Origin of the sequence: Streptomyces sp. ISL-1 (assembly GCF_018614585.1) — a bacterium.
Classification (GTDB): Bacteria; Actinomycetota; Actinomycetes; order Streptomycetales; family Streptomycetaceae; genus Streptomyces; species Streptomyces maoxianensis.
The window spans coordinates 1-80,879 of the sequence record NZ_JAGGOI010000002.1; the positions used below are offsets into that span (position 1 = coordinate 1).

The 80,879-nt window shown below is 68.5% G+C and carries 70 protein-coding genes and 11 pseudogenes; 44 read left to right on the forward strand and 37 right to left on the reverse strand.

Features of this window, described 5'->3' with window-relative positions; translation table 11 throughout:
* Positions 1 to 257: pseudogene (locus J7E87_RS00725) on the forward strand (2-oxoacid:ferredoxin oxidoreductase subunit beta); the annotation flags it as partial.
* A 40-nt stretch (positions 258 to 297) separates the two neighbouring features.
* Here the strand turns inward: J7E87_RS00725 and J7E87_RS00730 are convergent.
* On the reverse strand, positions 298 to 702 hold the full coding sequence (locus J7E87_RS00730; RefSeq protein ID WP_215088953.1) for a DUF427 domain-containing protein: 405 nt from the start codon (positions 700 to 702) through the stop codon (positions 298 to 300).
* Between the two features lie 28 nt (positions 703 to 730).
* Positions 731 to 1,603 (reverse strand): aldo/keto reductase, encoded by an 873-nt coding sequence (locus J7E87_RS00735; RefSeq protein ID WP_215088954.1) that lies wholly within the window; start codon positions 1,601 to 1,603, stop codon positions 731 to 733.
* 135 nt (positions 1,604 to 1,738) lie between these two features.
* On the opposite strand from J7E87_RS00735, the gene J7E87_RS00740 reads away from it, so the two are divergent.
* Entirely contained in the window at positions 1,739 to 2,434 is a 696-nt protein-coding gene (locus J7E87_RS00740; protein WP_251016787.1) for a TetR/AcrR family transcriptional regulator, read from the forward strand.
* Here J7E87_RS00740 and J7E87_RS00745 read toward each other — a convergent pair.
* Together J7E87_RS00745 and J7E87_RS00750 are read right to left on the reverse strand one after the other, a co-directional pair.
* Positions 2,431 to 4,182: an acyl-CoA dehydrogenase family protein gene (locus J7E87_RS00745; RefSeq protein ID WP_215088956.1), complete on the reverse strand. Its 1,752-nt coding sequence runs from the start codon at positions 4,180 to 4,182 to the stop codon at positions 2,431 to 2,433. The genes J7E87_RS00740 and J7E87_RS00745 overlap by 4 nt on opposite strands.
* Positions 4,179 to 5,453 carry a cytochrome P450 gene (locus J7E87_RS00750; protein WP_215088957.1) on the reverse strand — a complete coding sequence of 425 codons (1,275 nt, stop codon included), beginning with the start codon at positions 5,451 to 5,453 and terminating at the stop codon, positions 4,179 to 4,181. The genes J7E87_RS00745 and J7E87_RS00750 overlap by 4 nt, the downstream gene beginning before the upstream one ends.
* A gap of 251 nt (positions 5,454 to 5,704) precedes the next feature.
* On the opposite strand from J7E87_RS00750, the gene J7E87_RS00755 reads away from it, so the two are divergent.
* Complete coding sequence (locus J7E87_RS00755; protein ID WP_215088958.1) at positions 5,705 to 6,979, forward strand: cytochrome P450; 1,275 nt, start codon at positions 5,705 to 5,707, stop codon at positions 6,977 to 6,979.
* A 265-nt stretch (positions 6,980 to 7,244) separates the two neighbouring features.
* Positions 7,245 to 8,708, forward strand: a complete 1,464-nt coding sequence (locus tag J7E87_RS00760) for an MFS transporter (protein WP_308312795.1) — start codon at positions 7,245 to 7,247, stop codon at positions 8,706 to 8,708.
* Positions 8,709 to 8,906: 198 nt separating this feature from the next.
* On the opposite strand, the gene egtD is transcribed toward J7E87_RS00760, so the two are convergent.
* The 4 genes and pseudogenes from egtD to egtA form a co-directional block, all read right to left on the reverse strand.
* Positions 8,907 to 9,869, reverse strand: a complete 963-nt coding sequence (egtD, locus tag J7E87_RS00765; protein ID WP_215088960.1) for an L-histidine N(alpha)-methyltransferase — start codon at positions 9,867 to 9,869, stop codon at positions 8,907 to 8,909.
* Positions 9,870 to 10,024: 155 nt separating this feature from the next.
* Positions 10,025 to 10,188: pseudogene (locus tag J7E87_RS34680) on the reverse strand (class II glutamine amidotransferase); the annotation flags it as partial.
* On the reverse strand, positions 10,188 to 11,537 hold the full coding sequence (gene egtB / locus J7E87_RS00770) for an ergothioneine biosynthesis protein EgtB (RefSeq protein ID WP_215088961.1): 1,350 nt from the start codon (positions 11,535 to 11,537) through the stop codon (positions 10,188 to 10,190). The pseudogene J7E87_RS34680 and the gene egtB, both read right to left, overlap by 1 nt.
* Entirely contained in the window at positions 11,534 to 12,820 is a 1,287-nt protein-coding gene (gene egtA / locus J7E87_RS00775) for an ergothioneine biosynthesis glutamate--cysteine ligase EgtA (protein WP_215089014.1), read from the reverse strand. Before egtA ends, egtB begins: the two co-directional genes overlap by 4 nt.
* Before the next feature lie 195 nt (positions 12,821 to 13,015).
* Here egtA and J7E87_RS00780 point away from each other — a divergent pair, with 195 nt between their 5' ends.
* Genes J7E87_RS00780 through J7E87_RS00790 form a run of 3 tightly spaced genes read left to right on the forward strand, consistent with a single transcriptional unit; the run spans position 13,016 to position 15,323 of the window.
* A complete protein-coding gene (locus J7E87_RS00780; RefSeq protein WP_308312796.1) occupies positions 13,016 to 13,813 on the forward strand; it encodes an alpha/beta fold hydrolase in 798 nt (265 codons plus the stop codon).
* Positions 13,810 to 14,667 carry a metallophosphoesterase gene (locus J7E87_RS00785; RefSeq protein ID WP_215088962.1) on the forward strand — a complete coding sequence of 286 codons (858 nt, stop codon included), beginning with the start codon at positions 13,810 to 13,812 and terminating at the stop codon, positions 14,665 to 14,667. The genes J7E87_RS00780 and J7E87_RS00785 overlap by 4 nt, the downstream gene beginning before the upstream one ends.
* Positions 14,664 to 15,323, forward strand: coding sequence for a 4'-phosphopantetheinyl transferase superfamily protein (locus tag J7E87_RS00790; protein ID WP_215088963.1), 660 nt, complete (start codon positions 14,664 to 14,666; stop codon positions 15,321 to 15,323). The genes J7E87_RS00785 and J7E87_RS00790 overlap by 4 nt, the downstream gene beginning before the upstream one ends.
* A gap of 4 nt (positions 15,324 to 15,327) precedes the next feature.
* Here J7E87_RS00790 and J7E87_RS00795 read toward each other — a convergent pair whose 3' ends face one another.
* Positions 15,328 to 18,102, reverse strand: a complete 2,775-nt coding sequence (locus J7E87_RS00795) for an AAA family ATPase (protein ID WP_215088964.1) — start codon at positions 18,100 to 18,102, stop codon at positions 15,328 to 15,330.
* A 498-nt stretch (positions 18,103 to 18,600) separates the two neighbouring features.
* On the opposite strand from J7E87_RS00795, the gene J7E87_RS00800 reads away from it, so the two are divergent.
* The gene (locus J7E87_RS00800) at positions 18,601 to 19,530 is read left to right on the forward strand and encodes a ScbA/BarX family gamma-butyrolactone biosynthesis protein (protein ID WP_215088965.1); all 930 of its coding nucleotides are present in this window, start codon (positions 18,601 to 18,603) and stop codon (positions 19,528 to 19,530) included.
* Between the two features lie 56 nt (positions 19,531 to 19,586).
* Here the strand turns inward: J7E87_RS00800 and J7E87_RS00805 are convergent, their stop codons facing one another.
* Positions 19,587 to 20,237, reverse strand: a complete 651-nt coding sequence (locus J7E87_RS00805; protein WP_215088966.1) for a ScbR family autoregulator-binding transcription factor — start codon at positions 20,235 to 20,237, stop codon at positions 19,587 to 19,589.
* Positions 20,238 to 20,349: 112 nt separating this feature from the next.
* Here J7E87_RS00805 and J7E87_RS00810 point away from each other — a divergent pair.
* A pseudogene (locus J7E87_RS00810) lies at positions 20,350 to 20,976 on the forward strand (NAD-dependent epimerase/dehydratase family protein); the annotation flags it as partial.
* Positions 20,977 to 21,179: 203 nt separating this feature from the next.
* Here the strand turns inward: J7E87_RS00810 and J7E87_RS36345 are convergent.
* Complete coding sequence (locus J7E87_RS36345; protein ID WP_374195111.1) at positions 21,180 to 22,070, reverse strand: IS630 family transposase; 891 nt, start codon at positions 22,068 to 22,070, stop codon at positions 21,180 to 21,182.
* Positions 22,071 to 22,296: 226 nt separating this feature from the next.
* Here J7E87_RS36345 and J7E87_RS00820 point away from each other — a divergent pair, with 226 nt between their 5' ends.
* On the forward strand, positions 22,297 to 24,258 hold the full coding sequence (locus tag J7E87_RS00820) for a hypothetical protein (RefSeq protein WP_215088968.1): 1,962 nt from the start codon (positions 22,297 to 22,299) through the stop codon (positions 24,256 to 24,258).
* Between the two features lie 72 nt (positions 24,259 to 24,330).
* Here J7E87_RS00820 and J7E87_RS00825 read toward each other — a convergent pair whose 3' ends face one another.
* Positions 24,331 to 25,191 (reverse strand): SMI1/KNR4 family protein, encoded by an 861-nt coding sequence (locus J7E87_RS00825; RefSeq protein WP_215088969.1) that lies wholly within the window; start codon positions 25,189 to 25,191, stop codon positions 24,331 to 24,333.
* A 98-nt stretch (positions 25,192 to 25,289) separates the two neighbouring features.
* On the opposite strand from J7E87_RS00825, the pseudogene J7E87_RS00830 reads away from it, so the two are divergent.
* A pseudogene (locus J7E87_RS00830) lies at positions 25,290 to 26,033 on the forward strand (transposase); the annotation flags it as partial.
* Here the strand turns inward: J7E87_RS00830 and J7E87_RS00835 are convergent.
* Positions 26,008 to 26,319, reverse strand: coding sequence for a hypothetical protein (locus J7E87_RS00835; protein WP_215088970.1), 312 nt, complete (start codon positions 26,317 to 26,319; stop codon positions 26,008 to 26,010). The pseudogene J7E87_RS00830 and the gene J7E87_RS00835 sit on opposite strands and share 26 nt — an antisense overlap.
* A gap of 167 nt (positions 26,320 to 26,486) precedes the next feature.
* On the opposite strand from J7E87_RS00835, the gene J7E87_RS00840 reads away from it, so the two are divergent.
* The gene (locus tag J7E87_RS00840; protein WP_215088971.1) at positions 26,487 to 27,050 is read left to right on the forward strand and encodes a hypothetical protein; all 564 of its coding nucleotides are present in this window, start codon (positions 26,487 to 26,489) and stop codon (positions 27,048 to 27,050) included.
* Positions 27,051 to 27,209: 159 nt separating this feature from the next.
* Here the strand turns inward: J7E87_RS00840 and J7E87_RS00845 are convergent, their stop codons facing one another.
* The gene (locus tag J7E87_RS00845; protein WP_215088972.1) at positions 27,210 to 28,040 is read right to left on the reverse strand and encodes an NAD-dependent epimerase/dehydratase family protein; all 831 of its coding nucleotides are present in this window, start codon (positions 28,038 to 28,040) and stop codon (positions 27,210 to 27,212) included.
* Between J7E87_RS00845 and J7E87_RS00850 the strand changes: the two genes are divergently transcribed.
* The 5 genes and pseudogenes from J7E87_RS00850 to J7E87_RS00865 all read left to right on the forward strand — a co-directional run bounded on the left by J7E87_RS00850 (position 27,951) and on the right by J7E87_RS00865 (position 30,847).
* The gene (locus J7E87_RS00850; RefSeq protein ID WP_215089019.1) at positions 27,951 to 28,142 is read left to right on the forward strand and encodes a hypothetical protein; all 192 of its coding nucleotides are present in this window, start codon (positions 27,951 to 27,953) and stop codon (positions 28,140 to 28,142) included. The genes J7E87_RS00845 and J7E87_RS00850 overlap by 90 nt on opposite strands.
* A gap of 599 nt (positions 28,143 to 28,741) precedes the next feature.
* A pseudogene (locus tag J7E87_RS34685) lies at positions 28,742 to 28,975 on the forward strand (hypothetical protein); the annotation flags it as partial.
* A gap of 89 nt (positions 28,976 to 29,064) precedes the next feature.
* Positions 29,065 to 30,078, forward strand: coding sequence for a DNA-directed RNA polymerase subunit alpha (locus J7E87_RS00855; RefSeq protein WP_215088973.1), 1,014 nt, complete (start codon positions 29,065 to 29,067; stop codon positions 30,076 to 30,078).
* Between the two features lie 285 nt (positions 30,079 to 30,363).
* Entirely contained in the window at positions 30,364 to 30,516 is a 153-nt protein-coding gene (locus J7E87_RS00860) for a hypothetical protein (RefSeq protein WP_215088974.1), read from the forward strand.
* A 121-nt stretch (positions 30,517 to 30,637) separates the two neighbouring features.
* Positions 30,638 to 30,847 (forward strand): hypothetical protein, encoded by a 210-nt coding sequence (locus J7E87_RS00865; protein WP_215088975.1) that lies wholly within the window; start codon positions 30,638 to 30,640, stop codon positions 30,845 to 30,847.
* Between the two features lie 109 nt (positions 30,848 to 30,956).
* Here the strand turns inward: J7E87_RS00865 and J7E87_RS00870 are convergent, their stop codons facing one another.
* The gene (locus tag J7E87_RS00870; protein ID WP_215088976.1) at positions 30,957 to 31,478 is read right to left on the reverse strand and encodes an SET domain-containing protein-lysine N-methyltransferase; all 522 of its coding nucleotides are present in this window, start codon (positions 31,476 to 31,478) and stop codon (positions 30,957 to 30,959) included.
* 499 nt (positions 31,479 to 31,977) lie between these two features.
* Here J7E87_RS00870 and J7E87_RS00875 point away from each other — a divergent pair, with 499 nt between their 5' ends.
* The 3 genes from J7E87_RS00875 to J7E87_RS00885 all read left to right on the forward strand — a co-directional run bounded on the left by J7E87_RS00875 (position 31,978) and on the right by J7E87_RS00885 (position 33,724).
* Positions 31,978 to 32,226, forward strand: coding sequence for a pyridoxamine 5'-phosphate oxidase family protein (locus J7E87_RS00875; RefSeq protein WP_215088977.1), 249 nt, complete (start codon positions 31,978 to 31,980; stop codon positions 32,224 to 32,226).
* 374 nt (positions 32,227 to 32,600) lie between these two features.
* Positions 32,601 to 32,834, forward strand: a complete 234-nt coding sequence (locus tag J7E87_RS00880) for a hypothetical protein (protein WP_215088978.1) — start codon at positions 32,601 to 32,603, stop codon at positions 32,832 to 32,834.
* Positions 32,835 to 32,971: 137 nt separating this feature from the next.
* Positions 32,972 to 33,724, forward strand: a complete 753-nt coding sequence (locus J7E87_RS00885; protein ID WP_215088979.1) for a transposase family protein — start codon at positions 32,972 to 32,974, stop codon at positions 33,722 to 33,724.
* A gap of 172 nt (positions 33,725 to 33,896) precedes the next feature.
* On the opposite strand, the gene J7E87_RS00890 is transcribed toward J7E87_RS00885, so the two are convergent.
* The 6 genes from J7E87_RS00890 to J7E87_RS00915 are packed head-to-tail and all read right to left on the reverse strand — an operon-like array spanning position 33,897 to position 42,671.
* On the reverse strand, positions 33,897 to 34,580 hold the full coding sequence (locus J7E87_RS00890; RefSeq protein WP_215088980.1) for a formyltransferase family protein: 684 nt from the start codon (positions 34,578 to 34,580) through the stop codon (positions 33,897 to 33,899).
* Complete coding sequence (locus J7E87_RS00895; RefSeq protein ID WP_215088981.1) at positions 34,577 to 37,723, reverse strand: non-ribosomal peptide synthetase; 3,147 nt, start codon at positions 37,721 to 37,723, stop codon at positions 34,577 to 34,579. The genes J7E87_RS00890 and J7E87_RS00895 overlap by 4 nt, the downstream gene beginning before the upstream one ends.
* 2 nt (positions 37,724 to 37,725) lie before the next feature.
* Complete coding sequence (locus J7E87_RS00900; protein WP_308312797.1) at positions 37,726 to 38,760, reverse strand: NAD-dependent epimerase/dehydratase family protein; 1,035 nt, start codon at positions 38,758 to 38,760, stop codon at positions 37,726 to 37,728.
* Entirely contained in the window at positions 38,757 to 40,721 is a 1,965-nt protein-coding gene (locus J7E87_RS00905) for a fatty acid CoA ligase family protein (protein WP_215088983.1), read from the reverse strand. Before J7E87_RS00905 ends, J7E87_RS00900 begins: the two co-directional genes overlap by 4 nt.
* Positions 40,721 to 41,671 carry a hypothetical protein gene (locus J7E87_RS00910; RefSeq protein ID WP_215088984.1) on the reverse strand — a complete coding sequence of 317 codons (951 nt, stop codon included), beginning with the start codon at positions 41,669 to 41,671 and terminating at the stop codon, positions 40,721 to 40,723. The genes J7E87_RS00905 and J7E87_RS00910 overlap by 1 nt, the downstream gene beginning before the upstream one ends.
* 1 nt (position 41,672) lies before the next feature.
* Positions 41,673 to 42,671, reverse strand: coding sequence for a 3-oxoacyl-ACP synthase III family protein (locus tag J7E87_RS00915; RefSeq protein ID WP_251016789.1), 999 nt, complete (start codon positions 42,669 to 42,671; stop codon positions 41,673 to 41,675).
* A gap of 361 nt (positions 42,672 to 43,032) precedes the next feature.
* Between J7E87_RS00915 and J7E87_RS00920 the strand changes: the two genes are divergently transcribed.
* Both J7E87_RS00920 and J7E87_RS00925 read left to right on the forward strand, forming a co-directional pair.
* A complete protein-coding gene (locus tag J7E87_RS00920; RefSeq protein ID WP_215088985.1) occupies positions 43,033 to 43,407 on the forward strand; it encodes a hypothetical protein in 375 nt (124 codons plus the stop codon).
* Between the two features lie 10 nt (positions 43,408 to 43,417).
* On the forward strand, positions 43,418 to 44,743 hold the full coding sequence (locus J7E87_RS00925; protein ID WP_251016802.1) for a radical SAM protein: 1,326 nt from the start codon (positions 43,418 to 43,420) through the stop codon (positions 44,741 to 44,743).
* A 168-nt stretch (positions 44,744 to 44,911) separates the two neighbouring features.
* On the opposite strand, the gene J7E87_RS00930 is transcribed toward J7E87_RS00925, so the two are convergent.
* Complete coding sequence (locus tag J7E87_RS00930; protein ID WP_215088987.1) at positions 44,912 to 45,145, reverse strand: Lrp/AsnC ligand binding domain-containing protein; 234 nt, start codon at positions 45,143 to 45,145, stop codon at positions 44,912 to 44,914.
* Between the two features lie 231 nt (positions 45,146 to 45,376).
* Between J7E87_RS00930 and J7E87_RS00935 the strand changes: the two genes are divergently transcribed.
* From J7E87_RS00935 to J7E87_RS00945, 3 genes are all read left to right on the forward strand, one after another.
* A complete protein-coding gene (locus J7E87_RS00935) occupies positions 45,377 to 45,664 on the forward strand; it encodes a hypothetical protein (RefSeq protein ID WP_215088988.1) in 288 nt (95 codons plus the stop codon).
* Positions 45,665 to 45,716: 52 nt separating this feature from the next.
* Positions 45,717 to 47,831, forward strand: coding sequence for an acetate--CoA ligase (gene acs, locus J7E87_RS00940; protein WP_215088989.1), 2,115 nt, complete (start codon positions 45,717 to 45,719; stop codon positions 47,829 to 47,831).
* Between the two features lie 698 nt (positions 47,832 to 48,529).
* Positions 48,530 to 49,660, forward strand: coding sequence for a site-2 protease family protein (locus J7E87_RS00945; RefSeq protein ID WP_215088990.1), 1,131 nt, complete (start codon positions 48,530 to 48,532; stop codon positions 49,658 to 49,660).
* On the opposite strand, the pseudogene J7E87_RS00950 reads toward J7E87_RS00945, so the two are convergent.
* Positions 49,613 to 49,980, reverse strand: a pseudogene (locus tag J7E87_RS00950) (recombinase family protein); the annotation flags it as partial. The gene J7E87_RS00945 and the pseudogene J7E87_RS00950 overlap by 48 nt on opposite strands.
* A gap of 526 nt (positions 49,981 to 50,506) precedes the next feature.
* Here J7E87_RS00950 and J7E87_RS00955 point away from each other — a divergent pair.
* The gene (locus tag J7E87_RS00955) at positions 50,507 to 50,764 is read left to right on the forward strand and encodes a helix-turn-helix domain-containing protein (RefSeq protein WP_215088991.1); all 258 of its coding nucleotides are present in this window, start codon (positions 50,507 to 50,509) and stop codon (positions 50,762 to 50,764) included.
* Between the two features lie 324 nt (positions 50,765 to 51,088).
* On the opposite strand, the gene J7E87_RS00960 is transcribed toward J7E87_RS00955, so the two are convergent.
* The 4 genes and pseudogenes from J7E87_RS00960 to J7E87_RS00975 all read right to left on the reverse strand — a co-directional run bounded on the left by J7E87_RS00960 (position 51,089) and on the right by J7E87_RS00975 (position 53,880).
* Entirely contained in the window at positions 51,089 to 51,520 is a 432-nt protein-coding gene (locus J7E87_RS00960; protein ID WP_215088992.1) for an SRPBCC family protein, read from the reverse strand.
* Between the two features lie 819 nt (positions 51,521 to 52,339).
* Complete coding sequence (locus J7E87_RS36350; protein WP_374195116.1) at positions 52,340 to 52,831, reverse strand: hypothetical protein; 492 nt, start codon at positions 52,829 to 52,831, stop codon at positions 52,340 to 52,342.
* Between the two features lie 62 nt (positions 52,832 to 52,893).
* Positions 52,894 to 53,097: pseudogene (locus J7E87_RS36355) on the reverse strand (DUF6817 domain-containing protein); the annotation flags it as partial.
* 30 nt (positions 53,098 to 53,127) lie between these two features.
* On the reverse strand, positions 53,128 to 53,880 hold the full coding sequence (locus J7E87_RS00975; RefSeq protein ID WP_215088993.1) for a sulfite exporter TauE/SafE family protein: 753 nt from the start codon (positions 53,878 to 53,880) through the stop codon (positions 53,128 to 53,130).
* 235 nt (positions 53,881 to 54,115) lie between these two features.
* On the opposite strand from J7E87_RS00975, the gene J7E87_RS00980 reads away from it, so the two are divergent.
* The 4 genes from J7E87_RS00980 (at position 54,116) to J7E87_RS00995 (ending at position 56,658) form a co-directional block, all read left to right on the forward strand.
* A complete protein-coding gene (locus J7E87_RS00980; RefSeq protein WP_215088994.1) occupies positions 54,116 to 55,042 on the forward strand; it encodes a LysR family transcriptional regulator in 927 nt (308 codons plus the stop codon).
* Positions 55,043 to 55,115: 73 nt separating this feature from the next.
* The gene (locus J7E87_RS00985; protein WP_308312799.1) at positions 55,116 to 55,586 is read left to right on the forward strand and encodes a hypothetical protein; all 471 of its coding nucleotides are present in this window, start codon (positions 55,116 to 55,118) and stop codon (positions 55,584 to 55,586) included.
* A 144-nt stretch (positions 55,587 to 55,730) separates the two neighbouring features.
* Positions 55,731 to 56,357, forward strand: a complete 627-nt coding sequence (locus J7E87_RS00990; RefSeq protein ID WP_215088995.1) for an HAD family hydrolase — start codon at positions 55,731 to 55,733, stop codon at positions 56,355 to 56,357.
* A 37-nt stretch (positions 56,358 to 56,394) separates the two neighbouring features.
* A complete protein-coding gene (locus tag J7E87_RS00995; RefSeq protein ID WP_215088996.1) occupies positions 56,395 to 56,658 on the forward strand; it encodes a hypothetical protein in 264 nt (87 codons plus the stop codon).
* Between the two features lie 287 nt (positions 56,659 to 56,945).
* Here the strand turns inward: J7E87_RS00995 and J7E87_RS01000 are convergent, their stop codons facing one another.
* Both J7E87_RS01000 and J7E87_RS01005 read right to left on the reverse strand, forming a co-directional pair.
* A complete protein-coding gene (locus J7E87_RS01000; RefSeq protein WP_215088997.1) occupies positions 56,946 to 57,188 on the reverse strand; it encodes a hypothetical protein in 243 nt (80 codons plus the stop codon).
* 191 nt (positions 57,189 to 57,379) lie between these two features.
* Entirely contained in the window at positions 57,380 to 58,453 is a 1,074-nt protein-coding gene (locus tag J7E87_RS01005) for a TerC family protein (RefSeq protein ID WP_215088998.1), read from the reverse strand.
* 648 nt (positions 58,454 to 59,101) lie between these two features.
* Between J7E87_RS01005 and J7E87_RS01010 the strand changes: the two are divergent.
* The 4 genes and pseudogenes from J7E87_RS01010 (at position 59,102) to J7E87_RS01025 (ending at position 63,149) form a co-directional block, all read left to right on the forward strand.
* Positions 59,102 to 59,255: pseudogene (locus J7E87_RS01010) on the forward strand (hydrophobic protein).
* Between the two features lie 161 nt (positions 59,256 to 59,416).
* Positions 59,417 to 61,498 (forward strand): SpoIIE family protein phosphatase, encoded by a 2,082-nt coding sequence (locus tag J7E87_RS01015; protein ID WP_215088999.1) that lies wholly within the window; start codon positions 59,417 to 59,419, stop codon positions 61,496 to 61,498.
* 592 nt (positions 61,499 to 62,090) lie between these two features.
* A pseudogene (sigK, locus tag J7E87_RS01020) lies at positions 62,091 to 62,614 on the forward strand (ECF RNA polymerase sigma factor SigK).
* A gap of 28 nt (positions 62,615 to 62,642) precedes the next feature.
* Positions 62,643 to 63,149: a zf-HC2 domain-containing protein gene (locus J7E87_RS01025; protein WP_308312798.1), complete on the forward strand. Its 507-nt coding sequence runs from the start codon at positions 62,643 to 62,645 to the stop codon at positions 63,147 to 63,149.
* A 459-nt stretch (positions 63,150 to 63,608) separates the two neighbouring features.
* Here J7E87_RS01025 and J7E87_RS34690 read toward each other — a convergent pair whose 3' ends face one another.
* From J7E87_RS34690 to J7E87_RS01040, 4 genes and pseudogenes are all read right to left on the reverse strand, one after another.
* Positions 63,609 to 64,103 carry a hypothetical protein gene (locus J7E87_RS34690; protein ID WP_374195114.1) on the reverse strand — a complete coding sequence of 165 codons (495 nt, stop codon included), beginning with the start codon at positions 64,101 to 64,103 and terminating at the stop codon, positions 63,609 to 63,611.
* A 76-nt stretch (positions 64,104 to 64,179) separates the two neighbouring features.
* Positions 64,180 to 64,437, reverse strand: a pseudogene (locus tag J7E87_RS36360) (MarR family transcriptional regulator); the annotation flags it as partial.
* 840 nt (positions 64,438 to 65,277) lie between these two features.
* The gene (locus J7E87_RS01035) at positions 65,278 to 65,841 is read right to left on the reverse strand and encodes a dihydrofolate reductase family protein (RefSeq protein WP_215089000.1); all 564 of its coding nucleotides are present in this window, start codon (positions 65,839 to 65,841) and stop codon (positions 65,278 to 65,280) included.
* 263 nt (positions 65,842 to 66,104) lie between these two features.
* Positions 66,105 to 66,713, reverse strand: coding sequence for a YdeI family protein (locus J7E87_RS01040; protein ID WP_215089001.1), 609 nt, complete (start codon positions 66,711 to 66,713; stop codon positions 66,105 to 66,107).
* 133 nt (positions 66,714 to 66,846) lie between these two features.
* Between J7E87_RS01040 and J7E87_RS01045 the strand changes: the two genes are divergently transcribed.
* Positions 66,847 to 68,127 (forward strand): ISL3 family transposase, encoded by a 1,281-nt coding sequence (locus J7E87_RS01045; RefSeq protein WP_374195115.1) that lies wholly within the window; start codon positions 66,847 to 66,849, stop codon positions 68,125 to 68,127.
* Here the strand turns inward: J7E87_RS01045 and J7E87_RS01050 are convergent.
* Positions 68,113 to 68,388 (reverse strand): annotated as a pseudogene (locus J7E87_RS01050) (CoA-transferase); the annotation flags it as partial. The gene J7E87_RS01045 and the pseudogene J7E87_RS01050 overlap by 15 nt on opposite strands.
* A gap of 405 nt (positions 68,389 to 68,793) precedes the next feature.
* On the opposite strand from J7E87_RS01050, the gene J7E87_RS01055 reads away from it, so the two are divergent.
* From J7E87_RS01055 to J7E87_RS01080, 6 genes are all read left to right on the forward strand, one after another.
* Positions 68,794 to 69,909 (forward strand): IS110 family transposase, encoded by a 1,116-nt coding sequence (locus J7E87_RS01055; RefSeq protein ID WP_251016792.1) that lies wholly within the window; start codon positions 68,794 to 68,796, stop codon positions 69,907 to 69,909.
* Between the two features lie 32 nt (positions 69,910 to 69,941).
* On the forward strand, positions 69,942 to 71,222 hold the full coding sequence (pcaC, locus tag J7E87_RS01060; protein WP_215089003.1) for a 4-carboxymuconolactone decarboxylase: 1,281 nt from the start codon (positions 69,942 to 69,944) through the stop codon (positions 71,220 to 71,222).
* A gap of 12 nt (positions 71,223 to 71,234) precedes the next feature.
* Positions 71,235 to 71,867, forward strand: a complete 633-nt coding sequence (locus tag J7E87_RS01065) for an MBL fold metallo-hydrolase (RefSeq protein WP_215089004.1) — start codon at positions 71,235 to 71,237, stop codon at positions 71,865 to 71,867.
* Between the two features lie 45 nt (positions 71,868 to 71,912).
* The gene (locus tag J7E87_RS01070) at positions 71,913 to 72,692 is read left to right on the forward strand and encodes an exodeoxyribonuclease III (protein ID WP_215089005.1); all 780 of its coding nucleotides are present in this window, start codon (positions 71,913 to 71,915) and stop codon (positions 72,690 to 72,692) included.
* A gap of 58 nt (positions 72,693 to 72,750) precedes the next feature.
* A complete protein-coding gene (locus J7E87_RS01075; RefSeq protein WP_215089006.1) occupies positions 72,751 to 73,200 on the forward strand; it encodes a DUF6278 family protein in 450 nt (149 codons plus the stop codon).
* 119 nt (positions 73,201 to 73,319) lie between these two features.
* Complete coding sequence (locus J7E87_RS01080) at positions 73,320 to 74,063, forward strand: amino acid ABC transporter ATP-binding protein (RefSeq protein WP_215089007.1); 744 nt, start codon at positions 73,320 to 73,322, stop codon at positions 74,061 to 74,063.
* Between the two features lie 265 nt (positions 74,064 to 74,328).
* Here the strand turns inward: J7E87_RS01080 and J7E87_RS01085 are convergent, their stop codons facing one another.
* Both J7E87_RS01085 and J7E87_RS01090 read right to left on the reverse strand, forming a co-directional pair.
* A complete protein-coding gene (locus J7E87_RS01085; protein ID WP_215089008.1) occupies positions 74,329 to 75,930 on the reverse strand; it encodes a CocE/NonD family hydrolase in 1,602 nt (533 codons plus the stop codon).
* Between the two features lie 259 nt (positions 75,931 to 76,189).
* A complete protein-coding gene (locus tag J7E87_RS01090; protein WP_215089009.1) occupies positions 76,190 to 76,933 on the reverse strand; it encodes a hypothetical protein in 744 nt (247 codons plus the stop codon).
* 105 nt (positions 76,934 to 77,038) lie between these two features.
* Here J7E87_RS01090 and ggt point away from each other — a divergent pair, with 105 nt between their 5' ends.
* Positions 77,039 to 78,862 (forward strand): gamma-glutamyltransferase, encoded by a 1,824-nt coding sequence (gene ggt / locus J7E87_RS01095; RefSeq protein ID WP_215089010.1) that lies wholly within the window; start codon positions 77,039 to 77,041, stop codon positions 78,860 to 78,862.
* A gap of 174 nt (positions 78,863 to 79,036) precedes the next feature.
* The gene (locus tag J7E87_RS01100) at positions 79,037 to 79,753 is read left to right on the forward strand and encodes a glycoside hydrolase family 75 protein (RefSeq protein ID WP_215089011.1); all 717 of its coding nucleotides are present in this window, start codon (positions 79,037 to 79,039) and stop codon (positions 79,751 to 79,753) included.
* A 7-nt stretch (positions 79,754 to 79,760) separates the two neighbouring features.
* On the opposite strand, the gene map is transcribed toward J7E87_RS01100, so the two are convergent.
* Positions 79,761 to 80,528: a type I methionyl aminopeptidase gene (map, locus tag J7E87_RS01105; RefSeq protein ID WP_215089012.1), complete on the reverse strand. Its 768-nt coding sequence runs from the start codon at positions 80,526 to 80,528 to the stop codon at positions 79,761 to 79,763.
* Positions 80,529 to 80,583: 55 nt separating this feature from the next.
* Here map and J7E87_RS01110 point away from each other — a divergent pair, with 55 nt between their 5' ends.
* Positions 80,584 to 80,838: a helix-turn-helix domain-containing protein gene (locus J7E87_RS01110; RefSeq protein WP_215089013.1), complete on the forward strand. Its 255-nt coding sequence runs from the start codon at positions 80,584 to 80,586 to the stop codon at positions 80,836 to 80,838.
* Positions 80,839 to 80,879: the final 41 nt, after the last annotated feature.

Consider the following 80,879-nt stretch of genomic DNA (forward strand, 5'->3'; position numbering starts at 1 on the left):
CCGAGAACGAGAGCCGGATCCTCGTCCACGACGCGCACAGCGCCAGCCCGACCACCGCCTTCGCACTCTCCCGCCTCGCCGACCCCGACACCCTGCACAACACCCCCATCGGGGTACTGCGCAGCGTGGAGCGGCCGGTCTACGACACGATGATGTCCGACCAACTCGACACCGCCATCGAGCAGAACGGCAAGGGCGACCTCGCCGCCCTCCTCACCGGCAACGACACCTGGACCGTCGCCAAGGGGAACGGATGAGGGCGGGTGGGGCCTATGCCCCACCCGCCCTTCCTTGTTCTCAGACCGCCGGCGGTTCCGGGGCTTCCCCCGTCACCTGGATGTCGGCGACGTTGTCGTAGAACGACAGATACCTCTTGATGTCCAGGACCGACTGGAGCGGCTCCTGATACGACCAGGCCACGTCCGTCCGTACCGCCGCGTCCGCCCCGGTGTTCCCGCCGTGGAAAGACCAGTACGAGGCCTCGCCCTTGTAGGGACACGTGGTGTGGGTGTCGGTCGGCTCGAAGAGCGTCAGGTTCACGTCCTCGGCCGGAAGGTAGTAACGGACCGGCAGGCCGGTCTCGTACACCAGGACGGGGCGGCTCGACGAGGAGACCAGCTGTCCGTCTATCTCGACCCTGATGTGCTGTGTGCTGGGGACCGCAGTCACACGGTGGTCCGGGTCCGGGTGGGTGTTGGGCACGGGGGACTCCTTCTCGGGCGGGCGGCCGTCAGCCGGCGGCGGTGATGGCCTGGTACTCCTCGTCGGACAGTTCGATCAGCGCGCTCGCGGTGTTCTCCTCCACGTGGGCCACCGACGAGGTGCCGGGGATCGGGAGCAGTGCCGGGGAGTGGCGCAGCAGCCAGGCCAGCGCGAGCTGTGCCGGAGTGGCGTCGTGGTCCTTGAGCACGGACTGCAGCGGGCTGCCGGGCTCCGCGAGCTGCCCCATGGCGATGGGGAACCAGGGGATGAAGGCGAGGCCCTGTTGCTCGGCGTAGCGCAGGACGTCCTCGGACTTGCGCTCGGCCAGGTTGTAGAGGTTCTGCACCGAGACGATCTCGGCGACGGCGCGGGCCTTCTCGAGCTCCTCGACCGTTACCTCGGACAGGCCGAGGTGGCGGATCTTGCCCTCCTGCTGCAGGGCGGCGAGCTCGCCCACCTGGTCCTCCAGCGGGAGCGCGGGGTCGATCCGGTGCAGCTGGAGCAAGCCGATGGTCTCCACGCCGAGGTGGCGGAGGTTCAGCTCCACCTGCTGGCGGAGGTATTCCGGGCGGCCGACCGGGCGCCAGTCGTCGGGTCCTGGCCGGGAGAGGCCCACCTTGGTGGCGATGACCAGGTCGTCCGTGTAGGGGTGGAGGGCCCTCTTGATCAGCTGGTCGCTGATGAAGGGGCCGTAGGAGTCGGCCGTGTCGATGAAGTTCACCCCGAGTTCCACGGCGCGGCGCAGTACGCGGACCGCCTCGTCGGGGTCGGCCGGCTCGCCCCAGATGCCGGGGCCGGTGAGCCGCATGGCGCCGTAGCCGAGCCGGTTGACGGTGAGATCCCCGCCGATCCGGAAGGTGCCCGCCGCGGCGGCGGGCTGCGTCGTGAGGTGTGTGGTCATTGCGTGAGCCTTTCGGAGAGCCATCATTGCTATACGGCGTTCACAATATATATGGCGTGAAAAATATGGGCGGAGCGTTCATGATTCAACGCTGCTAAGATGTCGAGCATGGGAGAGGTGACTCAAAGCCGGAGGATGCGTCTACGCGAGGCCACAACTGCGGAGATCAAGGCCACCGCGCTCAAGCACATGGCATCGAGCGGCACCGCCGCGATCTCGTTGCGGGCGATCGCCCGTGACATGGGGATGACGGCCGGTGCCATTTACAGCTACTTCGACACGCGCGACAACCTCGTCAGCGTGCTGATCGCCGATGTCTACAACGCCCTCGCCGGCACGCTGGAGGCGGCCCGCGACAGTCGTCCGCACGACGATCCGGCCGCCCAGATCCTGGCGTACGGCCAGGCGTACCGGGACTGGGCGGTCGCCAACCCGGAGGAGTTCCGGCTGGTGTACGGCGATCCCGTGCCCGACTACCAGCCGCCCGAGGGCGGCGTGGCGGCGGAGGCCGAGCACCGTGCCTGCGCGGTGCTGACTGGCATTGTGGCGGCGGCCTGGCCGAAGGCGCAGCACCTGCACATCGGCAGCGACCACACCTGGTCCGACTTCGACCCGGGGTTCGCGGGCCTGATCCGTGAGTCCTTCCCCGATCTTCCACCGGCGGCCGTGGCCCTGTCGCTGAGGGTCTGGGGCCGTATGCACGGCCTGGTGTCCCTGGAGGTCTACGGCCACCTGCGGCCCCAGGTCTCGGACCCCGCGAAGCTGTACCGGGCGGAGATGATGGACCTCTCCAAGTCCCTGGGGCATGTGCTGGTGGACGAGGCTCATTAGGCCCCGGCTCCGCCGTGCAGTTCCGCATAGGTCCGCTCGGCCAGCCACTGGCGGCTGATCTTGGCGTACGCGGGTCGGGGCTCGGTGCCTGAGGGCGAGCCGGATTCCGCGTAGAGCTGCCGCCAGAGGTCGGCGAGCCGGTGCCCGGCCGTCGTGCAGTACACCTCTGCGAGCTGCCCGCCCTCGGCCGGATCGCCGGCCACGCCCTGCCCGGCCGCCCTGGCCAGGACCGCGCACACCGCGAACAGTTCGGCCGCGATGCGGCCGAGGAGGATCACGGTGTGCTCCTCCTCGAAGAGACGGTCCTGGTCCGGGAAGCGGCGGACCAGCTCACGGCACTTCTCGTGGAAGCGCTGCACCTGCTGCTTCGCGGACCCGAGGTGGGTGCGGTTGGCGGGGGACAGCCCGGCCTCGGCCGGGTGTTCCGCGCCGAGGCCCTGGCCGGGTTCGCCCACGGCGCCGGAGTAGTGGCGGGCCAGCAGCTTGCGGCCCGCCTGGCTGTCGAGCTGGAAGTCGACATTGCCGGCGATCCGCAGTCCGCGCGCATCGCGCAGCCTGCGCTCCAACGGCACGGGCGGCGCGCCTCGCCGGAGCTTGCTCGGTACGGTCTCGATGCCCTCGCCTCCGTACAGCGACACCGTCCGGTCGACGATCCGCCAACTGGCGCGCACCGCGAGGTTCTTGGCGGCGAGCCGTTCGAACCATCGGTCGGCCGGGCCGGAGTCCAGCAGACTCCACCGGATGACGCTCTCCACCGCGTACACCTCGGCGAGCGTGTCGCCGAGTATCCGCTGGATCGCGTCGTACTCGCCCAGGCCGCGGCCGTTGATACTGCGCCGCGCGATGAACTCGCCGGACCACTGCAGGCAGAGCTTCGAAATCGCCACGGCCGGCGCGGCGGTGAAGTACAGCTGGCCGATCAGGACCGCCGAGGCCATCAGGTCCGGGAACCGCGGATCCTCGGGTTCGCTCCGTACGATGTACTCGGCGGGGACCCGCACCTCGTCGAGGCGCAGCGCCCCGTTGGGGAGTCCCCTGCTGCCGGTGAACTCGATGCGGGAGGTCACCTCGAAGCCGGCGGCGGAGGTGTCCACGAAGCAGATACACAACCGCCTGCCGTCCGGGCCGTGCTCGGTGGCCGCCACGGGCAGCAGGTCCGCCACTGGGCCGTGGCCGGTGAAGACCTTCTCGCCCCGGAGTACGTAGCAGGCGCCGTCCTCTGACCTGGTCGCCGTCGTCCCTGGCCAGGCGTTGTTCTGCCCGGCGGGCTCGGTGAGGCCGAAGCCGGAGATGGCTCCCTCCTGGAGCCGCGTGGTCACGAAATCCGCCAGCGGCCCCGGGGGCAGCGCGGGGAGCAGGGCCGGGGCGCCGACGCCGGCCTGGATGGCCAGCATCTGTCCCGCGGGCATGCACCAACTCGCGGCGCGCTCCACGGCGCGGAAGGCGTCGTACGCGGACAGCTCGAGGCCGCCGACCTCCGCGCCGAGACACAGCTTGAGGTAGCCGCTCTCGCGCAGGTCCCGCAGGAATCCGGCCGGCAGTTCACCGGTCAGGTCCACGTCGTCAGGGTCCAGGCGGGCGCGGAGGAAAGCCTCCAGCCCGGCCACGGTGGCGTCGCCCGCGGCATGCTCCTGCGCGCTCTGCCGGGGGAAGGGGTGGAACAGCCCCCACTCGAGCCGCCCGGAGTCCAGGGCGTCGAGAAAGCTCGGGGCGGGCCGCTGCCCGCATTCGTATGTCCGTGAACTCATGGCACGAGCTCCACGGGCACATCGAGCAGCACGGTGTGCTTGTTGTTGGGGGCCCAGGTCTCGGGGCCGGTCATCCGGATCTCCTCGACCCGGTCCAGCAGTGCCTCCAGGGCCAGCCGGATCTCGAGGCGCCCGAACGCGTCACCGAGGCAGTAGTGGACGCCGTGCCCGAAGGACAGATGTGGGTTCGGGTCGCGGTGGATGTCGAAGCGGGAAGCGTGCGGGAACACGGACTCGTCCCGGTTGGCGGCGGGCCACCACAGCGTCACCTTCTCGCCGGCCCGCATCCGCACGCGGTGCAGTTCGACGTCCTGGGTGAGCGTGCGCCGGTTGTACGGGTTGGCCGGGAGCCAGCGCAGCACCTCCTCCACCGCAGTCGGCAGCAGGGACCGGTCCTTGCGCAACTCCCGCCACTGCTCCGGGTGCTGGGCGAAGGCGAGCAGTCCCCCGGCGATGGTGTTCCGCGGCTGCTCGAAGCCGCTCACCAGCATGACGCTGGCGTTCGCCTCGCGCTCGACCTCGGAGAGCGGCGGCTGGCCCGAGCCCTCGGGCAGCTCTCCGACCGCCAGCACGGTGCCGAGGTCGTCGGCCGGGTTCAGGCGCTTGGCGGCGAGCAGGGTGGTGAAGTACCCCCGCAGGTCGGTGTAGGTCTGCTTGGACTGTTCGTCGACCTTGCCGGTCCGGCGGTGGGTGAAGCCCAGGACGGCGTGCACCCAGGCGGTCAGCTGCTCCCAGTCCTCCGGCCCGACGCCGAGCAGCATCGCCACGGAACGCAGCGAGAACGGCTCGGAGTAGTCGTCGACGAGATTGCAGGTGCCACGGGCGACCGCCGCGTCCGCGAGCTCCACTGCGGTGGCTCGAAGGGTCGGCTCCAGCTTGGCCACTGCGTCGGCGACGGCGGGGCCGAGCAGATGCTTGAACACGTCGTGCCGCGGGTTGTCCATCATGGCCAGGACGGTGCCGGTGAGACCGCCGCCGTAGGGGAGGTCCTCCAGGTGGGAGCCGCCGCCGGCCCGCCCCCCGCCGCCCTGCGAGGAGAAGACGGGGTCGACCGAGGCGGCCGCGACATCGGCGTGCCGGGTCAGCACCCAGAAACCCTCGCCGTCGGGCAGGGTGCCCGCCGGGTGGCGGAGCACCGGTGCCTCACGGCGCAGCCGGGCGAAGAGTTCGTAAGGAATTCCCTCGGCGAACCGGGACTGATCCGTCAGATCGAAGCCGTCCAGGACCGGGGGAAAATCCTGTCCCGTGCCCGAATGTTTTTCGGTACCCATATCAACCTCACGGTAGCGAGTGCATAATGTGGCGCCCGGACGGAAATGCCATTCCGGGAGTGCCAGGGAGGGCCCGTTTTTCGCGGAACGGGCCGCGCGGGCTCGAAGCTATCGGGGCTGCTCCTCGTGGCCAACCCCAGTCGTTGATGTAGGGGTTTCCGCCTGCGGCTCAGGGGTTGGCGGTAGGGGTGGCTGGTCAGTAATTTGCGTCGAAGGAAAGTGGCTCTCAACCAATAAATGGGATGTGAGTAATGACCGAGGCGCCAACCGTAAAGCTTCCAGACGTCACCACATATAATCCGGAAGTCGCGCGGCAGACGCTGCCGTTCGATCCGTTCGACCCCGATTTCCACGCGGATCCCTATCCGCACTACAACGAGATCAGGGAACAGTCCGGCTCGGCATTCCGGACCGCCGAGGGAGTCGTCGCCGTATTCGGCTACGAGGAAGCCTCGTCGGTGATGAAGGACCCCCGCTTCGGCTGGGGTGTCAATCCGATGGTGGCGGATCAGTTCGTGGAGAACCCCACCAGTGGTGAGTCCGGGCGGATCCTGATGTTCATGGACCCGCCGGACCACACCCGCATACGCGGGCTGGTCTCCAAGGCGTTCACGCCGAAGATGATCGCGCAGCTCCGCCCCAAGGCGGCGCGGTACGCCGAGGAGCTTCTGGCCAAGGCGCTCGCGGACAGTCCGGACGGCCGGGTCGACCTGCAGGATGTGCTGTCCCGACCGCTGCCGGCCCTGGTGCTGAGCGACATGATGGACATCCCGTCCCGGTACCACCCGCTGTTCTTCGCCAACACCATGGAGAGCGGCCGGGGTCTGGACCCGGGGTTCACCCTCACCGACGAGCAGAAGGCGGGGCGCAACGCCGCCCGCGACGTCTTCATCGATGCCGGTGTCGAGCTGGTCGCGGCCCGTCGTGCGAACCCGGGCGACGACCTGATCAGTGAACTGGTCAAGGCGGAGCAGGAGGGCGACCGGCTCACCGAGTGGGAGCTCGCCATGCTCCTGATGAACCTGCTCGCCGCGGGCTTCGGCGCCACAGCCGCCATGATCGGCAACGAGGTGTACAACCTGCTGTCCCATCCGGAGCAGGTCGACTGGCTGCGGTCGCACCCGGACCAAATGCCCGCGGCGGTCGAGGAACTGCTGCGGTACGACAGCACGCTGGCGATGGTGACCCGTACGGCGCTGGAGGACGCCGATGTGGCGGGCATTCCGGTGAGCAAGGGCGAGTACGTCGTCGTCATGATGGGGGCCGCCAATCGCGACCCTGCCAGCTTCCCGGACGGGGACAAGCTGGACATCACCCGCCCGTCGACCCGGAACCTCGGGTTCGGCCACGGCATTCACTTCTGTGTCGCCGCGCCGGTTGCCCGGATGATCGCCCAGGAGGCGCTCGGCGCCCTGATCAAGCACGATGTGCGGCTTGCCGAGGAGGGTCCGGAGCGCTGGCCCGGCACCTCCCTGCGCGTGATCGGGAAGCTGCCGGTCGTTCTCGGTCCCGTCCTGGGGCCCTGATCCCGCTCTGTCGCACACGTCTCTGTCGCACGCGTCGCTGGTCGGCCCTGGTCGGTGTCCACCGCCCGGGGCCGACCTGTTCCCGGGCATGCCTGTTCTCCGGGCACGCTTGACACTCTACGCCGTGCCACTATTATCCTCGGTGGTAAGTCTGAACACTGCTTAGTATTCGAACGGCATGCACCAGCCGGTCGCCGGCGCGCTGTCTCCGCTCCTCTTACTCCCTCCTCCCCCTCTCCTCGTCTCCCTGAAAGGGTCCGATCCAGTGGATGGTTCCGTTAGCCAGTCGCACCAGCGAGCCGGCCTCAGGCTTGCGCTGCTGGCGTTGGCCCAGTTCATCATCGCGATCGACTACAACATCGTCTTCGTGGCGCTGCCCGACATCGGCGACGCTCTGGGCTTCTCGCCCCAGACCCTGCAGTGGGTCGTGAGCTCGTACGCCGTTGCCTTCGGTGGCTTCCTGCTCTTCGGCGGCCGCGCGGCCGACAGGCTCGGCGCGCGCCGGATGTTCGTCATCGCCCTCGTCCTGTTCGGTGTCTCTGCGCTGGTCGGCGGCCTGGCCAACTCGCCCGAGGTACTGGTCCTCGCCCGTGCGGTGCAGGGTCTGGGTGGCGCGCTGCTGTTCCCGTCGACGCTGACGCTGATCGTCACCAGCTTCGCCGAGGGGCGCGAGCGTAACCGGGCGCTGGCAGTCTGGGGTTCCACCGGAAGCGGTGGCCTGGCCGCCGGCGCGCTGCTCGGCGGTGTGCTCACCGGCAGCCTCGGTTGGGCCTGGGTGTTCTTCGCGATGGTTCCTCTGGTCGTCATCGCGCTGATCGGTGCGCCCCTGCTGCTCACTCCCGATGCTCCCCGCTCGGGTGACCGTGGGGGCTTCGACATTCCGGGTGCACTCGTGGTCACGGTCGGTGCCACTCTGGTTGTCTTCGGCCTGGTCAGTGGGCCCGAGGCGGGCTGGACCGCTCCGCGGGCGCTCGGTTCGCTGGTCGTCGGTGCCCTGCTGATCGCCTCGTTCTTCCTGATCGAGGCGAAGACGAGCGCCCCGCTGGCCCCGCTGCGGATGTTCGGCAACCGCAGCCTCATCACCTCGATGCTGGTCGCGTTCCTGCACATGAGCGCGCTGAGCGGCGGCTACTACCTCTTCACCACGTACATCCAGAACATCCTGGGATACGACGCGCTGCAGGCCGGCCTCGCCTTCCTGCCGCTGGGTCTGCTTGCGATGATCGCCGGCGGCAAGGTCGCGGCCTCGATGCTGAACAAGAGCGGCCTGCGTACGACCCTGTTCATCGGCATGCTCGTCTACGGCATCGGCATGGCCGCGATGGCTGCCGGAATGTCGACCGGCGGCACGTACTGGTCGGTCCTGCCCGGCGTGGCCATCTACGGATTCGGTGGCGGCCTCGCCTTCACCACGATCTTCGCCACTGCCGGTTCCGGTGTGGACGCGAGTGAGCAGGGCGTCGCCTCCGCGCTGGCCTCCACGGCGCAGCAGATCGGCGCTGCCGTGGGCCTCGCTGCCCTCATCGTCATCGCCAACTCCGGCCTTGACGTGAGCGCGGGCGCCGCGGCTCCGGCGGTCGCCGATGTGGTCGCCGGACTGCGCGCCGCCGGCTGGGTGGCCGCCGGGGCAGCGGTGCTGGGCGCGCTGGTCGCGCTCAACCTCAAGAAGGCTCCCTCCTCGACCGCCGTCGCGGCCGACGAGGGGCGTGAGGTGACGGTCTCCAGCTGACGCGGAGACTGCGCCACGGGGCCTGTTCACCAGGCCTCGCCACGCACTCGGGACCTGTGGCCGGGAAACCCCCGTAACTGGCCACAGGTCCCGACCCATATGTGCTGCCCCCATATGTGAAGGCAGCAAATATGCCGGTGCCCCGGACCCCTGCTCAGGCAGGGGTCCGGGGCACCGGCGCGTTCGGCGGCCGGAGGATCAGCTGCGGACCGCCAGAGACACGGCGAAACGGCCGGCCCGGTCGGTCCACCAGTGCCGCAGTTCCAGCCCGGCGGCGGCCAGTTCGGCGCGTATGCCCTCCTGCCGGAACTTCGCCGAGATCTCGGTACGGATGTACTCGCCGGCCGCGAAGTGCACCGCGAGACCGAGCGACGGGATCTTGGCGGTCAGCTCCTCGCGTGCCCGCAGCCGCATCTCGATCCACTCGCGCTCCGCGTCCCAGACCGCCACGTGGTCGAAGGCGGCGGGGTCGAAGTCCGCGTTCAGCTCCCGGTTGAGCACACTGAGGACGTTCTTGTTGAACTCCGCTGTGACGCCCGCCGCATCATCGTACGCGGCGACGAGTTCCCGTTCGCCCTTCACCAGGTCGGTACCCAGGAGGAACGCGTCGCCGGGCGAGAGCAGGCCTGCCACACCGGAGAGAAACTCGGCGCGCTCGGCGGGAAGAAGATTGCCGATCGTGCTGCCGAGGAAGGCGACGAGCCGTGGCCCGGGCGCGGAGGGGAGCTGAAGGCCGTGCTGGAAGTCGGCGACGAGGGCGTGCACGTCGAGGCCCGGATGGTCCACCAGAAGTTCGCGGCCGGCCTGTTCGAGCGCGCTCGGGCTCACGTCGACCGCGACGTACGTGCGCAGGCCGGCCAGCGCGTCGATCAGATGCCGGGTCTTCTCGGAGGAGCCGGAGCCGAGCTCCACCAGGGTGCGGGCTCCGGTCGCCGCCGCGATGTCCGAGGCCCGGTCGAGGAGGATCTCGCGCTCGGCGCGGGTCGGGTAGTACTCCGGCAGCCTGGTGATCTCCTCGAAAATTTCGCTGCCGCGCGCGTCGTAGAGCCACTTGGGCGGCAGGTGCTTGGGGCCCCCGCCCAGGCCTTTGGTGACATCGGCGCGCAGGGCGTCGTCGCCGACGTCGGCGGGCAGGGTGCGGGTGAGGGTGAACGAGCTCACGGACAAGGCTCCTTGAGTGGGTCACAAGGGCAGTGGGGTCACAAGGGCATCGGTACGGGTGGCGAAGAGCTGGGATCGGTCGGGAACCTCGGTCCACAGCGGGGAGTCGTCGTACGGTTCCGACGCGACCGTGACCCCTGACCCGGGGTGCTCGCGGGGTCTTCGGCCGCGTACCAGCCGACGCCGAAACCGTCGGCGTTCACCGTTCCATGCCGCTGGTGCCTCGGCGCCCACGACTGGCGAAGCGGACCGTGATCCGGGCCACCAGCAGATCGCCGACACGCATTGAAGGCTCCACACAGGCCATTTGACGGCACATCAGGAGTCCTCCGCGTCACGGGCGGTACGGAATCCGGAGAAGATCTGGCGGCGGATGGGCAGGTCCCAGTTGCGGAAGGTGCCGCGGCAAGCGACCGGATCGACCGCGAAGGAGCCTCCGCGCAGCACCTTGTGGTCACTGCCGAAGAAGACCTCCGAGTACTCCCGGTAGGGGAAGGCGGCGAATCCGGGATACGGCAGGAAGTCGCTCGCCGTCCACTCCCACACATCTCCGATCAGCTGCCGCACCCCGAGGGGCGAGGCACCCTCGGGGTAGCTGCCCACCGGCGCCGGCCGCAGATGGCGCTGGCCGAGGTTGGCGTGGACGGGGGTGGGGTCGGTGTCGCCCCAGGGATGGCGCAGGGACCGGCCGGTCGCCGGGTCGTGCCGGGCGGCCTTCTCCCACTCGGTCTCCGTTGGCAGCCGCCGCCCGGCCCAGCGAGCGTACGCATCCGCTTCGTACCAGCTCACGTGCAGCACCGGTTCGTCGGTGGGTACAGGCTCCATGACCCCGAAGCGACGGTGCAGCCACACTCCGCCGTCCTGTGTCCAGAACAGCGGTGCGTGCAGCCCGTGTTGCTGGACGTGTGACCACCCGGCCCGGGACCACCAGCGCCGGTCCCGGTAGCCGCCGTCCTCGATGAAGCGGGTGTAGGCGGCGTTGCTGACCGGGGTGGTGTCGATGAAGAAGGCCGGTACGGAGCGTTCATGAGCGGGCCGCTCATTGTCCAGGGACCATGGCTCGGCCGAGGTGCCCATGGTGAACGGGCCACTGCGGACCAGGACTTCCGGCGGCAGCGATGATGCGTCGGCGGGGGCCGGTGGCGGGGCGGCGGCAGTCAGCACCGCGGGCCCGCGGCGCAGTTGGTGTGTGATCAGCATGGTCTCGTCATGCTGCTGTTCGTGCTGGGCGATCATGCCGAACACGAATCCGGCGTCGGCGAGCTGCCCCCCACCCTCCATCGATGTCCCCGTCAGTACGTCCAGGACGCGCGCCCGGACGTCGGCGACATAGGTGCGTGCCTCGGCGGGCGGCAGCAGTGGCAGGGCGGGGCGTTCGGCCCTGGGATGCTCGAACGCGTCGTAGACCTTGTCGATGTCGGGGCGCAGCGGCTCGCGCCCGCCCAGGGTGCGCAGCAGCCACTGCTCCTCCTGGTTGCCGATGTGCGCCAGATCCCACACCAGGGGCGACATCAGAGGCGAGTGCTGGGCTGTGAGTTCGGGGTCCCCCACACAGGACGTGAGGACGTCGGTGCGGTCGCGCGCTGCCGTCAGGGCCGCTGCGGCACGCAGGCGCAGGACCTCGGGGTCGGCGGGCGCGGCAGCTCCGGCCGGCTCATGGGCGGTCATGAACTACTGTCCTTCCCTGACAGGGGTACGGGTAGAGATGCGAGAACGTCGTCGGCGGGGCAACGGCCCCTGGACACATAGCGCTCGTGGAAGCGGGCGACGGCCGACTGGACCGAAGGGGCCGCACCGGACCCGGCCAGTGACTCCAGCGCCGCGGTGAAGCAGATGTCGGCCGCGGCCTGCAGCCGGGGCGCGGCCAGGCCGTAACGTGCGGCATTGCGCCACAGTGGACTGCGGGGTGCGCGACCGTCGTTCTCGTCACCGGAGAGCTGTGCAACCGCGTAGTAGGCACGCTCGGCGGCCTCCGGATCGTCGAAGAGGGCGCTGGTGACGGCGAGCGGCACGATCCAGCCCTCTTCGCCGGGCTGCGCGTCGATCATGCGCAGCTCCAGATGGCCGCGCGGGCGAACCGGAGGAAAGAGGGTGGTGAGGTGGTAGGCGAGGTCGTCCGCGGTGACGGCCCTCGGCCCCTTGCCGCGGACCCAGTCCCGGAAGGTGAGCCCCACTGGGACATCCCACGGGCCCTCGTCCGTCCTGAGGCACAGCACGGGCGCGTCCAGGGCGTACCCGGCCCAGGCGGACCGCGGGTCGGCGTGTCCGGCCGGCGCGAGGGCGCGGCCGGGGTCGAGTGCGGTCCAGACAGCCTGGCGGGTGGACTTCCAGCCGGTGGGAGAGCCTTGACGCAGCGGGGAGTTGGCGAAGGCCGCTACGAGAACCGGCCCCAGGAGATGAGCCAGTCGCCAGCGGTTCGCGTGGCCGAGCGGGCCGGGCTCCTCATGGCCTGCGTCGACGCAGACCTGGACGGAGGCGGTGCTGCACATCATGGCGCGCCCCTCCGGTCCGAACCGGTCGAAGTACGACTCCATGGCGGTGTAGCGGGGCGCGTCGAGCAGTCGGCGCGGAGCGTGCCACGGATCGTGCCCATGGCCGGCGAGGGAGAGCGCGTGGGGCTTCAAGGAGCCCTGCACCAGAGCGAGATCGGCCCTCATCACCGCCACGCCGTCGGAGAGTGAGTCCGCCGGGGGAGAACTGAGTTCGAGCTGGCCGCCGGGCTCGACGGTGAGGGCCGACCGCAGGGGAAGGGCGCGGACCGCGGTGAGCGCGGCCGTGATCCGCTCGGGCCGGAGCGGGGCGGCGGGATCGTGCAGATCCTGCAGCAGCCATTCGACTTCGACGCCGGTACGCCGCGGCGGACCGGTCTTGAAACAGATTCCGCGAATGAGGTCCTCGGCCTCGGCCTCGCCAATGGCTCGGGTACGATCCCGCTCGCCGTCCAGCAGCACGCCCGGGTCCTTTCGCGTGTGTGATCGATTCACCTGTCACCCAACTCCCCTGCGCCCTCCGACTCAAGGTTCCCGAGGCCGGATAGGGGGGAGGTAGGGGTAGGAACAGGGGTGGGGGAGCAGCGTGCGTTCAGCTCGGGTCGGCCGTATTTCCTAGGGGTTTCCGGCCACAGTGCGTCTGCGTACGCTCCGGTCGTGGCTATTTCGAATGAAGCGAGTGAGGCGAGTTCCTGGATTCGGCGCTTTACGCCGCTGCCGGACAGCGATGCGCGAGTGGTCTGCTTTCCTCACGCGGGCGGGGCGGCGAGTTCTTTTGTGCCGCTGTCGCGCGCACTCGCTCCCGGAGCCGAGGTGCTGGCCGTGCAGTATCCGGGCCGCCAGGACCGGCGCCAGGAACCCTTCGCCGAGAGCCTGACGGAACTGGCGGACGCCGTCTTCGACGTGCTCCGTGCCGAATTGTCCGGCAGCTATGCCTTCTTCGGGCACAGCCTGGGCGCCGTCCTCGCCTTCGAGGTGGCCCGCCGTTTCGAGGAGGCTGCGCCCGGCGACGGGCCCGTGGCGCTCTTCCTCTCCGCGCGCCGCGCGCCTTCCGTTCCGCACCACGACCGGATCCATCTCCGTGACGACGCCACGGTCATCGCCGAGATGCGACGGTTGAGCGGCACGGACCAGAGCATTCTCGGGGACGAGGAATTGATGGCCCTGCTGCTGCCAGTGATTCGCGCCGACTACAAGGCGATCGAAACGCATGTGACGCCCCCGGACGTACAAGTTGCCTGCCCGATCACGGTCCTTGTCGGTGACGCCGACCCGGTCACCACGATCGAGGACGCCTCCGCGTGGCGGGCCCATTCGACGGGCGGAACCGAGGTGCGGGTGTTTCCCGGCGGGCATTTCTATCTGGACGCGCACACGGACGAGGTCGCGGCGGAAATTCGCCGCGCATTCACCGGCCGGACCCATGACACCGCTCTCGCAGAGTCGCCCCGATGAGCACCGCACCACGGCTCCTCGCCATCAGCGACCTGCACATCGGGCATCCGGAGAACCGGGAGATCGTCGAGCGGCTCCGGCCCGCGTCGGACCGGGACTGGCTGCTCCTGGCCGGTGATGTGGGGGAGCGGTTCGAGGAGGTCGAGTGGGCCCTGACCCTTCTGCGGGACCGATTCGCCACCGTGGTGTGGTCCCCAGGCAATCATGAGCTGTGGACACCGCCCGGCGACCCGGTCCAGCTCCGCGGCGAGGCGCGTTACCAGAGGCTGGTGGAGATGTGCCGCCGACAGGACGTCCATACCCCCGAGGACCCCTATCCGGTGTGGGAGGGCGAGCACGGCCCGGTGGTCGTCGCCCCCCTGTTTCTCCTGTACGACTACACGTTCCGGCCCGTCGGCACCTCGACCAAGGAGGCCGCACTGGCCCGCGCGTACGACGCGGGGGTGGTCTGCACCGACGAGGTGCTGCTGCACCCGGACCCGTACCCCAGCCGCGAGGCGTGGTGCCGGGCCAGGCTCGCCCTCACCGAGGCGCGGCTCAGCGCCGTCGACCCGACGCTGCCGACCGTACTGGTCAACCACTATCCGCTGGTGCGCGAACCGACCCGGGTGCTGAGGTACCCGGAGTTCGCCCAGTGGTGCGGCACGGAGCGCACGGCCGACTGGCACCGGCGCTTCCGTGCGGCCGCCGTGGTCTACGGCCATCTGCACATTCCGCGGACGACGTACTACGACGGGGTGCCCTTCGTCGAGGTGTCGGTCGGCTACCCCAGGGAGTGGCGGCAGCGGCCCGGTGATCCCGGACGGCTGCGGGAGATCCTCCCGGCGGCCGCACTTGGGGCGGGCCGCCGGTGATCGAGAGCCTGGTGCCACCGTGGGTCGCCGTCGAGGAGGCGTTCCGCCCCGACCCGGTGCCCGAGCTGTTCCCCGAGGAGCAGGAGATCGTCGCCGACTCGGTCGAGCGGCGCCGGCAGGAGTTCGCGACCGTCCGCGGCTGCGCCCGAAGAGCTCTCGGGAGACTCGATGTCGGGCCCGTCCCCATCCTGACCGGCACGGACGGCGCACCGGTATGGCCGGGCGGCACGGTCGGCAGCATGACGCACTGCGCCGGATACTGCGCGGCGGCGGTCGCCCGTACGACCGAAGTCGCCTCCCTGGGCATCGACGCGGAGCCCGGACTGCCGCTGCCGCACGGGGTGCTCGAGTCGGTCGCGCTCCCCGGGGAGCGGATCCGGCTGGCCGGCCTGGCGGACCGGCAGCCGGACATCTTCTGGGACCGGCTGCTGTTCAGCGCCAAGGAGAGCGTGTACAAGGCCTGGTACCCGCTGACCGGACGCTGGCTGGACTTCCACGAGGCCGACATCGCCATCGACCTACGCACCCGGACCTTCCGCGCCGGCCTCCTGGTGCCCGGCCCCGTCGTGGAAGGACGGCGGATCGAGGCGTTCTCGGGCAACTGGAGGGTCGGCAACGGACTGGTCGTCACGGCGATCACGGTGCCCCGGTGCTAGGTGCCTAGGCGACCCGGACCGCGGCACCGTCGTACAGGGCGAAGGCGAGATCGCTCCGCCGCTTGATGCCGAGCTTGCGGTAGACGCGGGTGAGGTGCTGCTCGACCGTGGAGACGGTGACGAAGAGCTTGCCTGCTATCTGGCGGTTGCTGTGCCCGCGGGCGGCCAGCGTGGCCACGCGCATCTCCGCGTCGCTCAGGGTGCCGGCCAATTCCTCGCCGTCGCCCTTGACCGCGGCACTCTGCTGGGATCCCGGCCCCTCCGGCTGGGTGCGCGCGGGCAGCGGCACACGGCACTCCTCGGCGATCTGCTGGGCCCGGCGGAGCGCCATCCGGCCCTTGCTGTACTGGCCGAGTTCCTGGTGCGCCCAGCCCATGTCGTAGAGCGCGTACGCCAGTTCGAGTCGGCCCGCACACTGCTGGGCCGCCTCGACCGCTCGGGCCAGCAGCTTGGGCCGCTCCGGCAGCGGACTTGCGGCGGCGAGCATGCGCAGGGAGACCGCGCGCACGCGGTGCTGGTCGGCCTTGGCCAGGCCGAGCTGTTCCGCGGCCAGCTGCCGTGCCCGCTCGGTGTCGCCGCCGCGCAGATAGATCTGCGCCGCGTCGGTCCGCCAGGACAGCAGCGCCGGGATGTCCATTCGCCAGCGCACCGCGAGCTCGCCGACCGTGAGGAAGTCCTCCAGGGCGGCCTGGGGCTGGCCGTTGGCGAGCAGGGCGCGGCCCCGGGCCCGCAGATAGCGCATCCCCAGCGGCGTGCCGAGCATCGTGTCCGGCGGGGTCACCTGGAGCTGGGCGAGTGCGTCGTCCCGGCCGCCCATGAGGACGTGGGCCTCCAGCAGGACGCTCAGCGGCAGGCTGATCAACACGCCCCAGCCCTGCGGCGGGAGCTGCGCGAGCGCCCGCTCCGCGTACCGGGCGGCGGTCGCCGGGTCGCCGCGGCGCAGGGCGAGCTTGGCCGCGAGACTGGTGAAGACGGCCTCCCAGGTCGGCGCCGACTGGTGCTTCGCGGCCGTGACGAGGGTGTCGATCCAGTGCTCGGCCGCAGCGAGCCGGTCGTTGAGGAGCAGGATTCCGATCGCGCAGACGTGCGGCAGCAGGCTCTGGTCGCTCAACTGGCTGCCGACGAGCGTTTGTTCGGCCACAAGTACGGAATCGGTGCTGGGGCCGTCGCGCAGTACTCCGCACAGCGCGAGGACGGCCTGGGACCGCGAGGACGCCCGCAGCAGCGTGTCCGTCCCGTCGTCCGGGGAGGCTCCGTCGCCCGGGCTCTCGGCGGCCGCCGGATAGAGCAGGGTGAGGATCGAACGGGAGGCGTGCAGATGAGCGGAGGCCTCCAGGTCCCGCGACTGCTGGGCACGCTGCTCGATCTGCTCCATGGTGACCCGGGCCGTGTCGGCGTGGCCGAACCACAGCAGGGAATCGATCGGCGCGGACACATGCCGCCCGGTGAGCCGCTGGGCGGCACTGATCAGCGCGGGCGTCCGGCGGGCGGCGGTGACGGGGTCCGCCCGCCACTCCGTACGCATCAGCATGGCGGTCGTGGTGTCCCGATGCTCGTCGTTGCCCTTGTAAAGGAACGCCAGGGAAAGGCAGTTGAACGCAAGCGCGGTGTCGCCATCGGCGAGCGCCTCCTCGGCCGCGTCATGGAGGACGGTGACTTCGCAGGAGGAGCCGATGCGGCCGGCGGCGATGAGATGTCGGGCCACTGTGATCACCGGTGTGCCGTTCTTGAACAGCGCCGTTGCGGTCTTGATGTGCAGGACGGCACGCTCCTCCGCCGACATGCCGTGCAGCACCGCGGCGCGTGCGCGGGGGTGGCGCCACTCGCCGTCGACCAGGATTCCGGTCTCTTCCAGCGTGGTCAGGGCCTGGGCGAGGGACTGCGGGGCCAGACCCGAGAGCCGGCTCAGCAGCGGGGCCGCCACCGGGTCGCCGAGGACGGCCAGTTGACGGGTGACCGTGCGCAGCGAGGGGTCGCACCGGTAGAGGCAGTCGAGCACCGCGCGCTCGAATTGCAGTCCGACCCGCAGCGCGCGGGGACCGGGCTCGTCCGACACCCGGTTGTCCTCGACCAGCCTGCGGAGCAGCAGCGGGTTCCCGCCGGTGGCAGCAAGGCAGTCCGCACTGAGGGCGTCGGCCGTACGCGGCCCCAGCTGCTGGGCGAGCAGATCGTGTACGGCCCGGTGCGACAGCGGGGACAGGCGCAGCCGGAGGGTGCGCGGCTCAGGCGGCAGCTCGGCCTTGAGTAGCGAGCTGCACGGCCACGGCGGAGGGCACTCATTGAGTACGATCAGTACGGGGGCCGACGGTAGCCGCCGGATCACGGCCGACAGGCACTGCAGCGAACAGGTGTCCGCGTACTGCACGTCGTCGATGCTGATCAGCAGCGGTCCGGGCACCCAGTCGATGAGGTCGCGCAGAGCCAAACTCAGTCGATGGAACACCCGCGGGGAGATGCCGTCCACGTCGTCCGCGGTGCGGGAAGCGACGGACAGGGCTTCGTCCAGCAGTTGGCCGACGCGGGCGTCCAGCTCCGCGGGCAGGCCCTCACCGCGGAAGAGCTGGGCCAGCACTCCGAAGGGAATGGACTGCTCGGTGCGCGAGGCCGTGGCGGACAGATGCCGGGCTCCTGCGCGCTGTGCGTCGTCGGCGAGCATGCCGAGCAGTTCGGTCTTGCCATGGCCGGCCGCCCCGCTCACGACCGCGATCCGGCTGTTTCCTTCCAGAGTGTCCCGGAAGAGATTGCGCAGAATGGACAACTCCGCGTCACGCTCGCGCAACGCGGGTAGCGCAGAATGGTCGTCGGCTGAACCGGCGAGTCTTTCGCGGCTTATCGATTGTCTTGCTGTAGCCATTCCCCTTGACCCCGTTTCGTAATGGCGTGACTGCGCTTCGTGACTATGTTTCGATTGCGCCTCACGTGATCGGGTTGAGACCGGCGGCGGTGGCGGGACCAGTACATACCGGTCGCCCTGTTCCGTCAACTGGATATCACTTGCGGAGAGTTGAGCTCCGATTGACTTGCCAGGGCGCGCATTTGGCCTGGCTGAAGCGACAAGTGGGCGCTCTGCCTCCGCCTCCTGTTCTCGAGTAACGGCCCTTCCGGGAGCGGGACTTGACCGGGGTGAGCCATGTCACATCGTGGAGGACCTGTCGGTTGGTATGTTCTGGATCTCAGATTCATCGAGGGGGAAGGGACGATGTCTGTCGTGCCTGATGTGTGTGCGAGTGTGAATAAGGCTTCACCTGATCCGGGGCAACCACGGGGTTGTCCGGAGATGCAGGGGTTTTCGTACCAGTCCACGGTCGCCCGGGAGTTAGTGCATCGCGCAGCAGTCTCGGAGGTCTTTCTCACGGACTGGCGCCATTCGGGTCCGGACAGTTTTGTCTGTGCTGTGCAGTGGCCCCAGCGGCACAATTTCTACAGTATCGGCGGGGTCATGATTGATCCGCTCATGGTCGTGGAAACGCTTCGCCAGGCGGGAATTCTCATTGCGCACAGTGGTTATGGAATCCCGCTGGAGCATTCCTTTCTGATGCAGCGTCTGACGTGGCGCTGTTTCCCCGAGAGAATGACGCTGTCGGACGGCCCCGTTGAGCTGCTGGCGCGGGTGGAGGTCGGCGAGATCCGCTACCGGGCGCGCGGTGTCGACGCCATGCGGGTGGCCGTCGAGTTCGTGCGGGACGGGGTCGTTTGCGCCCACGGTGCCGGCTGGCTGCGCTGTGTGGGACCCCGGGTCTACGCGCGAATGCGCCAGGCGGAGCGGTCGGGGGAACCGGGCAAGCCGCCGTATGTGGCTCCGGCGGACCCGCAGTTGGTGGGGCGGGAATTGTCCAGGGACGTGGTGGTCGGCGACCTCGACGAGACGGGCACCCGGCCGCTTCGGATTCTGACCGACCATCCGACGCTCTTCGACCACCCGTTGGACCATGTGCCGGGGATGCTGGCGTTCGAGGCGATGCGGCAGGCGGCGATCGCGTTGCTCGGCGGTGCCTTAAGGGCGCCGCTGGCCGGTGAGACACGCTTCACCAGCCTGCTGGAGCTGGACGAGGACTGCCGGGTCGCGGCCATGCTCTCGCCGTCGAATGGCGATCAAGTGGGCCCGGGTGCGCACAAAGTGACGGCGGTGCTGTCGCAGCGCGGGGTGACAGCTGTCCGGGGCGCCGTGGAGATGGGCCCGAAGATCGGGGTGTGCGTCCTGGCGTGAACGCGCAGAGGTCGTGAACGTGCCGAGGTGTGGAGGGCGGCAAGGGCCGGCTGGGATTAGAGTTCGCGCATCATGCCGTCGGCGATGGTCGCGGACATGTTGAGATAGTACGCGGCTTTGCGCGGGGGGACGAGCCCGGGCAGAATCGTCGCCCACATGTCCGCTATACGCAGCGGAAGCTTGTCGAGGGACTCGAGCATCGGCGTGACCAACTGCAGCCCGGTGAAGGCGCTCACGATGAACTGGGCGGCGGATGGGACGTTGACGCCGGGGCGCACGTGGAGTTCGTCGACGGACCGCTCCAGATGCTCGGTCGTGACGTTCACCCAGTCCCGGTAGGGGTCACGCATCGGCTGCTGCAGCGAGCCGCTCTCCAGGGTCAGCCGCACTCCGGCACGTGTCACCGGGTTTCGCAGCACCTGATCCGCGATTCCGTACGAGATGCGAATCAGGCTCTCCAGGCCAGGCAGGTTCTTCTTCGAAACTTCCTGCGCCTCCCGTATGGACAGCTCATGCTGCAACGTCATTACCGCGTGAGCCAGTCCCTCCTTGGAGGCGAAGTGGAAGTACAAGGCCCCCTTGGTCACTTTCCCTTGGGTGACGATGTCGCTCAACGAGGTGGATCCGTACCCGTAACGATCGAACATCTCCGCTGCGGCTTCGATGATCGTTGTGCGGGTCTGCTCTGCGCGGAGTTGCCTGGTCATGAGGGATTCCTCAGAGGGGAGCCTTAGAAACTGGTCGACCGGTATGCTTTCGCCGTGGAAACAGAATCTTAACCCACGCCATGCGATGGATGGCAACAGGAGGAGACCGGCCATGCAGCGGACCGTGCTGGTCACCGGGTCGACCGGTTTCGTAGGAAATGCAGTACTGCGGTCCCTCAATAAGCGCCAGAGCGTACGGTCTTTGGCGCTGGTGCGCGCCGCGACGGTGTCAGAGAAATCTTCTCCGGACGGTGTGATACGCGTCGTGGCCGACCTCCAGCAGCCCGGATCCCTGGCAGGGATATGTGATGGTATCGAGGTCCTTGTGCACTGTGCGAGTTACGTCGGCCCCGATCCCGAGCTCTGCGACCGGGTGAACCGGGCGGGCACCGAGTCCTTGATCGCCGAGGCGGTGCGGGCCGGAGCCAAGCGCATCGTTTCCCTCAGTACGGCGTCCGTTTATGGGGACGGGCCGCACCGCGCTCTGCCGGAGGAGGCCGTGGCCCCCGCTCCGGTGTCCGCCGCGAGTGCCAGCCGGCTCGCCGCCGAAACGTATGTGCGCGAGGCCGGCGGGTGCGTGGTGCGGCCGCACCTCGTCTACGGCCCGGGCGACCGGTGGGTGGTGCCGACCCTCTCGGCCCTGTTCCAGCAGCTACCGGGCTGGGTCGGCGGCGGGGCGGCCGTGACCTCCCTGATAGATGTGGACGCGCTGGGGCGGGCGGTAGCGCAGCTGGCCGCGGATCCGGTTTCCTGGCCCGCCGGGGGCGTACTGCACGCGGCGCACCCCGAGCCGGTCGCCATCCGGGACATCGGCGCGACGCTGGCCGGTGAGTTGGGCATCACGGTCCCCGGGGCCGGCGATGCGATGTCGCTGGACGAAGCCCGAGCACACTTCCGGCAGATCGGCGCCCGCGAGCGGTACCTCAGCATGCTGTCGACCGATCACTGGTACGACGCGAGCCGCCTCTGGGCTGCGACCGGCTGCACGCCCGGTCCCGCGTTCGCCGAGGGGCTTGCCCGAAGCGTGCCGTGGTACAGGCAGTACCTGCCGCAGCCGGGACGATGAGCGAGCTTGGCGGTGGGCTTGTGGGGCGTGGGATTGCTATGCCTTGTCGGCGGTGCCTGGGATGGCTTCTCGCCAGGCCGCAGCCTCGTGGCCTGGCAGGACGGGTGGTCAAGGCCCTGGGGTGGGGGGCCTGCGCTGTGCTGCTGGTGCGCGGCATCGCCGTCGAGGTGCTGCTGCTGACCGACACTGCGGGCCAGGAGATAGACGTAAGCCCGGAACAGCGGCTGTGGACGCTGCTGCTGTGGAATCTGGCTCTTCTCATCCACGCACAGCACCACCGCTTTCTCGGGCGGATGGTGGTAAAGGCCGACGACATCGACGACCTTCGCGATGAACTGCGGGTCGGTGGAGAGCTTGAAGGCGTCCTGGAGATGGGGCTTGAGGTCGAACTTCTTCCAGATCCGCCCGATGGTGGACTTCGACAGCCCGGAGTGCTTCGCCATCGAGGCCCGCGACCAGTGAGTGTCCCTGCCGGGGGTGGACTCCAGCGTCGCCGTGAGCACGTCCTCGACCTGGTCCAGCAGGATCGAGGGCGGCCTGCCGGGACGCGGCTCATCGGTCAGCCCGTCCAGCCGTAAGCGGATGAACCTCGACCGCCAGCGGTTCACCGTTCCGTGCGAGACACCGAGTTCGGCGGCGATCTCTTTGTTCGTCCCGCCTTCCGCGCACCGCAGCACGATCTTCGCCCGCAGCGCCAGGAACTGCGCGATCTTCGCACGCCGCGCCCACCGGGTCAGCTCCGCACGCTCAGCCTCGGAGAGTACCAACTCCGGCTTGCGCCGGCCCGGTCCCGGTCAGTGGCCCTGCCACCGGCGCATCCAACAGGCGATGCCCTCCCGGCCGTCGTTGCCCCATACCAGATACCGAGGTTGAGACCACCCTTGCCGACCGCGGCCGACTCCCGTCGCAGTGTGGCTGGTTAGGCCATGGTGCCGACAGATGCCTTCTGATGAGCTTGCATCGAACATACATACGCACACGGAAGGCTCTAGGTTGAGACCCTTACGCACTCTGTCAGGGCTACGGAACGTTGCCGCGGGCGCCGTCCTGGCTCTGCTCGCGGGCATAGGCACGGCCACGGCCGCCGACTCCGCACTCAGCCCCTCCTACTCTCCGGCGTCGCTTGCGGCTGCCGGACCGGAACACCTCGCGGCCGGCGGACAACGCCCCGCATCGGGCAAGAACCCGTCAGCCGGCCCGCAGTTCGTCAAGAGCGGCAGCACCTGGAACGTCATCACCACCGACGTCGTGCTGCGCAACACCGTCACCGATCCAGACGGCGACAGAAGCAACCTGACCTTCGAGGTCTGGACGACTGACGCTAACGGCAAGCCCAAGACCAAGGTCGACTTGGACGGCCCAGGAGAGTACGGCGTCCTGGTGTCGGGCTACGTCGACTCAGGCAAGCTCGCTCAGGTCCCTGTCCCGTACGGGAAGCTGAAGACGGGCGTGACCTACACGTTCCGCACCTCCGCCTACGACGGCAGCCTGTACGAGACCGAATGGTCGCCGTACGCGAACTTCCGCATCAACCCCTACGTGACTTTCCCCGCGCCCCAGACCTCGTCCACTATCGACCCGGTCGCACAGAAGGTGCGAGAGTTCACGCGCACTTCCTCCAACGCCGATCCCCCTGGCGCCCGCAAGAGCAACCGGAAGTGCTCCACAGCCGATCCCCAGGGCCGCAAGCTGTGTCTCGAGATGACCCCGCCGTCCAAGAATGGTCCGCCTGTTGACCCTCGACTGGCCCCTGGGAGCCCTGCCGCCGAGCTGGTGGACTGGTGCTACGACAAACCGGCGGGCAAGGACTACATGAACCGCACCGAAGCCTGCTTGAAGAACGTCGGTGGCGTTGACATGTACTTCCTCAGTACCGATCCGGACAGCCCCGCGCTCGGCATGGCCCACTTCGAGATCCAACAGCGCATCAAGGCCTACCCCAATAAGGGCAGCAGCGGCAGCAACTTCGCGGAGTTCGACCAGCAGATCTACCTGGTTCCGACGCGAATCGACCCGGACCTTGAGGGCGTCACCCTCAAGTGGAACGCCGGAGACAACTGCGACTCCTGCGTTGTCTCCCAGACGAAGTGGGCGGACAACCAGAACAACACGTCCGATGCACACTGGGACGCCAACGACGCGACGGAGTTCAGCGGGCGCTGGGGACGATACCTGACTCAATGGAACGGCACCGGCAAGGAGACAATCGACCTCGGCTGGTCGATCACCGGCACCGTGGACGCCAGCAATGCCCTCCAGGTGACCGTCGGTCTGGGCACCAGCGGAGTCGAGTCCGTACGGGAACTCGCCCCGCGCTGCGACGACATCACCAATGGCGTCGCACCCGGCTGCGTGCTGCCGTTCTTCAAGCCCACCTACACCGTCGACACCAACCTCTACCCTGCCGCGGGCGCCTACTACTGGCTGATGCAGGAGAAGATGCCCGACCACGCCGGCTCGGTCAGGTGGGACTCGCTCCTGCACTATTTCGGCCCCGACTCGACCGCGACCGGTCCCGACGGCAAGCCGTGGGACTCGGACAAGAGCCGCAACAAGGTATGCGGCAACTGGACCGCACCCAAGACCGATGCCTCCGTGGGCACCATGGACTGCGACGAGTACGCCATGGCCTCCACCCACGAGAGCGGCGGCTTTCCCGGCGGTGTCAACCAGGTGGCCTCCGGCGATGAGTGTGCCCAGCTCAACACCGACAAGATGGGTGACGGCAGCGCCAACTTCGGCCTCTTCGCCGACACCCGCAAGGCCACCAAGGGACCCACTGGGAAAGAGCGGTGCGGACGGGCCGGAATCAACGCCGACCAGAACCGAGGTGCCTTCAAGAAGCTCCAGCCCTCCATCTGGCGCCTCCTGGACAATGACGGCTTCTTCGTCAGCAACCCAGGATTCGAGCACTGCGTGAACGCAAGCACCATCTGCTCCTGGCGCAAGGCCTGACATCGACCGAAGCAGGGGGGCGGGCGCCGGCATTGCTGGCCCCCCGCCCCCGTCTCGTGGCCCGTCAGCAGGTCACGAAGCCCTCCAGACGAGGGCACCATCTACCACGCCAGGTTTGTCCGGACCGGCCGGGGAAGGCGCCTCAAGGGCGTCGGCCATCTCCTCAAGAAGGGTGGTCAAAGACTCGAACTCGACCCGCCGGTTGGCGAACTCGTCCCAGGACCAGACTTCGCCCGTGCCGGCGTCCAGGTAGAGGCCATTCGACCAACTGTGTTCGCCGAGCGTACAGACGGGTATCCAACGGTGATCCCACAGACCGTCGCCGAAGTCGTAGACCTGCCCCCAGTACTGGTGAAGTTCGATGACCTCGCCAATAGTCATGAGCTTCGCATTGTCCGGCAAAAACGCCGCCCCTGAACTGGACTGGACGCCGCGATGCAGATGCCACAGAGCTTTCAGGTCACTCGGAATCTTGACGCCGAGTTCCCTCTCCGCGCTGTCGATCTCCTCGCTTGACGCTCCTTCTTGCAGTGAAGCGAACGACACGGGCGCATGCTCGCGCAACCACGTTTCGACGCGCTGCCACGCGGCAGTGACCTGCCGTGCCGCAACCTCCTCCAGGCGGGGATCTGGGGCCCCTGCGAGCTCCCGTTCCGGGGCGACGGCAACCGGTTGCACTGCCTCGACACCAAGGATCTGTACCTGCCCCTCGGCCAGCGCGGGAGGGCCGTAGGCGTACTGCACGTTCAGTTCCGGGCAGTCCTCGAAAGTCTCGCCGTCGATCCGTGCCACGTACATAGACGGCTCACCCGTGGGGCTGCCCAGCAGGGGATTGTCCTCAAGCTGCCCGCACAGCACCTTCAAGGCGTACCTGACCCCCCTCCCCAACCTCTCGCTGCGCTCCTGCACGTCCGCCGGTAACCCAACAGCCACAGCCCGCTCCTCATCGTTCGCCAGATCTCCCAGGCTCTCAGACCCAGGGCATCACGGCTCAACCAATGGCGAGGAGCAGTACCCAGGGCAGCGGCACCCGACTCCGACTGCGCTGCCTGCTCGTCCGCCGCGGGTCACTTTCCAGCGCACCAAGACCTGGAAGGAGTCCACCGACCCAGGCTTCGAGGCCAAGCTCGACCGGATCGAGTACGCCCTCAACGAGCGCCCCCGACCGTACCTTTGCCTTCGACGAGTTCGGACCGCTCGGCATCCGCCCCATTGCCGGCACTTGCTGGGCGAAGCGGGGCCGGCCCGACCGTTTGCCAGCCACCTATCGCCGGACCCACGGCACCCGATATTTCCACGGCTGCTATTCGGTGGGCGATGACACCCTGTGGGGGGTCAACCGACGCCGCAAGGGCATCGTCTCCACTTGGGCCGCGCTGAAGTCGATCCGTGCGGCCCGTCCGGACGGAGCCCCGATCTACGTAATCCTGGACAACCTGTCCGCGCACAAGAACCGACGCATCCTGCGCTGGGCCACGATGAACAAGGTCGTGCTCTGCTTCACCCCGACCAAAGCGTCCTGGGCGAACCCGATCGAGGCGCATTTCGGACCGCTGCGGCAGTTCACGGTGGCCAACTCCAACCATCCCAACCACACCGTGCAGACCCGAGCCCTGCACTCCTACCTGCGCTGGCGCAACAAGAACGCCCGCCACCCCGACGTCCTGGCCGCCCAACGCCGTGAACGCGCCCGCAGGGAGAAAGGCATCCGCTGGGGCGGACGTCCTTTCGCCAGCCTCAAGCGAACGCCTACACCGGCACCTGGTAGACCCTGATCTCCGCGGGCTTGAGCGCGCTAATCGCTACCCACACCGGCTGGCGCCTCAGCGCCTGGGCCCAGTGGTCGAGGTCGTCCTCGGCGTCGTGGAAAAACCACGAGTTGAAGCTCCCCAGATCCTGCAGAGCAGGATCGAGCCGGTAGCGCAGTTCGCAGTGCACCTGCACGTAATGGTCGTGATCGCCGTCGCTGTCAACGACGTCGAACTGCCGGGTGAAGTCCAAGTTGAACGTCGCGGGGCCGTCGAAGGCATGGGTCCCGTACTGGAACAGCAGACCGTCCACATCGGGAGTGTCAGGCGTGTCAAAGCGAACCCGGCCGAAGCGGAGAAAGACACGGTTACGCACGCGAACTCGACGGGGGCGGCTTCGACCCACACTCGGCGTCGAGCGACAGCGCGAGTTGTAAGGCGGCCCTGCAGGAGGGCAAATACCCAGAGCTCCAAGCCTGCATGTACTTCGAACACCGGGCCCGACTCGCCATCCTCAAGGCTGCCGTGGACTACGCGCTCGCGAACTTGGACGGGCCGCCGGAGCTGGGGATGTCGGAGGACGGAAAGTTCTTCTTCTTTCGAGGGCTGACGTACCACGCTCTGCCGACCTCGTTTCACGACGGCATGGACTGGCTGCGGCAACAGCCCAACTTCCGGCGCTACGCAGCCTTCTGGCAGCAGTTCCTCTGGGGATGGGGAGGGTTCTGCCTCGACGACCGGAAGGACCAGGAGTTCGCGTGGATGTCGAGGTACTCCGGAATCCCGGCCAGCGAGATCCCAACAGCACTTGAGGCCTTCGACCGCTTCTTCCCCGTACCGAACGGCTGGTTCGTCACGCCGGGGCCGACGGACATTCACATGCTCAAGATGGTCCCGATGGTCTTCCAGGGAATCGGCGCCCACCATCGACGCGTCCAGTACAGCCTGGGCGACAACCTGTCCACGCTCAACCCAAGCGCCCAGTACATGCTCAGCGACCTTGGCAAACGCATCAACTGTGCGGTTGACTTCCTGCTCTCGTAGGCGGTACTGACCATGCACACTCCCTTCGCGGTCAGGTCAGCTCGGTGATACCGACGGCGGCGCGAGGCCGGTTGCGAGCCCACCGCTTGAGGTCGCCGACCCGGTAGAGGAGTTCGGCACCGCGCATGCCCGCCGGAGCTGGGAAGGGACCAGAGGTCCCTATTGGACACTCTGGCGACAGGGACCCGCGATCGAGGTGCCAAGCCAATCGATCGTTGCTGAGATGCCCTCGAGTATCGGTACAGGCTTCACGGCCGGGAAAAGCGCTCGCAGGCGTGTGCCGTCGGCCTGGGAATGGGGGACATCTCCCACGCGAGTGGTCGTGTGCTTCCTCAGAGCACGGATTCCGGTTGTGGCCTCGATCGCAGGAATCAGGTCCAGAAGGGGCAGACGTGTCCCGAAGGCCAGGTTCACCGGGCGAAATTCGACAACCCGGCGCAGGAGCGCGTCGGTGAGTACACGGCAGACGGAACCTACGTACGTGAAGTCCCGCGTCTGAGTGCCGTCACCGTGCACGGTGACGGGCTGGCCGGCGAGCGTGGCGCTGATCCACTTCGGGATGACCGCGGCGTAGGGATGGTCGGCGCGCTGGCCGGGGCCGTAGACGTTGAAGAAGCGGAAGGGCAGGACTGGCAGGCCGTAGCTGTGGTGGTACGCGCCCAGGTATGCCTCGGTGGCGAGTTTGGTGACCGCGTACGGGCTCATCGGGGCGGTGGTGAGGTCCTCATGCTTCGGGAGGTGCGGGTTAGCACCGTAGACGGATGATGAGGAAGCTGCGATCACGTGCAGGTTGTCAGCGCGGCGGGCGGCTTCGAGAACCTGGAGGGTTCCGGTCGCGTTGGCGTGGTGGCTGGCCACGGGGTCCTTCACGGAGCGCGGTACAGATGGCAGGGCGGCCAGATGGACGATCGCGTCCGCGCCGTGGAAGACCCGGTCCAGAAGCGCTGCGTCCTGGATGTCGCCTTCGATGAAGTGAGCATCGAGGCCCATAAGGACCTGAAGCCCGGCTACGTCGCCGACTGGGCCGATCTGCCAGCGTGGCAGCAGGAGACGGACTCGGACATCTTCGAGCGCATCGAGCAGACCGTCTGAACCCCGGGAACGACGAAGCCCCCGTCCGGACCGCCCCGGGACGGGGGCGCCTCCTTACGTAGCCATCGAGGTAGCCACGGAAGCGCCCTCCCTGAACGTTTGCGCAGGTCATAGCGTTGCGGTGATTCTCCCCGGCGTACAGCCCGACTCGTCTGCCGTCACCTGCGGCTTTGCCTCGGAAAGGGCCTCTGACCTGCGCCGGAGGCCCTTTCCGATCTTTCGGGGGCTTGCCGCGTTAGGCGGTGAAAAGTCCCTCGGAAGTCCCTCAGACAGCGCTGAAAGTCCCTGAAAAGTCCCAGGAGCAGAGGGGTGAGCGACGCCTTCGGACTGGTTCGGATCGATGAGACATAGCGCTGTTGCTCTACGCCCGTGACCCTGCAACTGCCGTGAGGCAGGACGTGGTCTGTGGTGGAGGGGTCTGGACACGCTGCACTCGTAATGCGTAGGTCAGAGGTTTGGTTTCTGTGACGAGAATCGAGCTCTAAGCCTCTGAACTGGTCTTTTGTGTTTTGGGGCGGCTGGCTCCGCCTTATATCAGGGGTCGCCGGTGGAAAAACGTGGGACAGCCGTGCAGTTAAATCGGGTCCCCCGGCTGCGCTATGGTGCGGCGTCGGGACCAGGACGGGGGTGCTCGGTGGCGGCGGTGCAGGGGCTCAAGGCCGGTGATCGGCGGGTACGTGCTGCATGGCAGGCTCGGTGCCGGGGGCATGGGCGAGGTCTTCCTCGGCCGGTCGCGCGGCGGGCGCCGGGTCACGGTGAAGGTCGTACGGCCGTACATCGCCGACGAGCCGGGCTTTCGTGCTCGCTTCCGCCGCGAGGTGGAGGCCGCCCGGTGCGGCCTCGTTGGAAGCTGTACCGCCCGTACCCTTCGTAGTGTCTATGGCGTCACATAGCGGGCGCCGAACACTGGAGGTAATACCTCGTGCTGATTGCTCAGCGTCCGTCTTTGACCGAAGAGGTCGTCGACGAGTTCCGTTCCCGGTTCGTGATCGAGCCGTTGGAGCCGGGCTTCGGTTACACCCTCGGTAACTCGCTCCGTCGTACGCTCCTGTCCTCGATCCCCGGTGCTGCGGTTACCAGCGTCCGGGTCGAGGGTGTCGTGCACGAGTTCACCACCGTGCCGGGCGTCAAGGAGGACGTCACCGACCTGATCCTGAACATCAAGCAGTTGGTCGTCTCCTCGGAGCAGGACGAGCCGGTCGTGATGTACCTGCGTAAGCAGGGTCCCGGCCTGGTCGCCGCTGCTGACGTCGCCCCGCCGGCCGGTGTCGAGGTGCACAACCCCGACCTCGTCCTCGCCACGCTCAACGGCAAGGGCAGGCTGGAGATGGAGCTGACCGTCGAGCGGGGCCGCGGTTACGTCTCCGCCGTGCAGAACAAGCAGGTGGGACAGGAGATCGGTCGTATCCCGGTCGACTCGATCTACTCGCCGGTTCTGAAGGTCACGTACAAGGTCGAGGCCACGCGTGTCGAGCAGCGCACCGACTTCGACAAGCTGATCGTCGACGTCGAGACCAAGCAGGCCATGCGTCCGCGTGACGCCATGGCTTCGGCCGGTAAGACCCTGGTCGAGCTGTTCGGTCTGGCCCGCGAGCTGAACATCGACGCCGAGGGCGTCGACATGGGCCCGTCCCCCACGGACGCCGCCCTCGCCGCCGACCTGGCGCTGCCGATCGAGGAGCTGGAGCTCACGGTCCGCTCGTACAACTGCCTCAAGCGTGAGGGCGTCCACTCCGTGGGTGAGCTCCTGGCGCGCTCCGAGGCCGACCTGCTCGACATCCGCAACTTCGGTGCGAAGTCGATCGACGAGGTCAAGGTGAAGCTGGCCGGCATGGGCCTGGGGCTCAAGGACAGCCCGCCCGGATTCGACCCGACGGCCGCTGCCGACGCCTTCGGCGCCGCGGACACGGGTTTCGTCGAGACCGAGCAGTACTGAACGCTGTCAGGTCGCGCGGGAGCCGGGAGTCCCCCGGACCGGGCGGCCAGGTGCACGACGAGCTCTTCAGGCTGGACCAGTCTTGCGAGGGGCAGGGCTCATGTCCTCGGACTCCGGCCGGTAGGGCATGGGGACTTCACGGTCGTGACGGGCAGGCTGCTGGAGGCTGAACTGGCCTGTGTGCTGGCGTGATTCGCGCCGCAGGGGTTGATCGGTAGGGTGCGGGCCGACGCGGGACTGCCATCGGTTTTCCCGCGGGTCGTCCGGAATACGGGCGGCCCGCTGGTGGTCGTTCTGCCTACGCAGGAGGCGGTGCCCGCGCCGCTGGCGAGGCACGACCGTACGGCGGCGGGTGAACTGCCGCTCCTGGCCGATCACGTACGGCTGCTGGACTTTGACCCGCGCGATCCCGACGCCTGCGCGGCGGCCGACGAGTAGATCGTCGATACTTGCCGCAGCGTGGTGGCGGTGTGGGACGGTTCGCTGTCCACGGCCCGTGAGGGTGTCGGACAGCCCCGAGGCCCGATGGCTCTTCCCCGGCCGCCGAGCCGGACAGCCCATGACCACAGAAACCATCGAACTCCGGCTCCGCCGTCTGGGCTTCCCCACCCAGCGAGGATGCACAGCGGCGATCCGCCACCTCGTCCTCCAGGCCCCGGCAACCGTGATCGCCCGCATGCTCGGCTACCACGATAAGACCATCGCCCAGCTTGCAGCCGAGGCCGGAGGCACCTGGCGCCACTACGCTCCCGGCGACCGCACACGGTGACCCCGTGAGCCTTTTCCAACCTCACGGCGAGGTGTGGTGATGGACGAGGACGGCCTTCCGAGCCTGGGAGTCCCTTGTCCAGGGGGCAGTCGAGGCCTTCTCGGTCATGTCACCGGACTCTGGGCGGCGTCCTTCGCTCGATCAGCGCGACCTGGCCGGCCTGCTCGGTAACGGGCGGGTTGTCGATGTCGGTGAGATAGGGGGCGACGAAGCCGTGGTAGTCCGCTTTGCGCTCGGCTGGTAGATCCTTCCAGCCGGTGATGCGGTCACGGCAGCGCGGTGAGCCGCACTGACAGTGGGCGGCGAAGTGATCGACGGAGTAATTCCGCATGGCGTAGTCGAAAGTGATCTCCTGGCCTGCTGTGATGGGCCGGCGGGCGATGAGGTCGTGGGCGCCGCTGGCGTTGAGGCGGATTCCGCAGTTCGGCTCGCAGGAGTGGTTCACCTTGGGGATGAGCCCGCTGTGCAGCACGAACCGTTTCTCGCCGACCTGGGAGGCATGGGAGTGGTTGTGGTCCAGCTCGCGGTCGATGACACCGACCATCACTGTCTTGCCGACCTGGAAGGACCGGGTGGCGAACACGCCTTCCCCCTTGGCGTCGGTTCGCTGGAGTTCGTAGCCGTCGTTCACGCTGCCTGCTCTCTGCAGCTCTACCCGCGAGCCGATCACGGATGAAGCGGGCGTTCCCTACGCCGGGGACCATCCGCAGGGCATGGCACGAATGATCGATTCCGACTGATCGTCTGCAAGATACCCAAGTGGCGCGACACCTCACGACGCTACTTTGCGCCTGATATCCGGCCCATCGGCAAGGCCGAATCGAGACGGCCAGACGCCTCAGCGGCTGGTCGCACTACGCAGCCGCCCGAGCGTTCAATCCGGGTCTACTCAGCGGGGACGCACCGCAGCCATCCGTCACCGTGTCCTCCAGACACCTGCACCCGTGGTCGCCCGCATGCTCATCTACCACGGCGACACCACCGGCCACCTCGCCGATGAGGCCGGAGGGCCCGGCGTACTATGCCCAGGCGATCACACACGGTGACTGCGAACCCTCGCACGCAGACGAATTTCGCGTCAGCTGTTTACGCGAGGTCGCCAGTTCTGGACCCCTCGTACGGACGCCGCGGTGTTGGGGCCCGCGGGCGCCGAGAGTGTAGTCACCTACGAGGCCGACGTGATCGGCCCCGAATCCCCTGCGGGGTGGAGCGTGATCGTCACGGGAGTGGCAACCCTGGAACGGGACAACGGGCAAGCGGCCCACTGGCAGAGGGTGTTGACTCCCTGGATCGGAGGGCAGAAGAGCTACGTCGTACGGATCAGGCCCGATCTGGTCACCGAATACCGTCTGGCCCCGGCCCCGCAGCCCGCGATGTAAGCCGTTTCCGGCGGGCGTGAACGCGTTCACGGACTGTGGGCCCACCGCTCGCGGGGAGGCCTCATGCACGTCTCATCCTTGGATGAGCTGGTGCCCTGGGACTGCGGCTGCTGCTGTCCGCCCTGTTCATCCCGGTGCTCGTGTCCGCGGTCGTGTGGGCCGCGGCTGGCGGAGGTGTTCCCGCGTGAGCTGTGTGACACGAGCCGCAGGCGGCGGCCCGTCCGGAGCCGCGCCAGCTGAGTGATTGATGTATGCCGGTCGAGTCCCGGTGGACGTGCCGCGGCAGGTCCGGCGCGGCTCCTCGCTACCGTCCAGGAAGGTCGGCCAAAGGCCCCTGTCTTGTCCATGCACCCAATAACGAGGAGCTGACGTTCATGGCCGTGTGCGAGGTCTGCAACAACGACTACGAGATGGCGTTCGAGGTTCATGCCGCAGGAGCTGTCCACACCTTCGACAGCATCGAGTGCGCCGCCCAGAGGTTGGCACCGATCTGCGACAACTGCCAGTGCCGTATCCTCGGCCACGGCCTTCAAGCGGACGGACAATTTTTCTGCTGCGCGCATTGCGCGCGCCAGAGGGGCTTTGCGCAACTCGTCGATCACGTCTGAGAGGCCATCCACTGAGCCATTTCCAACCTGGCGGCGACGCTGGGACGTTGGGGGCTTTGGGCTGTACGGAACGACGAAGCTCCTGGTAGACGGGTTCTCGACCAAGATCACCCACGTCCACCAGGAGCTTCGCGTGTTTGGTCTACCCATCGTCGATCGATCTGTCCAGCCGCACCTTGCGGTATCTGAGCAGGCAGCTCGCCGTCCGGCAGAGGGAGATCGGTACGCGGTGGCGGCGCCTGTCCGCCGGCCAGCAGGCTCTGCTGTCTCTCGCTCATCTTCGGTGCGGGGACACCTACGCCCAGCTCGCCGCCGGGTTCGGCGTCGGCATCGCGACCGTCTACCGCTACATACGCGAGGCCATCGAAGTGCTGGCGGCCCTCGCCCCGACTCTGGCCGAGGTGATGAAGACGGCCGCGCGCAAGGCGTTCGTGATCCTGGACGGCACCCTGCTGCCGATCGACCGGATCGCCGCCGACACCCCGTACTACTCCGGCAAGCACAAGCGCCATGGCATGAACGTCCAGGTCCTCACTGATCCGTTCGGCCGCCTGCTGTGGGCATCACCGGCCCTGCCCGGCGCCACCCACGACCTGACAGCAGCCCGTTCCCACGGCATCATCGACGCCCTTGCCGCCGCAGGGTTGAAGTGCTGGGCGGACAAGGCCTACCAGGGTGCCGGCCGACCGGTCCGCGTACCCTTCCGAGGACGTCGCCTCAAGCGATGGAAGCGACGGTACAACAGCAGCCACGCCAAGATCCGCTGCGTCGGCGAGCAGGCCATGGCCACGCTGAAGACCTGGCGCCTGCTGCGAAAACTCCGCTGCAGCACAAACCGGATCACCGACATCGTGAAGGCCGTCCTCGTCCTTCACCACGCCTCAGCATGAGGTGGAAAAGGCTCAGTGCGCTTCCTTCCGATGTCCCCCGTGGCCTTCTTCCTTGTGGCCTTGGCGAACCGTAGGCGAGGCCGGCATCGGCGCGGTCCTGACAGATGTCAGGGGTGCGGAGCCCATGCGCCGGCTCGGGCCGGGCCGAGTGGCGCGCGGATGACTGCCCGCGTCATCGCAGGGCTGTGGCGAGCTCCGGGAGGTAGCCGGCCAGGAAACCCAGGTCGGTGGCGCGGGCGAAGTTCGGGTGGCTGCGGTGCTGGGGGAGGCGCGCCAGTGCCTTGCGGCCGAAGTAGTCGCCGTCGTCCGCGCCGGTGGGCGGGGTGGGCTCTCCGGCCCAGGCGGGGTCGGCTGCCACGAGGGGCACACAGCGCTCGAAAAGCTGGTGGCAGGTCTGCAATCCGCGGCGCAGCACCACGTGGTACGGCTCGTCCGGGCCGATTGGATAGGAATTGGCGGCCAGAGGGGGGCCGGTGTCGATGCCCTCATCCACCTGGTGGAGCGTCGCGGCGAACTCCCGCTCGCCGTGCAGCATCGCGTACACCAGGGCTACTTCGGGCAGCCCCCGATAGGCAGGCAGCGGGCCGTGGTGGATGTTGAGGATGCGCAGTCCGGTGGACAACACCGGTGTGCGGAAGATCATCCGGTTGTTGAGCGACCAGACGACGCCGTCCGTGCTGGCGGCGACCAGCTCGGCGGCTACGGAGTTGACGTCCGCGACGGCACGAATGGGAACGTCGGGTCGAGCAGCCTCTGCGGCGGGGGCAGGGCCGCAGACCAGGTCCACGGGCAGGTTGTGGTCGAGTGTGTGCTGTACGGCGCGCCAGAGCAGCGCGCCCTCTCCGACGAAGATCACGACGTGCTCCGCAGCGCCTCGACGGTCTCGACGACTCGGCCGAGCGTCAGATTCTCGCTGAGGGAGCCGAGCTGGGCCAGGAACTGCTGCTCCGCGGCTCGGCTCAAGAGCTCTTCGCCGAGTGCGGCCAGCATTTCCAGGACGGCGAGTGAGTCGCCGCCGAGCGCATGGAAGTCGGACGAGGAATCGAGGTCCGTGGTTTCGCACTGCAGGATGCGGGCCCAGATCTCGGCCGTCACCGCTGCGGTGCCGGGTCCCGGACCGTTCCCGGCCGCTGGAGGCCTCGGGCCCGCGGGGGGCGTTGCCGGGACCTTCTCCGGCTCCACCGGCGCATGGTCGAAAGGATTTGGCAACGCATTGCGATCCGTCTTGCCGCTGGCGGTCTCCGGCAGCCCGGAGACCGCGCGTACGACCGAGGGCACCAGGTGGGACGGCAACGACTGCTCCAGCTCCGCCCGTACGGCTGCCTCGTCGAAGGCAGCCGCACCCTCGGCCGGCACCACGAAGGCGCACAGAGCTGGCGTGCCGGTGTCGGGCCGGGGGCGGGCGACCACCGCGGCCTGTGCGATGTCCGGCAGAGCGGTGAGCGCTGCCTCGACCTCGCCCGGCTCGACCCGGTGACCGCGGATCTTCACCTGGGAGTCGATCCGGCCCGCGTACTCGAGTTGCCCGTCGGGCAGGCGGAGCACCAGGTCGCCGGTGCGGTAGGCGCGTCGGCCGTCCGTGAGGTAGACGAATCGGTCGGCTGTCAGGTCGGGGCGGCCGAGGTATCCGCGGGCCAGCTGAACGCCGGTCACATGGAGTTCGCCGAGCTCGCCGTCCGGGACTTCGTTCCCCCGCTCGTCCAGTACCGCCACGGAGGTGCGGTGCACCGGTACTCCGATCGGCGCGGACGGGCGTGCGGTGTCGTCGCCGACGACGGCGACGGTGCAGGCCACCGTTGCTTCGGTGGGACCGTAGATGTTGACGAACAGACAGTCAGGTCCGAAGGCCGCGCGTGCCCGGCTGCTGCCAGCCGCGGTGAGGTTCTCGCCGCCGACCTGGAGGGCCCGGATGCCCGTGGGGCGGATGCCGAGGCGTGCGGCGAGGTCGAGGTGGGTCGGCGTCATCCCGAGCGTGTTGGCCTGCCGTCCGGAGAACATCTCGCGCAGCTTGAGGTGGTCGAGTTCGCCGGGCACCGGTACGACGGCGCCGCCGTGCAGCAGGGGCGGGAAGATCTGCATGATCGAGAGGTCGAAGCCGGGGGAGAAGGAGTACGCGGCCCGGGTCTCTTCGTCGCACCGCATGAACGGGGATATCCAGCCGACGACGTTGGTCAGGCTGCGGTGCTCGATCTGTACGCCCTTGGGCTTGCCGGTGGACCCCGAGGTGTAGATGACGTACGCCAGATCGTCCGGGCCGGGAGCGGCAGCGGTGAGGGCCGCTCGCTGGTGCTCGTCGACGGTCGCGTCGTCGCTCGCGATGTCCTCGAGGAGGATCGTCGTGCAGTCGCCTCCCTCCGCCTTGGCGCACGCGGTCGTCTCCGTGAGACAGAAGCGGACCTGCGCGTCGTGCAGCAGCTCCTCGACCCGGCGCGCCGGATTGCGTACGTCGATGGGCAGAAAGGCCGCGCCGGCTTTGAGAACGCCCCAGACTCCGGCCAGGCCGAGTGCCGAGCGGTCCGCCAGGACACCGACGACGTCGCCGCGCCCGACTCCACGGGAGAGCAGTTCGGCCGCGACGGCGTCGGAGCGGCGGTCCAGCTCCGCGTACGACCAATGCAGGTTGTCGCCGAGCACAGCGGGCGCGTCCGGACGGCGGGCGGCCCGCGCACGGAACAGCTGCAGCACTGTGGTGTCCGGCGAAGGAAGCCCGCCGGGGCCGGGTGCAAGCAGGAGTTCGGCCGCGCCGGGCTCCCGCGGCGGTGCCACGAGCGGTGCGTATGGGGCCGGGAGGGCTGTGCCCAGTGCGGAGTCGATGCGGTCCAGCAGCTCCTCGCAGCGCTCGCCGACGTCCGCCGCCCCGCGGGCGGAGATCACCAGCTCGGTGTGCTCGGGCAGTTCCAGCAGCGCGATGCTGACCGGAATCAGGGGCGCATGCACCGGAAGGGCGTACACGCTCGTCGCGGTGAACTCCCCGGCGCTGAAATCCTCCGGCACCAGCCGGCCGGCGTTGGACACGATGGCCGACGTCAGATACCGGTGCCGTGCCGTAGTGGCGGCGCGCGAGGCGCGAACCAATGCTGCGGCTGCGGGCAGTGGCAGGCGGGCCAGGGCAGCTTCCGCCCCGGCCGCCAGTTCCTGCCGGGAGGCCAGCGCTTTGAGCAACCGTCGGTGGACCGCATCCGTGCCCTGGCCGGCCGGGATGTCGAGGAACACCGGCAGGGCCAGATTGGCTGTCGACGACACGCCGGGAGCGTGACGCCGCAGATCCACCGGGACCATGATCCGGGCGGCGGAGCCTGCCACGGCTCTGGCAACCGCGGCCGCCACCTTCGCGGCCAACGCCGCGTGCCGACCTGGGAGCGTACGCCGCCGCCATACCGAGCCGTTCCCCGGGCGGCCGCCCAGCGGCGAGCGCTGGTCGAGCCCGAGGCGAGGCCGCTGACCGGTCCGGCCCACCGCATCCAGCAGCGCGTAGTCGGCCAGCGAGTCGGCGGCGCCGTGGAGCGGTTCGCCGCGCAGAGCGCGGAACACCTCGGCGGCCCAGATCACCGTGCCCTTGAGGTCCATCACGGCGTGGGAGGCGCGGAAGACCACGGTGCTCGGTTCGCCGATGAGCAGCAGCACTTCGCAGCCCGGGCGGCCTTCCGACTCGGCCAACGGGCCGGTGAGCTCCGGCAGGCCCGTGAACGTCGTGCGGTCGAAGCCCCTTCCCTCGGCGACCACGACCCGGGCCGGACGTCCGCTGTCGACCCACATCCTGCCGCGGCGCACCAGCCGCGAGCCCGGGCAGGACGCCGAGGCCTCGGCCACGGCCCGGCTCAGGGCCAGGGCGTCGATCGGCCCGGCGCCCTCGACGACCAGCTGGAGCACCAGCAGCTCACCCAGCCGGGCAGCGGCCAGATAGGACCACTCGGTCGCAGAGACAGGCCGGCGGAAGGCGGCCGTGCCGCGAGGACCGGTCCCGGCGCCGCTGCCCGAGGCGACATGCTGCGCGGTCATGACTACTTCACCTTCCTGACGAACTCGTTGACGCCGCCGATGCTGTCGATCCACGCTTCCAGCTGCGCCATCCCGGCGTCGTGGTCCACCAGCGGCGGGGTCAGATCCCGCCGCGCCGCTGACGTGTCGTACGTCGCCGAACGGGTCAACAGGGCCAGCGTGTACCGGGAGAGCGGCGGCGAGGAGTGCTTGGCCAGCGGCGGCAATTTCCAGACCATGTCCGCCGTGAACGCGAGCGCGCGCAGCAGGCCGTGGGAGACCTGCTTGGTCGGGGGCTTGCCGCCGAACCGCTCGGCGAGGAGGGCGAGCATGCTCCAGATCTCCACCGGCTGCTGGTCGGCGATGAAGTACGCCCGGCCGCCGACTCCGTCGGCACGCGCCGCCCGTACACAGGCGTCGGCGGCGTTCTCGCAGTAGCACAGCGAGGCGTACACCCGCCTGCCGCCGGAGAGATCGGGCAGGCTGCCCGTCATCATCTTCGCGATCAGCCGCGGCATGAAGCCGGAGTGGTCACGCGGACCCCACACGGCTCGGGGGCGCAGTGCGACGGTGGTGAAGTCCGTACGGTCCGCGGCCAGCACCAGGGGTTCCGCGGCGGCCTTGGTCTCCGAGTAGAGATTGAGGTGGCGTGCGGGGAAGGGCTCGCTCTCGTCGATGTCGAGCTGGTCGCCGCCGCGAATGCCCATCAGCGCGCTGGGGCTGCTGATGAACACGAAGCGTCGTGCCCCGGCTGCCCGGGCCGTCGACAGGAGGCGTTTGGTGCCCGCGACGTTCTCGTCCCAGAACTGGGCTCGGGTACCCCTGTCGGTGACCCGGGCCGCACTGTGGTGCACGACGTCGATGCCGTCCATCGCCTGGCGCAGGGAGGCGGCGTCGCGGAGATCTCCGTACGCGAACTCGACACCGGGAACAGTGCGCAGATAGCTCAGATCGCTCTCTTCGCGTACGAGTACCCGCACGTCGTCGCCGACGCGTACGCAGGCGTCGACGATGTGGCTGCCCAGGAACCCGGACGCGCCCGTCACCAGTGCCTTCACGCGGCAACACCCTTCGTCTTGCTGCTGCGCCGACGCCACCACGTGGCTCCGAACACCATCGTGAGCGCGGCCGTCGCCCATGGCCTGCGCCCGGTGGCGAGTTCCTGCTCCGCGCGCAGCGCGGACGGTATCTGGACCGCATGGACGACGACGCTGAGGAAGGCGTCGACCCACCACAGCGCGGTCAGCGCCGCATGGTCCCAGGGCAGCAGAGGCCAGGCCGCCAGGTAGGCCCATCCGAGCAGCGGGACGGCGCGCAGCGCCTGGTCGGCGCCGGACGGGCGGCGGCTTCCGGTGAGCTGGGACTCGGCCCAGCCGGCCAGCAGCTCCCGGCGGATCTTGGCGTTGTGGCGGATGTCCACGGGGAAGGCGGGGTGGGGCAGGAAGTCGTCGATCGTCTTGGTCACCGGGTTGTTCGCGCCCAAGGCGCGCAACTCACTCTCGATCCGGGGCCAGTGCCCCCGCTCGGCGCCGGGCGCGAGCTCCACGCACAGCACAGGTCGCTGCTCTCCGTGCGGGCCGAAGCCCACCAGCGCTGTGCGCTTGACCTGCGGATGGGTGGTGAAGACGCCTTCGCAGCGCACCGTGTGCAGGTCGCCGCTCGAGGTGCGGACGCGGTGGCTCTTGCGTCCGCAGAACCAGATGCGCCCCTCACGGTCCAGCCATCCGACGTCACCGGTGCGGTGCCAACGACGTTCGCCGTCCTGGATCTTGTGCTCGGCGTCGGCCTGGGACGACTGGAAGTAGCGCGGACTGACCGCCTGGCCGCTGACGACGATCTCGCCTATTACTCCTTCTCCCACGGGCAGTTGGGGCGTCCAGCGGGGGACCGGCCGGTCGCTGACCTCGATGGTGCGCACCGATGTGCCGGGTGCGGGCCGGCCCACGCAGACACCCATGCCCTCAGCCGGGCCGTCGGCCGGCCCGGCCAGTGCCTCCCTGCTCTCGACAAGTGCCATCGGCAGCGCTTCGGTCGACCCGTAGGTGCTGAACACGCGTGCCTCACCGGGCAGTACGGCGCGCAGCGCGCTCATCAGCTCGGGGCTCACCGGAGCGCCACCGGAGACGACCATGCGCAGCGACGGCACCCGGGCGTCGGACTCCGCCAGATGGGCCGAGAGCGGGCCCAGCAGTGCGGGGGAGGCGAACATGGCGTTCACATCGAAGCGTTGGATCGCGTCGGTCAGCAGCGCGGGGTCGGCGGCGCCGACCCGGCCCATGTTCATCTTCGGCACCACCACCGTGCGGCCCGCCGCGAGGTCGAACACACCCATCAGCGGCAGGGTGAGAAGGGTGGTGGTCATGTCGGCGGTGAAGTGCCCGCTCTCGACGCCGTACGCCATTCCCTGCAGCATGCCGACGGTGATCTCGACCGGCTTGGCCGGGCCGGTACTGCCGGTGGTGTAGCCGATCAGCGCGAGATCGTCCGGTCCGGACTCCAGCGGAGGAAGGTGCGGCAGGCCTGCACCGAGGGCGGTCAGCTCCTCGAGTCCGGCGCCGTTCTTCTGGCGCACCTTGATCACGCTCTGCACTCCGGCGAAGGCACGCGGGCGCAGGCGCCGGAGGATGTGCGCGGACGGTACGCCGATGAAGGCCCGGACACGCACCCGGTGGATGCAGTCCAGCATGCGGCCCAGCCCCATGCCGGGATCGACCACCACCGGAACCGCGCCGATGTGCATCAACGCGAAGACCAGGGTGAGCAAGTCGGCCCCAGGAGTCACCAGCAGGGCCGTACGGGTACCGCGGCCGATGCCGTGCCCCTTGAGACCGGTGGCGCACGCGGTGACCTTGGCGGCGAGCTCGGCGTAGTCGACCGAGGCATAGCCGGGCCGGCCGGCCGACTCCAGCCGGTCGTCCGGATGGATGACGGCTGCCTTGTCGGGCGTACGGACGGCGTGCCAGGCGAGGAGTTCGGCCAGGAACGCGTCCCGGCGCAGTCCGGTCGTGGTGCCGGGCATCAGCGCGCGGCTCCCTCGGCGTCGCCGGTCAGGTCGTAGAGCGAGGCTGCCGAGCTTAGCCCCGCGCCGACGGCGAGGAAGAGGAGCCGGTCATGGCCCGCGAGCCTGCCCGCGTCCTGTGCCTGTCGGAAGCCGTAGGCCAGTGCCGACGTGTGCGGGTCGCCCTTGACGCCTTCGACGGTGACGGCGGCATCGGATGCCAGGCCCAGGCGCTTGGCGAGGCGGGACGCGAAGTCGGGCGACGGCTGGGAGGTGATGAGCAGCGTGCGGTCGAGGGCGGCCGCCGGCGCCGCGGCGGCGTCCGTGCCGTACTCGGCTGCCAGAGCGCCGTGCACCGAGTCGACGGCCAGATCGAGCATCCGCTCCAGTACGCCGCCGTCGCGGTCGACGGCGATGGTGTTCCGGCCCTCGGAGCCGGCCTCGTTCAGCGGTATGTATCCGTTGACGCCGTGCGCGCCCGGCAGCGACCGGTGGTGCACCCGGCCGAAGCCCCGGGCGTCGTCGCTGCGCTCCAGCAGCAGTGCCGCGCCTGTGCTCGCGTACGGGAACTCGGCGGTGCCCGCCCTGGTCGGGTCCATCGAGGGGTGCGTGTCGGCCGAGACCACCAGCACCCGGCGGGCACTGCCGACTGCCAGCAGCGAACCGCCGGCCTGGACGGCGTTGAGCACACCGCAGGCGCCGTTCATCAGGTCGAACGAGAACGCGGCCTGCCTGTCGATGTCATGCAGGTAGTCCAGGTTGATGCCGATGCGCTTCTGGATGAGCGCGGCGACGGACGGCTCGGAGATGTTGGAGTCGCGGTAGACGCCGACGTTGATCAGAACGTCGACGTCCGCGGGCGTGAGCCCGGCCTGCTGGAGGCAGGCGCTGCCGGCCGATGCCGCGTACCCGATCGCGCTGCCGGCGTCGTCGGACGGGCTGAGTGCGGTGGAGGTGATGACGGTGGCCATGTCATACCTCCAGGGAGGAGACGGTCGCGGACAGGAAACCGGTCACCACACCCGAGGCGGCGGGCACCAGGAGGATCTTGGATCCCTTGGGTATTCGGCGTTCGGCGAGTGCCTGGTGCAGGACCAGGTAGTGGGATGTGGTCGCGGTGTTGGCGAACCTCTCGACGACCGACAGCGACTGCGGCATCGGTGTGCCGAAGATGTTCTCTCCCACGTTGTTCATGAAGTCGATGAACCGGCTGCCGACTTGGTGCTGGACGACGAAGTCGTATCCCTCGTCGGCGAATCGGCGACCGTCGTCGGCCAGCTTGTCGCGGTGAAAGGTCGGCCACAGCGAGAGGCGGTCCTCGGCGTGCATCATTTGGTTGTTCGTGTACATCGCCAGGTCGCCGGTGTCGTCGCTGGGCATGCCCAGACACAGGTGTGAGTACTCCGAGCAGGTCATCAGCTCGATGTCGTGGATGACGTCTGCGTCGTCGGTGGCCCGGTCGACGAGCGCGGCGACGGCCGAGTCGCCGACGGAGAGGGACGCGAACTGGGGGTCCCGGCTGTCTTCCATCTCGCGCGCGGCGGTGAAGGCGATCGGGGTGATGTGCTCCCCGCTGAGCACCAGGCCGTTGCGCACCTCACCGGAGCGGATCATCCGGTCCAGCAGATAGACGCCGGTCATCATGCCCGCGCAGGCGTTGGAGACGTCGAAGTGAATGGCGCTGGTCGCGCCGAGCTCCTGGGCGATGCGATGGGCGAACGACGGCTCGAACTGGTGGCGTCGGCCGTCTGTCGTGCGGCTGATGGAACAGGAGATGACGATGTCGATCTCGTCGGGAGCGTAACGCGAGCGGTCCAGGCAGTCGCGCGCTGCCGAGACTGCCATCGTGAGACAGTCCTCGGGGACGTCGGCGGTGTCGTCCGCGACGCGGCGCTCGGCCATTCCGGTGATCTTGAAGAGGTCGAATTCCGGTGTTTTCTCCATGCGAGTGAGGAGTTCCGGAGTACTCATGACCGCCGAGGGGAGATACACCCCGATGGACTCTAAGCGACTGTTGTGCACAAACCTCTCCTGGTGGTTTCTCGTTCATACGGCGCACCGGTGCGGTGGAAAGTGAATAGACGTCAGGCGATCTCTATCCGTGCCGTGTTCTTTCCGGTGACGGCCTCAATGAATTCGGCTTCTTTGCCGATCCGGCCTGGTCCCACTTCGGGGAATCCCGGACATCCGGTGCGCTGCCCGATGACGTTAGCGCACCGCTCGGGTAGGTCTCACACTGCGAGCCTGTGATGATCACCACTCGTCGCTAATGGAGGATTGCCGTGCGTGATGGCCAGAAATTGGCGGCCGAATATGACGGGAAGGTGTCGACGTGCATACCGATCTGACGCTGCATCGGAAAGCGGAAGCGCCTATGTTGTTTCGGCCCGTCGTGCTTGAATCGCGGAGGATCTGCACTGTCCGACTCGCCGTGCCCCGAGGGTGCGGGCGCGAGAAAACGGCTCGCGAGACTCCCGATTGTGCGCAATCGACCGGACGCTCCTGGCCGATTTCCGCACTCGACACCCTCGACCCCGGCCGCGCCGACGCCTGGACGGCACATCTGCTTGCCATGGACTGGGACGATCCCGAGCACCGCAGGATCCTGGAACTGGAGGGCCTCAAACGCTGGGTGCGCCCCGAACTCGATGGTTACGCCGACCTCTTCGAGGCGGTCGAGGAACAACACATCGCACCTCGATGGTGACGTGGTGACGATGGTGATCCTTGAGCTGGCCGAGAAAGTCTCCTCCACAGCGGACGGAGACACGGTCACGCTTCCTGTCGCCTCACCGGACGAAGCGGAACTGGCCGCCGCGTGGTGCGCCCGTACCGGCAATACGCTCGTGGCCGCCGACGGCACCAGCGTTACGGTCCGGCGCGGGCGCCCGCCGGATCCGATCGCGGCACTGCGCGCAGACCGCCGTCCCGGGGCACGCCTGTGGCTCTACACCAACTTCGACTGCAACCTCGCCTGCGACTACTGCTGCGCCCGATCGTCACCGCAGACAGCCAGGCGAGCTCTGGGCGTGGACCGGGTCCAGCAGATCGCGAAAGCAGCCCCGGCTGCCGGAGTCTCCGAGATCCTGCTCACGGGCGGTGAACCGTTCATACTGCCCGACCTCGACGAGATCTTCGCCCATCGCACCGCCGCGCTGCCCACCACTCTCCTCACCAACGGCATGCTCTTCCGCGGACGCCGGCTCCAGATGCTCCAGGCGATGCCCCGCGACCGGCTCATCCTGCAGATCAGCCTCGACTCCGCCACCCCCGACCTGCACGACTCCCACCGCGGCAAGGGAACCTGGGCCAAAGCTGTCGCAGGCATCCGCACCGCCCTCGGCGAGGGCTTCACCGTGCGGGTGGCCGCCACGCTCACCACCGACGACCGGCACGAGGAGAGGGACCTGCGGGCCTTCCTCGATTCGCTCGGCATCGCCCGCGAGCATCAGGTGGTCCGCCCCCTCGCACACGAGGGCGCCGCGGACGACGGCCTGGAACTCACCGTCCAAACCCTGATCCCCGAAAGTCACCATCACCGCCGACGGCGTCTACTGGCACCCGGTCGGAGCCGACAACGACGAGCAGCTCGTCACCCGCGACATCTTCCCTCTCGATGCCGCCATCGATCTCGTGTTCTGCGCCCACCGGAACACGGCGGACTCCGCCGCCCGCACGTTCCCCTGCGCGTGAGCCGCGCTCCCGTGCGGAGCGCCGGCACGCGTGGCCGGGCCGCCTGGCCGACCCAGACACCCCGCACCCCGCACCCATTTGAGCAGTCGGCACACGGCGACCGGGACCCGCAGAGCGTGCCAGACGGCCACGGTCGGAACGACAACCGCATACCGTGTGGTCAGGGGACCAGTCGGTCATCCGGCGCAGGAGCTGGCCGTACAGGATGTCTGCGCCGGCGCCGGGTTCCTGGGTACGGCCCTTGGCCTCGCCGATTGCGATTCGGGCGTGGGCAGCGGCAGCGGCAGGGCGAGAGGGACCTGGTCGGGATCGGCGATGCCGTCCCGTCCCGGTCCGGTTCAGCAGTGTGAGCATCTGATGAGACGCTTCGACGTCTGGTGCGCTGGGCGGTCGCCGGGACCGCCATGCCGGTGGCCTCCTCGACGGCGAGACAGTACGGCGTGTCGTCACCACCTACAGGGGACACGACCACAATCCGCCCTCGCCATCGCCTCTCAGCTGGACGACCGGGCAAGTGGCTAGAGCTCGACCACCGGACAGGTCAGAGTGCGGGAGATGCCCGCGACCTGCTGGATCCGTGCGATCACCAGGCGGCCCAGGTCATCCACGGTCTCGCCCTCGGCCTGCGCGATCACGTCGTACGGGCCGGCCACCGCCTTGGCTCGCAGCACGCCGGGGACGGCCGAGATCTCCGCGGCCACATCACGTGCCGTGCCGGCTCGGGTCTGGATCAGGATGTAGGCCTCGATCATGACGGACCTCCCTGCGCCTCGGAGCAGGTGTCTCCCGCGGGGCGGCGCGGCGGCGCTGTGCCCTCGCGGTCAGGGCCAGTGTGCGCCGTCGTGCGACGCATGACCACGGGCAGGGCACGCGGCAGGGTCCTGCTGTCATGGCCCAGGAGTGCCCCCGGCGATACGCTGAAGACTCCTCGAAGGTGCATCGGAGCCGGTGCACGAAGGGTGATTCGAGGGGTGGCGGTCGCGATGACGCAGCAGTACCTCGTCGGCGAGACATCGGTACTCCTTGCCCAGTTGCAGGGGGCAGCCACCGATCAGGCGCACATGTGCGAGGCCGCGCGGCTGCGCCGCGAGGCCGAGGCTACGCCGCCTTTGGCACTCGGACCGGTACTGGTGCGCGCGCTGGCGCTGACCGACGAGCTGTGCTGGGACTCCCTGGACCGGGGCGATGTCGCGGCGTTCGCCCGCCAGTGCGCCTGCGGGGCCGAACTGCGCGAATTCTGCGTCTGCGCCGGGCTGCTCGCGGACGGTTAGCGGCCGGGCCGGCGCCCCGCCGCCGCGGCCATTCCAGTGGGAGGTCGAACCCATGGCAGCAGAACCACAGCCGCAGCTCTCCGAGGCACAGATCGCCGTCCACTGGCGCGAAGAGGACTACTATCGGCCGCCGGCCAAGTTCGTCGCCCAGGCGAACGCGGGCGACCCGGCCATCATCGAGCGGTTCGGCGAGGAGTACTTCCCCGAGTGCTTCAGGGAGTACGCCGACCTGCTCACCTGGGACACGTACTGGCACACGACGCTCGACACCAGCCGACCGCCGTTCTGGAAGTGGTTCGTCGGCGGCCGCCTGAACGCCTGCTACAACTGCGTCGACCGGCACCTGGCCACCAGCCGGAACAAGGCCGCCTTCATCTGGGTGCCCGAGCCCGAGGACCAGGACACCCGGGCGATCACCTACCAGGAGCTGTACCGGCGGGTCAACGAATTCGCCGCCCTGCTACGCGGCTTCGGCGGCGTGGACACCGGGGACCGGGTCACCTTCCACCTGCCGATGGTCCCGGAGCTGCCGGTCTCCATGCTGGCCTGCGCCCGGCTGGGCGCCATCCACTCCGAGGTGTTCGGCGGGTTCAGCGGCACGGCCTGCGGCGACCGGATCGCCGACTCCGGCAGCCGGGTCCTGGTGACCATGGACGGCTACTACCGCGGCGGCACCCTGGTCGACCACAAGGCCAAGGCGGACGAGGCGGTGGCCGCCGCCCGCAGGCTCGGTCAGGAGGTCGACAAGGTGCTGGTCTGGCGTCGCCACCCCGGCCAGTACGCGTCGAAGAGCCCCATGGTCGAAGGCCGCGACTTCTTCGTCGACGAGATCCTGGCCGACTACCGCGGCCACAGCGTCGAGCCCGTCTCGATGCCCGCCGAGGCGCCGCTGTTCCTCATGTACACCAGCGGCACCACCGGCCGCCCCAAGGGCTGCCAGCACTCCACCGGCGGCTACCTCGCCTATGTCGCCGGCACCTCGAAGTACTACCAGGACATCCACCCCGAGGACACCTACTGGTGCGCCGCCGACATCGGATGGATCACCGGGCACTCGTACATCGTCTACGGCCCGCTGCTGCTCGGCACGACCAGCGTGCTGTACGAGGGCGTGCCCACCTACCCGGACGCCGGCCGCTGCTGGCGCATCGCCGAACGGCTCGGGGTGAACATCTTCCACACCGCACCCACCACCATCCGGATGCTGCGCAAGGTCGGCCCGCAGGAGCCCTCGAATTACGACTACCACCTCAAGCACATGACCACAGTGGGCGAACCCATCGAGCCGGAGGTGTGGCGCTGGTACCACGACGAGGTCGGCAAGGGCGAGGCAGCCGTCGTCGACACCTGGTGGATGACCGAGACCGGCGGCTTCCTCGGCAGCACGCTGCCCGCCCTGCAGCCGATGAAGCCCGGCAGCTGCGGCCCGGGGGTGCTGGGGATCTATCCCGTGATCTACGACGAGGACAGCAACGTCGTCGAGGCCGGCAGCGGCAAGGCCGGCAACATCTGCATCCGCAACCCGTGGCCCGGCGTCCTGCAGACCGTCTGGGGCCAGCCCGACCGCTTCGTGGACATCTACTACCGCCGCTACTGCAAGGACCAGGACAGCACGGACTGGCGCGACTGGCCGTTCCTGTGCGGCGACGGCGCCGTCCAGGCTGCCGACGGCTACTTCCGGATCCTCGGCCGGATCGACGACGTGATCAACGTCGCCGGCCACCGGCTCGGCACCAAGGAGCTCGAATCGGCCACCCTCACCGTCGCGGAGGTGGCCGAGGCCGCCGCCGTCCCGGTGATGGACGAACTGCGTGGCCGGGCCGTGGAGATGTACGTCGCCCTCAACCCCGGCCTCGCCCCCGGCCCGGAGATCGAACAGAAGGTGGCCGCCGCCATCGAGCGGGAGATCGGGAAGATCGCCCGGCCGCGGAACGTGTGGATCGTTCCCGACATGCCCAAGACCCGCTCGGGGAAGATCATGCGCCGGGTGATCGCCGGGATCTCCAACTTCGCCGACGTCGGCGACGTCACCACCCTGGCCAACCCCGAGATCGTCGACGACATCCGCCACCACGTCCAAAGCGCGAAACTCGCCCGTGGCGACGCTCCGCGCGAACTTTCACCACAGGAGGTCCAGGAGATCCGGGACTTCGGCAAGGCCGAATAGCAGCACCTGAAGGGCGTCACCGGTGGCGCCACGGGGGCCGGGCTACGCTCGCGCGGGCCCTTCGTTTTGCCTGTTCAGGCGGTGCGGAGGATACGAGATTCAAACTCGTGAGGGTTGCCCCCCACACGCTTTCCAAATGTTCGTCCGGGTTTCCGGGGAGGTGCGGGAATGTCCTGACCTGCGGCGGAGATGTTGGCGAACGGGCTTCTGAACGGTCCCGGACGTAGGTGAATGAGACCATAACTGAGACTAAGGACTGGCGACTCCCGCCCGTGCGGTGACTTGGTCCTCGTGGCGCCAACGGACGCTCACAGCCCGGTGGAGTACGAACTCCGCACCCCGCCAGTAGCTTGAAACCAAGCAACTCGACTCCACCTAACTCGGGACAGTCCGAAGCCTCCACAGACCCCGGAGCGGTTCACCCTGATCCAGGTGGAAGTGGCGGCTGTGCCCCATGACGCACCTCCACAGTGCCGTCGGTACGTCCAGCTAAATCCGGTGCCCCGCTTGACCGTACCTGCGCGGCGACGTGATGAACGGAGGTCACGGACTGACAAGCGAGCGCCTATGGGCCCCTGGCCGACTGAGGAAGATTCCGAGAGCGACAATTGTGGGTGGATGCCGTGCCGGTCGGTTACGGAGTGCAGGTCGCGAGGTCCTGCCCGGTGGACCGGGTGCCGAGCCGGCAGGAGACGACGATGAACGGCTCGGTCCGTGTCGGACAAGTTGCCGGGGTACCGCTGCGGATGCACTGGAGCGTGCCGCTGCTGGTGGTCCTGCTCGCGTACGGTCTCGGCCGCCAGACCCTCCCCGTATGGACTCCAGGGCTCTCGGATGCGGTTTACACCTTCGCCAGTGTCGTAGGGGCGGTGCTGCTCATGGGCAGCCTGTTGCTCCACGAGACGGCACACGCGGCGACTGCCCGCAGGAAGAAGATCGCGGTACAGGATGTGACGCTGTGGGCGCTGGGCGGGATGACCCGGATGGGGCGACCGCAGACCGCCGGAGTGGCTTTCGCGGTGGCGGTCAGCGGGCCGCTCACCAGTCTGGCCATCGGAGGCGCCGCGCTCGGAGCGGGAATCGGGCTGCACGCGCTGTCCGGCTGGGCGGTGCCTGCCGCCGTTCTGGTGTGGCTCGGCTGGGCGAACCTGTTCCTGGGCGCATTGAACCTGCTGCCCGCTGCGCCGCTCGACGGCGGAAGGGTGGTGCAGGCGCTGTTGTGGTGGCGGACCGGAGACCGGGACCGTGCGGATCGGGCGGCCTCCCGAAGCGGTCAGGTCATGGGCGTGCTGCTGATGGCCTTCGGCTGGATCTCCCTCCTGCGCGGGGCGCCGGGCGGGCTGTGGCTCGTTTTCGTCGGTCTCTTCATCACGGTCGTCGCCGGCGCGGAACGGCAGCGTGCCGTGATCCACACGGCACTGCGGGGCGTGCGGGTGGCCGATGCCATGTCCAGCCCGGTGACCACCGGCGCCGACTGGCTGACCGCCCAGCGGTTCATCGACGAGGTGGCAGTGAAGTCCCGCCATTCCGCCGTGCCGCTGCTCGATTTCGAAGGCCGTCCCAGCGGGATCGTTCAGGTACGCAGGCTTGCCGGGATACCGGGAGCGCGCCGGGAGGCCCTGCGCGTGCGCGAGGTGGCGATCCCGCTGTCGCAGTGCGCGATTGCCGCTCCGAGTGATCTTCTGAGTGAGGCTCTCGACAGGCTCCGCCCGGGTACCGGCATGCGCGTTCTCGTCGTGGACGGGGGCCATCTGGTGGGGATCGTCACCGCGAAGGACATTTCACGGCTGATGCAGCGGCACACACTGGGGGGCCAAGGGCCCACCTGAGCCCGGTCCCGCAGCGTCGTCGGTGATGTGCACCCCTCGGCCAGGCTCGTCGACTTCACGGAGGCGGGCACCGCGGGCGCGGGCGGCGTCCAGGCCATCGTTGGTGCCCTCCACGATGAGTTCGCGGATGAACTCCGCGAGGGCGGCGAACACGTGGAAGACCAGGCGCCGCCCGGTGTGGTGGTGTTGAGCGCCTAGTGGAGCGAGGTGAAGCCGATGCCGCGATTGTGCAGGCAGGACACGATCGCGATCAGGTCCTGGATGGAGCGGCCGAGCCGGTCCATCGACGGGACGACGAGGGTGTCACCGGGCCGCAGGTAGTCCGCCATTTCAGGAGGCTGCCATGGAGCCGATACCTGCGTAGCCGCCCCGGCCGTTAGCGAGCCGGCGCCCAAGGCTGGAGTGCGGCCTGGGCCGCGCTCCGGATCCGGGCGCGCAGGCGCTGCGGGTGTACGAGCCAATGCCTCGGCTGTTTCGGGGTCTTCCAGGAGGGCGTACAGCGCCCCGCTGACCGCTCCGGTCATCGCGCCGACGAGGGCTCCCGCGCCGACCTCGTCGAGTTCGTCGGGGAACGCGGCCCGCAGGTGCCGGGCGATATCGCGCTGCGCGGCCTGCTGGATCAGCAGGGCGTGCCCCTGGATCGCGGGAACGGTCCGCGTCAGCCGCGTCCGGACGGCTGCCATCGGGCTGACCGTGTCGGCGTCGGCCTCGGAGACCGTCTGCACGGCGCGCAGTAGCACGCCGACCGGGCTGTCCTGCGGATCGCGTGCGCCGATCACGCTGAGGGCCACCCGCACCCGGTCCGCTCCACCACGACGCACCTCCTACCGAGCAGGAGCTCGCCGAGTGGCGCACGTGGGCCACCACCGTCTTAATCCTCAACATTCAGGCGATGCGCGACGTGGTGGTCACCAAGGCCTGCGCACCTACATCCGCGAGGAGTTCAGCGCGACACGCGCCGCCAGAGTTCTCTTCTCCCACCGAGACACCGTCCTCAACGGACTCGACCACGCCGAGAACATGCTCCCGGCGCCGCTCTCGGGCCGAGGGCCGAATGTCGAACTCGCCTTCGAAATCGTCCACTGGCTCGGCCTGAAGGCGTGATGCTCAGATGACCTTGGGGTTGACGAAGGCGGTGCCAATCGGCGTCTCGCGCATGGCACCGCGATGCGCGCCCAGCGGCTGACGCGGGCAGACACACCGCTGTCCCCGGCGAGTCCCGCCACCGCCTTCCGCCACACTGGGCTGCCGATTGTGAGCCCGTGCGGCAGGACCAGGACGCGGCCGTCGCCACCGGTGTCGTCGTACGCGATGGTGCCAGCGGACAGCTCGATCTCGGGGCAGCGCCCCCGGGGGCAGATTCGACATATCGCACCAGTGACAACGTGGCGCAGGCACACAAGCCCCCGGTGGGAACCGTCGCGCGGCTCACCGTTCCCGTTCCGCCAACTCCTTGAAGTGCTCGAGGTCATTCCGTACGAGCCGTTCGATCGCGGTTGCCTGGGCGAACCCCTTCGGCCCGCCGAACGCTTGCCTGACGGTGCCCGGGTCGTACTCGATCCGGGCCTGGACTCGGGTGTGCTCCCGGTCGATGGGCAGCAGTGCGAACGTTCCCGCCAGGTCGGGACCGCTCATGGTCTGCCACTCCATCATGTTTTCCTTGCCATGGTCGGTGATCTCGGCTTCGAACTCCTGAGTCCGGCCGTCCGCGTCGACGTCCAGGTGCGCCCGGTGCCCGCCCCCCGAACGAGCCTCGCGTACTCCTTCCAGGAACCGCGGATAGGTATCCACGCGGTGGAGGCAGTCCCAGGCCACATCCATCGGAACACCGATGTCGATCTGTTCTTCGAGAGTGCTCATCGGCCACCTCACAGCTCGGTTCACGGCTTACGGGGCCCTGTCTCCAGTGTGCCCCCGGAGGATCGATGGCGGCTCAGTGCCCGCGGGCCGGTGGGCCGGTGCCGTCCGGCGTCGGGGCGGCGCGGGAGCAGGAGGGCCGGCGGAGGGCGGTGGCGGTGAGGGCGGGGCTTGATGCGGCGCGTCGTCACCCAGACGAATTGCTCCTCCATCGTGGTCTCCTCCGTGGGCTGATCCCGAAGAGGCTGCACACCCGCAGTGGTACGAGCGCGCGGAGGGCACGGGATCTCTCCCGAATTGGTCTGGACAATAGGCACGCCCCAGGTCGCTGACCTGGGGCTTCGTGTTGGAGCGGGTGACGGGAACCGTACCCGCGCGTCGAGCTTGGGAACCACTGGTGCTTCCAACGCTCGCACATGCTCTGACCTGCTGATATTGGTAGGCGCCGGCACGATCAGTGCGGCGTCTTGGCACCCTGATTGACCGCTGCTTACCGCTCTGAAGGGCACGGATTGGGCACGAGCGTGATGGGCGGGGTGGCTCTGCCTGTTCAGCGACCCGTTTGCAGCAGTGTCGGCTGTGAGGCTCGGCTCCGGGGTTCAACCCGAGATCTACGCATTACGAAGGCTGGCATGATCGTGACGGGTGGTGCTGTGTGGGCCCCGCCGGGTCCCGTCTTGCCTGGTCACGACAGTTTCGGGCCCGCTGCCTCGTAACGCTTGATCCAACGGGTGCTTTCCCGTCCGCTCACGCATCCCTCACGCAAGCCGATGGGTTCTTGCAGGTCTCCACCCAGGGCGCCGCCCACCGGGGTGCACCGGGCTAGTGGCGCAGTCCCAGTTGCCGGGACTTCGCGACCAGGGCGCCCTTGGAATCCCAGACGTAGGCGTCCTCTTCGAGATAGCCGCCGTTGGGTGTGCCGCCCATGGTGGCCCATTCCGGGTGGACTTGTGCCAGCCAGTGTTTGTCGTCGGTGGGTGTGACCCGTGTGTTGGCGTCGAATCGGTACATCTCTCCAAGTATCGGCCGTAGGCCGCTGTCCAGTACGGCCTTGCAGTCATGCCAGGCTGAAGGGCTCAGCAAGGGGCGGAGTCTGGTGAACAGCTCCAAGAGGTCGGCTCCCCACCGCTCGCGGAAGTCGCTGTCGATGCGCGCGATGTCGAGTTCGTTCGCCGCGGTGAGTTCGGCGAAGTCCTTCCTTTGTTCGAGGGTGGATGTGTAGGAGCGGCTGGTGAACCTGTTGCGGAAGCGCATGGCGCGGTCAGTGAGCACGGGGTACGTGGCTTGCCGGTCGCAGCTTGCGTAGATGTACACGATGACTCGGCTTCGGAACCGATGACCGCCTCGAGCCTTGAACGCTGATCGGGCGCCAGCAGAACGGGGGCGAAGCCGTCGGTGCCGTAGAACGCGTGGCAAAGGCCGGCGATCTGCAGCGCCGGGCGGGCGTTCCAGCGCGCGAGCTGGTGCCGCACACGTTCAAGGTGTGCCAGGAGGGTTCCGCCGGGGTGGTCGAGGGTCTCGGCTCCTCGGTCGCACAGGAGTTGCCGTGCGGCACGGGCGGGGTCGACGTCCAGATTCATGGAGGTGGCTTCCTTTCCAGCGTTCGGGCATCACACGGCCACGGCGACGGACGCGGTCACGCCGACCGCGACGATCACTCCGCGCAGCACGGTGGGCGGCATTCGGCGGCCCACCCGGGCGCCCAGAAGCCCGCCGAGAGTGGAGCCGAGGGCGATCACGCCGGCCGCCGTCCAGTCGACGTCCGTCGCCGCGATGAAGACGGCCGCCGCGATGCCGTTGACAAGAGCGGCGAGTACGTTCTTGACCGCGTTCAGACGCTGCAGGTCGTCCCGCAGGAATGTGCCGAACAGGCCCATGAACAGGACGCCTTGGGCCGCGCCGAAGTAGCCGCCGTAGATTCCTGTTCCCAGCACTCCGATCCACACCGGCACACCGCCGTCCTCGCGGTCTCCCTCGCGGCGCTGTTTCAGCCACTCGTTGAGGCGGGGCTGGAGCAGGACGAGGACGCAGGCGAGCAGGATGAGGATCGGCACGATCGCGCGGAACGTGTCGGCGGGCAGTTGTAGCAGGAGGATTGCGCCGCCGAGCCCACCGGCGAGTGCCGCGCCGCCGAATTTCATCAGCCTCGGCAGCTGTCCCTTGAGCTCTTTGCGGTAGCCGTAGGCCGCGCTGATGACGCCCGGTACGAGTCCGATGGTGTTGGAGACGTTGGCCAGGATCGGAGGACAGCCGAAGGCGAGCAGGGTGGGGAAGGTGATCAGGGTTCCGGAGCCGACGACGGCGTTGATGCCGCCTGCCGCAACGGCCGCGGCCGCTAGGGCCGCTGTTTCGAGTGCTTGCACTGGTCGCCTTTCCGGGCATGGCCCAGCACCGGAGCGCGAGGGATCCGGGGGGAGGAAGAGGATGGTCCTGGAGTGGGTGGGTCGGCACCCGGCGTTGGCCCGAGCGCCGTCCGGAGCGGCGCCCGGGCCCGGCCGGGTTGCCGCCCTGGGCCCGGCAAAGATCGTCCCGCGCACTCAACTGCCAAGTCAATCCTCGGGTTTCCTTAGCCACCCCCTAGCTGTAGCTTCACCCTCCATGACCCTCGACGATCTGCGCGTCTTCGTCGCCGTGTGCCGCACAGGCAGCCTCAGCGCCGTCGCACGCGACCTGTCCTGCACGCAGTCCGCGGTGAGCCAGCACATCAAACGCCTGGAGCGGGAGACCGGCATCACTTTGCTGGAGCGCCACCCGCGCGGCGTCATACCCACCCCAGCCGGACAGCTTCTGCACACCGCGGCCGGCGGGGGCCTCGGCGACATCGACCACGCCCTGCGCCGCCTGCGCGACCTGGTGCACGGCGAGGCCGGCTCGGTTCGCATCACCACCGGCGCCACTACGGTCCGCCACTTCATGTCGAAGGCCGTGGTCGCCTTCCGCCACCGCTACCCCAACGTCAGCCTGGAGTTCCAGACCGCGCACTCCAGCCGCAGCTGCTTCGACGCGCTGCTCGCGGGCGGTCTCGACCTGGCCTGGATCACCCTCGGCGAAACCGTACGCGGGATCGAGCAACGCCCCGTCGTCGAATTGCCCTGGGTCCTCGCTGTCCGCACCGACGACCCACTGGCCGCCAAGTCCCGTATCGACATCGCAGACTTGGCACGCATCCACCTGATCGGCCTGCCCGAGAACGCGACTTCCCGCTCCCGCCTGCACGCCTGGCTGGCCGAGTCCGGCATCGAGCCAACCTCGGACACCAGCGTCGCCGACTGGGACACCGCCATCCTCCTGGCGGAACTGGGCCTCGGCCACGCGATCGTGCCCGACCTGCCCGGTTGGCACGGCCCCGCCCACCCCAACCTGCAACTCGTTCCGATCCCCGAACTGCCCACTTTGTGGACCGGCTGGGCCATACGCCGCTGGGACGCGCTGTCGCCGCTGGCGAGGGCCTTCGCCGACACGGTGGAGGAGAACTGCAGCGCCGCATTCTCGGCTGCACCGCCCATGACGGGTAACGACCAATAGCCATGAGCGACCATCACGCCGTGGGTAGGGTGTCGCTCCATGACGCATGTGAACAGCCCCCATTTCACCGGTCATCGACGACCTCTGGGAGCGCCGCGCGGAGCTCTCCCCCAGCGATCAGGAAGCCCGCCGCCACGTCGCGGAAGCAGTGGACCTTCTTGACACCGGCATCGCCAGGGTGGCCCGCGTCGACGACAGCAACGGCGAGGTGGTGGTCGACGAGCGCGCGAAACGTGCCGTTCTGCTCTCCTTCAAGGTCCTGGAGATGACCGAGAGCACGGGCGGTGACTTCCGCCACTACGACCGCACACCACTCAAGAAGCGCCTCGACGGCGTCCGTATGGTTCCCGGCGCCATCGCCCGCTGGGGCAGCTACCTGGCACCCGGCACCGTGCTGATGCCGTCCTTCGTCAACATCGGCGGATACGTCGACACCGGCTCCATGGTGGACACCTGGGCCACCGTCGGCTCCGCCGCGCAGATCGGGCGACCAGCGCATCACCCACATCCTGTTCGACTTCTTCGGCACCTTGGTCACCCATGACCCCGGCCGCGCCGAGCAGGACTTCACCACATCCCACGAGACGGTGAGGTCGCTGGGCGCTGAACTCTCCTACCCCGAGTTCATGACTGAATGGTCAAAGACCTCGGCACACGGCTCAGCGCCCTCGATCGCCGCGAATGCCCCATGACCGACCTCGGCCGGGCATTTCTGCGCAGCGGCCTCGGGCACCCGCCGGCCGATGCCGAGATGGAGCTGTTGGTGCTCACCTTCCTATCCGAATGGGACAGGGGGGTGCGCCATCTGCCGGGCCTGCCGGATCTGTTGGCTGACCTGGCCGCCGAGTACCGTCTCGTCGTGGTGAGCAACACTCAGGACACCGTGCTCGTACCTGGCCACCTCGAAGCGATGGGCATACGGCACCGATTCGAGACGGTGGTCACCTCCCTCGATGTGGGATGGCGCAAGCCCCACCCAAAGATCTACCCAGCCGTGTTGAGAAGACTCCGGATCGACCCTGCTGCTGCCGTGTTCGTCGGCGACACGTACGTCGCCGACTATCAGGGCCCCGCACATGTCGGCATGCGCGCGCTCCTCATCGACCCCTGCCACGAGGCAGACATACACGCCCTGATAGGGGAACGCACGAATGTCGCCGAGTGCGTTCGGTCGATGTGGGTGCTGGACGAGCTGCCCGGCCGGTATGCCCTTCAGGGCGACGCCCTAGTTCACTCGACGGTTCCTCGTGACGGTCCTCGCCCTGACCACTCGCTTTACCAATGGGAGCTTCCAGCAGCTCAGTTGTGTCGCTGAGGAACTGGCGCTGAGACTCTTGCTGAACAGGGCGCACGTGACTCTGGAGCTGTACGGACTGCTCGACTCGGGGGTGTCCGAGGCGCTGAGTTCCTTCTCGGACGGGGTCTACGAGGACTTGGACCATGAGTGGCTGGACGACGACTCCAAGGACGGCATCGACGAAGACCCCGCCATGGCATCACTCGGCATCGCGCCCATGGACATCAAGTCATGGTTCGTTCCGTTCAACGACGGCCGGTACGTGCACCCCTATGCAAGCGAGGCGCCCACCAAGGATCAGGCTCCGGACGCGGCATAGGCAACGCTTCGCAGTCGGGTACGAGGGCGGGTCCGCCTGGACCGGGCGACCAGAGCCCGATGTAGGCCCGCACCGGTGATCTGCTGGTGGCCGTCGCGTGGGCGCGGCAACCGACCAATTCCCCGCCTGGATGAGCTATTGCTGGAGGGCGCGAATGTACGGTCGCGGCGGTGCCGGGGGCTGTCGTGACTGTACTGACCGCCTGGAACCCATGGCGGGGCACTGCTGCGGCCGACCCGTCGGCCGCCGCGCCCGATACGGCCACAGAGCCGCCGGGCAGAGCCCCGTCACGAAGGCTCTGTCTCCCGCTGTCCGGGCTCCTGCCGTTCCGGTCCGTCGCGTTCCGGCTCCTTGCGCACCCACTCCGGCTCGAACTCGCGACAGTCGGGGTTGTGGCAGGGGCCTGGAGCCCAGAGGGGGACGAAGGTCCCAAGCGTCTTGTGTCGCTTGATCACCGTGGTCACGGGGTGTTTGCAGGCGGGGCAGACGTGTCCGGCCTGCGGCCCGGTGTCACGCTCGTTGCTGCGCATACATCCAGGATAAGGAAATTTGCAATAAAATGGTACAAATTTTGAAGTGGCTTTGTGGCGCAGGCGCCGAGAGTGGGGCGCGGTGAAGTCGCGACTGCCCGGGGTGTCGGCTGATCCGGTGACGGCAATGGGGAACGTCGGGCAAGCCGAGCCAAGGGCGACTGCATGGGGAGGTGACTGGGTCAGTTGACCTACGGCGGGTCGCCCGGCCGCCGGGTCTCGTCCGCCCCGGCCCCCGACTCCCGTCCATCCGCCGGAAGGTGCTCGTCAGCCGAGATGGGGGCGACGCCGTTCCCGTTCCGTCCGGCCGAGGTAGTTCCTTCCTCGGCAGGCTGGATGGGGCGCCTGATGCTCAGTGCGACGGACACGGCCAGGACTGTGACGATGATCGCCAGGCTAACCGGTGATGGGATCTCCGGGATGCTGCTGTTGATCGTCTTGTGGGATGCCTGGAGGATCAGCTTCACGCCGATGAAGGCGAGGATCAGTGCGATGCCCTTGCTCAGGTAGTGGAATCGGTCCAGCAGGCCCGCGAGCAGGAAGTACAGCGCCCGCAGACCGAGGATGGCGAACGCGTTGCTGGTGTAGACAATGAAGGCGTCGTCGCTGACCGCCAGCACGGCCGGCACGCTGTCCACGGCGAAGATGAGGTCGGCTGCCTCGATGGCGGCGACGACGGCGAGCAGCGGGGTGGCGACGCGTTTACCGGCCTCCTTGACGAAGAACTTCATCCCGGCGTACTCGTTCCGAACGGGCATGACCTTGCGCAGCAGCCGCACTGCGAAGCTCTTGCCCGGGTCGAAGCTCTCCTCTTCCCCCTTGAGGATCTTGTAGGTGCTGTAGAACAGGACCGCCGCGAAGGCGAACAGCACCGCGGTGAAGCGGCTGACCACGGCGACACCGGCGGCAAGGAAGATTCCGCGGAACACCAGAGCGCCCATGACGCCGAAGAACAGCACGCGGTGCTGGTAGGCGCGCGGCACTCTGAAGTAGGCGAAGATCAGCGCGAAGACGAACAGGTTGTCGACCGACAGGCTCTTCTCCAGCAGCCACGCGGTCGTGTACTCCACCCCCGGCGTCGTGCCCAGGACGAGGAAGACGACCGCGCCGAAGATGAGGGCGAGGCTGACCCACACACCGCTCCACGCGGCGGCTTCCTTGAACCCGATGACATGCGCCTCCCGGTGCGCCAGCAGGTCCACGGCCAGCGACACCAGCACGGTGACGGCGAACGCCGCCCACAGCCAGAACGGGACATCGAGCACTGGGGGACCCCTCACACGGGGGTGAGAAACGGAATGCTCCCTCAGTGGAAAGTCTGAACCAGTGCGTCACCCTTGTCGCCCGCATGGTGGCGCGCGTGAGCCAGGCTGCCTTCGGTCATAGCCGGGCTGAGTGTCCACACAGCCCGGCTACCACGGCCCGACAACCGGGCGGATACCCCCTCCGATACCCCCAGGTTCCCCGTCTACCTTCGCCCGACCACAGGGCGCCTAGGTGTGGTCAGCCGCGCAGGCCGGTGTAGCCGGGCCCGACGGTGAGTGTGACCACGCCCGGCGCGGCGTCCGGGTCGGCTTCCTGGGTGGCGGGGGTTTCATGCGGGCTGCCAGGGCTGCTGATCGGCCGGTTCCTCGGTCGGGGTCTTCAAGAGCCTGGTGAAGCACTGGCCGAGGATACGAGATTCGAACGCGCGAGGAGTTGCCCCAACACGCTTTCCAAATGTTCGTCTGAAGGGTTCGGGCGTGATCAGGAACGTCTTGACTTGTGGCGGAGAGGCTGGCGAACCGGCTTCTGAACGGTCGCGGACCGAATGAGGTTCGGGCCAGATCCTTACCTGCGGGTGACGGGCGGACCGCCCGATGTGCCGGAGCGTGACGACCAGGGCGGGGGCGAGGGCGCGGAGGCCGATAATTATGGTTCCCCTGCTTCTCGTTCTGCTTATTGCGCTGATCCTTTTCGGGGCTGGCTCGCCTCAAGGCCCTGTGGTGGATTGCCGTCATCGTTCTTGTTGTCTGGCTGCACGCCAGCGTGCCGGCGAGGGGCCGGAATGTTCATGAGCTCCGGTAGCACACTGGGCCTTGCTCGCGGGCCGGGCAGGGCCGTCGTACCCCGCATCTCCAGGCTGTTCGTCCTCGCTTCGCGCGGGGCGCTTCAGGCAGACCAGCGGCGGATCTCGTCCGACCCGCCGGGTTCCTAGGTCGCATACTGGGAAGTGGCTGGTGCTCGCGATGCGTGATCAACACCCGGTGCAGGAGCAAGCGACCGAGGCCACTGCCGAAGAGGCAGGCGGCGCTTGGTGGGATGACCTGCCGCTGGCGTTGGTCGTGGCGGACAGAAGCGGCCGGATCGTGCAGTGGGGAATGGCCGCCGAGGAGATGTTCGGCTATCCGCCCGAGGCGGTGGTGGGTCACGACGGATTGGACCTACTGCTCCCAGTCGGAGATCATGCCCAGGCCCGCGCGTTCCAGACAGCGGTCACCTCAGGACGCAGTGTGACTGGCTCCTTCCGGGTACGGCACCAGGACGGGTCGCTGATCGAGGTGGACCTCATGGCCTGCCCCGTGTCCGACCCCAGCGGGCAGGGCTGCGGAGTGCTGGTTCTCTCCGCCTACGCCTCCGCGGCTCGCCGCGCCCGTGAAGCGCAAGCTCTGGTCGACGAGCTCTTCGCCCGATCCCCTGTCGGGCTGGCGGTCTTCGACACCGCGCTGCGCTTCCAGAGAGTCAATCCAGCGCTGGAGGCCATGAACGGTGTGCCGAAGGCAGCGCACATAGGCAGACGACTGGCAGAGGTGCTGCCCGGGCTGAACACCGAGCACATGGAGGCCGCCATGCGCCGCACCCTGCAGTTCGGCACCCCGATGCTGATCCGGCGAATAGGACGCACCCCTGCCAATACCGACCGCGACCGGGTCTGGTCGTGCTCGTACTTCCGGCTGGAGGACCCCAACGGTCAGCCGGTGGGTATCAGTGCCTCGATCATCGATATCACCGCGCACCAGGGAGCTACCTGGGACGGTGACGTGGGGGACCGCCGGCATCGGCAGTTGCTCAACGACGCCACGCTGCTCGTCGGCACCACCCTCGACATTCAGCAAACTGCGCAAGAACTTGCCGACATCGTCGTCCCCCGGCTTGCCGACGCGGTCACCGTCGACGTTCTGCAGACCGTCTCCGAGGGCGCCGACCCAGGTGCCGGCCTGGCCGGCGGCGTCGCCTTGCGCCGCATGGGTCTCGCCCCTTTGGCGGGGACACCAATCACCGACATCCCCACCCCCGTGGGCCGCACGCTGGCCTTTCCCGCTAACGCGCCCTACGTACAGGCGCTGGCAGACCGGCGTCCGTTCCTTCTCGCCCACCTTGACGCCCGCGCCATCGCCCCAGCCACCCCCTATAGCGACAAGCCCGCCCGGCTACTGGGACAGGGCATGCACTCGTTCATGATGGCTCCGTTGATTGCCCGCGACGTCGTCCTGGGTGTGGCCACCTTCTACCGGGCAGGCCGAAGCGATCCTTACGACTCCGCCGATGTCGCGCTTGCGTGTGATCTGACCGCCCACGCTTCCGTATGCATCGACAACGCCCGGCTCTACAGCCGGGAGCACGACACCGCCGTACTCCTCCAGCGCAGTCTGCTCCCGCAGCGGATCCAGCCCCCGGAAGGGATCGGGGTTGCCCACTGTTACCAGCCCGCCAGCGATGTCAACGAGGTCGGCGGCGACTGGTACGACGTCATTCCCCTTGGCCCCGGGAAAGCCGCCCTGGTGATCGGCGACGTCATGGGCCACGGCATCCGTGCGGCCGCCGCCATGGGAGAGATGCGCACCACCGCGCGGGCGTTGGCCCGCCTGGGCCTGCCTCCCGACCAGCTCTTGAGCCATCTCGACCAGGCCATGCAGGAACTCAACGATCCGCTCCTGGCCACCTGCCTGTACGGCGTGTGCGACGCCGGCCTCGGACGCTGCCAGTTCGCCCGAGCCGGACACCCCCCGCCCGTCACCATTTCCCCGAACGGCAGCGCACGCCTGCTCGACCTGCCGGTCGGAGCCCCCCTCGGCATCGGCGGCATCACCTACACCAGCAGTGACATCCTCCTCGCCCCCGGCAGCCTGCTGGTCCTCTACACAGACGGCCTGATCGAAAAACGGGGCGCCGACCTCGACGAACGCCTCACCGACCTCACACGCTTCCTCACCGGTGCCCCGCGCTCGCTCACCGACTATTGCGACAGGCTGATCGCCCAGCTTGCGCCCCACCCCGCCGAAGACGACATCGCCTTGCTCATCGCCCGCATCGGGCCGCTGCCCAGCTGACATCTGCGCCGTAAAGCACGCCGTGCGGCGTCGTACAGGCCGGTGGCGCGCTAGGTATGCGGGCCACGAAATCAGTGGTGCGCAGCATTCGGTACGCCGTCGCGCACAGCGGTCATCCCCCATCAAGGATTCCGCCGCATGCCCTCTCACGCCGGGGCTCAGGGCCCGCCCCACTACGGTCTTTTGTCACACTGGTAATTCGCGCCTGCAACCAGTTCGGATTGGTCGATCTTCAGATCAGCGCGCCCGGTGGGGACGGAAGCCCGGTGGGCGAGTTGCCCTGTTGCGAGGCTGACGGGGCACCACGGTTTGCCGAGCGTTCGCGTCGCGTATGCGCCGTCGTGCGTCCAGGGCGGGTGCCGCACCGCAGTCTTCGGCATCACGCGCTGACCTGCGGATCATCGGGAACCTGTTCTGTCGCAAACCAATCCGCTGTTGCGTCGTCTACGAACCAGTATTGACATAGGTGTTGAAAACATCGGATGGGGCAACCGTGCCCACATCGACACATCAGTGAGGGATCTAGGTGCAATCCGCCGATCGCGGACACGAGGCAGGCCAGCCATCGCAAAAGCCCGACCTGGACCAGTTGATGGTCCGGACCGCCCATGGAGACCAGGAAGCGTTCGCCGAGGTCTACGATCAGGTCAGCGGCCCAGTGCTGGGTCTGGTGCAACGAGTATTGCGGAACCGCGCGCAGGCGGAGGAGGTGGCTCAGGACGTCATGGTCGATGTGTGGCGCATGGCAGGGCGATTCAAGCCTGACCGTGGTAGCGCCATGGCGTGGATCATGACCCTGGCGCACCGCCGGGCAGTGGACCGAGTGCGCTCCGCGCAGGCCAGTTCGGACCGTGAGTACAAGGCGGCGCTGCTGGACCGGTCGACGCCGCTCGACGAGGTGACCGAGCGGGTGGAGACCCGTCTGGAGTTGCAGCAGGTCCGGCGCTGTGTCCGAGGCCTCACCAGCATCCAGCGCGAGGCTGTCACTCTCGCCTACTAGGGCGGCCTCACCTACAAGGATGTGGCCGAGGCCCTCTCAGTACCGCTGGAACGGTCAAGACCAGAATGAGAGACGGACTCATCCGGCTCCGCGACTGCCTGGGGGTGACCTCATGACCACTACAGCCGACCTGCACACGCCTATGTGCTGCATGCCCTGCCCGACGACGAACTCCGTGCCTTCGAGACGCATCTCGCGGCCTGCGAGGCCTGCCGAGACGAGGTCGCCGAACTGCAGGCCACCGCCGCCCGGCTCGGCCGGGCAGTGGCGCTCTCCCCGCTCGGTGGAATGCGGGACGTCGTCCTGGGCCGGGTGGCCACGACCCGGCAGGAGTTCAAGCTGCTGTCCGGCGACGGGGCCCGTCGCCGGACGGGGCGGCTGCCCCGCCTGATGCTCGCCGCCAGTATCGCTGTGGCCGCAGCGTTCGGCGGGGTGGCGGTGTGGCAGCACCAGGAAGCGGCGGATGCAGCGCGCGTCGTGCTTGACGTACCTCGCGAACAGCGGCGTGCCGGATCACATCCTGGCCCGGTGGGCGGGGCACACCAACGTCAAGACGACCAAGAAGTGGTACGTGAAGCCGCACGTGGAAGACCTTCGCCCGGCGGCGGAAGCCTGGGGCGGTCTGGCGAGCGTCCCGACCCCCGTCAGTGAGAAATTGTGAGATGTGGGAGCGTGAGCAGGTGAGTGAGACGAAGACCGAAACCCTGCAATACCGCCTTGACGGGCCAGAAGACGCCCCAGTCCTGATCTTGGGTCCCTCACTGGGTACCACATGGCACAAGTAGTCGGAACCGTCTTCTGACGTCCACGTGGTCCGAAACGATGCCGTTTGCGTAGACGGGGTCCTTGTGGTTCGGGTGCGTCGATGGTGTTCGTGACTCGCGTGTGACAGAACAGGCGATGCAGAACCCCCGCTGGCGCGCGTCAGCCGGGGGTTCTGTCACGTGCGGAGTCGGGGTTCGCCGGGCGGCCTTGGGATCTGCCAGGGAGCGGATGCGATCGGGATGCCCCCAGGAAGTCGATGGTCGGGTCGAGCATCGCGGATGCGCACGCCGGGCGGGGGACTCGCGTACCAGACGGCGGACTCCTCGTCCCGTCAGTCGCTTCTCGTCACTGCGACCCTGCGGACACCAGCGTCGCCGTGATGGGTTCGAGCTCGGTGACCAGCTCGTCGAGCTCGGCAGGAGAGAGGGCGTCGTACGGCGGTGCTGCGAGCTCGTCGGTCAGGGCTTCGAGGCGTTGCTTGGTCTCACGGCCAGCGTCGGTGAACCGGCCGTCGGTGTCGACGAGCCCGCGCTCGCGCAGGCCGTCCATGACCGCGGCCAGCCGTTCCTTCGGCAGGTGATGGATGCGCCCGAACGACTCCGGCGGGTGGATGCCGCGCGCCAGCGCGTCGAGCACGTGGGCCTCCGTGCCGCCGATGCGCGCGCCGACGAGAGCTGCGACGTGACCGTCACCGCGGTGCTCGCGCAGCATGGTCGCGGAATGCCACAGCCGGGCGACCGGGTCGCTCGGCACCGGAAGGGTGCGCATCCCGGCGTACATCACCCGTCCTTCTGTAGGCGCGTTCGTCGCGGCTTTGGTGGTCAGGTCCGCGGCGCGCACCAGGCCTGGGGAAGTTGGCCAGCTTGTCGCCGAGGATCCGCCGTACGGAGGCTGCGCTGCCCCGCTCCCGCGCGGCGACGGACGCCTCGGGCGGGATCGTCTCCCATGCGCTCGGGATGTGCCGCGCGGCCTCCCCGTCGGCGAAGCTGTAGAAGGCCGCGTGCACGACCTGCGCCGGCACCCGCCCCAGCGGCGCGGCGCGACTGGCGAAGTAGCCGTCCCAGTAGGTGCGGTGGCCGAGCGCAGCCAGCTCCTGGTTGCACTCGTCGGCGAAGTAGGTGACGAGGCAGATCGGCTCGAGGAGCTCGAACATGCGACGGGCGGTGCGGGCCATGATCTACATCATGGCAGCGGGCACGACCTGTGGAGCAGTACGGGCCGCCAGATCAGCTCCTGAGTGCGGCAGTCGAACGTCCCACTCTCCGGCAGCGCGACTAAAGGTTGATCGAACGGTGGGGCGGCGTGGCGATAGGCCCGGCCGGCGGCGCTTGCTTTCGGGGACGGGCCTGAAATTCCATGTGGGTTGCGTTCAAGGAACCCGCTGCACGGTTGTTTTCAGCCATGTTGTTGTGAACGTCTGCGGACTCAGCCGGACGTCCCCGGACTCGCGCGGACACAGTGAGAACTACTGAGACTGAATGAGACTGGCCGGGTTCAATCCGTGCCGCGTTACGCATTCTGCGGAGTGGGTCTTCGAAGTTGAGCGGTGTGCCTGCTCAGGGCCTCTGACGTTTCGCTACGCTCAGCGAGGGCAGTGGTGGCTGCTGCCGGGGCCGCAGGCGCGCCGGGAGTCCAGGGCAGCACACGTGTAGGGTCTCAGATTTCGCGGCACAGTCTCATCTCCGATGGCACATCGGCGGCACTTATGCCGTCTTCGTGAGACTCGCTGGTCGGGGTTCTCACCCTTTCGGGTGGCGGGGTTCCGGCCCGCTCCGCCCGTCAGTGCCTGGCTGACACCCTTGGCTGTACGGGTCGTTGCCCGTGGGGCGGGGGTACGCGATGGACAGCGTCCGTGGTGGAGAGGCAGGCCCGCAAGCACATCCCGGATTACATCTTGACCACTGAGCAGGGTCCGGTGGTGCTGGATGTGAAGCCGCACTGCTGGCTGTCCACCCCAGTGGTGGCGTTCACGTTCGCGTGGACCCGGCAGGCGGTCGAGTCGCGTGACGGGCGCTCAGCGCCTCGTCTCGTACCTGGTCAGGATCACGCCGCACGGAAGCGTCCGCGTCTCCACCAGGTTCAGGTTCACCCAGCTGTCCAGCACGGTGAAGAACGGCGTGCCGCCGCCCACCAGGACCGGCGCGGTGGCCAGCACGTACTCGTCAATCAGCCCGGCCCGCATGGCCGCCCCGGCGAGCGTCGCGCCGCCGATGGCCATCGGGCCGCCGTCCTCGGCCTTGAGCCGGGTGATCTCGGCGACCGCGTCGCCGGTGACCAGGCGGGTGTTCCAGTCGACCTTGTCGACCGTCGAGGAGAACACCACCTTCGACATGTCCCGCCAGCGGCGCGCGAACTCGATCTCCGCCGGGGTGGCGTTGGGCTGCTGGTCGGCGGTCGGCCAGTAGGAGCTCATCGTCTGCCACAGCTTGCACCCGTACAGCGACAGGTCGGTCGCCTGCAACTGGTCGGACCAAAACTGGAACGGCTCGTCGCTCGGCACGCTCCAGCCGATGTCGTCGCCGGGCGCGGCGATGTAGCCGTCCAGGGTCAGGTTCATGCCGTAGATCAGTTTCCGCATGGCGCCAGCCTTCCGTGAGTCGGTCTCACGCGTACAGACCGGCGCGGCGCGGGAAACTCATCGGTGCGCGATCTGAGCTCGCATGTAGTCCTCGTGCTCGGTGGCTCAGCCGCAGACTCATCATTCCGCCGAGGAAATGGCATCGATCTGAGACTGATCTTGGGTGACATCGCGGTGAGACAACAGAGAACCAGCAGGTCACAGAAGATCGACATGTCATCTGCGGCGAGACCCTACAACACGGCCACGGTCCCTCTCCGTGACTACGGGGGCAGCTTCTCGCCCTTCGCCAGCATCGCTACGTACTTTTCGATCCGGCGCGCCCGGGTCTCGGGCTTCTTGGCGTCCTGGATCCGGTACAGGATCGCGTAGCGGTTCTGCCGGTCCAGTGTCTCGAAGAACTCCGCCGCGGCCGGGTCGGCGGTCAGGGCCGCCGTGAGGTCGTCCGGCACCGTGGCGGTCTTCGCGCCGTCGTAGGCCGCTTCCCATCGGCCGTCTGCCTTGGCGCGGTCGACCTCGGCCTGTCCCGGCGGATGCATCTGGCCCTGCTCGATCAGGGCGGCCACCTTGTCCCGGTTGGCCTTGGACCACTTGCTGCGCGGCTTGCGCGGGGTGAACCGCTGGAGCCACCACTGGTCGTCGAACTTGGCCTTCTGGCCGTCGATCCAGCCGTAGCAGAGTGCCGCGTCGAGCGCCTGGGTGTAGTCCAGCGCGGCGATTCCGGGGCCCTTCTTGCGAAGCTTGAGCCAGATGCCGGGCGAGTCGGCGTGGTTCTCGCCGAGCCATGCCTGGAATGCCTCGGCGGATTCGAATGCGACGATCTCCAAGTCCTGAGTCACCCCAGCAGCGAACCACACCCGGCCGATTGTCATGAGGCATTCGGCACGGCCCCGGATGCGGGATGCCCGTGGGCCTGCGTGATCATCTCTGTTCTCGACGCAGAACGATCATGCAGGAGCCACGGGCTTGGTCAACGATACGACGTTGCTGCTCGACCTCGACGGGGTGTCCGTCGCGCGGGTTGAGCGGCTGGCCGACGGAGGACGCAGGGTCCACCTGGTCACGGCCGACGAGACAGCCAGAGCCTGCCCGGCCTGCGGGGTGTTCGCCACCCGGGTTAAGGGCTCGGCGGTGACCCGGCCACGCGATCTCCCTTACGGCGAGAGCGGATTGGAGTTCCGCTGGCACAAGCGCCGCTGGTGGTGCCGCGAGGCCGGCTGCCCTCGCCGGTCCTTCACCGAGCAGATCCCGCAGATCCCGGCCGGTGCCAGGCTGACCGCCCGGCTGCGGGGTGCGGCCGGGTGCCGCATACGGGATGCCGGCTCCACGGTCATCCAGGCCGCACGGGATCTGCATCTGTCCTGGCCGACCGTGATGGAAGCCTTCCGCACGCAGGCCCGCGACGTCACCGAGGCACCTCTGCTGCAGGTCACAGTCCTGGGCATCGACGAGACCCGCCGCGGACGGCCGAGCTGGGAACAGGATGCGGAGACCGGCAAGTGGCGCCTGACCCGGGACCGGTGGCACACCGGCTTCGTCGACGCCCTCGGCCACGGCGGGCTGCTCGGACAAGTCGAGGGCCGCACCGTCGCCGATGTCCTGACCTGGCTCGCCACCACCAGCCTGGACTGGAGAAAGGGCATCGGCTATGTCGCCATCGACATGTCGGCCACCTACCGCGCCGCGATCCGCATCGGCCTGCCGCACGCCACCGTCGTGGTCGACCACTTCCACGTGGTCCAGCTCGCCAACAAGATGCTGTCCATGGTCAGGCGCCGCACCACCGCCGAGACCCGCGGCCGACGCGGACGGGCCAGCGACCCGGAGTGGAAGGCCAGACGACGGCTGCTGCGCAACCGCGAGGACCTCACCGACGACCAGTTCGCCACCATGTGGAACACGCTCCTGGGCGAGGGGAAGATCGGGCAGACGCTACTGACGGCATGGATCGCCAAGGAGAACCTGCGCACCCTCCTCGCCCTGGCCCGCACCGGCGCCGACCGCCACCGAGTCGGCCACGCCCGCTGGAAGTTCCTCACCTGGTGCGCGGACTCCGACATCCCCGAAGTCCGCCAGCTCGCCACCACCGTCGACCGCTGGTGGCCCGAAATCGAAGCGTTCATCGACACCGGGTACAGCAACGCCAAGAGCGAAGGGATCAACCGCGTGATCAAGCTCATCGCCCGCAACGCGTTCGGCTTCCGCAGCCCCGCCAACCAACGCCTACGCCCACGCTGCGTCACCACCCGCCGAGCCCGCGGACACCTCCGCACCGCTCAACTTTGAAGACCCGCCGGGGATCATCCAGTTGGCGAGGTCGCCTCGGGCGGAGACCTGCATGGCGCCGAGGACGGCGGTGTCGATGTGGCCGCCGCGGATCATGCCGGAGGAGAGTGCCGAGTCGAAGAAGGCGACTCTGGGCAGGACGGTGACGGTCTCGTTGCCGGCGTTGATGAGGTCGAAGCCGATTTCGTCCTCGGTCGGGTACGGGCCGGTTCCCAGGATGCCGTTCTCGGAGTGGAGTACGACGTGCACGTCCGGCGGGAGGTCCCGGCTCTGGCAACGGAGTTGGCTGAATCGTCAAGTGAACCCGTCGCAACATGCGTAGCTGCTGCGCTTGTTCGCGCACGCGCTGTCGGCAATGGGCGTCGGCTGTCGAATGGTCTCGATTGACGATCGGGTTTGAACACAGGGGCCGAGGTGTTGTGAGGGGCGGGAGGATTTGCGGGTGCTGTCCCGGGCCCGTGGTCTGACTCATGATATTTCTGACCGAAGTGTCCCGGTGTCACAGTGTCGATCGTTGGCCGGGGATGGTGCGTTGTCGGTACCGGGCTGGCGGGGCGTGTCCCGATAGGGGCCTGCCGATTGTTGTGGCGTCCTCACGATTCTGACCGTCCGACGCGGCCCGGTACCGGCAACGCGACATGTCATAGGACCGGGAAGGGATCGGGTATGGCGAATTCGACCATGTCCAGTACGTTGCCTGCTCCGAAGTCCCGCCGTCGCCGCCCTGCGGGGGAGGTGGTGTTGGGAGTGGATACACATCGTGATGCCCATGTGGCTTCGGTGCTCTCCTTGACGGGGGCAGTGCTTGCCGCCGACGAGTTCCGTGCCACCGCTGCCGGATACCGGGATCTGCTGAAGTGGGCCAGGAGGTCGGGAGCCGTGAGGCGGGCCGGGGTGGAGGGGACCGGCTCCTACGGGGCATCCCTGACCCGCTATCTGCTGGCCCAGGGCGTGGACGTGTTTGACGTGAACTGGATGGACCGGGCGGATCGCCGTCGGCGCGGCAAATCGGATCCGCTCGATGCCCAGAACGCGGCGCGAGCCGTATTGAGCGGACGGGCCTGTGCTCGGGCCAAATCGGGCGACGGGCCGGTGCAGATCGCCAGGATGTACAAACTCACGAAGGCGTCGGCCGTCAAAGCCCGTACCCAGGCCATCAACCAGCTCAAGGCCGTCCTCGTCACTGCTGATCCCGCTTTGCGGGAAGAGCTGGCCGGACTGGGCAATGCCGAACTCTTCCGTACCTGTGCGCGGTTCACCGACGCGAGCAGCCAGGAAGAGGTCGGCGAAGAGCCGGTAGTGCAGGCCACTCGGATCACGCTGGGTTGGCTGGCTCACCGGATCGGCCAGCTCTCCGAGCAGATCCGCAATGTGGACGCTCGTCTGGCCCGCCTCGTGAAATGTCATGCCCCGCAGCTGCTCGACGTGGTGGGGATCGGCCCGGACACGGCCGTCGCCTTGCTGATCACGGTGGGGGACAATCCAGAACGCCTGGACAGTGAAGCGTCCTTCGCTGCGCTGTGCGGGGTCAGTCCTGTCGAGCGTTCCTCGGGACGCCGGCAGTTCCGTCGCCTCAACCGTGGTGGCGACCGTCAGGCAAATGCCGCGCTCCATCGCATCGTGTTCACCCGTCTGCGGGTCGACCCGCGCACCCAGGACTATTACGAGCGCCGCATCAAGGAGGGTAAGACCCGTCGCGAAATCGTCCGCTGCCTCAAGCGCTATGCGGCCCGGGAAGTCTTCCACCTGGTCAGACAGCTACAGCCACGACCCCGCTCATAGGGGCTGTCGTGACAGATGAGAGGGTCGGACGGGTGAGCGAGACGCCGAAGAACACCCTGCAATACCGCTTTGACGGGCCAGAAGACGCCCCAGTCCTGATCTTGGGTCCCTCACTGGGTACCACATGGCACATGTGGGACCGGCAGATCGCCGATCTGTCCCGCCAGTGGAGAGTGTTCCGTTTCGACCTGCCGGGCCACGGCGGAGCCCCCGCCCACCCCGCCTCATCCGTCGCCGAACTCGCCGACCGGCTGCTCGCCACCCTCGACGAGCTGGGCATCCAGCGCTTCGGCTACGCGGGCTGCTCCATCGGCGGCGCAATCGGCGTCGAGCTCGCGCTGCGCCATCCGCACCGGCTGGCCTCCCTCGCGCTGGTCGCCGTCTCGCCCCGGTTCGGGACCGCCGACGAGTTCCGCCAGCGCGGTGTGATCGTCCGTACCAACGGACTGGACCCGGTGGCCCGCAGCGCCCCCGAGCGCTGGTTCACGCACGGATTCGCCGCCGCCCAGCCCGCGATCGTCGAGTGGGCGGTCCAGATGGTCCGCACCACCGACCCCGGCTGCTACATCGCCGCCTGCGAGGCGCTCGCGGCCTTCGACGTACGCGGCGAACTCGGCCTGGTCGGTGTCCCCACCCTCGTCCTGGTCGGCTCCGAGGACCAGGTCACCGGGCCCGCCGAGGCCCGCACCCTGGTCGCCGGCGTACCGGACGCGCGGCTCGCCCTGGTGCCGGGGGCCTCGCACCTCGCGCCGGTCGAGCAGCCCGCCGCCGTCACCGTCCTTCTCGTACGTCACTTCTCCACCTCGTGGAACGACACACTCTCCGCCATCGCGGCTCCGCCCATCGCACCCGCGATCTCCGCCCCGGTGACGCCTGTCGCCGAGATCGCGCCCGCCTCGCCCGCGCAGCCCGAAGCGATGGCCTCGGGCCGCCCCGATCCGTACGTCGCGGGCATGAAGGTCCGCCGTGAGGTCCTCGGCGACGCGCATGTGGACCGGGCGACGGCCGCCGCCGACGATTTCACCGGCGATTTCCAGGAGCTGATCACCCGCTACGCCTGGGGCGAGGTCTGGACCCGCGAGGGCCTGGACAGACGCACCCGCAGCGCGGTGACGCTGACCGCGCTGGTCGCGGGCGGCCATCTGGACGAGCTGGCCTTCCACACCCGGGCCGCCCTGCGCAACGGCCTGACCCCCGCCGAGATCAAGGAAGTCCTGATTCACGCGGCGGTGTACTGCGGCGTTCCGGCGGCGAACTCCGCCTTCAGGGTTGCCCACGCCGTCATCCAGGAGGAGACCAATCCCGAGCAGTAGCAGGATGGGAGCATGAGGCTCACGAAGAAGACGCATGCCTGCATCCGGCTGGAGAAGGACGGGCAGACGCTCGTCATCGATCCCGGCTCCTTCAGTGAGGAGGACGCCGCCGTCGGCGCGGACATCATCCTCGTCACGCACGAGCATCTCGACCACTTCAATGAGGACCGGCTGCGCGCCGCCCTCGAAGCCAACCCGGCCGCCGGGATCTGGACGCTGCGGAGCGTCGCCGAGAAGATCTCGGCGGCCTTCCCGGGCCGCGTCCACACCGTCGGCCACGGCGACACCTTCAGTGCGGCCGGTTTCGACGTCCAGGTCCACGGAGAGCTCCACGCGGTGATCCACCCGGACATCCCGCGGATCACCAACGTCGGTTATCTGGTGGACGGTTCGGTCTTCCACCCGGGCGACGCCCTCACCGTCCCCGACCACCCGGTCGAGACGCTCATGCTCCCCGTGCAGGCCCCGTGGAACAAGATCTCCGAGGTCATCGACTACGTACGCGAGGTGAAGCCGCAGCGCGCCTTCGACATCCACGACGCCCTGCTCACCGATCTCGCGCGGCCGATCTACGACAGCCAGATCGGCTTGCTCGGCGGCGCCGAACACGACCGGCTGGCCCCGGGCGAGACGGCGGACCTGTGACCGCCGCCCTCCTGACTGTCAGACCCCACGGATAGGCTGTCGCACATGCGCATCGCGACTTGGAACGTCAACTCGATCACCGCTCGGCTGCCCCGGCTGCTGGCCTGGCTGGAGAGCAGCGGCACGGATGTGCTGTGCGTCCAGGAGACGAAGTGCACCGAGGAGCAGTTCCCCTCCGATGAGCTGCGCGAGCTCGGCTACGAATCCGCGGTCCACGCCTCCGGCAGGTGGAACGGCGTGGCGCTGGTCTCCCGGGTCGGTCTCGAGGACGTCGTCAAGGGCCTGCCAGGCGGTCCGGACTACGAGGGGTCGCAGGAGCCGCGGGCGATCTCCGCGACCTGCGGCCCGGTCCGCGTCTGGTCGGTCTACGTGCCCAACGGTCGCGAGGTCGCCCATGATCACTACGCGTACAAGCTGCGCTGGCTGGAGGCGCTGCAGGCTGCGGTGGCCGAGGACGCGTCCGGGAGCCGTCCCTTCGCGGTCCTCGGCGACTTCAACATCGCGCCCACCGACGACGATGTGTGGGACCCGTCGTTCTTCGAGGGGATGACCCATGTCACCCCGCCCGAGCGCGCGGCGCTGGAAGCGCTGCGCGAGACCGGGCTCGCCGACGTGGTGCCGCGCCCCCTGAAGTACGAGCACCCGTTCACGTACTGGGACTACCGCCAGCTGTGCTTTCCCAAGAACCGCGGCATGCGCATCGACCTGGTCTACGGCAACGACCCCTTCGAGAAGGCGGTCAAGGACAGCTATGTCGACCGGGAGGAGCGCAAGGGCAAGGGGGCCTCGGACCATGCTCCGGTTGTTGTCGATCTGGACATCTGACGTTCGTTGACGCGCGCCCTGTGGTGCGTGCGGCCGCAGGGATGCGAGGCTGAGCGGTATGAACATCCCTTTCTTGGACAACTGGCTCAAGCGGCACGGCGCTGAGCGGGAAGAGGACGATCTCTCCGCCGCCGAGTACGACCCGGAGCGCGCGGCGGCCGTCGCCGAACTGCTCTCCGAGTGTGAGCTGCTGCGCGTCCGAGCTGGGCAGGCCGGGCTCGAACTGGACGACTCCCCGGCCTCTTTGGCCGCCCTTGACCAGCTGCCGCCGCGCTGGCGCGACGACCCGGAGGAGCTGCCCTGGCTGGGCAATGACGCGGGTCTGTATCTCGGCACCGTGATCGTCCGTACCGTGCGGGGCGCGGCCTGGCACATCTGGCCGGGCGGCCACCCGGTGGTGCGGCTCGCGTCGGGCCGCGAGATCAGCGTGGTGGAGGCGGGCCTCGAGTGGGCGGTCAATGGAGCGCCCGAGCTGTCGCAGGTCTACGCTGAAGCCGCCGAGGCATAACTGGCTAAATCACCATTAATATGGGTTATGCCCTATTTATGCGTGTCGAGTGTGAAGTCCCTTGTCCGGCTGGATAGTTTGCGCTGACCTCGACACAGCCGAGAGTGGGTGGGCAGCGTATGGCCGTCGATCCGTTGATCGAGCTGCGTGACGTCAACAAGCACTTCGGACAGTTGCACGTCCTCCAGCACATCGACCTGACGGTCGACCGCGGAGAAGTGGTGGTGGTCATCGGCCCGTCGGGCTCCGGGAAATCCACGCTCTGCCGGGCGATCAACCGCCTCGAGACGATCGAATCGGGCACCATCATCATCGACGGCCAGGCGCTCCCCGAAGAGGGCAAGGCGCTCGCCAGACTCCGTGCCGATGTCGGCATGGTCTTCCAGTCCTTCAATCTCTTCGCGCACAAGACCGTCCTGGACAATGTCTCGCTCGGACAGATCAAGGTCCGCGGCCGCAAGAAGGACGAGGCGGAGAAGCGCTCGCACCGGCTCCTCGAGCGCGTCGGCCTCGCGGACCAGGCCGCCAAGTATCCGGCCCAGCTCTCCGGCGGCCAGCAGCAGCGCGTGGCCATCGCCCGCGCGCTCGCCATGGACCCCAAGGTCATGCTCTTCGACGAGCCCACCTCGGCCCTCGACCCGGAAATGATCAACGAGGTGCTGGAAGTGATGCAGCAGCTCGCCCGCGAGGGCATGACCATGGTCGTCGTCACCCATGAGATGGGCTTCGCCCGCTCCGCCGCCAACCGCGTCGTCTTCATGTCGGACGGCCGCATCATCGAGGACCGTGCCCCGGACGACTTCTTCACCAACCCCGAGACCGACCGCGCCAAGGACTTCCTGTCCAAGATTCTCAAGCACTGACCGTGGAGCATGACCCATGACGCGTACGAGACTTACGGGATGCGCACTCGCGCTCTCGGGGGGAGCCTCGCCACCGGGCGGCTCAGCCACTAGGATTTGTCGTTCATCCCCGCGGTGATGGTGATCTCACCGATCCGTATTGAGGCCGTGGATGTCACCCGGCCGAACCAGGAACGCTGCTGCCGAGTGGGGGTCTCCCCACGGCCTCCAGGTCGTAGGGGGAGCAGTGGCTCAGGGGCAGTGCCCGGCCGGCAGCAGCCGGTGATCACTTCTCGCGCAGCGGGACCGTCAGAGAGGACGGGTCGGCCGCGGACGAGGAGAAGGTCAGCTGCGCGCCGGACGGGTTGTGCTCGATGTAGAGCGGGTCGACGGTGTCGACGACCAGGGCGAGACGGTGGCCCGCCGGAACGTCGTAGGCGGTGGAGAACAGCTCCAGGTCGACGGCGAACGGCTTTCCGGGAGTCGTGCCGTGGAAGGTGTACGGCGCATTGCTGACCAGCTTGCCGAGGCCGAGCGGGCCCACGTCGTAGAGATATGCGACGAGGGTGCCGCTCTCCTTGGTGCTGGTGACCGTGGTGTGCAGCCTGGCGGTGCCGCGGACCATCTGCTTCGAGCTGTACCGCTCGGACTGCCAGACGGCGGCGAACGAGCGCGGCAGCAGCGGGATCGACGCCATCGGGGGCAGCTTGGCGAACTGGTCCAGGATGCTGGAGAGGAAGATGACCCCGCCGTTGGCGCCCGAGTCGATGTTGGCGTGGATCTTCTTCGTACCGCCCAGCTCGATCTTGCGTTCTGTCGCGGCCAGCGACTTCCAGTCGGGGTAGCTCTCGTACTCGCCGGTGGAACGGGACTTGATCCGGACGGGCTGCTCGCGGTCCACGCCGTTGTCGGTGCCCTTGAGGTAGTGGTCGAGCCACCGATGGGCGCTGGTCCAGGTGTCGTTGGGCAGTCCGAGCAGACCGGTGCCCTCGGCCGTGGCGTGGTCGCCCGGGCGGAACTCGAGGCGCTTTGGCCCGGTGAGCTTCTCGTAGAAGTCCGCGTACTGATTGGGCGGGAAGAGCGAGTCGCCCCAGGCGTTGCCGAGCATGATGGCGGCGCCGTTGGCGTTGATCTTGTCGAGATAGGCGGCGGGGGAGCGCCGCTTCCCCCACTCGAGCATTTCCTCTTCCCTGGCGAGGTTGGAGGTGAGGAAGTCGCTCATGATCCGCTGGAGTTCGGGACTCGGACGGCCGGTGACGTAACCGGCGCCGGTGAGCATGAGCGCGGCCTGCAGATGCTGGGTGCGGCCGCTGTAGATGGAGTTGATGAGGTCGGCCCAGCCGCTGAGGGCGACCACGGCCTTGATGCGCTTGTCGTGGGCGGCGGCGAGGAGGCCGATGCCCGCGCCGTACGAGACTCCGGCCATGCCGACCCTGGCGGGGTCGGCCGGGGTATTCGCCAGCGCCCAGTCGATGACCTTGGACGCGTCGGCGATGTCCGGCGGTCCCGCCACCTCGATGTAGCCGCCCGACTGCCAGAAGCCGCGGGAGTTGTAACTCACCACCACGTAGCCGGAGTCGGCGAGCTCCTTCGCCTGGGCGAGGTACTCGGTCTGGGGCATGGCCCAACTGGTGGGCAGCACGATCACGGGGTAGCGACGGCTGCCGTCCGCGCCGGCCGGGGTGACCACATTGGCCTTGAGTACGGTGCCGCCGTCGCCCTCGATGTCGACGAACCGTACGTCGGCGGCGGTGGATTGGGCCTGCGCCCGGGCCTGGGGCTGTGCCACCGGGGTGGCGGGTGCCGCCCCGACGGCGGGTCCGGCGAGAAGCGCGGCGGAGACCGTACCGATGGCGGTGGTGCGCAGGGCGTTGCGGTGCTGTCCCACGGGTCACTCCTCACACGTGTCAATGCAAAGTGACCCGACGGTAACCGCAGGGGCTTACTTCAGGTAACTCCCCGGTAAGTTACGCAGCGGTAACGATTATTGGACGCGGTGTCAGTGAGCGGGGCGGGCGGCTCAGCACCGACGGGTCCATCGGTCCCGAGCACTGCCCCTCGGCGACCGGCTGACCGTGTTCCTCTTCATCGACGGCATCAAGTCGCTGCCGGTGAGGGCTACTCGACTGCCCGACCGGCCGGGCGGGTCAGGTCGCGGCGCGGTGGGAGCTGCGCCCGGTGGGGGCCGGAGCCTGCGCCGTGCGGGTCACATCGGCGACCAGCTCGACCACATCGGGGCCGTACGCCGACGAGTTGACCACCTTGAGCAGCAGACAGAAGGAGTCGGTGCCGTGCTTGCGGGCGAGCTTCTCGTGGTTGCGAGCCAGATAGCGGGTGGCCGCCTGGTTGGTGATGGCGCGCTGGCCGCAGAAGAGGAAGACGGGCCGGGCGTCCTGCCCCGCCGTGAGCCGCGCCAGCATGACGTATTCGGCGACGCCCGGCTCCATGCGGTAGCGCTCCGAGCCGATCTGGAAGGCGCCCTGGTCGGGGCCCGGCTCGGGGTCGGTGTTGACCTTCACGCCGGGCAGCAGCGAGTGCAGGTGCGCGGCCATCCGGCGATTGGAGAACGGGCCGCCCACACAGAATTCCGTGCGCTCGCCGAAGCCCTGCTGGGCTATGTCGTGCCAGACGATCTGGGCGTTCGCCCCGCAGCCCTTGATCAGCGCGGAGAGCTCGATCAGCGCGAAGACGTCGAAGCGGTGCACGGAGCCGTCACGCCCGGCCTCACGGTTGACGACGAGCAGCGATTCGGAGTTTCCCGGCAGCCCGAAGAAGGCCTGCTTGCGGTGGAGTCTGCGCTTCCACAGGTATGTGCGGGCGAGCCAGCCCAGCGCGGCGCTGATGCCGGCGGCCAGCACGCCGAGCACGATGTTGCGTACGTCGTCAGTCATGGGCGCGCATGTTAGCGGGGTTGCTGGAACAATGTTCTAGGTGGCCCTGACGAGGCGGCGGTGGTGAAGTTACGCTGCGCGGACGTACGTTGACTGGAGGTACGGATGCGTCGCTCAGCCGCACGGTATGTATCGGTTCTGGCCGTTTCGGCGGCCGTACTCTCGATCGGCGCGGCCGCGCCGCCGGCGGATTCCCCACCGGTGACCACCCCCGTGAAGGCGCCGGTGGCGGCCGGGTACGGCGGCGCGGTGGCGAGTGTCGACGCGGACGCCTCGGCAGCCGGGATCGAGGTGCTGCGGCGCGGCGGCAACGCCGTGGACGCGGCGGTGGCGACCGCGGCCGCCCTCGGTGTTACCGAGCCGTATTCGGCGGGCATCGGCGGTGGCGGCTTCTTCGTCTACTACGACGCGAAATCCCGGACGGTGCGGACCATCGACGGCCGGGAGACCGCGCCCCGCTCCGCCGACTCCTCCCTCTTCCTCGAGAACGGCAAGCCCATACCCTTCGAGGAGGGCATGACGAGCGGTCTGGGCGTCGGCACCCCCGGCACCCCCGCGACCTGGGACACGGCTCTGGACGCCTGGGGCAGCAGACCCCTGCGGCAGCTTCTGCAGCCGGCCGAGCGGCTGGCGAAGGACGGCTTCACCGTCGACGCCACCTTCCGCTCTCAGACCCAGGCCAACCAGGCGCGCTTCGCGGACTTCCCCGACACGGCGGAGCTCTTTCTGCCCGGCGGTCAGCTGCCGGTGGTCGGCTCGGTCTTCAAGAACCCCGGCCTGGCGCGCACGTACAAGGAACTCGGAAGCAAGGGCGTCGGTGCGCTCTACCACGGCGACCTGGCCGAGGAGATCGTCGACACCGTACGCAAGCCTCCGGTCCGGGACAGTGCGACGCGGGTCGTGCGGCCCGGCGATCTGACGGTGCGGGACCTGCGGTCGTACGAGACGGAACGCCGCGCGCCCACCAAGGTCTCCTACCGCGGGCTCGACGTGTACGGAATGGCGCCGTCCTCGTCGGGCGGCACCAGCGTCGGCGAGGCGCTCAACATTCTGGAGCGGACCGACCTCTCGAAGGCCACCCAGGCGCAGTATCTGCACCGCTTCATCGAGGCGAGCCGGATCGCGTTCGCGGACCGGGGGCGCTGGGTCGGTGACCCGGCCTTCGAGGACGTGCCTGTGAAGGAGTTGCTGTCCCAGCGGTTCGCGGACTCGCGCGGCTGCCTGATCAAGGACGACGCGGTGCTCACCAGCCCGCTGGCTCCGGGCGACCCCCGCAGGCCGGCGGCGTGCGGGACTTCCGGCGCGGCCGCGCCCACCACGTACGAGGGCGAGAACACCACCCATCTGACGGCCGCCGACAAGTGGGGCAACGTCGTGGCGTACACCCTGACCATCGAGTCGACCGGCGGCAGCGGAATCACCGTGCCGGGACGCGGCTTCCTGCTCAACAACGAGCTGACCGACTTCTCCTTCGCCCCGGCGGACCCCGCCGTCCACGACCCGAATCTGCCCGGTCCCGGCAAGCGTCCGCGCTCGTCCATGTCCCCGACGATCGTGCTCGACCACGGCCGTCCGGTGCTCGCCGTCGGCTCCCCGGGCGGCGCGACCATCATCACGACGGTGATTCAGACGCTCACGGGCCACCTGGACCGGGGCCTGCCGCTGGTCGAGGCGATCGCGGCGCCGCGCGCCAGCCAGCGTAACCAGGCGACGACAGAGCTCGAACCTGCGCCGTGGAACAGCCCGCTGCGCGGCGAGCTGGAGGCCATCGGCCATGCCTTCCGGCAGAACCCCGAGATCGGCGCGGCGACGGGCGTCCAGCGACTGCCCGACGGGCGCTGGCTCGCGGCCGCCGAGAAGGAGCGCAGGGGTGGCGGATCCGCGATGGTCGTCCACCCGAGCGGTGGTGCGAATTCCGAGGGTCGATGACAGGAGCGGCTGACGCCGCGCGGCCCCGGAAACCAGGCCGAAGCGCGGGTCCCCCGCGGTGATCGGCAAGGACTGCGCGGCAAGCCCGCGTAACCCGTCCGGCGGCTGATCGGACGCACTGGGCCCGCGAACGGGTAGGGAGCCTTTCGTACGCTTTCGAACGAAAGGCTCCTTGTGTGCATACGACATGCCGCTTTGGCGGCGGCCGCCGGTTCCGCCCTGCTCGCTGCGGCCGCGCTGCCGTCCGAAGCCCTCGCCGATCCCAACCCGCTGGGCGCCGCCAGCAACGACTTCGCGAGCTACGAGGGCACGGTCAGCGCGTCCGACCTGCTCGCCAAGGTGAATGGCTGCTCGCAGATATCGAACGGCGGATACCGCACGGATGAGGAAGCGCCCGAGAACATACCGGTTTGCGCCATGAACGGGGCCGTCTTCTGGCAGGCCGACTTGGACATCGACTGCGACGGCCAGCCCACCGACCGGTGCAATGCCGCGACCGACCCGTGGTTCCAGTCCGAGACCACCTTCCAGCAGTCGGACGGCGCGCACCTGAGCTCCGAGACACTGCCGTACATCGTCGTGCCCAGCCCGAGCGGGATCTGGGACTACGGCTCGTCGAGGATCATGGACGGGACGGTGGCCGCCGTCATATACGGGGACCGGGTCCAGTACGCGGTCGTGGGCGACACGGGACCCACCGGGATCATCGGTGAGGCCTCGTACGCCACCGCCGAGGCACTCGGCATCAACCCCGACCCCATGAGCGGCGGCGTCGAATCGGGGGTCACATACATCCTGTTCGAGAACTCCCGGGTGTCGGCGATCGAGAGCCAGAGTGGTGCCGTGACCCTTGGCGAGGCCCTTGCCAGGGACTTCCTGCAGAACAATTAGAGCGGGGTTACAGGGCCGTGAGCACGCGGGGGCCGTCGTCCGTGATCGCCACCGTGTGCTCGGCGTGGGAGGCCCGGCTGCCGTCAGCCGTACGGACCGTCCAGCCGTCCCGCGCGGTGTAGTGGCCGTCCGTGCCGCCGCCGATCACCATCGGCTCGATCGCCAGCACCATGCCGTGGCGCAGCGGCATCCCTCGGCCCGGGCGTCCTTCGTTGGGAACTCCGGGGTCCTCGTGCATATGGCGGCCCACGCCGTGGCCGCCGAAGCCGTCCGGGATGCCGTACCCCGCGGAGCGGCACACGCGGCCGATGGCGTGGGCGATGTCGCCGATGCGGTTGCCGACGACGGCCGCCGCGATGCCCGCCTCCAGCGCTGCTTCGGCGGTGGCGATCAGTCGTACGTCCTCGGGGCGGGCGCGGCCGACGGTGAAGCTGACGGCCGCGTCGCCGACCCAGCCGCCCCGGATCGCGCCGCAGTCGATGCTCACCAGGTCGCCGTCGTGCAGCCGGTAGTCGTCGGGGATGCCGTGCACGATCGCGTCGTTGACGGAGGTGCAGATGACGGCGGGGAAGGGGATCGGGGCCCAGGCCGGCCGGTAGTCGAGAAAGGGCGAGCCCGCCCCGGCCTCGTCGAGGACCGTGCGGGCGGCCCGGTCCAGCTCGCGCAGGGAGACGCCGGTGGCCGCTGCCTCGCGGACCGCCGTGAGCGCCTGGGCGACGATCCGGCCCGCCTCGCGCATCGCCTCGATCGATGTGTCGGTCTTGATCTCCACCATGCCAATTACTATACCGGTGCTTCCGGTATTTGAATACCGGCATTATAATAACGCCATGGTGCGCACCCCCCTCACTCCCGAAGAGCGCGAACGCGGCGAGCGGCTCGGTCGGTTGCTGCGCCGGGCGCGCGGCGACCGCACCATGGTGGAGGTGGCCGCGGCCGCCGGACTGTCCGCTGAGACCCTGCGCAAGATCGAGACGGGCCGCGCTCCGACCCCCGCCTTCTTCACCGTCGCCGCGCTCGCCTCGGTGCTCGGCCTGTCCATGGACGAGCTGGTGGTGCGCTGCGCCCTGGCGCCCGCGGCCTGACTTGCTGGGCGGGGGGCGATCGGTGGGCGGCGGGCGGCCCT

Bases quoted from the DNA above. Each gene is read 5' to 3' on its own strand.
- J7E87_RS00735 (WP_215088954.1), bottom strand. From the start codon at position 1,603: ATGACCACACACCTCACGACGCAGCCCGCCGCCGCGGCGGGCACCTTC.
- J7E87_RS00740 (WP_251016787.1), top strand. From the start codon at position 1,739: ATGCGTCTACGCGAGGCCACAACTGCGGAGATCAAGGCCACCGCGCTC.
- J7E87_RS00745 (WP_215088956.1), bottom strand. From the start codon at position 4,182: ATGAGTTCACGGACATACGAATGCGGGCAGCGGCCCGCCCCGAGCTTT.
- J7E87_RS00750 (WP_215088957.1), bottom strand. From the start codon at position 5,453: ATGGGTACCGAAAAACATTCGGGCACGGGACAGGATTTTCCCCCGGTC.
- J7E87_RS00755 (WP_215088958.1), top strand. From the start codon at position 5,705: ATGACCGAGGCGCCAACCGTAAAGCTTCCAGACGTCACCACATATAAT.
- egtB (WP_215088961.1), bottom strand. From the start codon at position 11,537: ATGACCGCCCATGAGCCGGCCGGAGCTGCCGCGCCCGCCGACCCCGAG.
- J7E87_RS00785 (WP_215088962.1), top strand. From the start codon at position 13,810: ATGAGCACCGCACCACGGCTCCTCGCCATCAGCGACCTGCACATCGGG.
- J7E87_RS00800 (WP_215088965.1), top strand. From the start codon at position 18,601: ATGCAGGGGTTTTCGTACCAGTCCACGGTCGCCCGGGAGTTAGTGCAT.
- J7E87_RS00805 (WP_215088966.1), bottom strand. From the start codon at position 20,237: ATGACCAGGCAACTCCGCGCAGAGCAGACCCGCACAACGATCATCGAA.
- J7E87_RS00840 (WP_215088971.1), top strand. From the start codon at position 26,487: ATGTACTTCGAACACCGGGCCCGACTCGCCATCCTCAAGGCTGCCGTG.
- J7E87_RS00850 (WP_215089019.1), top strand. From the start codon at position 27,951: ATGGACGATCGCGTCCGCGCCGTGGAAGACCCGGTCCAGAAGCGCTGC.
- J7E87_RS00845 (WP_215088972.1), bottom strand. From the start codon at position 28,040: ATGGGCCTCGATGCTCACTTCATCGAAGGCGACATCCAGGACGCAGCG.
- J7E87_RS00865 (WP_215088975.1), top strand. From the start codon at position 30,638: ATGACCACAGAAACCATCGAACTCCGGCTCCGCCGTCTGGGCTTCCCC.
- J7E87_RS00880 (WP_215088978.1), top strand. From the start codon at position 32,601: ATGGCCGTGTGCGAGGTCTGCAACAACGACTACGAGATGGCGTTCGAG.
- J7E87_RS00895 (WP_215088981.1), bottom strand. From the start codon at position 37,723: ATGACCGCGCAGCATGTCGCCTCGGGCAGCGGCGCCGGGACCGGTCCT.
- J7E87_RS00905 (WP_215088983.1), bottom strand. From the start codon at position 40,721: ATGCCCGGCACCACGACCGGACTGCGCCGGGACGCGTTCCTGGCCGAA.
- J7E87_RS00910 (WP_215088984.1), bottom strand. From the start codon at position 41,671: ATGGCCACCGTCATCACCTCCACCGCACTCAGCCCGTCCGACGACGCC.
- J7E87_RS00915 (WP_251016789.1), bottom strand. From the start codon at position 42,671: ATGAGTACTCCGGAACTCCTCACTCGCATGGAGAAAACACCGGAATTC.
- J7E87_RS00925 (WP_251016802.1), top strand. From the start codon at position 43,418: ATGGTGATCCTTGAGCTGGCCGAGAAAGTCTCCTCCACAGCGGACGGA.
- J7E87_RS00930 (WP_215088987.1), bottom strand. From the start codon at position 45,145: ATGATCGAGGCCTACATCCTGATCCAGACCCGAGCCGGCACGGCACGT.
- J7E87_RS00935 (WP_215088988.1), top strand. From the start codon at position 45,377: ATGACGCAGCAGTACCTCGTCGGCGAGACATCGGTACTCCTTGCCCAG.
- acs (WP_215088989.1), top strand. From the start codon at position 45,717: ATGGCAGCAGAACCACAGCCGCAGCTCTCCGAGGCACAGATCGCCGTC.
- J7E87_RS00945 (WP_215088990.1), top strand. From the start codon at position 48,530: ATGAACGGCTCGGTCCGTGTCGGACAAGTTGCCGGGGTACCGCTGCGG.
- J7E87_RS00960 (WP_215088992.1), bottom strand. From the start codon at position 51,520: ATGAGCACTCTCGAAGAACAGATCGACATCGGTGTTCCGATGGATGTG.
- J7E87_RS00980 (WP_215088994.1), top strand. From the start codon at position 54,116: ATGACCCTCGACGATCTGCGCGTCTTCGTCGCCGTGTGCCGCACAGGC.
- J7E87_RS00990 (WP_215088995.1), top strand. From the start codon at position 55,731: ATGACCGACCTCGGCCGGGCATTTCTGCGCAGCGGCCTCGGGCACCCG.
- J7E87_RS01000 (WP_215088997.1), bottom strand. From the start codon at position 57,188: ATGCGCAGCAACGAGCGTGACACCGGGCCGCAGGCCGGACACGTCTGC.
- J7E87_RS01015 (WP_215088999.1), top strand. From the start codon at position 59,417: ATGCGTGATCAACACCCGGTGCAGGAGCAAGCGACCGAGGCCACTGCC.
- J7E87_RS01035 (WP_215089000.1), bottom strand. From the start codon at position 65,841: ATGCGGAAACTGATCTACGGCATGAACCTGACCCTGGACGGCTACATC.
- J7E87_RS01040 (WP_215089001.1), bottom strand. From the start codon at position 66,713: ATGACAATCGGCCGGGTGTGGTTCGCTGCTGGGGTGACTCAGGACTTG.
- J7E87_RS01055 (WP_251016792.1), top strand. From the start codon at position 68,794: ATGGCGAATTCGACCATGTCCAGTACGTTGCCTGCTCCGAAGTCCCGC.
- J7E87_RS01065 (WP_215089004.1), top strand. From the start codon at position 71,235: ATGAGGCTCACGAAGAAGACGCATGCCTGCATCCGGCTGGAGAAGGAC.
- J7E87_RS01070 (WP_215089005.1), top strand. From the start codon at position 71,913: ATGCGCATCGCGACTTGGAACGTCAACTCGATCACCGCTCGGCTGCCC.
- J7E87_RS01075 (WP_215089006.1), top strand. From the start codon at position 72,751: ATGAACATCCCTTTCTTGGACAACTGGCTCAAGCGGCACGGCGCTGAG.
- J7E87_RS01080 (WP_215089007.1), top strand. From the start codon at position 73,320: ATGGCCGTCGATCCGTTGATCGAGCTGCGTGACGTCAACAAGCACTTC.
- J7E87_RS01090 (WP_215089009.1), bottom strand. From the start codon at position 76,933: ATGACTGACGACGTACGCAACATCGTGCTCGGCGTGCTGGCCGCCGGC.
- ggt (WP_215089010.1), top strand. From the start codon at position 77,039: ATGCGTCGCTCAGCCGCACGGTATGTATCGGTTCTGGCCGTTTCGGCG.
- map (WP_215089012.1), bottom strand. From the start codon at position 80,528: ATGGTGGAGATCAAGACCGACACATCGATCGAGGCGATGCGCGAGGCG.
- J7E87_RS01110 (WP_215089013.1), top strand. From the start codon at position 80,584: ATGGTGCGCACCCCCCTCACTCCCGAAGAGCGCGAACGCGGCGAGCGG.